General features: G+C 69.0%; 82 protein-coding genes and 5 pseudogenes (1 of these 87 running past the window's edge). 39 read left to right on the top strand and 48 right to left on the bottom strand.

All coding sequences use genetic code 11. The features are described from left to right. The 5 genes from LDL48_RS32480 to LDL48_RS32460 all read left to right on the top strand — a co-directional run. Positions 1 to 916: the 3' portion of a polymorphic toxin-type HINT domain-containing protein gene (locus LDL48_RS32480; protein ID WP_225258946.1), read on the top strand. The gene continues 3,224 nt to the left of window position 1, outside the view; the window shows 916 of its 4,140 coding nt (coding positions 3,225-4,140); its start codon lies off the left edge, out of view; the stop codon is at positions 914 to 916. Positions 917 to 991: 75 nt separating this feature from the next. After that, a complete protein-coding gene (locus LDL48_RS32475) occupies positions 992 to 1,291 on the top strand; it encodes a hypothetical protein (protein WP_225258945.1) in 300 nt (99 codons plus the stop codon). 366 nt (positions 1,292 to 1,657) lie between these two features. Continuing rightward, positions 1,658 to 2,287, top strand: coding sequence for a DinB family protein (locus tag LDL48_RS32470; protein ID WP_225258944.1), 630 nt, complete (start codon positions 1,658 to 1,660; stop codon positions 2,285 to 2,287). A gap of 446 nt (positions 2,288 to 2,733) precedes the next feature. Further along, entirely contained in the window at positions 2,734 to 3,078 is a 345-nt protein-coding gene (locus LDL48_RS32465) for a tyrosinase family oxidase copper chaperone (RefSeq protein WP_225258943.1), read from the top strand. Between the two features lie 10 nt (positions 3,079 to 3,088). Then, positions 3,089 to 4,063, top strand: coding sequence for a tyrosinase family protein (locus tag LDL48_RS32460; protein ID WP_225258942.1), 975 nt, complete (start codon positions 3,089 to 3,091; stop codon positions 4,061 to 4,063). Between the two features lie 205 nt (positions 4,064 to 4,268). Here LDL48_RS32460 and LDL48_RS32455 read toward each other — a convergent pair whose 3' ends face one another. The 3 genes from LDL48_RS32455 to LDL48_RS32445 all read right to left on the bottom strand — a co-directional run bounded on the left by LDL48_RS32455 (position 4,269) and on the right by LDL48_RS32445 (position 6,634). Further along, a complete protein-coding gene (locus LDL48_RS32455) occupies positions 4,269 to 4,715 on the bottom strand; it encodes a hypothetical protein (protein WP_225258941.1) in 447 nt (148 codons plus the stop codon). A gap of 918 nt (positions 4,716 to 5,633) precedes the next feature. Continuing rightward, positions 5,634 to 6,179 carry a GNAT family N-acetyltransferase gene (locus LDL48_RS32450; protein WP_225258940.1) on the bottom strand — a complete coding sequence of 182 codons (546 nt, stop codon included), beginning with the start codon at positions 6,177 to 6,179 and terminating at the stop codon, positions 5,634 to 5,636. Positions 6,180 to 6,298: 119 nt separating this feature from the next. Continuing rightward, the gene (locus tag LDL48_RS32445) at positions 6,299 to 6,634 is read right to left on the bottom strand and encodes an EthD domain-containing protein (RefSeq protein ID WP_225258939.1); all 336 of its coding nucleotides are present in this window, start codon (positions 6,632 to 6,634) and stop codon (positions 6,299 to 6,301) included. 136 nt (positions 6,635 to 6,770) lie between these two features. On the opposite strand from LDL48_RS32445, the gene LDL48_RS32440 reads away from it, so the two are divergent. Beyond that, on the top strand, positions 6,771 to 7,127 hold the full coding sequence (locus LDL48_RS32440) for a MerR family transcriptional regulator (protein WP_225258938.1): 357 nt from the start codon (positions 6,771 to 6,773) through the stop codon (positions 7,125 to 7,127). 449 nt (positions 7,128 to 7,576) lie between these two features. After that, positions 7,577 to 8,230 (top strand): class I SAM-dependent methyltransferase, encoded by a 654-nt coding sequence (locus tag LDL48_RS32435; protein ID WP_225258937.1) that lies wholly within the window; start codon positions 7,577 to 7,579, stop codon positions 8,228 to 8,230. 81 nt (positions 8,231 to 8,311) lie between these two features. On the opposite strand, the gene LDL48_RS32430 is transcribed toward LDL48_RS32435, so the two are convergent. After that, on the bottom strand, positions 8,312 to 8,545 hold the full coding sequence (locus LDL48_RS32430; RefSeq protein ID WP_225258936.1) for a hypothetical protein: 234 nt from the start codon (positions 8,543 to 8,545) through the stop codon (positions 8,312 to 8,314). Between the two features lie 97 nt (positions 8,546 to 8,642). Here LDL48_RS32430 and LDL48_RS32425 point away from each other — a divergent pair, with 97 nt between their 5' ends. The 4 genes from LDL48_RS32425 to LDL48_RS32410 all read left to right on the top strand — a co-directional run bounded on the left by LDL48_RS32425 (position 8,643) and on the right by LDL48_RS32410 (position 12,736). Continuing rightward, a complete protein-coding gene (locus LDL48_RS32425; RefSeq protein WP_225258935.1) occupies positions 8,643 to 8,873 on the top strand; it encodes a hypothetical protein in 231 nt (76 codons plus the stop codon). Between the two features lie 89 nt (positions 8,874 to 8,962). Further along, positions 8,963 to 9,547: a helix-turn-helix domain-containing protein gene (locus LDL48_RS32420; RefSeq protein WP_225258934.1), complete on the top strand. Its 585-nt coding sequence runs from the start codon at positions 8,963 to 8,965 to the stop codon at positions 9,545 to 9,547. Between the two features lie 521 nt (positions 9,548 to 10,068). After that, positions 10,069 to 10,857, top strand: coding sequence for a DUF1684 domain-containing protein (locus tag LDL48_RS32415; protein WP_225258933.1), 789 nt, complete (start codon positions 10,069 to 10,071; stop codon positions 10,855 to 10,857). Between the two features lie 388 nt (positions 10,858 to 11,245). Beyond that, positions 11,246 to 12,736 (top strand): serine hydrolase domain-containing protein, encoded by a 1,491-nt coding sequence (locus LDL48_RS32410; RefSeq protein ID WP_225258932.1) that lies wholly within the window; start codon positions 11,246 to 11,248, stop codon positions 12,734 to 12,736. A 244-nt stretch (positions 12,737 to 12,980) separates the two neighbouring features. Here LDL48_RS32410 and LDL48_RS32405 read toward each other — a convergent pair whose 3' ends face one another. The 10 genes from LDL48_RS32405 to LDL48_RS32360 form a co-directional block, all read right to left on the bottom strand. Then, positions 12,981 to 14,189, bottom strand: coding sequence for an FAD-dependent monooxygenase (locus LDL48_RS32405; RefSeq protein ID WP_225258931.1), 1,209 nt, complete (start codon positions 14,187 to 14,189; stop codon positions 12,981 to 12,983). Next, positions 14,186 to 15,580: an MFS transporter gene (locus tag LDL48_RS32400; protein ID WP_225258930.1), complete on the bottom strand. Its 1,395-nt coding sequence runs from the start codon at positions 15,578 to 15,580 to the stop codon at positions 14,186 to 14,188. Before LDL48_RS32400 ends, LDL48_RS32405 begins: the two co-directional genes overlap by 4 nt. Then, positions 15,577 to 16,293 (bottom strand): YoaK family protein, encoded by a 717-nt coding sequence (locus tag LDL48_RS32395; protein ID WP_225258929.1) that lies wholly within the window; start codon positions 16,291 to 16,293, stop codon positions 15,577 to 15,579. Before LDL48_RS32395 ends, LDL48_RS32400 begins: the two co-directional genes overlap by 4 nt. Beyond that, entirely contained in the window at positions 16,290 to 18,098 is a 1,809-nt protein-coding gene (locus LDL48_RS32390; protein ID WP_225258928.1) for a gamma-glutamyltransferase family protein, read from the bottom strand. The genes LDL48_RS32395 and LDL48_RS32390 overlap by 4 nt, the downstream gene beginning before the upstream one ends. Before the next feature lie 5 nt (positions 18,099 to 18,103). Then, positions 18,104 to 19,201, bottom strand: a complete 1,098-nt coding sequence (locus LDL48_RS32385; protein WP_225258927.1) for a DUF3500 domain-containing protein — start codon at positions 19,199 to 19,201, stop codon at positions 18,104 to 18,106. 374 nt (positions 19,202 to 19,575) lie between these two features. Continuing rightward, positions 19,576 to 20,154, bottom strand: a complete 579-nt coding sequence (locus tag LDL48_RS32380) for a TetR/AcrR family transcriptional regulator (RefSeq protein ID WP_225258926.1) — start codon at positions 20,152 to 20,154, stop codon at positions 19,576 to 19,578. 144 nt (positions 20,155 to 20,298) lie between these two features. After that, entirely contained in the window at positions 20,299 to 21,447 is a 1,149-nt protein-coding gene (locus LDL48_RS32375) for a pyridoxal phosphate-dependent aminotransferase (protein WP_225258925.1), read from the bottom strand. After that, a complete protein-coding gene (locus tag LDL48_RS32370; protein WP_225258924.1) occupies positions 21,444 to 22,103 on the bottom strand; it encodes an RraA family protein in 660 nt (219 codons plus the stop codon). Before LDL48_RS32370 ends, LDL48_RS32375 begins: the two co-directional genes overlap by 4 nt. Positions 22,104 to 22,279: 176 nt before the next feature. Beyond that, positions 22,280 to 22,780: a hypothetical protein gene (locus tag LDL48_RS32365; RefSeq protein WP_225258923.1), complete on the bottom strand. Its 501-nt coding sequence runs from the start codon at positions 22,778 to 22,780 to the stop codon at positions 22,280 to 22,282. A 188-nt stretch (positions 22,781 to 22,968) separates the two neighbouring features. Continuing rightward, positions 22,969 to 25,167, bottom strand: coding sequence for an MMPL family transporter (locus LDL48_RS32360; RefSeq protein WP_225258922.1), 2,199 nt, complete (start codon positions 25,165 to 25,167; stop codon positions 22,969 to 22,971). A 240-nt stretch (positions 25,168 to 25,407) separates the two neighbouring features. Here LDL48_RS32360 and LDL48_RS44750 point away from each other — a divergent pair, with 240 nt between their 5' ends. The 4 genes from LDL48_RS44750 to LDL48_RS32340 all read left to right on the top strand — a co-directional run bounded on the left by LDL48_RS44750 (position 25,408) and on the right by LDL48_RS32340 (position 30,814). Further along, a complete protein-coding gene (locus LDL48_RS44750; RefSeq protein ID WP_225258921.1) occupies positions 25,408 to 26,682 on the top strand; it encodes a sensor histidine kinase in 1,275 nt (424 codons plus the stop codon). Then, the gene (locus LDL48_RS32350) at positions 26,679 to 27,353 is read left to right on the top strand and encodes a response regulator (RefSeq protein ID WP_225258920.1); all 675 of its coding nucleotides are present in this window, start codon (positions 26,679 to 26,681) and stop codon (positions 27,351 to 27,353) included. Before LDL48_RS44750 ends, LDL48_RS32350 begins: the two co-directional genes overlap by 4 nt. Before the next feature lie 150 nt (positions 27,354 to 27,503). Next, positions 27,504 to 28,316, top strand: a complete 813-nt coding sequence (locus LDL48_RS32345) for an ABC transporter ATP-binding protein (protein WP_372472228.1) — start codon at positions 27,504 to 27,506, stop codon at positions 28,314 to 28,316. After that, entirely contained in the window at positions 28,313 to 30,814 is a 2,502-nt protein-coding gene (locus LDL48_RS32340) for an FtsX-like permease family protein (RefSeq protein WP_225258918.1), read from the top strand. The genes LDL48_RS32345 and LDL48_RS32340 overlap by 4 nt, the downstream gene beginning before the upstream one ends. 283 nt (positions 30,815 to 31,097) lie before the next feature. Here the strand turns inward: LDL48_RS32340 and LDL48_RS32335 are convergent, their stop codons facing one another. Together LDL48_RS32335 and LDL48_RS32330 are read right to left on the bottom strand one after the other, a co-directional pair. Next, a complete protein-coding gene (locus tag LDL48_RS32335) occupies positions 31,098 to 31,253 on the bottom strand; it encodes a hypothetical protein (RefSeq protein WP_272493110.1) in 156 nt (51 codons plus the stop codon). Continuing rightward, positions 31,250 to 31,849, bottom strand: a pseudogene (locus LDL48_RS32330) (PrgI family protein); the annotation flags it as partial. The pseudogene LDL48_RS32330 and the gene LDL48_RS32335, both read right to left, overlap by 4 nt. Before the next feature lie 310 nt (positions 31,850 to 32,159). Between LDL48_RS32330 and LDL48_RS32325 the strand changes: the two are divergent. From LDL48_RS32325 to LDL48_RS32300, 6 genes are all read left to right on the top strand, one after another. Next, the gene (locus LDL48_RS32325) at positions 32,160 to 32,321 is read left to right on the top strand and encodes a recombinase family protein (protein ID WP_225258917.1); all 162 of its coding nucleotides are present in this window, start codon (positions 32,160 to 32,162) and stop codon (positions 32,319 to 32,321) included. Between the two features lie 226 nt (positions 32,322 to 32,547). Then, a complete protein-coding gene (locus LDL48_RS32320; RefSeq protein WP_225258916.1) occupies positions 32,548 to 32,886 on the top strand; it encodes a hypothetical protein in 339 nt (112 codons plus the stop codon). Between the two features lie 201 nt (positions 32,887 to 33,087). Continuing rightward, positions 33,088 to 33,381 (top strand): hypothetical protein, encoded by a 294-nt coding sequence (locus tag LDL48_RS32315; RefSeq protein WP_225258915.1) that lies wholly within the window; start codon positions 33,088 to 33,090, stop codon positions 33,379 to 33,381. A gap of 172 nt (positions 33,382 to 33,553) precedes the next feature. After that, positions 33,554 to 34,093: a hypothetical protein gene (locus LDL48_RS32310; RefSeq protein ID WP_225258914.1), complete on the top strand. Its 540-nt coding sequence runs from the start codon at positions 33,554 to 33,556 to the stop codon at positions 34,091 to 34,093. A 605-nt stretch (positions 34,094 to 34,698) separates the two neighbouring features. Continuing rightward, positions 34,699 to 35,394: a GAF and ANTAR domain-containing protein gene (locus LDL48_RS32305; RefSeq protein WP_225258913.1), complete on the top strand. Its 696-nt coding sequence runs from the start codon at positions 34,699 to 34,701 to the stop codon at positions 35,392 to 35,394. Positions 35,395 to 35,431: 37 nt separating this feature from the next. After that, a complete protein-coding gene (locus LDL48_RS32300) occupies positions 35,432 to 36,175 on the top strand; it encodes a GAF and ANTAR domain-containing protein (RefSeq protein ID WP_225258912.1) in 744 nt (247 codons plus the stop codon). 78 nt (positions 36,176 to 36,253) lie between these two features. Here LDL48_RS32300 and LDL48_RS32295 read toward each other — a convergent pair whose 3' ends face one another. Beyond that, positions 36,254 to 37,171 (bottom strand): ANTAR domain-containing protein, encoded by a 918-nt coding sequence (locus LDL48_RS32295; RefSeq protein ID WP_225258911.1) that lies wholly within the window; start codon positions 37,169 to 37,171, stop codon positions 36,254 to 36,256. An 886-nt stretch (positions 37,172 to 38,057) separates the two neighbouring features. Beyond that, a complete protein-coding gene (locus tag LDL48_RS32290) occupies positions 38,058 to 38,957 on the bottom strand; it encodes a zinc-binding dehydrogenase (RefSeq protein ID WP_225258910.1) in 900 nt (299 codons plus the stop codon). Between the two features lie 120 nt (positions 38,958 to 39,077). On the opposite strand from LDL48_RS32290, the gene LDL48_RS32285 reads away from it, so the two are divergent. Continuing rightward, on the top strand, positions 39,078 to 39,743 hold the full coding sequence (locus LDL48_RS32285) for a TetR/AcrR family transcriptional regulator (protein WP_225258909.1): 666 nt from the start codon (positions 39,078 to 39,080) through the stop codon (positions 39,741 to 39,743). Between the two features lie 735 nt (positions 39,744 to 40,478). Here LDL48_RS32285 and LDL48_RS32280 read toward each other — a convergent pair. Further along, a complete protein-coding gene (locus LDL48_RS32280) occupies positions 40,479 to 40,901 on the bottom strand; it encodes a hypothetical protein (RefSeq protein ID WP_225258908.1) in 423 nt (140 codons plus the stop codon). 728 nt (positions 40,902 to 41,629) lie between these two features. After that, positions 41,630 to 43,441, bottom strand: a complete 1,812-nt coding sequence (locus LDL48_RS32275; protein ID WP_225258907.1) for a S8 family serine peptidase — start codon at positions 43,439 to 43,441, stop codon at positions 41,630 to 41,632. Between the two features lie 168 nt (positions 43,442 to 43,609). On the opposite strand from LDL48_RS32275, the gene LDL48_RS45410 reads away from it, so the two are divergent. From LDL48_RS45410 to LDL48_RS45400, 3 genes and pseudogenes are all read left to right on the top strand, one after another. Further along, complete coding sequence (locus LDL48_RS45410) at positions 43,610 to 44,047, top strand: LLM class flavin-dependent oxidoreductase (RefSeq protein ID WP_443667682.1); 438 nt, start codon at positions 43,610 to 43,612, stop codon at positions 44,045 to 44,047. Positions 44,048 to 44,054: 7 nt separating this feature from the next. Beyond that, positions 44,055 to 44,324 (top strand): annotated as a pseudogene (locus LDL48_RS45405) (LLM class flavin-dependent oxidoreductase); the annotation flags it as partial. Positions 44,325 to 44,470: 146 nt separating this feature from the next. Further along, positions 44,471 to 44,668 (top strand): hypothetical protein, encoded by a 198-nt coding sequence (locus tag LDL48_RS45400; protein WP_443667684.1) that lies wholly within the window; start codon positions 44,471 to 44,473, stop codon positions 44,666 to 44,668. Between the two features lie 113 nt (positions 44,669 to 44,781). Here LDL48_RS45400 and LDL48_RS32265 read toward each other — a convergent pair. Continuing rightward, positions 44,782 to 45,309: pseudogene (locus LDL48_RS32265) on the bottom strand (sigma-70 family RNA polymerase sigma factor); the annotation flags it as partial. Positions 45,310 to 45,363: 54 nt separating this feature from the next. Beyond that, positions 45,364 to 46,896 (bottom strand): RICIN domain-containing protein, encoded by a 1,533-nt coding sequence (locus tag LDL48_RS32260; protein ID WP_225258906.1) that lies wholly within the window; start codon positions 46,894 to 46,896, stop codon positions 45,364 to 45,366. A 516-nt stretch (positions 46,897 to 47,412) separates the two neighbouring features. On the opposite strand from LDL48_RS32260, the gene LDL48_RS32255 reads away from it, so the two are divergent. Further along, positions 47,413 to 48,516, top strand: a complete 1,104-nt coding sequence (locus LDL48_RS32255; RefSeq protein WP_225258905.1) for a sensor histidine kinase — start codon at positions 47,413 to 47,415, stop codon at positions 48,514 to 48,516. Continuing rightward, positions 48,513 to 49,178, top strand: a complete 666-nt coding sequence (locus LDL48_RS32250) for a response regulator (protein WP_225258904.1) — start codon at positions 48,513 to 48,515, stop codon at positions 49,176 to 49,178. The genes LDL48_RS32255 and LDL48_RS32250 overlap by 4 nt, the downstream gene beginning before the upstream one ends. Positions 49,179 to 49,576: 398 nt before the next feature. Here LDL48_RS32250 and LDL48_RS32245 read toward each other — a convergent pair whose 3' ends face one another. Further along, entirely contained in the window at positions 49,577 to 49,789 is a 213-nt protein-coding gene (locus LDL48_RS32245) for a hypothetical protein (protein ID WP_225258903.1), read from the bottom strand. 243 nt (positions 49,790 to 50,032) lie between these two features. Between LDL48_RS32245 and LDL48_RS32240 the strand changes: the two genes are divergently transcribed. Further along, a complete protein-coding gene (locus LDL48_RS32240) occupies positions 50,033 to 50,254 on the top strand; it encodes a hypothetical protein (protein ID WP_225258902.1) in 222 nt (73 codons plus the stop codon). Positions 50,255 to 50,352: 98 nt separating this feature from the next. Here the strand turns inward: LDL48_RS32240 and LDL48_RS32235 are convergent, their stop codons facing one another. The 24 genes and pseudogenes from LDL48_RS32235 to LDL48_RS32120 form a co-directional block, all read right to left on the bottom strand. Then, on the bottom strand, positions 50,353 to 51,120 hold the full coding sequence (locus LDL48_RS32235; RefSeq protein WP_504786279.1) for a transmembrane-type terpene cyclase: 768 nt from the start codon (positions 51,118 to 51,120) through the stop codon (positions 50,353 to 50,355). A gap of 15 nt (positions 51,121 to 51,135) precedes the next feature. Further along, on the bottom strand, positions 51,136 to 52,167 hold the full coding sequence (locus LDL48_RS32230) for a type II CAAX endopeptidase family protein (protein ID WP_225258900.1): 1,032 nt from the start codon (positions 52,165 to 52,167) through the stop codon (positions 51,136 to 51,138). 747 nt (positions 52,168 to 52,914) lie between these two features. Further along, on the bottom strand, positions 52,915 to 53,298 hold the full coding sequence (locus tag LDL48_RS32225; RefSeq protein WP_225258899.1) for a hypothetical protein: 384 nt from the start codon (positions 53,296 to 53,298) through the stop codon (positions 52,915 to 52,917). A 41-nt stretch (positions 53,299 to 53,339) separates the two neighbouring features. Next, positions 53,340 to 53,483: a transposase gene (locus tag LDL48_RS44745; RefSeq protein WP_225258898.1), complete on the bottom strand. Its 144-nt coding sequence runs from the start codon at positions 53,481 to 53,483 to the stop codon at positions 53,340 to 53,342. 151 nt (positions 53,484 to 53,634) lie between these two features. Next, the gene (locus LDL48_RS32215; protein WP_225258897.1) at positions 53,635 to 54,213 is read right to left on the bottom strand and encodes a hypothetical protein; all 579 of its coding nucleotides are present in this window, start codon (positions 54,211 to 54,213) and stop codon (positions 53,635 to 53,637) included. Positions 54,214 to 54,824: 611 nt separating this feature from the next. Next, the gene (locus tag LDL48_RS32210) at positions 54,825 to 55,010 is read right to left on the bottom strand and encodes a hypothetical protein (protein WP_225258896.1); all 186 of its coding nucleotides are present in this window, start codon (positions 55,008 to 55,010) and stop codon (positions 54,825 to 54,827) included. A 75-nt stretch (positions 55,011 to 55,085) separates the two neighbouring features. Further along, complete coding sequence (locus LDL48_RS32205; protein ID WP_225258895.1) at positions 55,086 to 55,793, bottom strand: helix-turn-helix transcriptional regulator; 708 nt, start codon at positions 55,791 to 55,793, stop codon at positions 55,086 to 55,088. Positions 55,794 to 55,864: 71 nt separating this feature from the next. Next, positions 55,865 to 56,368: an MMPL family transporter gene (locus tag LDL48_RS32200; protein ID WP_225258894.1), complete on the bottom strand. Its 504-nt coding sequence runs from the start codon at positions 56,366 to 56,368 to the stop codon at positions 55,865 to 55,867. Then, the gene (locus LDL48_RS32195) at positions 56,365 to 56,583 is read right to left on the bottom strand and encodes a hypothetical protein (RefSeq protein ID WP_225258893.1); all 219 of its coding nucleotides are present in this window, start codon (positions 56,581 to 56,583) and stop codon (positions 56,365 to 56,367) included. The genes LDL48_RS32200 and LDL48_RS32195 overlap by 4 nt, the downstream gene beginning before the upstream one ends. Positions 56,584 to 57,040: 457 nt before the next feature. Then, positions 57,041 to 58,009 (bottom strand): GlcNAc-transferase family protein, encoded by a 969-nt coding sequence (locus LDL48_RS32190; protein WP_225258892.1) that lies wholly within the window; start codon positions 58,007 to 58,009, stop codon positions 57,041 to 57,043. Next, positions 58,006 to 59,289, bottom strand: a complete 1,284-nt coding sequence (locus LDL48_RS32185) for a YrhB family protein (RefSeq protein ID WP_225258891.1) — start codon at positions 59,287 to 59,289, stop codon at positions 58,006 to 58,008. The genes LDL48_RS32190 and LDL48_RS32185 overlap by 4 nt, the downstream gene beginning before the upstream one ends. Position 59,290: 1 nt before the next feature. Next, positions 59,291 to 59,944, bottom strand: a complete 654-nt coding sequence (locus tag LDL48_RS32180; protein WP_225258890.1) for a type VII secretion system-associated protein — start codon at positions 59,942 to 59,944, stop codon at positions 59,291 to 59,293. 148 nt (positions 59,945 to 60,092) lie between these two features. After that, positions 60,093 to 60,608, bottom strand: a pseudogene (locus LDL48_RS32175) (type VII secretion system-associated protein); the annotation flags it as partial. 277 nt (positions 60,609 to 60,885) lie between these two features. Further along, positions 60,886 to 61,197: a YbaB/EbfC family nucleoid-associated protein gene (locus tag LDL48_RS32170; RefSeq protein WP_225258889.1), complete on the bottom strand. Its 312-nt coding sequence runs from the start codon at positions 61,195 to 61,197 to the stop codon at positions 60,886 to 60,888. A 26-nt stretch (positions 61,198 to 61,223) separates the two neighbouring features. Further along, positions 61,224 to 64,523, bottom strand: a complete 3,300-nt coding sequence (locus LDL48_RS32165) for a right-handed parallel beta-helix repeat-containing protein (protein WP_225258888.1) — start codon at positions 64,521 to 64,523, stop codon at positions 61,224 to 61,226. Then, positions 64,520 to 67,255, bottom strand: a complete 2,736-nt coding sequence (locus LDL48_RS32160; protein WP_225258887.1) for a hypothetical protein — start codon at positions 67,253 to 67,255, stop codon at positions 64,520 to 64,522. The genes LDL48_RS32165 and LDL48_RS32160 overlap by 4 nt, the downstream gene beginning before the upstream one ends. 6 nt (positions 67,256 to 67,261) lie before the next feature. Beyond that, complete coding sequence (eccB, locus tag LDL48_RS32155; protein ID WP_225258886.1) at positions 67,262 to 68,617, bottom strand: type VII secretion protein EccB; 1,356 nt, start codon at positions 68,615 to 68,617, stop codon at positions 67,262 to 67,264. 6 nt (positions 68,618 to 68,623) lie between these two features. Beyond that, the gene (eccD, locus tag LDL48_RS32150; protein ID WP_225258885.1) at positions 68,624 to 70,030 is read right to left on the bottom strand and encodes a type VII secretion integral membrane protein EccD; all 1,407 of its coding nucleotides are present in this window, start codon (positions 70,028 to 70,030) and stop codon (positions 68,624 to 68,626) included. After that, the gene (gene eccCa, locus LDL48_RS32145; RefSeq protein ID WP_225258884.1) at positions 70,027 to 74,001 is read right to left on the bottom strand and encodes a type VII secretion protein EccCa; all 3,975 of its coding nucleotides are present in this window, start codon (positions 73,999 to 74,001) and stop codon (positions 70,027 to 70,029) included. Before eccCa ends, eccD begins: the two co-directional genes overlap by 4 nt. Further along, the gene (locus LDL48_RS32140) at positions 73,998 to 74,372 is read right to left on the bottom strand and encodes a hypothetical protein (protein ID WP_225258883.1); all 375 of its coding nucleotides are present in this window, start codon (positions 74,370 to 74,372) and stop codon (positions 73,998 to 74,000) included. The genes eccCa and LDL48_RS32140 overlap by 4 nt, the downstream gene beginning before the upstream one ends. Next, positions 74,365 to 77,160, bottom strand: coding sequence for a WXG100 family type VII secretion target (locus LDL48_RS32135; RefSeq protein ID WP_225258882.1), 2,796 nt, complete (start codon positions 77,158 to 77,160; stop codon positions 74,365 to 74,367). The genes LDL48_RS32140 and LDL48_RS32135 overlap by 8 nt, the downstream gene beginning before the upstream one ends. 56 nt (positions 77,161 to 77,216) lie before the next feature. Continuing rightward, positions 77,217 to 78,050 carry a hypothetical protein gene (locus tag LDL48_RS32130; RefSeq protein ID WP_225258881.1) on the bottom strand — a complete coding sequence of 278 codons (834 nt, stop codon included), beginning with the start codon at positions 78,048 to 78,050 and terminating at the stop codon, positions 77,217 to 77,219. A 127-nt stretch (positions 78,051 to 78,177) separates the two neighbouring features. After that, positions 78,178 to 78,480, bottom strand: coding sequence for a WXG100 family type VII secretion target (locus LDL48_RS32125; RefSeq protein ID WP_225258880.1), 303 nt, complete (start codon positions 78,478 to 78,480; stop codon positions 78,178 to 78,180). Positions 78,481 to 78,525: 45 nt separating this feature from the next. Continuing rightward, complete coding sequence (locus LDL48_RS32120) at positions 78,526 to 78,846, bottom strand: WXG100 family type VII secretion target (RefSeq protein ID WP_308016517.1); 321 nt, start codon at positions 78,844 to 78,846, stop codon at positions 78,526 to 78,528. A 292-nt stretch (positions 78,847 to 79,138) separates the two neighbouring features. Here LDL48_RS32120 and LDL48_RS32115 point away from each other — a divergent pair, with 292 nt between their 5' ends. The 8 genes and pseudogenes from LDL48_RS32115 (at position 79,139) to LDL48_RS32075 (ending at position 111,818) form a co-directional block, all read left to right on the top strand. Then, positions 79,139 to 79,555 carry a YbaB/EbfC family nucleoid-associated protein gene (locus tag LDL48_RS32115; RefSeq protein WP_225258879.1) on the top strand — a complete coding sequence of 139 codons (417 nt, stop codon included), beginning with the start codon at positions 79,139 to 79,141 and terminating at the stop codon, positions 79,553 to 79,555. Next, the gene (locus LDL48_RS32110) at positions 79,552 to 80,700 is read left to right on the top strand and encodes a hypothetical protein (RefSeq protein WP_225258878.1); all 1,149 of its coding nucleotides are present in this window, start codon (positions 79,552 to 79,554) and stop codon (positions 80,698 to 80,700) included. Before LDL48_RS32115 ends, LDL48_RS32110 begins: the two co-directional genes overlap by 4 nt. A gap of 21 nt (positions 80,701 to 80,721) precedes the next feature. Next, a complete protein-coding gene (locus LDL48_RS32100) occupies positions 80,722 to 106,176 on the top strand; it encodes a DUF8616 domain-containing protein (protein ID WP_272493109.1) in 25,455 nt (8,484 codons plus the stop codon). A gap of 384 nt (positions 106,177 to 106,560) precedes the next feature. Further along, positions 106,561 to 107,184, top strand: coding sequence for a response regulator transcription factor (locus LDL48_RS32095; RefSeq protein WP_225258949.1), 624 nt, complete (start codon positions 106,561 to 106,563; stop codon positions 107,182 to 107,184). Between the two features lie 4 nt (positions 107,185 to 107,188). Continuing rightward, positions 107,189 to 109,765 carry a hypothetical protein gene (locus tag LDL48_RS32090; RefSeq protein WP_225258877.1) on the top strand — a complete coding sequence of 859 codons (2,577 nt, stop codon included), beginning with the start codon at positions 107,189 to 107,191 and terminating at the stop codon, positions 109,763 to 109,765. 286 nt (positions 109,766 to 110,051) lie between these two features. Then, positions 110,052 to 110,456, top strand: a complete 405-nt coding sequence (locus LDL48_RS32085) for a CAP domain-containing protein (RefSeq protein ID WP_225258876.1) — start codon at positions 110,052 to 110,054, stop codon at positions 110,454 to 110,456. Positions 110,457 to 111,001: 545 nt separating this feature from the next. Continuing rightward, positions 111,002 to 111,475, top strand: coding sequence for a serine integrase family protein (locus tag LDL48_RS32080; protein ID WP_372472225.1), 474 nt, complete (start codon positions 111,002 to 111,004; stop codon positions 111,473 to 111,475). Further along, a pseudogene (locus LDL48_RS32075) lies at positions 111,472 to 111,818 on the top strand (histone-like nucleoid-structuring protein Lsr2). Before LDL48_RS32080 ends, LDL48_RS32075 begins: the two are co-directional and overlap by 4 nt. A 170-nt stretch (positions 111,819 to 111,988) precedes the next feature. Here LDL48_RS32075 and LDL48_RS32070 read toward each other — a convergent pair. Beyond that, on the bottom strand, positions 111,989 to 112,537 hold the full coding sequence (locus LDL48_RS32070) for a DinB/UmuC family translesion DNA polymerase (protein ID WP_225258874.1): 549 nt from the start codon (positions 112,535 to 112,537) through the stop codon (positions 111,989 to 111,991). A 280-nt stretch (positions 112,538 to 112,817) separates the two neighbouring features. Between LDL48_RS32070 and LDL48_RS32065 the strand changes: the two genes are divergently transcribed. The 3 genes from LDL48_RS32065 to LDL48_RS32055 all read left to right on the top strand — a co-directional run bounded on the left by LDL48_RS32065 (position 112,818) and on the right by LDL48_RS32055 (position 115,295). After that, positions 112,818 to 113,987 (top strand): IS110 family RNA-guided transposase, encoded by a 1,170-nt coding sequence (locus tag LDL48_RS32065; protein WP_255629547.1) that lies wholly within the window; start codon positions 112,818 to 112,820, stop codon positions 113,985 to 113,987. Between the two features lie 531 nt (positions 113,988 to 114,518). Then, positions 114,519 to 114,971 (top strand): hypothetical protein, encoded by a 453-nt coding sequence (locus LDL48_RS32060; RefSeq protein WP_225258873.1) that lies wholly within the window; start codon positions 114,519 to 114,521, stop codon positions 114,969 to 114,971. A 48-nt stretch (positions 114,972 to 115,019) separates the two neighbouring features. Continuing rightward, positions 115,020 to 115,295, top strand: a complete 276-nt coding sequence (locus tag LDL48_RS32055; protein WP_504786268.1) for a hypothetical protein — start codon at positions 115,020 to 115,022, stop codon at positions 115,293 to 115,295. The last annotated feature ends 48 nt before the right edge of the window (positions 115,296 to 115,343 follow it).

Raw genomic sequence — 115,343 nt, 5'->3', positions numbered from 1 at the left:
CCGCGGCGACTGGCTCGGCGGCCTGCTGTCGATCGGCTCAGCCATCCCGGTCGCGGGCTGGCTGGCGACCGGGGCCAAGGCGTGGAAGAACTCCGACCGGTTCCGCAACGTCCAACAGATCCTCGACAAGCTCCGACGACCGGCGGTGGACTGCAACAGCTTCGTGGCCGGCACCCGCGTGCTGCTCGCCACCGGGCGCTACCGGGACATCGAAGACGTCGAGGCCGGCGACAAGGTGGTCGCCACCGATCCGATCGCCGGGCGCACCGGGGTCCGGGCGGTCACCACACTGATCCGTGGCACCGGCGTCAAACATCTGGTCGACATATCCGTCGACCAGGACCACAACGCCCACACGGCGCCGACCGTCATCACCGCCACCAAGGGCCACCCGTTCTGGGTGCCGGCCTCGAAGGCGTGGGTCAACGCCGGTGACCTGGTGGCCGGCTCGACCGTGGAGAACGGGGCAGGCAAGCCGGTCACGATCACCGCGCTGGCGGCGCGGGACGAGGTGACCACCGTCTTCAACCTCACCGTGGCCGGCATGCACACCTACTACGTGGCGGCCGGCAACACGCCGCTGCTGGTGCACAACGCCAACTGCGTCCCGGCGATGCTCGACGAGGCCTCCGAGAAGTACGTCAAGGAGAAGCACGTGACGGGCGGGCCGAAGGTCGAGGACAGCAAGGGCGTCTTCGACGACACGGTGGATCTCGACGATCTCGTCGACGAGGCGAACAAGTGCCCGTGCAACGGACCGAACAAGGACGGCCACTACGAACGTGAGGCGAAGGCCGACAAGCCGGTTGGCCGGACGTCGAAGGACAGTGGCGCACAGATCACGAGTTGTTACATGGTGGTTCAGGACAGGTGGGGCGGCGTGCGAACGATGTACCCGATTCCCTGCAAGGACTGACCGTCGACGACGGTAGGGTCGGCCGGCTGGGGTATGTAATGCCCTGGCCGGCCATTTCGTGAAGGAGGCGCGGCGGTGGGGCTCGGGGTGTATGTCGAGAACCAGGTGCACGAGCGACGCTATGCCGGCGTGGAAGCGGGCTCCTCGCTGCAACGCCTGGTGGCGGCAAGCGACCGCGAGCGGCATCACCTGGTGTCGAGGATCGATTCCTACGGCGACACCATGATCAACCTGATCCAGCTGCCGCAGCTGACCGCGGAACTGGACGAGATCGCGAGCCGCAGTCCGGAGCTCCGGGTCGACGTGCAGGCGCTGGGGGCGCTCATCGAGGAGGCGACCCGGGCGCGCGGATATCTCTGGATCTCCGGTGACTGAGGCCGGACCCGCCGGGACGGATAGGTCGGCCGCAGACCAACCTATGTGAGGGACCTGCGCCACCGTGACCGAGAGGTGACGATGACGGCTGGTCGGACGCCGTGCTTACCCTTGCGGTCGCGGCGTCCAGACCATCCGACGATGGCCTCGCGGATGCTCCCGCGATCGGTCTCAGCCATCGCGGCGAAGAACCCGACCGGCATCCGGCCCGGCCCGCTATGGTCGTAGACGTGGCGGACCTGGCCGCCGAGTTCCACGGCTACCGGAGCCAGCGAACCGCCACTTCAGTCAAGCGATCGGCACAGGCGACGGCGCACCCCCGGAAGGGCGGCAAGCGGCCGTCGCAGGGCTGACATCGTCCATCTGGTGCGCGACAACCGACCGCGGCCCGCCCGTCGACGTCTGGAGTGGAATGTGACCTCGTCCGGCTCGGTCACCCGTGACCTGCTGCAAACCTTCGAAGACGTACGTTCCAGGACGTTCGCTCGTCTTGACGGCCTCACCGACGCCGAATATCTGTGGGAGCCCGTCGCCTCGTGCATGACCGTCAGGCCGGCAGCGAACGGGATGTTCCGTGCTGACCCGCGTCCCGGGGACGAAGTCCATCCTGCGCCGTTCACTACCATCGCCTGGCGCATGTGGCACATCGGCGCCGACTGCCTACGCGGTTACGGACGCTTCTTCGGCGACGAGGCGGCAAACGGCGACCGGCATCCGTGGCCCGGCACCGCAGCCGAAGGCATTGAGGCCCTGGCGGACGACTGGTCCAGGTTCCGCAGTCACGTCGAATCCCTGGGCGACGACCGCCTCACTCAACCGATGGGATCCATTGCCGGGCCATTCGCCCACGAGAGCTACCTCTTGCTGGCCCTCCACGCTCTGGACGAAGCCGCCCACCACTGCGCCGAAGTTGACCTCCTTCGCGACCTCTACGTTCACGGCTTCGCCGCGAAACGGAGGTCAGACGCAGATCACCTTGACCCGACGACCCACTGAGGGTGCCGACCGGCACGCCCCGCGGGTTGCGGATCAGCGCGATGGGCCAAGCGGCCGGTCCGCCCTTGCCTCGCTCATCGCGCTGTCTCCCCAGCTGCCTTGGCGACCCTTTTCGCACCCCCGAAAGGGCGGTGTTCCCACGGCGGCCCATGCTCGGGAAACGATTAAGGTCGCCGACCGTATAATCGCTGGTCAGCGGCCACATAGTTCCTGAGATATAGCTGTGTCCGGAGGGCGAGCACAAACACCAAAGACGCTGGTCAGACCGAAGCTGTTGGATGCCGTCCGGCGCCACCGGCCGCCGCCCGTGACAACCCCAACTGCTCCCCGGCCGACCGCCGTTTTTGGGGAGCAGCGACGCAGCGGCTCGTTCCAGGTCGGCCAGTCTGCATAGGACGTTGTGACCGTCCTATAGCGTCGGCTTCCTCCGATCTAAGGGTGGTCACATGGAACGTCGACGTTTACTGGCCCTGGCGGCCGTCGGACTGGGTGGCGGGGCCGCCGCCGGCATGCGAATCATCGGGGGCACCGAGGCCGAAGCCGCCGTTTCGTCGTTCGACGAGGTCTACAAGGGGCGACGGATACAGGGGCCGTCCGGCGTCGCTGCCGCCGGAGTGCACGCGGCGCACCAGACGGTGCTGATCGATGGGCGGCCGCTGCGGCTCATGCACCATGGCGGCGGCATCGTCAGCGTCGTGGCCGCGTTCGAGCCGAGGGACGACCTGCGTGCGGTCGCCCGCCTCGCGGTCGACCGGCTCGGTGGCGCTCCCCTCGCCCGGACCGAGAGGTGAGGGTCGCTTGATGCCCGACGTACGCAAGAACTTCAAGACCTTTACCGCCGCCGAACGCAAGCGGTTCCTCGACGCGGTGGTCGAGCTCAAGACCACCAAGTCGCCGAACCCCTACCGGTACAACGTGACCGGCACGATTTACGGGGACTTCGTCGGGATCCACGTCGAGGCCTTCGAGCCCGGGGAGATGGGCCACGATACTGCCGTCTTCCTGCCCTGGCACCGGCAATATCTTCGGCTGTTCGAGGGCGCGCTCAACGCCACGTCCGTCGGCCGGCGTGGACCTCGGATCACGCTGCCGTACTGGGATTGGACCGACCACTCGGTCACCCCGCTGACCGACGACTTCCTGGGCGGCGACGGCACCGGGTTGCTCGGACAGGTGCAGACCGGCCGGTTCGGTGTCCCGAACCACGAGCTGTCGCAGGTTCTCTCCGCGCCGACCCTCAGCCGCCTGCGGGAGGTGGGCGGCTGGCTGGAGCTGCCGGAGGACGAGGCGGCGGCGCTGTTCACAGAGCTGGCCGAAGGCGTCACCAGGGCGGCCAAGAGGTTCCGGGGCCGAATCGTGGAGAGGTCGGTCACCGAGCGCCCGTTCCTGAGCCGCAACATCGGCGCACTTGGCGTGGATGAACCGCCCACCGCGACGGCGGTGGCCGCGACGCTTGCCGAGCAGACCTACGACACCTTCGAGCCGACCTTCGAGAACGGGACGCACGGCGAGGTGCACATCTTTGTCGGCGGCAATATGGCCGGCGCCGACTCGCCCAACGACGTGATCTTCTGGATGCACCACTGCAACGTCGACCGGCTGTGGGCCGAGTGGCACGCCCTGCATCCGTCGGCCGATCCCTATTTGCCGAAGGAGGAGGTTCAGGATCCCGACATGGGCACCATCGCCGGGCTGAAGACCCTCATGACGCCCTGGAAGACAATGCGGCCGGTCGACGTGCTCAAAACCGTGCGGCTGGGGTACGTCTACCGCTGAACCGCTGGATCTGCCGTGCCTCCGGGCGGCCCGCGCCAGGCCGGCCTTCGTACACGCTTGTACGACCTTGATGGGCGCGTGCACCGCTCGAAATTGCGGTTCGGGCCACGCTGCCTGCGAGTATTCGTTGATCAGTCCGTTGAGGATCTTCCTGCGGCAGATCCGCGCCGAGGCGAGGCCGACGACGGCTGGCCCGGTGTCCGTCTCAATCGCGTTCCGTCTTGGTGGAACGCCGCGCGGCCACCATCGCCACAACGCCTCCCGCGATGCCGAAGATCCAGCTAGTGCGCTCCACCCATGCCCACGGGGCCGCCGAATCGCCCGTCAGCGCCTGCCACCATCCAGCGCGAATGCCGCCGCCGACCATAACCGCCGCGAAGAAGACTCCTGTTGCGGCCCACCGTACTTCTTTGGCGCTACCGCACGATCGGCCGACTGTCGGGCCGCCTGTTTCCTTGGCGTTGCCGCCTGGAACGCCACGCATTGCTCGTACAAACTCCGCCAACGCGCGAATGATCGCAACACGATCCTGGGTTGGTGTTCGCCAGATCGCTGTCACGAAAATAATCAGGATCGTGCCTTTTCGAATTGCATATACGAGCAGCCAGCTCAATGCAGAAATGACGAGAAGGCTCAGCAAGAATGCAGGCACCGCAACGTGTCCTTCCAATGCCCGTCAGTCTCCATAGGAGTCACCGACGAGAAAGGTGAAGATCACGCGAGGGCCGCAGCATTACGCGCTTTAGATGAGGAGAAAAATGGAAGGTAACTATTGTGCTCGTTCGGCGCTGCAAGGGATCGGCTGCGGCTGATCACCTCGGGCGCATATTGGTAGAAAGACTCTAACCACATGTCGGCGTTGCGTCAACTCGTTCACCCGTTAGCATGAGCTTAATACTGCAACGGCACTCAGCGGAGTGCGTAGCCCCGGCGTTTGTAGTGGCTGAGGCGGGCTGGTGCTGGCGTCGACGGCCCCAGCGTGACCACCACCAGACGTGCTGTTCTGGCTGATGATCGCGGACGAACAGCGCGGCGAGCAGGCGTCGGATCTCGGGTACGGTATAGCCGATCATCAGGTCGTCGCCGGTGCCGGTTCCCCTTTCCCCCTGGCCCGGCTGGTCCCGATCGCCGCCGACCCGCGCCGGCGGCTTCTGCGTCGACGGGTACCGAGGGCACACCAGCACGACGGTCAAGGGCGTCACCTACGAGTTCGAGCTGCGTAAGGTGAAGGGCGAGTCCGGCTTCCGGGTCATCGCGCCGGGCGTCACCCCGTACCGCGTGAAAGATCTGCCCCCTGTCGCGCGGGCGGTCAGTCATGCGCCGCACCGCGCGTTATCTGCGGCAGATCCGTGCACTTGCCGAACGTAGAGCGCTTCGTGGGTCGGCTCGGTCAGCGCCAACTGCCGGGCCTGCCGTACGGCCAATCTTGCGGTGAGCTGGACGGGTAACAGCGAGCTATCGGAGGCGCTGCCGCCGGTCGACGATCACGCCCCCATTGTGCATGTAGGTCAGTTTGACCGACGCCTTGGCTGAAGGTTGCGGCGGCCGCGAGCTCATTGCCTCGATGCTGTTACAGGCCCATCGCATAGACCCGGACCTTGCGGCCGGTGTCCGGTTGCACGGTCTCGCGCTCCAGCGTCATACCCAGCTTGACCATCACCCGCGCGGACGCCTCGTTGCCGACGACGTGGATGCTGACCAGCCGCCGCAGGCCGAGCTCGGCTCGAGTATGGGCGACCACGGCTTGGGCCGCCTCGGTGGCCAGGCCCTGGCCCCAGTACGCGCGGCCGAACCGCCAGCCGATTTCCACGGCCGGCATGATCTTGGGCAGGAAGGTCGGTGTTGCCAGTCCGGTAAAGCCGGCCAGCTCGCCTGTCTCCTTGAGATCCACCGCGTACAGGCCGAAACCATGTTCGTCCCAATGCCGCCTGTAGGTGGCCAGGCGTTCCGCGGTTGCGACCCGGTCCAGGGTGCGACCGTCGTTGATGTAGCGCATTACCTCAGGCTGCGCGTTGATCGCTGCGAAGCTGTCGAGATCATCGCTTCGCCATTGACGCAACAGGAGCCGCGGGGTCTCGACGGGCGCGGCAACACGGAAGCTTGTCAGGTCGGGCACGCGCCCTTCGTAGCATTTCGGCGCACACACGGCGATGGATTATCCAGCCGGAAGCGCAAGGATGGTCAGCGGCGTTCGGCTGACAATCATCAAGGACGTTGCGGGCAACTGTAGGTGTCTCAGACGACGACTCTTTCGTCGGTAACCATTGTGCGGATCGTACTGAGGTCGATGAATTTGGCCTCATCGGGGTTGACCAGCTCTTTGTAGTTGCTGGAGGCGAAGAAGGCGTCGTGGTCGGCCCAGTTGTCGAACCAGATCTCAGTCAGGCCGTCGAAGGCCGGGGTGGGGTAGCTGCCGGCGGGCACCGGATGCGACACGGTGTACCGCTTCACGTACTGCTGCGCTTCTGGGATGGATGTGAACAGGGGTGCGTGGTGGGTGCGGTGGTAGTCAACGAACTGCTCGAGAGTCATGCCCTCGAGGCGGTTGATCAGGTATACGAACTTGATCATGGTCTGCTTTCCGGTCAATGGTGCCTCGAGGCGTGGAGGCGCCGGGGCCTCGATGAGGCGTTGCAGGGGATACGGTAAAAGCTCACATGCATGTGAGCGGCAAGCGAGTGTGACCCAGCGCGCACCAGGAGAAGCGATGCGGATCGGTGAGCTGTCCAGCCGTACCGGGGTGAGCCGGCGTTCGCTGCGTTACTACGAGGAGCAGGGCTTGCTGACTAGCTCGCGGGCCGTCAGCGGGCAGCGGCACTACGATGACGGTCACGTGCGACGAGTAGGGCTGATCCAAGCATTCCTGAGTGCCGGGCTGTCGAGCCGCGCCATCGCCCAGATGGTGCCGTGCATGGATGAACCCACCAAACGCAAGGCTCAGCGGGCACACGTCGCGATGCAGCGCGAACGCAACCGGTTGTCGACCACCATCGAGAGCCTCGTCGCCGCTCAGCAGGCACTCGACGACTTAATCGCGGTCAACCGCAGCTACCTGGCCGAGTAGACGGCCTAATCCGGGGAGGGCGGGCCCGGAACCGTCAGCCGGCGCACTCCGTGGCAGCTACCCGCGCACGCCCTGACGGTGGCGTCCAATGCCCTGGCGGCCCCCGCGTTCCTGTCCACGGCGCAGCCGCCGTACTGAGGACGTGCACCTCGCGTGTCTCGTGGGGTCGGCGCCGTTGGCCTCGCCCCGGGGCGCGTGAGTCTTCGCCGCCGCCGCAGCAGCAGGCAGTCGGCACAGGTAGGGCATCGCATCGTGAACAGGCCGAACGCCGTTGCCCGGACGTCGAGATCTCGGCGCCGGCCGGCTCCGCTTCCCGCTCCTCTTGCCAGTGTGGCAAGAAACATTGTCATCCTTCGCAACAGCTCGGGATGCTTGTGGGCCGGGAGGACAACGCGTCCGACGATTGACGGCCGTGGCTGCCGCGGCACAGCTTCGGAAGGAAGTACCTGATGAGTCGACACGGCCACCAGCTCACCGAGCATGAGGCTGCCGCCATGTTCGAACCGCCGAGCTGGGACGAGCGGTACTCCGGCCCCGAGCAGGTCTTCAGCGGGAAACCCAATACGCAGCTCGTCGCCGAGGTGACCGGGCTGATGCCGGGCACCGCGCTCGACGTCGGCTGCGGCGAGGGCGGGGACGTGATCTGGCTAGCCCGGCAGGGCTGGACTGTTACCGGCGCCGACTTCTCCACCAACGGCCTGGTCCGCGCCGCCCGGCACGCCGAGCAGGCCGGAGTCGCCGAACGCGTCGACTGGTGGCGTGTCGACGCCAGGACCTTCGCCGCGGGCGGCCGAACCTACGACCTGGTCAGCAGCCACTTCCTGCACCCGCCGGACGGCGGAATGCTGGGGGTGGCCCGCCGGCTCGCCGAAGCGGTCGCGCACAGCGGGCACCTGCTCATCGTCGGCCACGCACCGTCCGACGCGTTCACCCACCTGACGGCGAGCCACCGCAAAGCGATGTTCCTCGCCGAGGAACTGCTGGCCGGCCTGCCCGACGACTTCGACGTCCTGGTGGCCGAGCAGCGGCCGCGAACGATGACCCGCGACGGCGTCACCATGGATGTTCACGACTCCACGCTGCTTGCCCGGCGTACGTCCTGATGCCCTGCAGACGCAGGGCCGGCGGTACGCATTCTCGTCGTCAGCAGACCCCGCTGGATTTCCTCAATCTGCTGACCGTACTCACCACCGATCCTTCGCGTCCCCTACCTGGCTCTCGCTGCCCCAGCCGGCGCAGAACGACCCAGAGCCGGCGTTGACGGTGCCGACCGGCATCGCTGAGAACCGGCTCAGCGCATGGTGGGACGCGCCTGCGAGAAAGCCGAAGACGTCGGTGAGCCAGCGAGCCGCAGCGGCCGGCCGTGCGTAGTACACGCCGAGGGACAGCCGGGCGATGTCGGCCGGCTGGTGGGGCACGTCGTTCCGCCTGGCGCACCAGGCACCGAACCACCTCGGTACGACGCGGCTCCACGCGGAGCCGCACCGGTCGTGCCCGCCCGTGGGGATCACGTGCGTGACCGTCACCCGGGTGCCGCCGTCGATGCGCGCGAAGGTCACCTCGTTCTGGACGTCGTCGGCCGAGCTGGCCCACCCGAGCCGGACCCCGGCAGTTCGTACGGCACCTACCTCGGCGCCGTCTGCACCTCCCCGGCCGACCTGGGCGCTGCCCGCGGCGGCCACCACGATGGGCATCCCTGGGTGGACGGCGAAGCAGGGCATCGTCGACGAACCGGCCGCCCACTGAGGAACTGCGCTCAGTCGCGGCTGCGGTGACAGCCGGGCCCTGCCGTTTCGTTGGAGGAGGGAGACGGAACCGAACATGGAGATTGCCACATGGCCGACGACATCTATGCCGCCCTCAACTCGGTGGGACCACGGCTGCGTGCTATTCGCAAGCGGCGTGGACGTACGCTGGAGCAGCTTGCTGCACTGACGGGTACGTCGGTCAGCATGCTTTCCCGGATCGAGTCGGGCAGGCGGCGCCCCACCCTGGAGGTCCTGCTGCCGCTCGCCCGGGCGTATCGCATACCACTCGACGAACTGGTTGGATCGCCCGCGACCGGCGATCCGCGTATTTACCCGCGACCGGTCTCGCGTGACGGCACAGTGTGGGTTCCGCTGTCCAGGGATCCCGGCGGAATCAACGCGTTCAAGCTGGTCCTGCGGGTGCCGGCACGGGCACCGGAGCGGCTCGACCTGCAGGTGCACGAAGGCCGAGAGTGGATCTACGTGCTCACCGGCACGTTGCGGCTCGCTCTGAGCGACCAAGACCTCCGCCTGGGGCCTGGAGAGGCCGCCGAGTTCGACACCTGGGCCCCGCACGCAATGGCGAACGTGGGGAGCCAATCCCTCGAACTTTTGATCATCTTTGGGCAGCAAGGCCAGGGCATACACCTTCACATGCACGCGACGTCGTAACTTCAGTCGTCCGCCATAGGCACAGACCGCCGCCACAGTCGGCCCCACGGCCGCCCGTTCAACCCGATTTTTTGCGATGTTGGCAAGCTTTCGTGGTTCTGCGGCACCAATCTGTTGACACTCCTGTAGCTGGCTGAGGCCGGGCAACCAGGAGGAGAGATCGATGTCCATCATCAGTAAACAGGCGCGCTTCCCGTACTGGTTCTGCTGCGCCTCGGCGCGGGCCTGACTATCGGGCCGCTGACCGCCGTGATCACGCACAACGCTCCACCGGAGCACGTGGGAGCGGCCTCCAGCCTGAACCAGGCCATGCAGCAACTCGGCGGCGCCCTAGGGCTCGCCGTGCTGTCGACCATCGCCGCCGCCGCGTCCGGACCGGCATCCGGCATCCGGCATCGCCACTGCCCTGACCCTAGCCGTCGTCTTCCCCTTCCTCGGGCTGCCGCTGTTCGCGGTCTGGGCACGTCCCTTCACCAACCGGTGACACACCCCGGGAACACCACCGAACAAAGGAGTACGACATGTCCACCAATGCGTTCGAGACCTATCGCACCGAATGGCAGGCCTGGCGGGGCGGCTGGGAGCAGTGGCTATCCCAGCCCCACGGCTGGCTGTCCGCCACGTCGGTGAACTGGCTCGACAGCACCCCCCGCCGATTCGACGGCACGCCGGGCCTGTGGTGGCAGATCGGCGACAAGCTGTTGATCGAGCCCAACGGCACGACCATGTCCTTCGATGGAAACGAGATCACCTCGGTTCAGGAGTTCGCCCTCGCCGAAGGGCCCGACGATCAACGGGTCACCGCTGGTGACATCGAGGTCGGCATCACCTATCGCGACGGCTACCACGTCATCACCTACGACCCGGGTGCTGAGGCGCGGCAGACGTTCGACGGGGTGCCCACCTTCGAATTCAACTCCGACTGGGTCATCACGGGGAAGTTCGAAGCGTTCAAATCGGCCCGGTCACTCGCCCTGGACACGGTGGGCTGGAACTCGCACGAATACCTCACCCCGGGAGTCGTGCGCTTCCAGTTGCAGGGCCAGACGTACGAGATGCAGGTGATCGTCCCGCACGGGCAATACGCCACCGTTTTCGCCGACGCCACCAGCGGCGACACCACCTACCCGGCGGGCCGTGCGCTCGACATCCCCGCCCCGGACGAGGACAGCACCGTCACGCTCGACTTCAACCGGGCCGTCAACCTGCCCTTCGCTTTCAGCGACTACTTCCCGATCTGCCCCACACCGCCGGCCACTAACCGGTACCCGTTCCGCGTCGAGGCCGGCGAGCAGACGCCGGTCAAATAGGGAGCACCGCCATCTCAGAACCGCGCAACGTCATCATCGTCGGCTCCGGTCCAGCCGGATACACAGCCGCCAGCTACGCCGCCCGCGCCGCCCTGCAGATTTCTCGCGAGATCTTCATCGTCGCGGCACGCCACATTGGACGGTCAACGAAGTGAACAAGGCGGTTCCGCGTCAGCTCGTCGCGGAACCCTTCGCCCGATATCTAACGAGCCGGGGCGCAGTGGCTGTCCGCCTACGAGTCGGACCCCTCAGGGACGATTCCCTCGACGAGCGGGCTCACACACGCATCGACACACCGCAGGGTGAACCACCATGCACGATCGAAAGAGGACGGATGATGAACAGGACTGCCCCCGCTCTTCCGCGGAGCACACCCAGCGAACAGGGCGTGTCCGTACACGCGGTCGAGGGCTTCATAGCGGCCTGGGAGGAAATGGCCCTCGCCGGCCGGAGCGAACCGCACAGCTTCATGATGCTGCGTCACGGCACTGTCGTCGCAGAGGCGTGGTGGCACCCCTACCGCGCTGACGCCTCCCAGAACCTCTACTCGGTCAGCAAGACGTTCGCCACGTTGGCAATCGGATTCGCCGTCGCCGAGGGCACGGTTCGCATTGACGACCCCGTGATCAGCTTCTTCCCGAATCTTCTGCCCGAGACGGTGTCGCCGAACCTCGCGGCGATGCGAGTGCAGCATCTTCTGACGATGACGACGGGCCATCCGGACAACATGACCTGGCCAATGATGATGCGGCCGGACTGGACCGCGGCGTTCCTCGCACTCCCGGTTCCTGACGCGCCAGGCTCGAGGTTCGTGTACAACTCCGCGGCGACCTACATGCTTTCCGCAATCATCCAGTCGGTCTCAGGGTCGAAGCTAGTCGACTACCTCGAACCGCGCCTGTTCACGCCGCTGGGCGCGCGTGGTCAGCGGTGGGCAGAATCCCCCGAGGGCGTCAACACCGGTGGGTGGGGCCTGAGCGCGCCGACGGAAACCCTCGCGAAGACTGGTCAGCTGTTTCTCGAGCGCGGCATGGTCGATGGCGTCCAGCTCCTGCCAGCCGAGTGGATGGATCAGGCAAGCGCGTTCCAGGTTCAGCAACCCGCCGACTGGGATTTTGCCGGGATGCCGGCACCGGACGCCAACCTCGACCACCTGCGGCTCACGAGCGACTACTACCAGGGCTACGGGTACCAGGTCTGGCGAGGCCGCAACGACAGCTATCGCGCGGACGGTGCCCTGGCGCAGTTCATGATCGTGGTGCCTGCGCTCGATGCGGTGATCGCGCTGACAAGTGAGAGCCCCGACTGGCAGGGACTCCTCGATCTGATCTGGGAAAAGCTCCTGCCCGCCTTCGACGGCGACGGCAACACCCGACCAGGATCCGTACGGACAACCCGTGAAGAACTTCCGAGGCCGACGGGAAGCACCACCTCTCCACTCATCGCGGGCGTTGGCGGGGCCGAGTTCACCCTCGAGCCGAACGTACTCGAGGCAGAACGCCTGACGGTGACGTTCGACGGCGAGGAAGCGCACTTCCGGATGGTGCGTTCCACCGGCGACACGGTGCTGCGTGGCAGCGCTGCACAGTGGTTGGACGGCACGACGAACATGCCGGGCACACCACCCGACCTGTTCAGCGACCCGACCTCGGCCGTGGAGTCACCGGTGTCGACGGCCGTCGCCTGGCCGGACGACAACACGCTCGTATTCCGGGCTCGCTTCTACGAGACGCCCCACGCGGACACCCTGACCTGCACATTCCACGGCGACACCATCGAGGTGCGCTTCCTCAACAGCTGTGTGACCGCCCTCGGCGCGACCGATGATGCCCATCCGCTCGCGGAGCGTCGCCCGTTGTTGCGCGGCGTTCGCCGATGAACGAGACCGTCGGCAACGGCAGGCTCGACGGCATAGTCGCGATCGTCACCGGATCCGGCGACGGGATCGGGGCGAGAGCACGCGTCGCTATGCGCACGACAGGGCGCCCACGTCGCGGGGGTCTGCTGCACCGATAGGTGACAGATCAAGTCACGCGGCCTGACCGGCCGGTGGGGTAAACAAGGGTTCTAGGTGTGGTGGTGACGGGCGAGGCCGGATTCCGACTGGTACGGGCCGCCGCGCTCTAGATCTCGAAATCGGGCAGGATGAGGGCCGAATGGGCCGGTCGTCCTCCCGCGGGTGGCATGGAGCTGAGCGCGCGCAGCCTGTTGTTGCGCTGCTCCAGTTCCTGGGCCGTGGTGGGGAAGAGCGTGGCGCCGCCCTTGCCGGCGAGCCCCTGGTTCACCGTCACGAAGTCACGGGTGTCGCGTTCGTAGGCCGCGAAACCGGCGGCGTGGTCCCGGCCGGCCAGGGAACTGGCGAGCATGTACGCGCCGGCCAGCGCCAGACTGGTGCCCTGTCCGGTGAGGAACGACGGCGCGTACGCGGCGTCGCCCACCAGGGCGACCCGACCGCTGGACCAGCGGGGCAGGTGTATTTGGGTTACCCCGTCGAAGTACACGTCGTCCGCGTCGCGCATGGCTGCCAGCATGCCCGGGACCTCCCATCCCGCGTCGGCGAAGGTCGTGGCGATCAGGTCCTGTCGGGCCGCTGGGTTCGCGAACGCGCCGAACGGCGGTTCCGGCTGCGCGAAGGTCAGGAAGGCGTGCACGTCGTCGTTGTCCCCCGCGGCGTACAGTGCCGCGGCCCGGCCCGGGCTGTTCCACATGATGGTCTCTCGGGCGAGCCCGAAGGTGTTGCGCATGGTGAACACGGCGAAGCAGTAGCCGAGATACCGGTGGAACTGCTGTTCGGGACCGAGGATCAATTCCCGGGTACGCGAGTGCACGCCGTCCGCACCGAACACCATGTCGAACGTGCGCCTGCCGCCTCCGCGGAACGTGACGTCGACCTCGTGGCCGGACTGGTCGAGGGTCTCGATGGAGTCGTCGAACAGGAACTCGACGTCGTCCCGGACCGCCGTGTACAGGGCGTCGGTCAGATCCCCGCGCCGTACCTCCAGGTCCTGTCCGCCGACACCGCCGGTGACCGCGTGCGGGTCGAGCGACACCACCTCGCTGCCGTCCTCGTCCAGGAACCTCAGCCGGCGCAGGTCGATGTGCACGTCCCGCAACCGGGAGAGGATGCCCATCCGCCGGACGACCTCGAGCGCGGTGCCGCGTACGTCGATGGGATAGCCACCGCTGCGAACGGTGCCCGCCTTCTCCACCACCGTCACCGCGTATCCGTACCGGTTGAGCCAGAACGCGAGGGCAGGACCCGCGACGCTGGCCCCCGATATCAGGACCCGGCGTTTCGGCGTGGCACGGATATCCCTCGTCGCGCGGGTCATGCCTTGGCTCCTTTGTTCATGGTGCGGATGACGAGCAGGGACAGCGCCGTGACGACGCTTCCGATGACCAGGGCGGTGACGTAGGCCGATTCGGCCGGGACGTCCGATCCGGCCGGGGTGCCGGCGGTGAGGACGGCGCCGCCGATCTGCGCTCCGGTGGCGAAGCCGAGTACCCGGATCACCAGGACCATGCTCGTGGCGGTACCGGTGGTGCCCTGATCGACGGAGGTGGCGGTCTTGATAACCAGCGCCGTGATGCAGGCGCCGTTGGCCAGGCTGATCAGCGCCTTGCCGACGATGAGGTGCCACACCTCGGTGTGCACGAACGCCAGGCCGATCAGCGCGGCCGTCATGAGACCGATTCCGACGGTGACCACGGCGGCCGAGCCGAAGCGCCGCGTCCCGTACCCGCCCAGCGGCCCGCTGATCGCCGCCATCACGGCAGCGGGCAACAGATACCGCCCGATGTCGGTGGAACTGGCCCCGAAGCCATATCCGTCGCCGGACACGTCGAACAACTGCGTAACCAGGTAGATCGACAGCGCGGCGCCCACGCAGACCCCGAAGGTGACCACATAGGACCGCCAGATCGCGGGCTTCGCCAGCAACCGCAGATCGAACATCGGCGAGGCGGCACGACGTTCGACGGCTATCCATCCGGTCACGAAGACGGCCAGGAGGACGACGACGCCGACGAGCAGGAGTGGCTGAGAGCCCATGTCGGGCGCCGTCGCGAGCCCGGCCATGAACGTCAGCACGATGCCACTCAGGAGCGCGACACCCGGCCAGTCGACCCTGGCGTCCGACCGGCTCGGTTGATCGTCCGGCACCGACCGGTGCACGAACACGGTCGCCACGACGATTCCGAGAGTGGGAATCGCGAACATCCAGTGCCACGACAGCCCTTCCGCGATGGGCCCGGCGATCAGCGTCCCCACCATGCCGCCGCCCACGAAGAACCCGCTGACCACCCCGATGGCCACCGGGGACTTGTCCGCGGGGAGGAGCTTGCGCATCAGGATGAAGGCGAGAGGCATCGCGCCGACCATCGCGCCCTCGAGTGCCTGCCCGAGGAGCAGCACCGGCAGGTTAGGCGCCAGCGAGGACACCAGGCCGCCGAAACAGACGACGACCATCAGCCAGATCATGACCCGTTTCCCGCCGAAGCGGTCACCGAGGACGCCGGCGACGGGCGCGGTGAGGGCGCCGGTGATGAGCATCGCGATGCTCAGCAGTGCCCCTTGGGAGGGATCGATGCCCAATTCGCGCTGCAGCAGCGGAAGCGTCGGTGACACCACCGATTCCAGGACGCCGGTGGCGCCGGCCAGGATGCCGACGGACCCGACGGCGAACTTTCCGATGCGAATCGGAGGAGCCGGAGGTGCGGTCATGAAATCTCTGCCTTCCTTCGCGGGCCGATCGGGGCCGCCGCCACGTTGCCGGCGGAGCAAGCTGATGCGTGGCCGAGGCCGGTCACCGCCAGGACGACGAGCGCTGCCGTCCCCACCGCGACTCCTTCGTGCAGCTGGCACAGCGCCGCCCCGGTGACTGCTCCGACGGCGATAAGCGTGACGGCCGCGCCTCGGCGCAGTGCCGGTTGTCCGCGGGCCGCGCCCAGCCGGGAGTCTGCCGCGAGGCTGGTCAGCGTCGAGGTGACGACCACGGTGGTGACGTCCTTCACGGCCAGGTGGCGGGCCGTCGCCGCCTGCACCCCCATGGCCAGGGCGAGCGACGACGCCATCGACGCGCGGGCGGCGAGGGCTCCCACCCCGACCACGGCCAGGCCGAGCGCCGTGGCGACCAGGACCAGTCCGACACCGCCCAGCAGAGCCGTGCACCGGCGGGTCCAGCTCGGGCCGGCCGTGCGCAGGACCCGGCCACCGACGGCGGCGCCGACGAGAAAGAACACCAGCGCCATAGCCGGGCCGAGCACGGTCAGATCCGTGTCGCCGATGGCCGCCATGCCGAGGATGACGACGTTGCCGGTCATGTTGCCCGCGAACACCTGGTCCAGGCGCAGGTACCCGACGGCGTCGACGATGCCGGTCGTGAAGGTGAGCGCGAGCATCAGCCGGACACCGGTACGGTCCGCGACACTGTTCATCGCCCCACCGCATAACCCTGGGCGCCGCGCGGATTGGCGGCCGCGCAGAGGATGCCGCTGTCCGGGTCCCGGGTGACGATCGACAGCCGGCCCTGGCTCCACGGTCCGGAGACGGTCACGTCGTGGCCACGTCGGCGTAACTCCTCGACGACCGCCTCACCGGCTCGTTCCTCGATCACCAATCCGCCCGGCGTCCAGGTCCGCGGCCAGAACGAGCTCGGTACCGCGGTGGTGTGAAACGCGGGCGCGTCGATGGCCTCCTGCGGGTCGAGGTCGAACGCGAGAGCGCGTACCAGATAGAGCAGTTGCCATTGGTCCTGCTGGTCACCCCCCGGTGTGCCCAGCGCGGCCACCGGCCTGCCGTCGCGCAGCAGCAGGGTCGGGGTCAGGGTCGTCCGAGGCCGCCGCCCCGGCGTCAGTCGCGACGGAGCAGCAGGGTCCAGCCATGTCATCTGGAGCCGGGTGCCCAGCGCGAAACCGAGGTCCGGCACGGCGGGGGACGACTGGAGCCACCCGCCCGACGGGGTGGCGGAGATGATGTTCCCCCAGCGGTCGACGACGTCGATGTGGCAGGTGTCGCCCCGGGTCTCCCCCGTCTGTTGCACGGTGGGTTCCCCCGCTCCGTCGCTCCAGACGGCGTGCCGATCGGTGCGCAGCGGCGGGATGTACGGTGTGATGCCGATGCCACCGGGCCGGAATTCGGTCGATGCGTCCGGGCCGATCAGGCCGGCGCGCTCCTTGCCGTACCCGTGGGACAGCAGACGGCGCACCACCGACTCCGCGTCCGCCGGGTCTCGATGCCCGTAGAACGCCTCCCGGTCGGCCATGGCCAGCTTCAATGCCTCGGTGATCGTGTGGATACCTGCAGCAGTCGATGGATCGATCTGCTCGTCGTCGAAATGGTCGAGCATGGTGAGGGCCTGCAGCAGCACGGGGCCCTGGGACCACAGGCCCGCCTTCGCCACCGTGGTGCCCCGGAACTCGGCGGTGACCGCGGGCTCGAGGGAGGGGACGAAGTCGGTGAAGTCGGCGGCGGTGATCACTCCGGCGTGGTCCGTGCCGGACGAATGCCGATGCGGTATGGCGGCGAATTCCGCCACGGCGCTGGCCACGAAGCCCGTTCGCCAGGTGCGCCGCGCGGAGTGGATCCGTGCGGTTCGGGAAGCGCCGACACCCGCGGCGACCAGCCTGCGCAGGGTACGGGCGTACGCGGTGTTCACGATGGCGTCGTACGGCTGCGGGATCTTTCCCTGCGGCATCCAGAGCGCGTACGACGTCGGCCAGTGCGTCCGGAAGAGGTCCTCGACCGTGGCCAGGACCCGCGCCAGTTGCGGCATGACCGGGACCCCGCGCTCCGCGTAGTCGATCGCGTAGGCCAGGACGTCGGCGAGCTCCCAGGTGCCGAACTCGGCGAGCAGCCAGAGCCAGGAGTCGACGGCGCCCGGGACGGCGGCGGCCAAGGCGCCCGCGCCGGGTACGTGGTCCAGTCCTTCGGCCCGGAAGTGCTCGATCGTGGCGCCCCGCGGAGCGTGCCCCTGCCCCGCCAGCACGAGCGGAGACGGGTTCGCCGCGGTGGCGAGTACGGCGACGAGATCACCGCCCGGCCCGTTGAGGTGCGGTTCGGCCACGTGCAGCACGAAGGCCCCCGCGGTGGCCGCGTCGAACGCGTTGCCACCCCGCTCCAGCACGGACTGGGCCGTCGCGGAAGCCAGCCAATGCGTCGACGCGCTCATGCCGAAGGATCCGCGGAGCGTGGGCCGCGTCGGGTGCGGGAAGGGATCGATCGCCGGCTGCTGACGGGCCATGTACGTCACTTTCCGTTCCGTTCCGGTGTGGTGTGGTGGGCGGCGTGGTGGGCGGCCAGGACATCACCGCCGAAGTCGGTCTCCGGGTCCCGCCACACGGCGTGCGCGTGGTTGGCGCCGCGGTGGACATTTGTCCACTCGATGAGCAACCGCGGGCCCTGCAGGCGGTAGTAGTGCGGTTCGCCCGCCCTCGTCGAACCCGCCCAGGCCAGGTGCACGGCGTCCAGCGCTGCCGGATCGTCGTAGCGGGGCAGCGGGGACACCCCGTCCGGGACGCGGTCGAGGTAGGTGCCCAGCAGAGCACGCAGCAGCTCTCGCTGCGCGGCGTCGAGTTCGGCGCCCGGCACGCCTTTGGGCGCCGGGGTGAAAGCCAGCGCTCGGCGGTCCGTGCCTTCGAGGCCCGTGGCCGGGTGCTCGGCACGGTCCGGAAGGTACGGGCCGGGGCGCCATAGCTCGCCGCGTCTGACCACGCGGTCGTCGATCCGGGCGCTGTTGCCCGCCACGATGTCGTTCGGCGCCCGGGACAGCAGCACCGCGCGAGTGGCCAATTCGGGGCACAGGGACCGGACCAGCTCGCGGGCCAGGTCCTCGGCCGTCCCGAGCGGGCGCAACGTCGCGCCGCCCAGCAACGGTGACCCGGCCGGGTCGGCACCCAGGAAGCACGGCGTGGTGGCGGCGACCCGCCCGTCCACCACGAGGTTGTTGATCGAGACGTGGTGGCCGCCGAACCGCCATCCCCACGGCTGCCGTCCGCCCGGCTCGCCGAAGACCCGCAGGTAGTACATGCCCGGATCGCGGGTCCGTTCCCTACCCCAGTTCACCGAGAAGCACTCGACGCGGTCGAGCACGTTCTCCAGGCCGAGCACGGTGGCAACGGTGGTGTACCCGGCCGCCGACAGTCCGCTCGCGACCAGTTGCATCACCAACCGGTGCTGGGCGGGGCGCTGCTGGTGAAACGTCAGGCCGCCGTGATCGGTCGGCGTGTAGAACCAGCGGGCGCGTTCCGCCTCCGCTCCGGCGTCGGCGCCCGGCCGCCGTCCGACCGCGACCATGCGCTGGTCCACGTCCAGGGAGTCCAGCCACGCCCGGGCCGCCTCCGCCATCCGGTTCGCGACCTCACGGCCGGCGTCGGCCGGCCCTGCTGAACCGGCGGGTTCGGCTTCGGATTTCTCTTGTCGCACTGCCACCGCTGCTCCACTCGCTGAGGCGACATGTAACTACTGTATGACTTGAGAGAAGCGTATCACATAATGCAAGATCGGCCAGTGCCCGAGTTGCCCCGACTTTGCCGGTTAGGGAATGCGCGGGCGGTCGGCGAATTTCGCGATCGACCGATGCGTGTGCGGCGAACGGCCGCGCAGCATGCCGTCCATTCGCCGCGACGCGATCCGACGACGGGCACGGATACGGCCACGCCCCGCCGGGCGCGACTATCTGCGGCGGTCAGGTACAGGCGGGCAGGCCGTGCGGGGAGCGGTCAGCCGACCCGTGCCCACCCGCGCAAGGCACCGCAGTACGCCTCGGTCAGCCGGGTGATGACCTCCCGGCGGGGTAGGCGTCCTTCGCGCAGCAGGTCCTGGACCTCGCGCGGGTCGAAGATCATGTTGTTGAGGAACAGGGCGTACTCGAACATCTCCGGCGGGAGCCCGAGGTCGTCGAGGAGTACCCGCACGGGCTCGCCCCAGGCGTCCCGCATGGCGGCGATGATCTCGTTCCCGTCGTGGAGCCGTTCCAGGTAGCCCCGGCGGGACCGGAGCTGAACCAGCGCCGGGCCGTGCTCGGCGAGAAGGTCGGCCCACTTGTCCAGGACGGCGTCGAAGAGCGGCCGCCCCTGCGCGGTCGACGTCGCGGTGAAATCGCGGAGCTCCTCGACGACGCTGAGCACATAGGCCGCGAGCACCTCGTCCATCGAGGAGAAGTACCGGTAGGCGGTGGCCGGGCCGATCTCCGCGCGGGACGCGACCGCCTGCATGGTGAGCTCGTCGGGCGCTTCCCGGGCCAGCTCACCGACGGCTTCGAGGAGGCGCCGGCGGTTGCGGCGGGTGTCACTGCGCAACTTTCGCCCCCCAGGTGGGACGGCCTGCCGGTCGGTCACGGGCCCCCTCCGCCTCGTAGAAGTGCAGGCAAAGAGTAGCGCCTGCGATCACGGTACGTTCCACCGCTCGGACGTGTGCGGTACGCGGCGCATGCTCCACCCCGTTCAGGGTTTCGCGGCGCCGAGGTGACCGACGATGCGGGCCAGCCCGGTCCGCAGATCGTCCTCGGCGGCCGCGAACGAGATCCTGATGTGCCCCTCACCCGAGGGTCCGTATTCCGCGCCGGCCCGGACCAGCACCTTGCGTTCGGCGAGCTCGCGGGCGATCACCTCGGAGGGACGAGCTGCGGCGTAGCGGAGGAATGCGTAGAACGCGCCCTCCGGCGGGACCAGATGCAGGCCGGGTACGTCCGACAGGTGCGCGATCACCAGCTCGCGACGCCGCCGGTACGTGTCGACCATGGTGTCCACGATGTTGTCCGGCAGGTCGAGGGCGGCGAGGGCCGCGTGCTGGACCGCCGTGTTCACCGAACCGTTGAGGGTCCGGTGCACGTGAGCCGCCGCATCCACCGCGTCGCGCGGCCCGGTCAGGTACCCCACCCGCCAGCCGGTCATCGCGTACGTCTTGGAGAACGTCTGCACGTACACCGTCCGGTCGCGCAACGATTCGATCGCCAGCGCCGAGATCGCCTCATGTCCCGGGTAGACCAACCGGTGGTACGCCTCGTCGCTGACCACCAGCACGTCGGAGCCGTCGAGAAGCTCCCCGAGCGCCTCGAGCTCCCGCTTCCGGTGCACGATGCCGGTGGGGTTCGACGGGTTCGAGAAGATCATCATGGTGGCGCCGGGAAGCGCGGCGGCCAACGCGTCGAGGTCCCAGTGCAGGTCCCGGCCGAGCGGGACGAAATCCACGGTGCCGCCGGCGAGGACGACCAGGTCGGCGTAAAGCGAGTAGGCGGGTTCCGGGATGACCACGCGGTCGCCCGGGCCGACCATCGCGAGCACGACCGCTGCCAGCGCACCGGTGGCGCCGTGGGTGACGACGACGTCGTCCGCGCTCCAGGCCCGACCGGGGTACGCCGGCAGCCGGGACGCGAGCGCAGCGCGCAGTTCCCGCAGACCCTTCTGGTCGGCGTAGTGGGTCTTCCCCGAGCGCACGGCCGCCTCGGCCGCCTCGATCACCGGCGGCGGTGTCGGGAAGTCGGGCTCGCCCATGGCGAGCGAAACGGCCCCCGGCGGGGCCGGGGTGAGGGCCGGACGCCGCGAGAAGCGGCGCAGTTCGTCGATCCGGCGAGCGGGCAGCACCGCGGTCATCGATCCACCACCGTACGGCCGGGGCGCGCGGCGAGGATGCGCCGCCGCAGCGCCTCCTCGTTCGCACCGATCCCGTCGACCGCGTCGACGACCTCCGGCACCCGGTGCCGCGGCACGACGACGACGCCGTCGGAGTCGCCGACGAGCACGTCACCCGCCGCCACCACCACCCCGCCGACCGCCACCGGGACACCGATGGCCCCCGGCCCGTCCTTGAACGGCCCGGCCGGGGTGACCGCCCGCGCATAGACTGCCAGTCCCATCTCGGACAGGGCCCGGACGTCGCGGACCGCACCGTCGACCACTGCGCCGGCAACCCCGCCGTTGACCATGATCTCGCCGATGAGGTCGCCGATCAACGCGCGCGTCAGGTCGCCGTGTCCGTTGACGACCAGGACATCGCCCGGCCGGGCTTCGTCGAGCGCTCGGTGGATGGCCAGGTTGTCACCCGACCGCACGTCCACCGTCAGGGCGTTCCCCAGCAGCGCGGCGCTCCCGGCGAACCTCCGGATGCCGCCGTCCATCACGGACATCCGCTGCAGTGCGTCACCGACGTTGGCGGCCGGCACCTCCCCCAGACGGCGGATCTCCGCCACTGCCGCGCGCGGCCAGCTCGGAGCGATGGACACCCTGTCGGTCGCCGCAGCGATGTACATCGTGAAACTCCATCCTTAAATGATAAATCTCTATCACCAAGGAACCATAGCCGCGCCAGCGTCCAGCTACAAGGAGTTCCGGCACTGCTCGCCGAGAATCGGGCGGATTCGTCAATCCGGCCGCCGGCCGGCCGCCTGCGTCGAGGCCCGCCACCGCAGCGGACCGGGTCGCGCGGTCAGACGCCGTGCATCCAGAATTCCTGCGCCGACCCGGTGAACGCCGCCGGATCGCCGGCCAGGAAGAACTCGTCCCACGCCGGTCCGTCCGAGAGCTCCCAGTGCTCGACGGCCACGCCGTCCTCGAAGCGCCACGCGCCCATGCCGACGCGAGTCCATACCCGGTCGCCGCGCGACGTGCGGAACCTCCCGTGAACGATGCCGTAATGGTCGTCGGCGAGGATCTGGTCGAACTCGAGGGGCTCGACGTTGGCGTCGGCGAGACCCGCCCGCCGTTTCGTGTAGCGGCGCAGGAAGTCCATCCCCCCGGTCGCCGCCAGACGCACGCCGCCGGTATGGATCACGAAGTCCGGGGACATCCGCTTCATCACTTCACTGACTTGCTCCTGTTGCCGTCGGAGCCGCTCGTCCTCGCCGAGGTTCGGATCGGCCGTGATCGCAGCGCCGCCTCGGTACAGCTCGGCCAGCCACAAGGCGTTCGGATGGGTGTCGGACAGCAAGGCATCTCTCCTGATCGGGGTGGGGCGCCGAGCGGGCCAGCCGCGCGTCGAATCTTGCCATGGCGCCATAAGGATCTCTTATATGAGACTCTTATATCATGAGAGTCTCATCGGCCGCTCCGGCCGCACCGCACCGGGAGCCACCACCGCTCCCGTCCGGGCGGCTCCCGGTGCGGGATGAAATGCCGTCAGGCCGGTACACGTACGGGTACGGACCGAGCCGACTCGGGTGCGTCGTCGAGGCGGCGACGCAGCTTCTCGCCCTCGACGTCCACATCAGGCAGGAGCTTGTCCAGCCAGCGCGGCAGCCACCAGGCCGACGCGCCCAGCAGCGTCATGGCGGCCGGCACGATGGTCATGCGGACGATCAGCGCGTCGAACAGCACCGCGATACCCAGCGCGAACCCGATCGACTTGATGATCGCGTCCGGGGCGAGGATGAACCCGGAGAACACGCTGATCATGATGATCGCGGCGGCGGTGACGACCCGGGCGCCGTGCCCGAACCCGGCGATCACCGCAGGTCGGGCTGCGACGCCGTGGACGAACTCCTCGCGCATCCGGGTCACCAGGAAGACCTGGTAGTCCATCGCCAGGCCGAACACGATGCCGATCAGGATGATCGGAAGGAAGCTGGTGATCGGTCCGACCTGGTCGACACCGAGCGCGCCGGCGAACCACCCCTTCTGGAAGACCGCCACCACCGCACCGAAGGTGGCCGCGACGCTGAGCAGGAACCCAGCGGTTGCCTTCAGGGGCACCAGCAGGGACCGGAACACCAACATGAGCAGGATGAACGCGAGGCCGACCACGACCGCGAGGTACGGAATCAGCGCGTCACCCAGCTTGGCCGAGATGTCGATGTTGATGGCGGTCAGGCCGGTGACGGCGATGGCCGCGCCGGGCACCACGCCGTCCTGCTGCCGGATCGCCCGGACCAGATCCTTGGTCGCTTCGGTGCTGGGGCCGCTGTCCGGGACGACGGTGAGTATGGCGGTGTCGCCGGCCTGGTTGACCGCCGGCTCGCCGACCGCGCCGACATCGTCGATGCCGCGGATCCGCGTCGCCACCTGCGCGGCGGCCTGCCGCGCCGCCCCGCTGCCCGCGTCCACCACGACGATCAGCGGCCCGTTGAAACCAGGCCCGAACCCTTCGGAGAGCAGATCGTACGCCTTGCCCTGAGTGGTGTCCTTGGCCGCGGTGCTATCGTCCGACAGCCCCAGCCGCATGTCCAGCGAGGGCAGGGCGACCACACCGAGACCGACGACACCGAGCAGCAGCACCGCTACCGGTCGGCGGGCGATCCACCGGGCCCACCGCACGCCGAGGGTGGTGCGGCTGCCAGTCTGCGGGTCGCGGGTGTGCAGTCCGGCCTTCCGCCCGCCGCGGATCCGCCGGCCGGCGAACCCGAGCAGCGCCGGCAACAGGGTCAACGCGATCACGACCGACACGGCAACGGTGAACGCGGCGGCCAGGCCCATCTGGGTCAGGAACGGGATGCCGACGACGGACAGCGCGGCCAGGGCGATGATCACGGTGAGACCGGCGAACACGACCGCGGAGCCGGCGGTGCCGACCGCCCGGCCGACGGCCTCCTGCGGCTCCCGGCCGGCGGCCAGCTCGTCGCGGTACCGGGAGACGATGAACAGCGCGTAGTCGATCGCGACGGCCAGGCCGAGCATCAGCGCCAGAGTCGGCGTTTCGGAAGACAGGTCGACGAATCCGGACGCCGCGGTGATCACGCCGATGCCGATGGCGATGCCGAGGATCGCGGTCAACAGCGGCAGCCCCGCGGCGATCAGCGACCCGAACGTGATGACCAGCACCACCGCCGCGACCACCACGCCGATGACCTCGCCGAAGCCCTGCTCGTCCGCGGTGGCCATGGCGTCACCGCCGACCTCGACGCTCAGTCCGCCGGCCCGGGCCCGGTCGGCCACGCCGGTCAGGGCGGCATGTGCCGCCTCGGACACGTCGTCCCCGGGCACCCGGTAGGTCGCCTGGGCGAACCCGATCGTGCCGGCCTCGTTGACCGCGCCGGAGCTGAACGGGTCGTCGACGGAAGCTACCTGCGGCGCCCGCGCCAGGTCGGCGACCGCGGTGTCGACCACCCGCCGGTACACCGGGTCGCGCAGCGTCTTCCCGTCGGGCGCGGCGAACACCACCCGGGCGGTGGCACCGCCGGCCGAGGCCTGCGGGAACCGCTCGGCGAGCAGGTCGATCGCCTCCTGCGACTGGGTGCCCGGAATGCTGAACGAGTCCTGCGTCGGCTCGGACAGCGCGGCGGCGCCGCACAACGCGGCGGCCAGGACGGCCAGCCAGGCGGCGGCGACCCATCGCCGGCGGTGGAAGGCCGACCGGCCCAACCGGTAGAGGAACGAGGCCATGAGACGTATCTCCTATCAAGGCGTACGGCGTCGTCGGCGAAACGCGACACCTAGATGTTTCGCCAGCACGGCCGTCGCCGTCATCGGCCTGCCGCGGTGACCTCACCCGCCGCGATCACGGTGGATCGGGGCGCCTTCTACTGCGCTCGCAGGTGCTGTCACAGCCGGGGCGCGGCGTCGCCTACCGCGCTCGCAGTAGATCGTTTGTCGCCCGGCCGCCGGGCTGACTACTGTCCCCATGTGGGAGCTGAAGCGCTGGCCAGCGGCCTTGTCGACGCCGGCAGACATCGCGCCGCCGCCTACCCGAGACGGGTGGCCGACCGGCTGCGCCGGCTCGCCGACGCGCATCGCACCGCCACCCGCCTGGCCGGAGCCGGCGTCCTGCTTCTTCTCACCGTCCTGATCACCGCGACGCCCGGCCGTTCCGCGTTCACAGCCACCGCCATCGTCACCGCTGTCGTGGTCACGGCGAGCTTCGTCGTCATTCCCGCCCTGCGCTGGCCGGCTTGGCTCATCCCCGCCATCGCAACCACGGGGGTGATCGCCGCAATGCCGTCCGCGGCGACGGACTCCCCCGCCCGCACGGCCCTGATCGTGACGATGTTCCTGTACTCGTTGCGTAGCGAGAAGGTCGCGGTCGTCGTCGCCACCGCCGCCGTGAGCGTGGCCTCGGTGCTGGCCGGCAGTGTGCTGGCCACCGGGTACGACCGAATCGAGTTCAACGATGTGGAGGTCCTGCCATGGATCGTGGCCTCCGCCGCGCTCGGGCGAGCCGTCCGGGCCAACCGGGCGCGGCGCACCATGCTCGTGGAACGGGCCCTGCGCGCGGAGGTGGGCCGCGAGAACGAGGCACGCCAACGGGTCCAGGCGGAACGACTCCGCATCGCGCGCGAGTTGCACGACGCGGTCGGCCACCAGGTAGCGCTCATCAACGTACAGGCAGGCGCCATGACCCTTCTGTTGGACAGACACGACCTCGTCCGGGCCCGCCAGTCCCTGGACCACATTCAGAACGCCAGCGAGGCCGCGCTGGTCGAGCTCAAGCTCACCGTCGGCCTGCTGCGCCAGCCCGGCGAGCACGAGCCCGTCCAACCAGCCGGACGGCTCAGCCGGCTCGACGAGCTGATCACGTCCTTCGCCGCCACCGGACTACGGGTCAGCTGCGATGTCACCGGCCCGGCCCGGCCCCTGCCCGACGCCGTCGACCTCACCGCCTACCGGCTGATCCAGGAATCCCTGACCAACACCGCCAAACACGCCGCAGGCACCTCGGCATCGATCCGGCTCGAGTTCCGGCCGGACGCCCTAGCGCTGACCGTCGAGGACGACGGACCGCCAGTCCGCGCCGTCGCGCAGACGGTGACCAGCCGCACGGGCGGCCCGATGGGGCACGGCATCATCGGCATGCGGGAGCGGGCCGCCGCACTCGGCGGCCGGCTCTCCGCCGGCCCTCGTCCTGAAGGCGGCTTCCGGGTCACGGCCGAACTGCCCACTCTCGCCGGCGCCACGGCGTGACCGCCGTACGCGTCCTACTCGCCGACGACCAGGACATCGTCCGCGCCGGCCTACGCCTCATGGTCGACAACGCCCCCGACCTGACGGTCGTCGGTGAAGCCGCAACCGGCGCCCAGGCCGTGCGCATGGCCCGCCAGACCCGCGCTGACGTCGTCCTCATGGACATCCGCATGCCCGAGCTCGATGGGCTCGCCGCCACCCGCTGGATCTCGACCGACCCCGACCTCGCCGGCGTGAAGGTACTGATCCTGACCACCTTCGAGGTCGACGAGTACGTCTTCGAAGCGCTACGCGCCGGCGCCAGCGGATTCCTCGGCAAGAGCGCACGCCCGGATGCGTTGATCGAGGCGATCCGTACCGTCGCCCGCGGAGAGGCCCTGCTCTCCCCCGCGGCCACCCGCGGGCTCATCGCCCGCTACCTCGCCACGGACGACCGCCACCCGGCTCCGGCCACGGCCTCCAGGGTTCTCGACGGGCTCACCGAACGGGAACGCGAGATCGTCGGCCTGGTGGCCACCGGCATGTCGAACGCCGAAATCGCCGACCACCTCACGCTCAGCCCGTTCACCGTCAAGACACACGTCAATCACGCCATGACCAAACTCGACGCCCGCGACCGCGCCCAACTCGTCGTCATCGCCTACCAGGCCGGGCTTCCCGGCCCGTCCTAGCGCACCCGGCCCGTTCCGGTATGCACGCCCGTCCCGCCCGCCTACTGCCGATGCAGTAATACATCCGGTTCCCAGGGACGAAGCGGGGCGGGCCCCCGTTCCGGCACTCTTCTCCCGGCAGGCAACAGCAAAGCCAGGAGAGGGCGAACAATGAGGCTTCGCAGGAGCAATCGGCAAAGGACTGCCGTCCGTCCGGTGACTCCGGTCGGCGGCACCGGTCTCGCGGTCGAGCTGCGCGGTGTCCGGCGGCGGTACGGCCGCGGCACCGGCACGGTGCATGCCCTCGCGGGGATCGACCTGGCTCTGCCGCGCGCAACGTTCACCGCGGTCATGGGTCCGTCGGGGTCCGGCAAGTCCACTTTCCTGCAGTGCGCCGCAGGGCTGGACCGGCCGTCGGAGGGTTCCGTGCGCCTCGGTGGTACGGAGATCACGGGTATGAACGAGAACGAGCTGACCGAGCTTCGCCGCAGCCGGCTCGGCTTCGTGTTCCAGGCGTTCAACCTGTTGCCGTCGCTGACCGTGGAACAGAACGTCCTTCTGCCCGTGCGGCTGGCCGGGCAACGGCAGGACCAGCGCCGGGCGGCCGAGGTGCTCGGGCAGGTCGGGCTCGCCGACAAGGCGCGCCGCCGGCCCGCCGAGCTGTCCGGCGGCCAGCAGCAGCGGGTGGCCGTCGCCCGTGCCCTGGTCACCAACCCGGACGTGATCTTCGCCGACGAGCCCACCGGCGCCCTCGACACCGGCACCGCCGCCCAGGTCCTCGGCCTGCTCCGGCACGCGGTGGACAGCCTCGGCGCCACGGTCGTCATGGTCACCCACGATCCCATCGCCGCGGCATGGGCGGACCGGGTGTTGTTCCTCGCGAACGGCGCGTTCGCCGACCAAGTTCACCGCGGTTCGGCGGCACAGATCGCGGCACGGATGGCCGCGCTCCCCTCCGGTGTGTTGGCGGGCGCAGCGGCATGATGCGTTCCAACGGACTTGCCCGTGCAGCCGTCCGGTTCAAACCGGCGTCGTTCGCGGGAACCTTCCTCGCCCTGCTGATGTCCGCACTGATCGTCTCGGCCAGCGGCATCCTTCTCGAAACCAGCCTGCGCGCATCGGTACCGCCGGAACGCTACGCGAACGCGCCGGTCATCGTGGCCGCGGACCAGTATGAGTACGTCGTCACCGGCAGTGGTGAGGACCTGGAGAAGGAAGCGGTGCCGCTGCCGGACACGGCGCGGCTGGACGCCGGGCTCGCGGCGAGGGCGGCCACGGCACCGGGCGCGAGCATGGCCATCGCGGACTTCACCTTCCCGGTACGCGCGACCGGGCTGCCCGTGCCGGATGCTGCGCTCACCGCGCACGGGTGGGGCTCGCATGTGTTCACCGGCGCCGGTCTGACTGCCGGCTCCGCGCCCCGGGACGGCGAAGTCGTGCTCGGCCAGGGCACGGCCCAGGCCGCGCAGGCCGCCGTCGGCGACACCGTCACGCTCGAAACGGCCGCCGGGCGGCAGGACTTCCGCCTGGCCGGCATTGCCGACGCCGCCGAGTCCCCAGGTGCCGGGGGCAACCTCGCGTGGTTCGCCGACACCCAGGCCGCTGCGCTCGCCGGGCATCCCGGTAGAGCCGACGCCATCGCGGTGCTGGCGGCGCCGGGCACCGATGCCGCCGCACTGGCCAGCTCGGTGACCGAGACCCTGGCCGGCTCCGGCGTCCAGGTGCACGCCGGCGACGACCGCGGCGCCGTGGAGGACCCCGGCCTCGGATACGCCAAGCAGATGCTCTTCGGCATCGGCGGCTCCTTCGGTGGCATCGCCACCATCGTCGCGATCTTCACCGCCGCCGGGACGGTGGCCCTGTCGGTCTCCCAGCGGGCCAGGGAGTTCGCACTGCTGCGCGCCGTCGGGGCCACCCCACGACAGATTCGGCGCGCTGTCGCCGCCGAGGCACTGCTGATCGCGCCGCTCGCCGGTATCGCCGGCCTGCTGCCCGGCCTCGGGCTCGCGCACTGGTGGTTCGGGCAGTTGCAGGACCGCGGCGCGATCCCGGCGGCGGTGCAACTCCACATCTCGGCGATACCGCTGCTCGCCGCGGTCGCCATGGGGCTACTCACCGCCCTCAGCGCCGGCTGGATGGCCGGGCGCAAGCCCGCGCGGACCAAGCCGGGACAGGCGCTCACCGAGGCGTCGATGGAACGGCTGCGACCGGGCGGGATCCGCACCGTCGTCGGCCTCGCCGCTCTCGCCGGCGGCATGGTGCTCGCCGGCGTCTCGGCCCGCTCCACCGGGACCGACGCGGCCGGCGCCGCGCTCGGCGTCGTCATGCTGTTGATGTTCGCCATGGCGCTGCTGGGCCCGCTGGTGGCGCGGCTGTGCGTGAGCCTCTTCGGCCTGTCACTGCGCGGTGCGGGCCCGGCCGCCGGACTCGCGCTCGCCAACTCCCGTACCAACGCCCGCCGCCTGGCCTCGGCCATCACTCCCATCGTGCTCGCCATGGCCTTCGCCTCGACCCTCGTCTTCCTGCACACGAGCGAGAACCACGCCGCCGACAAGCAGCTGCGCGCGGGCCTCACGGCGGATCATCTCGTCACGAACCCGGCCGGGCTTCCGGGGAACGCGGTTGCCGATGCCGCCCGCGCGCCGGGCGTGGAAGCCGCCGTCGGCGTGCTGCGCACACAGGTGCTGGTGCCGCTTGGCGCCGGTGAGTTCAAGTCGCTGCAGGGAGCGACGGTCCAGGGCATCACCGGCTCCGGCGCCCAGCTCACGAGGGTGCAGGACCTGGACGTCCGCGAGGGCAGCTTCGACCAGCTCGGCGATGACCGGATCGCCGTCGACACCACCCTGGCGACCGCGGCCGAGCGAGGCGTCGGCGACCGGCTCCGGCTCTACCTCCCCGACGGCACCCAGGTCAGCCCCGAGATCATCGCGGTGTACGGCCGCGGCCTGGGGCTGGCCACCGTGACCATGGACCGGGCGTATCTGACCGGGCACGTCACCTCCGCGTTCGACAGCGTGCTGCTGGTACGGGGCGGCTCGGCGGAGTCGCTCACCACCCTGGGAACGGTCACCGATGCCGCCGGCTACGCCACCGAACAGAACCTCGACGCGAAGCTGGGCGCTTGGACCAACAACACCATGGCCGCGGTCCTCGGCGGCTTCGCGGCCATCGCCGCCGTCAACACCCTGGTGATGATGGTCCACGACCGCCGCCGGGAGCTGGACATGCTGCGCCTGGTCGGCTCCACCCGGCGTCAGGTCCTCACGATGCTCCGCTGGGAAAGCTTGCTCGTATCCCTTGCCGGTGTCATCCTCGGCTCCGCGATCGCCGCGGTCACGCTGATCCCGATGATGTACGGGATGACCGGCGAAGCACCCTATGTCCCCCCGCTGACGTACGGATCCTTCGCGGTCGCCGCGGCCGGCCTCGCCCTGCTCGCGGTCACCCTGCCGGCACGGGCGATTCTGCGCCGGCGGTCGTAACGCCGGCATCCGGGCGGCGGCCGGCATGACCTCAGCGACCGGCCCGACGACATGGAACGGGGTGCTCACCGCCGTCTCGCCTGGGCCGAAGGCAACCCGCTGATCGTGTTCGATGCGCCAGCGGCTTCTCGCGAGGTAGACCAGTTCGGTAAGGCCGGTGTCCGGGGGGCAGCTACCGATTCCTCTCCATGCGTCCCAGCGGGGCGGACCTCCGCGTTCTCGCCCCTGCGACATCAACGCGGCCGGGGTAGGACAGGATCGGCTCCAGCCAGCCGGCGCCGGCCTAGGCCGGATACCCGGTCACGGCGAGGGTCGCGGAGTAGTCGTCGCCGACGTGCACTGACCGGCCACCAACGTCCACGGCGTCGGGGCTGCCGGGCAGCACGCCACCGGTCTCCACCGCTGAGCGGCGGCTTCGGCGCAGGGTGAACAGCTTCACCTGTCATCACTGTCTTCCCGGTCGGTCGTCGGAACAGGGCTGTCGGCCGCCGCCCAGGCCGGGGTGGATGCGGCCGGGTCGAGGCAGGCCGCGAGAGCGGCCTGGGTGTCTAGTGCGTCCAGGACCGTTCCGGCGACTTCGCACCCGGCGAGGGCTCGCACCGCCTCGCGGGCCTGGTGGGCGGTGTGGCCGGGGCCGCGCCGCCCGCGCACGGCGACGGTGAGCTGCCGGTGCAGCAGCTCCCGTTGGGCGGTGAGGTCTTCGAGGAACACGGCGTGAGATCGGGCCGCGTCTTCCAGCGCCGGATGTGGCAGGCCCGGGGCGCGGCGCTTGATGCGGTCGGCGATGTGGGTCAGGTCGACCCGTTGTGCCCGCGCGAGGATCTGCGTCGGGGAGTCGAGGCTGTTCAACCAGCGGGCGATCCCGGCGACGAGGCCGTTCTGCTCTCCGGGTGAGCGCAGCCCGAACGCCACGGTCGAGGCCGAGACGAGGGCGGTGGTGCCGTCCGGGCCGAGGTCGATCAGGCCGTCGGCGGTGATGCCCTTCGCGGGCAGCCCCGTCTCGCCCGCACCACGACGTCGCGGTGACTGACCGCGACCTCCGACGCTGCGACCACGACACGACACGGTCGGTCGACGACGCGAAACGCCGCGACCGCGACACGGGGCGAGTCGCGGAAAGTCGCAACCGACAGGCCATGCCCGCCGCAACCGAGTCAACTACCCTGCCCCGGCCCTGATCGGACCCGCCGTACAGAAGCCTGATGGCCTACGAATCGAGCTTCCGCAGCACGACCCGGTCATCACCCCCGCGGCAGCTCGCGCACTGCTACGGCTGGTCCAATGAGCTACAGCCGGGGCGCGACCAGCCCGACGACCAACAGCCTCCACAACGTGGGAGTAGCCCATGAGATTCGCCTTCTACGGACGGGTGTCCACCGAAGACGATCAAGATCCCCAAGCGTCCTACAACTGGCAGTTCACCCGTGCCCGCGGGCTCGTCGAGCCCGCGGGACACACCATCGTCGCCGACTTCTTCGATATCGGTACGTCGCGTTCGCTGCCGTGAAAGCGCCGGCCCCGCGCCTCCGAATTGCTGGCCGCATTGAAGGACCCTCGGCGCGGGTTCGACGGTGTCGTCATCGGTGAACCGCAGCGTTCCGCCGATGGCGGCATTGTCTCCGGCGTCGTCGAGGGAGGCGAAGGTCCTCGTAGAACCGGTGTAGCCCCGGCGGCATTCGATTCTTCGGGCCGCTGCGCACCCTAGAGCTGATCAAGTCGGTTATCTTGATCTTGTGTCGGAATCGCCGCATTCGTGGAACCTGCGTCCTCGGCGCTGGTGGCTCGCCGTCCTGCTGGCTGCTACGCCGTGTCTTGTTGTGCTGGCGCACTTCAGGTGGTTTCCACAGGATGATTGGGGGTGGATCGTCAGCGTCGACGCGACCGGGGCGCCGGATGCACCGTACGGCACTCCCGTGTTGTACGTCGTTACTGCGCAGGTGCTGATCACGGCAGGGTTGGCGGCGGCGCGGCGCACTCGGCCGTGGGCGTTGTGGTTTCTGCTGGGCGCTCTGGCGGGGGCAACAACCGTCCTCATAACCATGATCGTTGATGCCCAGGGCTGGCGGTCTTGAGACGGCGATCCGAGGCGCGTACACGCTACCGGCGGATGGCACGGTCGGCAGGCAACGCGCACCTTGCGGCAGATCTGTGCGCAGGGAACCTCCGGCGTCGAAGCGCCCGAAAATCGAATGCGACTTCCTCCGCCGTACGACACCGTTGTCCGGGTGTCCATGCGTCAAGCGCGAGCAGAACGGTCGGCGGCCCTACGCGCTGTGCTGGCGGACGTACGGGTGGCGGACCATTGGAAGCCGAACGATCCAGCTAACCTGATCGACGTCGCGGTGCGTCGTTGGACCACGTTCGACCGGCGCAGCAAGCCCAGCAAGCAGTCGCCCGAAGACCGGGTCAAGGACCTGCTCCGGGGTCTTCGGGCCGCACAGGGTGAAGACATCATCTATGAGGAGCCCGGCTGGCTGGAACACGTCACCGAATGCTTCGCGGCCGCCCTGCTCACGGCTGACAACCCCGAGCCGCCTCCGCGAACCAGCATCACAGAAGACCGGTGACATCGACCGCCGACGCCTGAGCATCCGCTCGTCGGCACGGGCGTGCGCTGAGCGGCCGCGACGGGCTCGCGCCGGCCACCGCTCTGCGGCGGCCGACGCGCGCGATCAGCGGCAGAGGAGGATGTCACCCTCGGGCTGATCGACGTCCGGGTGGAGCCGGGCGGTTACCTGGGTGGCGTTCAGCGAGCCGCCGTTCGGCGTGCTCCATAGTCCCGGACTGGCATCATCATCCGATGACGAGTTCGACTTACCTAACCAGTTTGATGAATACGAATCCTGGCGCCATCATGGTGGTCGCCCGGTGATAAGGCCCTGGTGGCTGTCGTTCGGGCATCGGGGTAGTGTCCAGGCCCGTTCCGGCCTACGGGTCCCGGCCGTGCGGGTGGTGACGGAGCGGGATCTGCGGTCCCTTGTCGACGCCGCCGAGCGGGACGGGCTCGGCTGGAATACCAACGGTATCGTCACGGATGAACGGAACTTGCACCTCCTCCTTCCATACAGCTACGAAGAGAACCCGGTCCCGAGCTGGAAATGTCGCGTGTCCACCTTCGCCAATGGCGTAGTCAGCTGGAAGGGGATCCAGCTCGGCCGACTGGACATTTCTCTCGTTCATTACCGCCGGCTTCCTGTCGGATCGCGCAAGGTGGAGCGGCAACTGTTGCACTGGCTGGCATGGGAAGCAGCGGCAGCATCCTGGGGAAAGGATCAGTAGTGACCGGTCACCGAGGACTCCACAGACATCCGCTCGTCGGCATGTCCGGATGTCGCGCTCCGCAGGCCGACTACAACTGGTGAGCGGTCAGCGGTCTCCGCACCGGAGCCGTAGGCGTAGATGATCCCTGGTTCTGGGTGACCGTCGGGGTCAGGTGCCACCCAGGCGTCGCGGCCAGTTCGTCAGGTTGCCAGTAGCGCTTGACCACTTCGAAGCGTCGGCCGTCGTTGGGGGAAGCGTTGCTGAACATCGTCGGGGATGCACTGATGGCGGTGGTAGCTGTCCACCAAGAAGACCCGCCCACCCGGCCGGAGCGCGGCCGCCACACTCGCCCAGAACGGGGTCCACGAGCACGCCTGCACGCGCTGCGCATTCCTGCGGCTCGACCCCGACTCGGTACGCCCGGGCCCTGGTATCGCTTGGCGCACCCGTTGGCTACGCTTGGCGGGCGGCTTCGAGTCGTTGTCGACTGCCCTAGACCCCGGCGGTGCTCATTTGCTTCGTGGGGTGGGGTCATGCGTGCAAGTCCAGGTGATGGTGGGGCGCAGCTGCTTGCCCCGCCTCTGCTTCCCGGCCGGCAGGGGTAGGCCGGCATGGATCAGGGAATGGACGACGGTGCACGACCGCCGATGACACTGTCACCGCTGGATCGCGGCGCGGTGAGCCGGCTACAGGTGCTCTGCGCGGACGCGACCCGGGCCTTGTCGGCGGCCGGTGTCGGGGTGAGCGTGATGGCCACCACTGGTGGATACGGTATGGCCGCCGCGTCGGACCCGACCACCGAGCGCATCGAGGAGCTGCAGTTCACCGTCGGGGAAGGCCCGTGCGTCGATGCATACACCTCCCGCCGCCCGGTGCTGATCACCGACCTTGACGACACGGCGATGAGCCGGTGGCCGGCTTACACCCCGGCCGTGTATCAGGCCGGGATCAGGGCGGTGTTCGCGTTCCCCTTACAGGTTGGCGCTGTTCGCCTCGGAGTCCTCGACGTGTTCCGGACCCACGCTGGACCGTTGTCCCGGGATGAACTCGGTCAGGCTTTCACCTTCGGTGAACTCGCGGTGACGACCCTGCTGGACGGTCAGGATCAAACCCACAGCGAGCACGATGTCGACGAGGCTATTGAGCAGGGTGCCGCCTTATGGCAGGCCCAAGGCATGGTGATGGTGATGCTCGGCGTCACCCTCACCGAGGCCCTGGTTCGGCTGCGCGGCCATGCCTACGCCACGAACCTCCCCTTGTCCGTGGTGGCCGCCGACATCGTCGCCGGCCGGCTGCACTTAGAACGTGATCACTCGTGAACATCCGTCGCCAGGACGGAAAGGCCGGAAGGCAGCCATGACCACCGTTTCTTCTGAACGCCTCGCAAAAGTCTTCGTCGAGGTCGCCGACACTCTCATCGACGAGTTCGACCTGATCGAGTTCCTGCAGATGCTCGCCGACCGCATCGCCGGGCTGACCGGCGACTCCACCGTAGGCATCCTGCTCGCTGACCCTAAGAAACGCCTGCATTTCATGGCGGCCTCCGCGGAGAGTGCCAAGTTCCTCGAGCTGTTCCAACTGCAGCACCAGGACGGGCCGTGCATCGACGCGTTCCACAGCGGCCAGCCGGTCGTCAACACCGACCTCACCGCCGACGCCGCGACGGCGCGGTGGGAACGGTTCGCGCCGCACGCCGCCGACGACGGCTACCGGTCAGTGCACGCGTTCCCGCTGCGGCTGCGTCGAGAAGTCATCGGCGCGATGGGAGTGTTCGGCAGGACCGTCGGTGACCTCGACGACAGCGACGTACAGATCGTGCAGGCCCTCGCGGACGTGGCCGCGATCAGCCTGCTGCAGGAACGCGTCATCCGCCGCGGTGAAGTCTTGACCGAGCAGCTGCAAGGTGCGCTGAACAGCCGCATCGTCATCGAACAGGCTAAAGGCGTCGTCGCGCAAACTCACAGTGTTGACGTCGACGCGGCGTTCGACCTGATCCGCGGCTACGCCCGCAGCAACAACCGGCGCCTCAGCGACGTCGCGCACACCGTGGTAACCGATCTGGCCAGCCTGCCCGGGCTCGCTGATCCCGGGTCACGTTGAACCCCTTCGCTGCGCTCAATTCCAGGCGGTCCTGGCGCCGGCTCCACCAGATCCGAAGGACCCACCTTCACGCTGGAGCTAGGCGGCGCTGAGGATCAGGTGGGCGTCGGTGAGGTGCAGAACTTGTTGCACCAACGGTTGTGGACGGACGATCCGCAGCGACGCACCGGCCTGCAGAGCAGCGGCACGAGCGCGCAGCAGGGCGCCGAGACCGGCCATATCGAGAAACGACACTCGGGCCAGGTCAACGACCATGCTGGTCACCAGGCCGGCGCTGAGTCCTGCGTGGATCGCCGCCACGAGTGCATCAGCAGTATCCACGACCAGTTCCCCGGCGACGCCGATGACGGCGATGCCGTCCTGATCCACGTCGGTCGTGAGCTGCATGTGCGTCACGGCGGCGCCCGGCGATGCGCCGGGCGAGGTGCTCGCCGTGATGGGCGTGTGCGAGGTGCGGTGCGCAAGGTCCGCGGCGATGTCATGCACCTTGCGGTTACTGTCCTGCGCAATCTTGACGAGTACGGCGAACGCCTCGTCGGCGGTGCAGCGTCGCTCGCCCATGATGATGCCCTTCGCCTGTTCGATGACCGCCCGGTGCACCATCGCGGCTTGCAGGTGGCGCACCTGGTTGGCCTGCATGTCGTGCCGGTGAATGGTCTTCAATGCAGCGGCGGCGTACCCGGCGAGACCTTGCGGAGGGCCACCCGCGTCGGGGACGGCGTCGGGCTGAGTGGCGTAGACGGTGAGCGCCCCGGTGACCCCGTCGTCGATATCCAGGCCGAGCGACAATACGCTGCGTGCGCCGGCGTTGATGCTGTGCCGGATCCAGCGTGGCCAACGGGTCTCGGTGTGCAGATCTGCAACGTATATGGTCGCCGCCGACGCTGCCGCCTGCAGAGACGGCCCCTGACCAGTGCGGTACTGCCAAGTGTCGAAGACGCGCGCCACGCCGGAAGTGGCGGCTACCGTGTACGCCTGGGTGCCGCGCAACATCATGACGGACACCTCCGCGGTAATCGGGAAAAAGCTCCTGACCAGGTGCGCGACAGCCTCCGCGGCGTCATCCGGATCCGTGCGGTCGGCCGTAACTCGTTGGCCCGCACGTGGCGCATCAACAGGTTTCACGACTGCCGCCCTGCGGCGCAGACGACTACCGCGGTGCAGCTGGAAGGTGAGTCAGTGGTAATGGCCTACCCCCTCCAGCGTGGTACAGCACACGCCGGGGTCTAGGGCGGCGGCCGACAAGACCGCACTGACTACACTACTCGCAACTGATGATCCTGCAGGTCTCCCTCCGGAACTCGCCTCCGGCAGCATCCGAGCGATCATCGAGGGCTTCCAGCCGTCCGACGCGACCGCCATCAGCGCCCCGGACCTCTTCGGCCAGCGACCCACCGAGGTGGCGGCCTACCTTCGCGAGTACGACATGACGGTCACCGCCTGGCCGGACGGGATCGCCCTCAACCGGCCCTTATCCGCTCCCGCAATACCGCAGCAGAGAACAGCAAACCCCCGCCCGATCTCACCGACGCGCGTTACCGGCTGCGACACCGCGCCAAACACCTCCGCGTACGGCCCGACCTCCACGTCCGCGACGTAGAACAGGCCGGAGCAGCACACAATCCAGCGACTGAGGCCGACCGGTAGAGAACTCGGAGGGGTTGTCGGTGCCACAGGCAGAGCTTCCGCCGGCGGAGGGTTCGCTTCGTCGGCGGCAACCCAGCATCGTCTGACGATCACCCCTCGATGAAGGGCACCCATCGGTCCGACCTCAGCTGGCGATCCGCAGACGCCAGGACGTGCGGATGTAGCCGCACTCAGGCGGCACCGCTGGCGGACGCGGCGTCCTCGTCCGGTTCATCGATCGGCCGGTTCGCTGCGACTACTGGCCGATGGCGAGGACAACCTTGCCGTGTATCCGTCCCTCGGTAAGCGCCCGGATTGTGCCGCCGGCGTCCTTCCAGCTGTCGCGCCTGGCGACGCGCGGTGTCAACGTGCCGTCCGTGACCCGCGCGGCCAACCACGTCAGGTCTGCGGACAGCCCGGTACAGGCGCCCAGGAAGAAGGACGTGATGGAGCGGTTGTTCCGCCCGTCGTGGCCGGAGAAGGCCAAGACGGGGAAGCGTTCCCCCGCGCTGCTGACGTGGCCGACCGACACCAGGATCCCGTGTTCGGCGAGTTTGTCGTACGCCTGCACCAGGGTCTCCCCGCCGACCACGTCGATGACGCCGGTCACCGTTTGGTCAAGCTGTTCGGGGGTCTGGATCACCTCATGTGCACCCAGTTCGCGTAGTTCCCCGCCGTGGGCGTCCGGGTCGCTCGTCGAAGCCGTAACGTGTGCACCGCCGAGGCGGGACAATTGCACGGCGTACCGGCCCACCGCACCGGTGGCACCGGTCACGAGCAGCCGGCGCCCGATGATCGGGCCCAGCCTGTGCAGTGCGCGCAACGCGCTCGCGCCGGCCACCGGCACCGTGCTTAGAGCCGCCAGGTCGGCGGTCTCCGGTGCCACCCCGATCCAGTCGGTTCGCACTGCGCGTAACTCCGCCCACCCACCGGCGAAGCCCAGCGTCACCACCGGGGTCCCGACGGCCGGACCGGAGCCGTCCGCGGCCGCCTGCTCCACCACCCCGGCGGCGTCGTAGCCGGGCACGGCTCCCTCTGGGGCGTTGTCCAGGTACAGGTCGCCCGGATTGATGGAACTGGCGACTACCCGGACCAGGGCCTCGTTGGCGGCGGGCAGGGGGTCGGGTGCTGAGCCGAGCCGGAGATTGCCGGGCACGGAGCGATCGACGAGTAGAGCTTGCATGGCAGCGCCTCTCAGTTCGGACTACTGATCGAGAGGATGCCACTTAGTGGCATTCGCCTGCAAGTGGCACATGTCTCTCGGTAGGATCGCATCATGGCCACCGCGTCCTCGCACTCCCCCGATCCGCGCCCGCCGCTGCGGGAGCGCAAGAAACAGCGCACGCGCGAGGCGCTGACGGACGCCGCTCTGGACCTGTTCACCCGTCGAGGCTTCGACGGCGTGACGCTCGATGAGCTGTGCGACCGCGTCGAGGTCTCCAAACGCACCTTCTTTCGCACCTTCGCCAGCAAGGAGGAGGTGGCGATGGCGCCCTACGAGGACCTCTGGAGAACATTCATTGATGACCTGGAACTCCGGCCGGCTTCTCCGGACCGGCCGGTTCTGCAGGCGTTGCAGGACAGCGTGCTCGCCGCCATGCAGACCATGGACGCCGGCGACTGGGCACACCGCCTGCTGCTCTGCACGCAGCTGGCCGGCAAGACCCCAGCGATCGAAGCTCATTGCCTGTACTTCTGCGACGTCACCGTCCGCGCCGCGCTCGACGTCCTACACCGCAGGTTCAGTCTCGCGTCTCACGACCTCCGGCTCCGGCTCGCGCTGGACATCCTCGTCGCCGCGTTCCACCGCGGACTCGAAACCTGGGCCACCCGGCCGCAGGCTGCGACCGCCGACCAACTGGCCACGGACACCCGTGCCGCGTTCGCGGCGATCCCCGGCATCCTCACCCTCGCTGCTGTCGCCCCGGCAGACCATGCCTGATGGTCTTCCCGCACGACCGCGCGGTGCTGCGGCAGATCGCCGACCGGGTAACCGTCCTGTTCCCAGGCCGGATCGTCGAGACCGCGCAGGACCAGCGCCTACTGCCCTCGCGTTCCCGGGTCATTCGTGATCCCGGATTCCTCAATGTGCCGCGCTCGACTTCAGTCGGATCTCCGCCGCGTCCTCCCTGAGCGCAGCATCCGGTTCCAGTCCCGCAGATAATCGAACCATCGGCTGCCGGTCGACGCGGCCCATCCGTTCGATGAAGCGTTCGGCGGCCTGCGTGGACTCCTAGTCGTACTCGTTGAGCGGGTCCATCCGGTCGTCCATCCGGATGGACGTGGCGAGGCGCACCGCGCCGCAGCCGAGCGGGATGCGCAGGAAGTCGGCGTCGGCTTGGCGCCGCTCGCAAACTCGGTGCCGGGTGGTGGCGATGGACCACAGCCGGGCTGGTGCCGGGTTGGCCAGCGTCGATGATGATCAGCGCCGGGCGGCCGAACGTGACCATGTACGCGGCCATGCCGACGCTGTTCAGCAGCGGCATCAGCAGGGTCCAGGCGCCGTTCGTGGGGTTCTCCTTGGGTTCCTCCGGCGGCGTGGGCAGGGTGGCCGTCTCGTTCGGCAGTTCCGGCACCAGCAGCCGGGCCGGACGGTGGAACGCCAGCTTGGTCATCGGTCCTCCTCAGCCGCGCACGTCGACGTTGATGCGGGCAAGGTCCTCGGCCTCCAGGGTGCTCAGCTTTCGTCGGTGGGATCGGCGAGTGCGGTGACTCGGCCCGCGTGCTGCTCGGTCATCTGCTGGAAGACCTTGCGCGCGAACCGCGACGACAGACCCGGGTTGGCGGAGATGAAGTGCCGCATCTGTTCGGGTAGCCGGCCACGATGACGACCAGTTCCTCGCGATGGTCCTCCATCAGCTTGACGAGCGTGGAGATGACCTCCTGGCCGAAGTCGGTGCCCTGTCCCTCGGGCGCCAGCGCGTACGCCGGGATTGCCCGCGAACACCAGATGGCGGGACATCGGCGGCGGGGACAGGCCGGCCACCTTGCGCCGCTTGACCATCTGCACGCGCTTGACCATCGTGCCGACATCCTGCTTGACCCGGGTGAGCCCGACCAGCCCGTCGAGTTGCCTCAGCAGGTCGCCCAGCGCGGTCACGGCGCCGTCGGGGGCGGGCCGGCCGGGCGCCGCGGGGGGGGGGCGGCCCGGCCCGCGCGGGTCCGGCGACGGCGGCGCCCGCCTCGGCGGAGGGCAGCGTCGCGGTGGCCACGCCGGAACTCCAGCACGAGTCGTACGTGGCCCGGGCATCTTCGGCCTGGCTCAAGTCTTCATCGGCGTCGTGCACGTGGCAGCGGACGAATTCCGGGTCGGCGCCCGCTCTGACGTACACCGCCGGGCAGTCGGTGCGCGACACGTCCGCGTCGAGTACCCGGCCGTGTGCGTCCGGCCCGAAGTACAGGCCGTTCTTTGGCACCGGCTGACCGACAGTCCGCGGATCACCGGGGTGGCACCGGCCCAGACTGCGAGGCCCCTGCCGCCGGTCCCGGTGACTCGCAGTCCTCCAACAGCGGGGCCGCGTTCTCGGCGACGAAGATGCCGGCCGCGCTTTGGGACGGCCTTCTTCCGCGCGCCCTTCTCCCCCGGTTGCAGCGGGTCGATCAGATTCCAGAATATGCCCACCACGACGGCACCCACAGCCACCAATGCGGTGACCGTGATGAGCGTGGGCCAGCGGACCGTCAGCCGTTCACTGGCCGGCTTGTCCCCCGCGTACTCGACGAACGCACGGACGAACTCACTGCGCTGCGCGATCGCCGCGGACGGGGTACGCACGCCGGACCCCGGCATCACCACCGCCGTGGGCCCACGGTCCTCGCGGTTCCCGGTCATTGTGCGAGGGACCCTCCGGACAGGGACTTCGTGCCGGCCGAGGAGCTGTCTTCGATGGACTGGTCGGAGTCCGGCGCCCGGTCCGTGGCGGGCTGCTCGGCGGCGCCGTCGTCCGCGGTGACGGGCGTCGATGCGGGACGCGGCATCGCAGGTAGGTCAGCCACCGACGGCGGGTTCGGGTCGTCGTCGGAAACCTCGTCCGGCTCGGGCTCGTCGGGGTCGTAGCGCCGGTCGGTCAACATCCGCCTGACCCGGAAGATCAGCAGACCCGCGGCAGCCAACGCGACCAGCGCCACCACGACCACCAAGGTGGTGCGGCCGCCGGACGCGGCCGGCGTGAACCTGCCCGCTGCCGCTGTCGCTGTCTCCGGCCGCGGCGCGGACTCCTCGGGCAGCACCTTGGTCACCGACGCGACAGGATTGATCAGACCCCAGCCGAACCGGCCGTCCGGCTGCGAGCCGTCGGCCAGCTTGCGCGCGGTCGCCCGGACGCGATGCGCCACCTGCTTCGCGTTCAGGTCCGGGTACGCAGCGCGGACCAGGGCGGCAGAACCCGCCACGAACGCGACGGCGTACTGGGTGCCGGTCCCCGATACGGCGCCGACACTGGTGATGCCGATGCTGCCGACATTGACGCCGGGCGCGACAACGTCGACCGCGCCGGAACGGTAATCGGCAGCAGTCTCGGTTTTGGCGCTGATCCCGCCGACCCGCAACGAGCCGTCGCCGACCTGCGCGTCCGGATTGTTCGGCTGTGCCTTCAGCGGGGCGCCAAGCACCACCACCACGTCGCGGCGGAGGGCATCGTTGATCGCCTTAACCACGCCGGCGTCGGTGGTGTCGACGTACGAGCCGACCGCGACCACGGTTGCACCCGCGTTCGCCGCGGCGCTGATCGCGGCGGCGGCGGCGGCCGGCGCCGCCTTGGTGCCGTTCGTCACGACACGAACCGGCATGACGGTGGCGTCCGGGGCGACGCCGCGCATCTGGCCGGCGCTGCCCTGCGCGGCGACGAGAGCGGCCATGGCCGTGCCCGTGCCGGGGCAGTCGACGTCGCCGCGACCGCTGCCACCGACGATGTCCATGCCGACCGTCACGTGACCGCTGAGCTGTCGCAGCCGCCCGTCGACACCGGAGTCCACGACGGCGACGAGCTGGCCCTTGCCGCGGCTGTGCGGCCACGCCTGATCCGCCGCAAGGCGGAGCGTGGCCCAGTCCGACTTGGCGCTCGATGCGGCGGCGCGGGCGCACTCGCCCTTCTTGCCCGCCTCGGGTTTCGGCGGCGGACTCGCCGGAAGGTTTCCGGCTTGCGCCAGTTCGGCGCCTGACGGTACCCGTCCGCCGTCGGACGTCGTCCTGCCGGGTTCCGTCGCGGGGGCACCGGTACGCCCTTTGGTGCCCCGGTCGGGCGTGCCTGCTCTCGGCGCCGGTAGCGCCTTCGTCACCTGGCTCGACGACGGTTTGTCGGGCAGCACGCCGTACTGCACGCCGCTGCCGACCGCGTCGTAGGGCAGGACCAGCAACCAGCCCGCGGTCAGCTGCTGCGGGTCGAGCAACACCCCGCCGTCCGGCTGCCGGCGGCCGGTGTTGAGGTTGAACAGATCGGCCGAGCGGTCGCCGGAGCCGAGGAACCGGGTAGCGATCTCGGTGAGATTCTCCGGCGCACCGTGGTACGACGAGGTCACCGTGTAGTACTTCACAAAGTCCTCGTCTGCGGCCGCCGCGGGCCCCGCGGTCAGGCCGACCGTCCACGCCAGCGCACAGCTGGCCAGCCCCACGCGACGTACCGACCGGGTGATCCAAGACATTGGCTTCTTCTCGCTTTTGTCGTTACCAGCGGCAGTTCCCGCTAACCAGACGATGGGGGCACGAGCGAAGTTCATGCCCGGCACAGACGTCTGCCGGCGAGCCGGTGAACCTGTGCGATCCCCCGCCGTCGAAGGAGGTGTACCCTCAACGCCTGCCGGAAGGGCCGCATGGAGCTGGGTATCTACAGCGTCGGCGACGTCACGCCGGACCCGGTTTCGGGTCGCACCCCGTCGGAGGGGCAACGCCTCGCGGCGATGGTGACGATCGCCGTGAAGGCCGAGGAGGTCGGCCTGGACGTGTTCGCCGCCGGCGAGCATCACCATCCGCCGTACGTGGCTTCGTCGCCGGCCACCCTGCTGGGCTACGTCGCGGCCCGCACCGAGCGGCTCATGCTGTCCACCGCCACCACCCTGATCACCACCAACGACCCGGTACGGATCACCGAGGACTACGCGGTTCTGCAGCACCTCGCCGGGGGTCGGTTCGATCTGATAGTGGGTCGCGGCAGCAGCGCACCCGTGTGCCCCCTGTTCGGCCGGCACCTGCACGAGAGCGAGGCGGCTGGCCGACGAGAACTACGCGCTGCTGCGCCGGCTCTGGCGTGAGGAGGCGGTGGACTGGACCGGCCGGTTCCGTAGCCCGCTGGAGTCGTTCACCTCCGCGCCACGGCCGCTGAACGGCACGCCACCGTTCGTCTGGCACGCCGCGGTGAGCAGCACGGAGGTCGGGGAGCGGGCCGCCCGGTACGGCAACGGTTTCTTCGCCAACCACATCTTCTGGCCGCCGGAACACACCCGGCGGATGGTGGCGGCGTACCGCGAGCGTTTCGCCCACCACGGCCAGGGCGATCCGGAACAAGCGATCGTCGGGCTCGGCGGCCACGTGTTCTTGCGCCGTCGCAGTCAGGATGCGGTCCAGGAGTTCCGGCCGTACCTCGACCGTGAGCGCGGCTACGGCGGCGCACGCTGGAGGAGTGTGTCGCCTCCACACCGCTCAGCGTCGCAAGTCCGCAGGAGGTCATCGACCGCGTGCTCGGATTCCGCGAGTATGCCGGCTCGTACCAGCAGCAGTTGTTCCTGGTCGACCACGCCGGTCTGCCGCTGCGGACCGTGTTGGAGCAGCTCGATCTGCTGGGCGAGGAGGTGGTGCCGGTACTGCGCCGCGAGTTCGGGGCCGACCGGCCCGCATCGGGCCCGGTGGCGTCGACGCCGGCCGGCACCGGTTGAGCGCCGCTACTGTGCTCGTGAGCACCGTGCGACGCCGCCGCGCGGGACTGTTCTGTTCGTGCCGTGGCCTTTCCGCCTCGCGCCTCGAAGCCGTGCGCCTGCAACTGCTCCCGGAGTGCCCGGAGGCCATAGAAGGTGCGGGACTTGACGGTCCCGACCGGGACGTTCAGCAACTCGGCGGTCTCGCTCAGGCTCCGACCGTGTAAGTAGATCTCCACGATCGTGCGCCGCAGCCGGTCGGGAAGGCTGTCCAGCGCGGCCCGCACCACCTGCGCGTCCAGCAGCCGATCGAACGGGTCTTCCACCGGGGTGGCGTGCGCGTCCATGTACTCGTCGGCCAGTTCCTCCGGGCGGATGTCCGCGGCGCGCACCTGATCGATGAAGATGCGCTTGGCCACCGTGAAGATCCATGGCCGGGTCCACTGGCCGTCGGCGTTGCGGGCCTTGGGATTACGCCACGCCCGAAGGAGGGTCTCTTGGACGATGTCCTCGGCTCGGTGCACGTCTCCCCGGGTCAGCCGGGTGAGGAAGCTGAGCAGCAGCGGTCTGTGCACCTGGTGCAGGTGCCGGAGAGCTTCGGGATCGGCGGGATGGTCCGGCCCGGTCGGGGCGGTTCGCGCCGAAGGGTTCAGCTGTTTCACACGGCCACCGTTTCAATAGACCGGATCCGGTACGTTCGTTCGCTCATGAGCGGATCAGCACCTAGCGGTGGTCGACCTCGTCCCGCTGCAGGGGAACCGGTTGATCCGGACGCCGTTGAATGTGCCGTCCTTATTGGGTCCGATGTCGTCGCCGATGATTTCCAACGCCTTGCCGGAGTTGCGGTTGATGATGTGTACCTGGCCGTCACCCGCGTCCCGTAGTTCCCACTGTTGATGAGGATCGGACGGCTTGGAACTCAGCTGGACCAGTTCGCCGTGATCGCCCTTGGTGGCGTTACGGATGCCCAGCGACTTGCCGCTGAACGTGTTCGTGATCACCACGTACTTGACCGACTTGGCGGGCGTCAACCGCAGCTCCAGGACGGGGCCGGCCCAGACGTTCCGGATCCGGTACGTCGCACCGGGCTCGTACCGCAGCGTCACCTCGGATTCGGCGTCCGCCTTCGCCTTCGCTCCGGGTTTCGGGGCTGCGCTCGCGGCCGCAGCCGCCGCCGGACCGGAGGCCGGCCCCGAGGCCGAGGGGACGGACAGCGGGGCGGGCGCCGACACGCTGGTCGCTGCGGCGGGGTTCACCGACGGCGCGGGGCGCAGCCGACGGTCCTGCTCATACCTTCCCACCAGCGTCGGCGCGATCAGCCCGAGCTGCGGAATGTTGACCCGGGGCAGGCCGTTCGCTCCGCGGATGACCGGCATCCCCCACTGGTAGACGCCCAACGCCAGCACGTACGGGTCGCCGCCGCTCAGACCGCTGAGCTGACCCACCAGGTCACACATGGCGGCACCGAGCGCCGGGATCGCGTCCTTCGGCTCCCACACCGTGGCAGTGCGGGACAGCCGGTACCGCTGCCAAAGTTCCGGGGAGTATTGGGCGATGCCGGCCGCACCGTTGGCGGAACGCAGGTTCGGATCGAACCGCGACACCGCCATCAGTTGGGCCGCCACCCGCGCGGGCGTGATCGTCGGGCACAGCCGCCCGGCCGCGCGCACACTGGCCACGTACTCGTCACGCACCTTGACCGGCTCGGCCCGGACGGTCACCGCCTGCGCACGACGGCTGTCCGGCCGGAACACGTCCTGCTTCGCATACCACAGGGCGTACGCGACCACCTTGTCCACGTACCGCTTCGCTCCCGACGGAATCCCGCGGGCCTTGATCGCCGTCGGCAGGCCGGCCTTCCCGGCGGCCACCGCCGCCTTCCACAGGTCGCCCTGCACCCCGGCCGCACGCAGCTCGCCGACCGCGTTACACGTCTGACGGCCCAGCGGGGGAAGGTTGGCGCGCCGGTCGGCACGTGCGGCATTGACCCGTGGACGCCACTGCAGCCAGCTGGAGGTGTCGAGCCCGCCGACGCCGACCGACCCGCCGGTGTCCGTCGCCCGCGGCTGGAACCCCGTCGCCGCCGGGACCGGCTCACCGGCCAGGGCGTCGGGATCGGCGATCGAGGGTCCGCCGACGGCAAACAGCGTCACGCCGCACGCCAGTAGTACCGCCGCAGCCGCGATGTCGATGCGGCGCCGGACGAGGGCCGTCAGACGGCGTCGTACCTCCGGCTTTGTTGCGGTCATTAGGCACACCCCACGCATGGCGTTCTTGAGCGAAATTGTCCCGGGTCCGAGACGGGGCACCGTGGCAGTCCGGCACAGATGCCACCCGGCGCCCGCAATCACGTGTCACCCGCTCATCGGTGCCGGCTAGCCTGCCCCGTGGTCCTCCACGTAACGCAGACGGCGTACCGGAGGAAAGCCGTCACCACGCACGTCCGGGACCTGCCCGCGGTTTTCCTGTCCCGGCATCGGGTGCTTCGCAGGCTCGCTCAGACGTTGCATCGAAACCCGGCCCAGGGCGAGGTACCGACGGTAGAGCTGGATCGCGTTCCCGCCTGCCATGTGGTTCCCCGTCCAGTAGACGTACTCGACTTGCCGAACGGCGCCGGAGACGCTGTCAGGCCGGATCCGACGGTAGGTTGCCGGGCGGCTCCGGGCGTCACCCTGAAACGGTCATTCGAAGCCGTTCGGGTGGTAGTCGGCTACCCCCTAGGGGGTAGGTGCGGCGCTGTTGGTGAGCCCGCCTACCGTGTTGCCGTGCGTCTGCGTGTGGGAGTGTCCTGGCTCGATGGGCTGTTGGCGGCCATGCTGACCGTGTTCCCGCTCGTCGTGGTCGTGCAGGAGCAGAACTTCAGCTGGATCACCGGCACGCTCGCGGTGCTCACCGCGGCACCGGTCGCCCTGCGGCAGATCGCTCCGGTGACCACCGTCACCGTCATCCTCAGCGCACTGCTGATCTACTGGCTGTTGGGGTACGGCGAAATCCTCAGCGGTGGAATCACCGTCCTGGTGGGCGTCTTCACGGTCGCGACGCTGTGTACCGCGAGAGTCACAGCGCTGGTCTGCGCCGCCGCGATGGTGGTGGTGACGATGGTCTGCTACAACGAGCTCATGCCTGCGACCGACTGGCCTCGTCTGGCGGGGTCGGTACTCTTCCTCCCGGGGGCCTGGATGCTCGGTGAAGCCACCCGGCGGCGCGCCCGCCGCATCGAGATGCTCCAAGCGAAGGCCGCCGGGGCCGCCGCCGAGGAACGGGCACGCATCGCACGGGACCTCCACGACGTGGTCGTGCATCACATGTCCGTCGTGTCCATGCAGTCCGGGGTGGCCGCCCACAAACTCGAGGCGGACCCCTCCTCCGCTCGGCGCGCCATCGAGGCGGCCGGAGACGCCAGCCGCAGCGCGCTGACCGACCTCCGGCGCATGCTTCAGGTTCTGCAGATCAACGGTGCTGACTCCGGGAACCAGCCGGTCGGGCTGGCCGCCATCGATGAGCTGGCGCAGCAGATGTCTGCACCCGGCCATCCGGTCGACGTCGCGGTCACCGGTGCGGTCCGACAGCTTCCGGCAGAGATCGACATGTGCGCATATCGGGTGCTGCAGGAGTCGTTGACGAACGTCCTCAAGCACGCCGGTCCCGCCACCGCCCGCGTCAACGTGCACTACGGCACGACGACGCTCACCCTGAGCGTCACCGACGACGGCATCGGCGCTCCTGCATCCCCGGCGTCGCCACTGTCGCAGGGGATCCGCGGCATGCGTGAACGCGTCGAGCTGTGCGGCGGCGACTTCGCCGCTGGCCCATCGGACAGTGGAGGTTTCGCCGTGCTCGTGCGACTGCCCACCGGTACGGACCGATGACGGTTCGGGTACTCGTCGCCGAGGACCAGCCGCTGACCCGTACCGGGCTGTTGGCCGTGCTCGACCTCGCACCCGAGCTGACCGTCGTCGGCGAGGCGGCCGACGGCGCCCAAGCCGTCGCACTGGCCGCCGAGACCCGCCCGCACGTCATCCTCATGGACATCAAGATGCCGGTGCTGGACGGGATCACCGCAACGCGCAGGATCCTGCAGAACGCCGGTGACGAACCACCCGCGATCATCATGCTCACGACGTTCGACGTCGACGAGTACATCTACACCGCACTCGGCACCGGCGCCGCGGGATTCCTGCTCAAGGACACCCCACCAGCGCAGATCATCTCCGCGGTCAAGGTGGTCGCCGAGGGCAGCATGCTCATCACGCCGAGCGTGACCCGCCGCTTGGTGGAAAGCCATGCGCAACAACACCTGACCCGCACCTGCAACGAGACCGCACTCGCCAAGCTGACGGCGCGGGAGCGCGAGGTGCTGAGGCTCGTCGGCCGCGGACTGACCAATCTCGAGGTGTCGCAGCAGCTGCACCTGAGCGAGGAGACCGTCAAGACGCACGTCAAACGGATCATGCACAAAATGAAGCTAAGCAGCCGGGCCCAAGCCGTGGTGACTGCCTATGAGACAGGACTGGTCGTGCCCGGGGAATAGCTCTTCCCGGACACCGCAGAGGTGGATGGGGGCACGGTCGGTGCCCCCATCCACCCTTCCCTCGAACCACCAAGATCCCTAGCGTGCCGTTGCATTCCCACCATCCTTTCCACGTCCACCTCCGGTGGGCAGTGCAACCACGCGGAGGAAACCGGTCTTGTCTTCGTCAATTGTGGGCGACGCCGCCGAGCCGGCTCGCTGACGGCCGCCGTGGCGACCGTTGCCCTGGTCACGACGGCGGTGCCCGTCGGAGCCGGTGCAGAGTCGGCCACGGCGGCCGGAGACTCAGCCCGGTACATCGTGCAGCTGGCCGACGCCCCGCTCGCCTCCTACGCGGGCGGGACCGACGGTATCCCCGCGACCAAGCCGCGGCCCGGCACCCGGATTGGTTCTGGTCGTCAGGCGGGCGCCGGCGAGGGCACCATCATCGGTGTCATCGACGGCGGGTTCTGGCCGGAGAGCCCGAGCTTCGCGAGCCTGCCCGAGCCGCGCCCGGACGCGGCCACCGTCGCAGCGAAGTGGAACGGCACCTGCGACGCCGGCGAGAGTGCCCCGATCCGTTGCAACAACAAGGGTCCGGCGCGATCACGTGGAGCGACCTGCGCGGCCACTCGGTGCGCAGCCCGCTCTCGGTGCGGCCGACGAAGATGGCCGCGCCGCAGACGGTACGCGGCACCGGTGGCACCGGCTCGGTCACGATCCCGGTGCGGCTGGGTATGACGGCAAGGTGCGAGTGCTCGGGGACGGTCCCGTCGCGCCCACGGTCGACCGGCTGACGGTCGCCGGCGTCAGCGAGGACTTCAACCAGGACGTGCCCACCGAGGGACCCGGGGGGCACGAAGCGGACCATCACCGTGCCGCCGAACACCTTCCTCACCCGGTTCTCGCTTGGCGTGGACGAGCTGCCCCTCGGCGCCGACATCGCGTTGATGGTGTACCAGGACGGCAGAAGGATCGGCGTCAGCACCGGGTCGGCCACCGGTCGCGGGGTGACGCTGACCACGGGCGGCACTTTTGACGTGTACCTGGTGCAGCGGGGTTGTCCGGGAACCGCATCGAGCAGGACGTCACCCTGAACACCTTCGCGCTCCGGCAGGGAGACACCACCCTAGAGGTGTCCCCACGCGAGCACACCTTTACCAGCGGTACGGAACTGGCGGTCACGGTGAGCTGGTCACAGCTCCAGCCCGGAACGCCGCACCTGGGCGGAGTCATGGTTATCGACGACGACGGCACCGGAAAGGGAATCCTGCTGGAGATCCAAGCCTGACCGGCCGCCACCCCGGCGAGTGACGGGCGGATCCGCTACGTGGGTCCGCCCGTCCGGTCGACGAGCCGCCGACCGGACCAGACCGATGTACACCAGGTCGAGCACGCAGCACAGCAGCCCGAGGCCCAACACGAACCCCAGGTCGAACAGGACCCCGAACACGATTGTCGGCGCCAGGGTGCCGATCCATTTCCCCACCGCGATGAGCATGCTCTGACCGCGCAGCCCGCCACGTCCGACGAACATGGCGATGAACAGGCCCGACATCAGGGCGTTCTGCAGAAACGCCGAGTACGCGCCGCCGTAGCGCGCCCCGAACTGCGCCAGGAACAGCCACTGGACGGCGAACCCGGCGCCGAACACCAAGACGCTCCAGCCGACGAACATGTCCCGGGTGACGGTCGCCGGCAGCTCACGCCGACCGTACCGCAGGTAGGTGTGCACAATCACGACGTCGGCCAGTGCCCAGACCAGGTTCACCACACCCTGCATCGAAACCCCGGCCGTCAGGTGCACCACGGCGTACGTGGCTTCCCAGGCGAAGTTCAGGGTGAGCGCGAGTACCGGGATCGCATATGTCCGGTCCCGCCGGCCGACCCGGATCGCCTCGACGTAGACCACCGTCCAGGCGATGCCGGAGGTCAGCATCAGTACGGGGACAAGACCGGTCATGGCGCCGCCGTTCGTTCAGTTCGTCGCATTCCACAGCCGGTCCGTGCCGCGCTTGCCGTTCACGTCGGTCGGCCGGCGTACCCGACTGCCGTTCTGATCAGCCATCCGGCACACGTCCGCCGGCCCCGGCCCACCGTCATACCTCGCGGACCAGCGGACGGTGCGCTCCCCGGAGCCGGCGCCCACGCCGTCCAGCCCCAGCCGGCCGCGAGTGGCACCGAGCAGGACAAGCGCCACCACCGTCGCCGACAGCAGGACGACATGGCCGCTGTCGCGCGCCGTCAGCTGCGGGAACATCTGCGGCCAGACCAGCGAGAACACACTGTTGACGCTGGCGTGCAGCAGCATCACCATCGGCACGCTCTCACCGGTCCGGTTGAACACCCAGGTCATCACGATGCTGAGCGGCACACACGCGGCCACGAACTCGATCGGCTGCCACCAGGTCACGTCCGGGAAGCCGCCCCAGAGCGTGAGATACAGCGGCAGATGCCACACGCCCCACCACACCCCGAGCACGACCGTCCCGACGACGGCGCCGTACCGGCGCTGCAACCGCGGCAGGGCGAAGTCACGCCATCCGGGTTCCTCGGCGACGGCGGTGGTCAGGAACTGCACGAGCAGCATCGGCAGATACCCGAGAAGCACAACGGCACTCGGCATGCGGGCCTGGCTGGCGGCACCGGGAGCGGCGAAGGTGGCGAGCGTGACGGCGACGGGGACGGCGGTCAGGATTCCCACGTACCAGCGCCAGCCGACCCGCCAACGGGTCAGCCGGCTCGCCCAGTGCCGCAGCCCGATCCGGCCCTCGGCCGCCGCCGTGACGATGAACGCCGCGGTGACCGGGCCGAGGTAGGCTCCCGGCAGGACACCGAGGAACTGGTCGGAACCCAGCAGCTCCGGGAAGCGCACGGCGACCAGTCCCAGCCCGTTCTCCGACAGGACGTAGGGCAGCCAGGCCAGCCAACTGAGCCCGTACGCCAGGACGAAGAACGTGACCAGGGCATGACGACGAACGAAGGCACGCGGGCCGGTCGTAGCGGGCACAATCGTTGCTGGGAGCACCTGAATCTCCTGAGAAGCGCCGGGGCGGCGATCGGTGCGAACAGCACACCAGTCGCTGGCCCCGCCGGCATTCCCGTAGTCGCCCGAAGCCGGGTACAGCAGGCACTACCGCGGGCATCTCCGGCAACTGCAATACCAACTCGCCACCTGGCTCGGCTTCTGCCCGCAATGCACCAACCCGTCCCGACCTAAAAAATTCCTATTAGGACTGGGGCAAGGCCGCCGCCTTCCGTCCCGAGGTCGTAGACGGTTACGCCCACAAGCTGTTCGTCTCTCAGGCTCCCTCAATGGCGCCGGCCACGTCGCGGACAAGCCAGCAATCAGCGCCGCCGCCAACACCCGTCTCTTTCTCGTACCCGAACTCCTCACTACTCGCAGACCCCGTGGCCGTGGCCGTCAAGAACGCTGGGCGGTTGGCCCATTTTGTAGGGCTGTTGGTAGCGGGTCCCCCGCGGCGTTGGTAGTGGCTGATTGGGCGCAAATCTTATGTTTGAGGCGCCAGGCGATCCAGCGCAGGCTGTGCAGTCTGCCGTGGCGGGCGTGTAGGACGGTCTGCGCGAGTAGATTCCGGATGTCGGCGACGCTGGTGTAGGTGAGCAGGTCCGGACTCAGCCAGTCGGGGCCTGCCGGGCGGGTTGTCGTTGGGCTCCTGCTCTTCCCAGGTCGGTGGTCTGGTTACCGGTGCTGGTGGCGGTGTCGCGGTGCAGTGTGGCGCGTTGGACCTGATACTTATCGATGCCGATGGGATCTTTGCCTTGCTCGCTGTTCTCCTCGATCTTTCACCGGGCCCCGGCGATGCGGATGAGGGGTGGCCGCCGGGCCCGGATCCGGGGCGTGTGCGAGGAAGTAGGTGACATCGTCCGGGTCGGTGATCGAGCGCCGCAACAGCACGGTGTGGGCGAACCCGTCGGCGGGCCTCTCATCGCTGACGTGCAGGTTGCCGCCGAGACGTACGAAGGCCCAGTCACAGAAGCGTTGCCCTTTACCGCACGAACGGCGCTGCCAGTCGCCGTCGGCCAGCCGGGACGACAGCCCGTCGGCGCGGGTGATCGCCGCCGCGCCGGGCAGGACTCTGATCTGGGCCAGCGGCAGCGCCGCCGAGGTCGCCACCACATAGGGCAGGCCGTGGGCGGCCAGCCAGTGGCGGACCTGGGCTACTGACCGTAACCGCCGTCCATGGTGACCCAGCCGAACGGCACGTTCGCGGCGAGCGCCTCGGCAAGCAACTCGACCGCGAGATCAAGCTTGGTGGCGAACCCGACCTGGGTGGGGATCCCGGCCTCGTGGCAGCGGGCCACAAGACTGCATCCGCCCCGGAGGACCGTTCCCGGCCCGCTGCGCGAGGGTCCAGCAGTTCCTCTTCTCCAGGTCCGACAGAAGCCCACCGACCAGGTCAGCGATCAACCAACATCGTTACGTGATCCGCAGCTGTAGTACATAGATGATCGGTCAGTCCCCGTTGCCGAAAACCTTGACCTCGCACTCGTCGACGAATTTGTACACGTTGTCCGGCGGGAGCCCATCGGGGAACGAAAAGCCGTCCCCTTCGGGGTCTAGGTCGACGTCGATCTTGTGTGACTTCATGCAGGTAACCTGGTCGCGAATCTTGTCCTTGAACAGGGGGTCGGTGCGTTCCGCCCGGTCCACGACCGTCTCCGGCTCCTTGGCCACGCAGGCGGCGAGAGCCTTATTCTGCTTCGGTGACGTCCGATCCTCGATACCCTTGACGCTGCCGTCAGCGTTGCTGACGAACTCAGCGCCGTTCGCCTTCAGGCATTCACCCCACACCTTACGTAAGCGGCTCACCTCCTGTTCGGAGGTGTCGACCCGGATCAAGGGCCGTTCTCCACCACCCGCCGGTGCGGTGCCCGCACCCTCCTTGGCGGGCGCGGCGGCAGATGGGCCATTCCCGGCGATGGTGGCGACGTTGTCGTCGGTCTCGGGCTCGCCACCGCAGGCGGTCAGGGCAGCCAAGGCGACCACCGCAACGGCAAGGCCCCACGTTCTGGTCAGCGCTCGAAGATCCATGAAGGCATCGTGGCGTCCGGTTGTCAGAGACTTGTCAGACCCGGCCGATCTTGCGATGGGCAACGAACTGATCTTCAGGCAAACTCGCTGATCTCGAGACCGAGCGGACGGCCCGGCGACCCGCTACCCACAGCCCTACGAAGATGGGACAACCGCCCAGCGTTCATCTCGCCTGAAAGATCCGCAGCTGTAGTACAGGGCCGTCATCGTCTGGCGTCTCAGCCCAGCACCGCCGCCGGCGCTGACACAACCGGAAGTCCGGACGCCGGCGACAGCCCGCTGACCGAACGACTAGCGCGCCACCTCGTCGCGATCTACAGCGACGTGCACGGCACGGTCGTCGATTTCGACGCCGACATCCACCTTCAGCACGCGGCCAAGGCAATCGGGCGTACCTACTCGATAACCGCTGACCTCAACGGGACAGCCCTGGAAACCCACCTCCCCGGACTGGCGGCACTGAACCTGCTGCGCTGGCCCCGCCCGGTTACCAGGCCGTACAGCAGGCCGCGTGGCCCGGACGCCCGCACGGTCGGGCGCCTGCGGTGGCGGCCGAGTGCGAATCCCTCCTCGCCCAGGGCCGGGTCGCCGGCCAGGGTGAACTCCGCGTCTTACGGCTCGTCCCCGGCCAATTCCGTGGCGGTGTGCCGGACGCTGCCGCCGTGCCGGCCGCCGGCATCACGCAGCTCCGCCAGCACCGTGTCCACCAACGGGCTGGCACCCGTCACCAGCGTCCGCCGGCTGCCGAGCGGCCGCCACGCCGGGTGCACCGGCCCGCCCGCCAGGCGGGTATACATCGACGATCTTCACGGTTCGAGGCTCGGTCTATACCGGCGCCGCGCCAATCGGTACCGGGACACGCCGCAGTCAGGTCACAGGACCCCGGCGCGAATCGCGTACGCCACAGCGTGCGAGCGATTGCGCAGACCGAGCCGCCGGGTCAGCACGTACAGCCGGTTCTGCACCGCGCGCGTCGAGGAACTCAGCATGACGGCGATCTTGTCGGTGTCGAGTCCTTCAGCCACCAGCCGCAGCACATCCACCTCGCCCGGCGCCAGGCCCGCGCGGCTTCCGGGATAACGGCGGTCCATCACGCGCCGCTGTTCCATGAGGTGATTGATGTGCGCAATGAGATAACCGACCATCCGCGCCGGCAGAATGGCGCCGCCGGCCGCGGCGGCGGTGACGCTCTGCGTCAACCGCTCGCCGGTGGCCGCGGCCACCGGGAGCACGGACACGATCCGGTACTTCACCAATGCCACGAGCTGCCTCTCGGTGACGTCGCTGGTGACGAGCACGGTCGGCACGCCGACCTCGGTGGCCAACCGGCGCAGCAGTTCGATCGACGCCACGCCCAGCCGCGGGACCGAGACGACGAGCACGTCCGGGGTCGGTTCCGGCAGGCGAACCACGGTGACCTCGGCTCGGCCGCTCAGCAGGCCGACCAGGCCGGCCCGGCTGAGCGGATCAGTCGCGTGCACGGCGACCCGGATGGGGCGGTGCAGGACGTCGACGCCTTCCACTGGACCGCACTCCTTTCCCGGTAGTCGACAGGCAGCGGTGGTGCCGTCTTCGGGCACGTCCCCACCGAGCCCCCGACGCCAGGGAAAACTAACGGAGTAGGTCACGTGCGATCGCCCCCCGAGAAGGGTCAAGTGCTACCCCACTGGTGGTACGCACCGAGGACCGGAAGACCGGTCCGGCCGGGAGTGGTCTCAGCGGGGCGCCGGGGCCGGTGAATCGGACGGCAGAACCGCGTTCCGGTCGCCGTGTTCCGCGGGCTCGGGCCGAGGTGGCCAAAGCGCCCCATCATGACCATCAGAGCGGGCACCAGCACGCCCCGGACCAGCGTGGCGTCCAGCACGATCGCCAGTCCGGTACCCAGGCCGAGCATCTGGATGAAGGAGCCCTGGCTGGACGCGAAGGCGAAGAAAGTGATCGCGCGCAGCAGCCCGGCCGCGCTGATGATCCGCACGGTACGCTCCAGGCCCGGCCTACCGACCTCCGGGGTGATGCCAGGCAGCAGGCCCTTGGCCCGGCTCTCCACCAGCAGCCGGGTGGTGCCGAGCGAACCGGCCGCGAGGAAGACCCACCGGGCGGAGAACGTGACGGTCGCCCAGACCTCGCCGCTCTCGTTGATCCGGTCGGCGGTCACGGCATAGCGGTCGTGCCGTCGACGCTGCGTTTGGCTCCGGAGTTGATCCCCAGGATGGAGTCGCCCACCGTCGCGGCCGCCGGGACCGTGCCGGCCAGTTCCTGACGGACGACATCCCAGGTCATCGCCAGGTCCGAAAGCGCCGCGGTCAGGCCCGCCGCGCGGGCCTCGGCGGTGAACTCACGGGCTTTGGCGTAGGCCGGCGAGGCGAGCACGTCGGCCGGGATCGGACTCGCCCGGCGTCTCGTGCTTCTTGACTATCCTGGTCTTTCCGCCAGGTCGCCGCTCGATTACCGCGGCGTCATCTTCCCTGTCGGAGTCGTTTGCCTACGGTGCCCGGACGGCGCGCCCGGTGCGCTCCCTTCCGGGCGGATGAACTGCGGTCCGGCCGGCGTCACATCACCGCCGTTCGGGACGAGACCAGGTCGGCGTCTCACACCTGCACCGGGGCGGCCACCCGACGCAGAGCCAGTCCGGCTGTCATCGTCCACACCGAGTGAGAAGACGTCCGCGCCCCGGTCAGGCTGGTAGAAGCGGTGCGCGCAAGGCCGACAGGACAGGGGCCACGCTCGACGGATGAGCACCGTTCGAGCCGGATGGCGTCCGCTGTGGATGAGAACTTCTGGCACGTGGGCCGGCAGCGGGCTTCCACGACGTGGAGGCCACCTGGTTTCAATGCGATACCGAATATCCGGACTTCGAGTCATGGTGGAGTACGGCCGCAACCGGCTCCGGCGGTGCGAGACCCACCTTGGCATGCTCGGTGTAGGTCCGGGCGTGGAAGTCGATGCCCGCATACTCGGCGTAGGCGGCGGCCGGGCGAACCGGGCCCATCGCCAGCCGCCCGACCGCCGGGTGGCGCAGAATATTGCCCACCCGGCGCCGGCTGGCCTTCTCGCGGACGTACCAGTGCCGGCCGGCGTGCGAACCGTCGTGATCGTCCCAGTGCCGGGGGCGCTCCTCGCGGATGTAGAAGTGCCACGCGAGCACCTCGGTGGGATGGAAGAGGTCGTAGCCCCACGTGTAGGCGCGGACGGAGAGAGTGATCTCCTCGCCGTGGAAGTAGATGGTCGGGTCGTACGGCACCTCGACGGGGAAGGAGCCCAGCGCGAACAGGAAGCCGGCGGCGAGGAAGCGCGCCCGCTCCGGCCGGCCGAGCGTCTGCCACTGCGGCACGACCTCCTGCCGGAACGTGGGTATGCCGTCGCCCGACCAGTCGTCCCCGACGATGCGGGTGGGTTCGCCGGCGCCGGTGAACTCGCTGCCCGGGTCGTACATCGAGGGGTAGCCGCTGAGGATCGGTTTGGCGGCGCCGGTGGACAGTGCGGCCGCTGCGCACCGTACGTCCCAATCCTGCGCGAAGCGCGTGTGGCTGTCGACCTGCAGGAACCAGTCGGCGGGCCGGTAGTGGCGCATGTTCTCCGCCCGGGCCCAGCAGGCGCCCCGGCTCTGCCGGGCGTCGAACTCGATGATCTCGACCCGGGGGTCGTCCCGGATGGCGGATACGTCCTCGTCGCCCAGGTGCTGCCAGTTGACGACGATCCGCAGGTCGTCGGGGTGCCGCGCCTTGGCCAGGCAGTCCAGCACGGTCGGCACCAATTCCGGATCGCGGTACGCCGCGACGGAGACGAAGATGCTCACCAGAGATCTGGCATGTCCGGCACGGGGACGGGGGCGAAGCCCCGCTCGGCGGCATGGCCGTTGAGCCATTCCTCCAGTGGGGGCGCGGACGGCGCGATCCACACGGCACCGCCGTCCTTGTCCACCACCACCGGACCACTGAGCACGGCGGAGGTGAACGTGCCGGTGCGAAACCATTTCTCGGAGTTGAAGGGGAAAACCCAGCACCAGGCGTACTCCGCCGGCGGCTCATCGGCCAGGCGCAGCGGTGTGTCCGGATCCTGCACCTCTACCAGTTTCTGGGCGGCCAGTACGCGAGCGGTCCCGGCGTCCATACCGGTTTCGGCTCCTTGGACCGGCGCCGCACCCGGCGCGCGGTGCTGCAGGGCTGACAGGGCCCGGTGCGCGTCGACCGCGTCCACAACGGCAAGGTTGTATTCGACGGCGCGCAGGTGCTCCAGCAGAGCCGGATCGGCGAGCGCGCCATGCCGGTCGAGGTCTTCGGTGAGGGCCTCCAGCCAGACCCACTGGCCGTCGGTCCGCACGGCCGGCGTGCCCGGCGTCGCCGCGATGATGGGGGCCGCGCGCAGGTACTCCAGCGCTGCGGTCCGTTCATCTCCGTCGACCGTCACGGCGACGGGCCCGGGACTCGCCACGCGGATCGCCGTGGCCGGAGCGGAAGCCCAGATGAGTGCGGCGTGTGCTCGCGCCGTCCGCTGATACGCCGGCAGCGGCAGCCCCGGACCGTAGACCTCGACCTGAGAGGAAGTGTCGCCCTCGCCGATGAGCGCCTGCTGCGCAGCCGCGGTGACGGCTGGCAGCTCGTCCGCCGTCGCGGCGGACTCGATCACGTAGACCCGGGCCGCCGCGGCGCCGTCGTCCCACACCGTCACCCGCCAGCCCCGCCAGACTCCCACCACTTCGTCGAGATCAAGAGCCGCCAGCACGGCCAGGTCGTACCGGTCGACGGCGGAGGGGTCACCCGTCACGTCGAGCAACGCCGGTACGGAGACACCGGAGGAGCCGAGCATCCCCGGTGGGACGGGGATGAAGTATGCGCCGGGTGGCTCGTCGACCGGGTCGGCAGCGGGCCGCGGCAGGTCGATGTCCGGCGCGAGCCGCCGCAGTAGCTCGAGTTCGGCCGTGGTCATCAGGAATCGGCCGGCCAGGCTCACGGCGCACCGATCGAGGTGTCCCTCGGCGAGTGCCCCGCGCAGCCCCGTCAGCTCGGCGTCCGGGATCCGACCGGCCGCCCGCAGGAGCAGAAGGTGCAGGTCGCCGGCGAAGGAAAGGTCGATCATGTTACTTGCCCTGTGCGGGTACGGCTTCCACGGTGACCTCGGTGTCGTCCTCGCCGATCACCCACGGCAGCACCTCGATGCGCTGATCGCCCTGTTCCGCGCGCAACGTCTCGTAGGCGGCCGCCACCTCTTCGTCGCTCATGATCGTGGTCTCGCGGAGGAAGTCCCCCGTCAGCCGGAACGGCACCGCACCGCCCGGGTTGAACAGCACGTCCACACCGTCCGGGAGCAGCGACACCACGCCGGTGAGGTCCTGGTGCTGCCACTGCGGCGCGCTGATCCGGCGTACCTGCGGCATGCTGGTGGCCACCACCACGCAGCGTACGTCGTCCGGTGACTTGACGATCAGCGGGCGCTGATCGCCGTTGAGCGCGACCTCGAACAACGCGTCGCGCATCAGCAACTGCAACTGCTCCGCCGGGGCCCGTCCCTGCATCGTTAGGCGCAGCATCGCGTCCAGTGGATCTGTCACCGGGTTCTCATCACGCGGCTCGTAGCCCGGATTGCTGCGGAAAGGCCCCACCGAGCCGTCCGCGGCGAGCGGCCACAATCCGATCACCGCCTCGATCGGCGGCACCTCTTCGTCGGGTTGCGGACGCCAGTCCGGGTCCATCAGAAGGAAGTAGTTCTCCATGTCCTGCTCGTCAGCCGGCATCCGCCCGCCCTCTCGACTCGTCGTCCTGCTCGCCGCGCACGACTTCGGCGTCGTGACCCTCATCGGCGGGTACGATCGTGATCTGGTCCTCCGGCCGGAACGCCGCACGAGCCGCGCTGACCTCGTCCTCGCTCATCGCCGCAGTGGCCCGGATGAAGTCCCCGGTCAGCCGCACGGAGGCCGGTCCACCAGGGTTCACCAGCAGGTCCATGCCGTCCGACAGCGATGCCGCGACCTCGTCGAGGTCTGACCGCCGCCAGTCCGGCGCCGCGATGCGGGCTTGGTGCGGCGTACTGGTTGCCACGATGGCGCAGGGAACGTCATCCGGAGATTTGCCGATCAGCGGGCGTCCGTCGCCGTTCATCGCCTGGTCCACCAGGCAGTCGCGGAGCATGAGCTGCAGCTGCTCCACCTCCGCATCCCCGCCCATGGTGAGTCGCAACAGCGCGTCGAGGGGATCGGACGGTGAGTTCTCGTTCACCGGCCGGTAGTCGGGGTTGCTGCGGAATCGGCCGACGGAGCCGTCCTCCGCCAACGGCCAGAGCCCCACGATCGCCTCGAACGGCGGCGTTTCCAGCTCGTCGTCCGGCGCCCACTCCGGGTCCATCAGGAGGAAGTAACTCTCCTCGGCGGTGTCCACCGCCTCGTCCGCTGCACTGGTCATGTCAGGTGATCCTCTCTCACGTCCGGTCACGGCACCTGAACCGGCCGACCGCGGCTGCCCGCGGCGCGGGGATGGCGTTCAGGGCAGTATGGCGGAGGAAGGCCCTTCGGCCGTATCCCGACTGAAGCCGGACGGCGGCGCCCTGCATTCGACCACGGGCCGCCGCGCGTAGCTCCGGTGCGGACCGTGGTCCTGCCCCAACCTCAGCGCGTCGCACCCCTTCGCACCTTCGGCACAGCAGAACCTGGACCGGCTCGACGAGGCCGAGCGGACGGGCTCAGGACAGGGAGACCTGCACGTCGCCCATCCGCTGAGCGGCGGCGTTGCCGGCGTTCTTCCCCGCCGCCTGGATCGCCTCGACGATGGCCCGCTGCAGCTTCTCCCGGTCCCGCTCGTCGAAGACCCGCGGATCGACTTTGACCGCGCTGACCTTGCCCATGCCGTTGCACAGCACGGTCACCGTGCCGTCCTCCGAGCGGCCGGTGATGAGGGCCCGCTCCAGCTCGGCCTGGGCCGACTGCATCTGGTCCTGATACGACAGAGCCGTCTTGACGATGTCCTCGAAATCGAACTTCTGGCCGGGTTTCACGGTTCCTCCTGGGGGTGGACGGGTGGTCAGCCGACGGCGGCGAGGCCGCCGGATTGGCGAGCGGCGGCCCGGCCGGGCTCCGCACGGTTCATCAGGCCGTTGAGGTCGGCCAGGGCGAGCGTGCGCGACGCGGCCGTGCGGGTCAGGCCCCAGGAGAACAGGTGGGCCGCCCGTACGGTGCGCTCCGGCAGCCCGGCGGCCAGGTCGGCGATCGCGGTACGCACGTCGTCGGGCACCTCGTGTCCTCGGCGCACCAGGTGTCGCACGACGATCTCGGCGAACTCCGCGGTGCTGTACGCCGGCATCACCCACTCCTGCTCGAAGACCTCGTCGACGCCGGGAACCGAGGCCCGAAGGTCCCGCAACGCCGCGGCCTCGCCGATGAGCACCGCGACGGGGTCGCCCATGCCCGCACGCATCTCCTCGACCAGCGACTCGACGGCCTCGGTGCACCGGCCGCTGCCGTCGTCGGTGTGCTCGACGAGCAGCACGCCCCCTTCGGCGTCGCGCAGCGCCGCACGGACGAGGCTGCGCGCCTGACCGGGCCACTGCGGCGCGAGTTCGTGCGCCGTCGACACGCGGACCAGGTGGCCGACCGGGATGAGGTCCAGCTCGGACAGACCGGCGGCGTACAGGCGGGCGAACTCGCTCCGGCCGCTGCCGGACGGGCCGTTGATCACCACGTTGCCGTGCCGGCCGTACCCGCGGCGGCGGTTGCGTAGCTCGCACATCTGCAGCAGCGTCGCGCCCGCCGCCTCGCGGACCGAGGCGGCGCCGACGAGCTCGCACATCCGGTGCCAACTGCGGGCGGCGCTGATCGCGGCGGTCGGGTTCGTGGCCACGTCGGGCTGCGCCACGTGCTCGACCGGCAGGTCCTCCAGCAGCGCCAGCTCCGGTACGAGGTCCTGGGCGGTGAGCCGGTTGAGTTCGGTGTCCTTGGCCGGGGGCGCGCTCGCCAGGCGCGACGCCTGATTGTTGATCATCGCCTCGAAGAGCTTGCGGGCCACGCGGCCGTTGCCGAACGTCCCGGTCTTCGGGACCCGGGTGAAGTACGTGGTGAGCGCGTCCATCGCGTCATCGGTCAGCTCGTAGTAGTGCTTGCTGCACAGGTTCGAGGTGATCGTGACCAGTTCCTCGACCGAGTAGTTCGGGAACTCCACGGTCCGGGTGAAGCGGGAGGCGAGACCGGGGTTCGACTCGAGGAACTTCTCCATCAGCTCCGAGTAGCCGGCCACGATGACCACAAGCTCGTCGCGGTGGTCCTCCATTATCTTCATCAGCGCGTCGATGGCCTCCTGCCCGAAGTCCGGGCCCGAGCCGCCGGATCCCGCCGACAGGGTGTACGCCTCGTCGATGAAGAGCACGCCGCCGAGCGCCTTGGTGACCAGCTCGGTGGTCTTGATCGCGGTCGAGCCGATGTACTGCCCTACCAGGTCCGCGCGGGCCGCCTCGATCATGTGCCCCTTGGACAGGATGCCCAGCTCCGCGAGGACGGAGCCGTAGAGGCGGGCCACCGTGGTCTTGCCCGTACCGGGCGGGCCGGCGAAGATCAGGTGCCGGCTCATCGGGGGCATCGGCAGGCCCATCTGCTGGCGTACCTGGGCCACCTTGATGAGGTTGATGAGCGCGGTGACCTCGTGCTTGACGCCGCGCAGGCCGATCAGGGAGTTCAGCTCCCGCAGCGGGCCGCTGAGTTCGCCCTCCGGCTCCGGCACCGTCTCCTCCTCCCGCTCCTCGCGGACGGCGGACGGCCGTTCCTCGTACGCCGTCGCCGGCCGGCTCCCGGTGGTGAGCGCGTCCACGGTGAGCTTGGCGTCGGCGCAGCGGCGTACGTCCTCGCCGCCGTTGTCCTGCACCGCGCACCGGCTGATCGTGACCGGCTCGGCGGTGTCGACGCCGAACCCCGCACCGCCGCTGCCGAGGACCTCGCAGTCGGTGAACGAGCCTCGGGCGCCACGGCCGAGGCCGATGCCGTCCTGGCGGGCGCCGCGTACGCGGACCTGCACCGCGCTGACCGACCCGCCGGAGGCCACGTGGATGCCGTCCGCCGACGCCTGAGCGATCTCGCTGTCCCGCACCTGCGCGGAGCCGTCGGCCACGCGCAGCCCCGCGCCGCGGAGCACGGCCGAACGCAGGTCCAGCGTCGCGGCGCCGGAGACGGTGACGGCGGCTGCGCCCGTACCGTCGCAGCGGATCTCGCGGACCGTGGCGCGGGCGCCGCCGAGCAGCTCCAGCCCCACCGCGCCCGCGGTGTCGAGCACCAGATCGGAGCCGTCCAGCGTGGCGCCGTCCCGGACGACGAGACCACCACCCTGCTGCACCCCGGCGCGCAACCCGCTGAGGGTCAGCGTGGCGTTCGTGGTGGCGACGGCCAGGTGCTCGGAGGTGCCGCGTACGGTCAGACCCGCGAAGCGTGGCGCCGCCTCCCCTTCGGCGTTGATGCCGATCCGCGAGTCGGCCACCGTGCAGTCGGTGAAGATCGGCGCGGCCCCGGAGACATGCGCGGCGGTGTGCCCCGCGGCGAACGTGCAGCGTTCGAAGGCCGGCTTCGCGCCGTCGGTGATGTGGACCGCCTGCAGCGCCGCGCCGGTGAAGGTCGAGTCGGTGACCACCATGTCGATCTCGCCACGCAGGAACGCGTCGACGTTCGCGCTGTCGCGAATGGTCAGCCGGTTGATCCGGGCCCATGCCCGCTGCTCTACCACCAGAGCCGGTTTCTGCGCGCCGGTGATCTCGCAGTGCTCGGCGGTCAACCGGGCGTCGCCGTTCACGCAGATGCTGTTGGCGACCGTGTCGCGGACCGTGCAGCGGCGCAGCGTCAGCGAGCCGTTGTCGCAGACCACCACGCCGGAGGTCCCGATGTCGCGGACGACGGTGTCCTCGACCGTGCTCATGCCGGGCGAGGCCACGACGATGCCGGCGCCGCCGGGGTTGCGCACCTCGCATCCGCGCAGCGCCACGGAACCCTGCAGCCGTGCCAGCAGAGCCACCCAGGAGGCGCCGACGACCGTGCAGTTGTCGAGGGCGACCTCGCCGGAGTAGACGTCGACCGCCGCGAGCTTCGGGTCGGCGCTGCTGAGCGTGATGCCCCGCAGCTGCGCGCCCTCGCCCTGCACGCCCAGCACGCTGCCCTCCTCGACGTGCACCTCGACCGGCCCGCCGGGCTCCGCGCTGATCGTGATGAGGTTCCCCACGACGAGCTTCTCCGCGTACCGGCCGGGGTGGACGGTGATCGTCGCGCCACGCTCCGCCCGGGACAGGGCGGCGCCGATCGTCGAGTAGGCGCCGGGTCCCCCGCCGCCGACCACCAGGACCTGCCGGTTCATCCTCGGCTCCCCTCTGCGGCGGGCGGTACCAGCCCGGGCAGGACCCCGAACCGGGCGGTCGCGCCCGGTCCGAGCCGCCGCCGTGGCTCCACGCCGGCCCAGCGCTCGATGCTGCGGCGCAGCGCGGTCACGGCCAGCTCGTCCAGCGAGACGCGGTTCGCGTCCACCCGGCCGCTGTCGTCGATCTCGTTGACCCCGACCTCGCGCAGGAGCACCGCGCCGCGCTGGTCGCCGGCCGGCTGGCGGATCTCGAGGATCTTGAAGTTGGTGCCGGGCAGGAACAGCACCCGGTCCTCGGCGCGGTCGTCGCCGTCGGGCTCCAGCAGGCCGGTCCGCCGGGCCGTCATCGACCAGACCAGGATGTCCGTGTCGCCCTCCTGCGCGGAGCAGGGTCCGGTGAGCGCGGCGACGAAGCCCCAGTCGGTGACCAGGCGGCGCTCCCGGTACAGCTCCCACTCGCGGGCCGACGGCGAGGTCCGGAACACCGTCGTCCCCCGGTACGACGGCAGCCGCGACAGGCCGGAGACCACACACCGGGCGAACGGCACGTGCGGCCCGTTGGCGCCGGACCGCAGCCCCGCGTCCACCCCCGCGCCGCGCCGGGACAGGTAGAACCGCACCGCGACGGAGTCGGCCAGCACATCGTCGGCGGTCGCCGCGCCGCCGCCCTGCATGCCGGGGTGCTCGGACATCAGCCGCGACACCGAACTCGCCATGGTGTCGAACTCGCGGCTGAGCGTACGGCGCAGCCAGGCACGCTCGTCGTCGAGCGGGCGCCGGGGCAGCAGGGCGGAGGCCTCGGACGCCGGTACGGCCTGCACCCGTGCCTCGCCGACGGCCGCGGGTCCGGGCTTGGCAGCGACGGGCTCGGGCTGCTTCGCGGGGGCGGTGGGCGCCGGCGGCTCCGGGGCCGGGGTGCGCAGCGGGCTCGGGCCGATGTCGGCCGGATCGGGCACGTCGACCTGCGGAATTTCGAGCGCCGACGCCGGCGCCGGCGGAGCAGGCACGACCGGCGCAGCAGGCTCGACCGGCTCAACCGGCGCAACCGGCGCAACCGGCGCAGCAAGCTCAACCGGCGCAACCGGCGCAACCGGCGCAACCGGCGCAGCAAGCTCGACCGGCGCAGCAGGCGCAACCCGCGCAGCAAGCTCGACCGGGGCCGCAGCCTGGACGCGCCCGGGCAACGGCACTCGGACCTGCCGCTGCGGCACCGCCACGGGGGCCGAGCCGACCACCGGTGCGACGACCGTCGGCGAGATGATCGCCTCCATCCGAATCGGTCCGGCCACGGACGCCTCCACCCGAACCGGCCCAGCGACCGGCGCCTCCACCTCGACCGGCTCAGCCACCGGCGCGGACATGATGCCGGCGACGGGCTGCGGCGGCACCGCCATCGGCGTGGTGGCCGTCGGCGCGGGCGCGTCCGTCTCCGGGCTCAGCAGTGCCTGCGCCCGCCCCGCCGGGCGCATCCCCGGCACCAGCACCGACGCCGGGAACAGTGTGCTGGCACCGCCCGCACCACTCTCCAGCCGGGCCGCGAGGTCCTCGGCCAACTCCCGCATCCGGGCCGCGCGATCGTCCACTGTGTCGTCGAAGATGAGCGTGCTGCCCTGCGGGTCCAGGGCCGCCGCGCGGACCCGCTCGGCGTTCGGCGGTTCCTCCGGCGAGCGCATCCACAGACCGGCCTGGACCACCTCCACCACGGCGTCGGGGGCGTACCAGTAGACCCGCTTGCCGACCTCCTCGGTCCAGCGCAGCGGCGACCGGTGACTGACCACGAGCGGGCGGCGGGCCTTCGAGTTCGGGTGCGCCCGCGGGGCGTAGGCCAGCTCCAGCGCGAACGGCGCCCAACCGAGCACACCGTCGGGGCGTACGGTGCGGAGCTCGTACTTCTGCGGCGCTCCCACCGGCACCCCGGTGTAGCAGATGATGTTCGTGCCGAGCTGGTCCGCGAGCGTCTGGCCGAACGACTCGCCCTCGGGCAGACGGACGTCGCCGTACTGGATGAAGCGGGTGCGGGCGCGGCTGTCCTCGTCGAGTTCGCGCCAGAAGCGGACCACGTCGTCGAGCGAGAGCGGCGCGGTGCCAGGGCAGCCCAGCAGGACGGCCATGGTGTCCGGCTGGCACGGCACGTCGGCCACGAGGCGGGCCCGGTGCTCGGCGACCGTCTCGGGGTACCGCACGTCATGGATCCACACGCCACCCGGCAGCGGCTCGATCTCCCCGGTCGAGCTGGAGGCCCTGCGGTCGACGACCGCCCGGTCCCACGCCGGGGTCGGGTAACGCTTGGCGTCCCACGACGGAGGCTTGCCGGGGCGGAACCGCACCCAGCCGCTGCCGGGCGTGGAGTGCACGAACAGCGCACCCGCGGAGCCGCGGACCAGGTCGCCGTCGGGGGCGATGACCGTACGGTTCAACCGCTCGGACAGCCACTGCCCGGCCATCGCCGCCGCGTTGCGGTGCTGGCCGCACGCCACGAGCCGGATGCCGCGACGCCGCCGGGGCAGCACGCCGGCCATGGACTCCCAGGAGCTGATGGGCATGCCGGGGCCCAAGTCGAGTACCACCACGTCGTTCTCGGCGTCCGCCACGACGGAGAGCGCGAGGGACTGGGCTTCGGAACTGATCGCGTCCTCGGCGTGCAGCACGAGGGCGTTGCCCACGGTGTGCTGGACGACCCCGCCGGGTCCCCCCTTGCCGCCGCGGAGCAGGCCGCGGATGCCGGATGCCATGATGAACTACCTCCCTCCGCCACCGATGGAGGCGGCGTGACTCAGCAACGGTCCCTGCGGCAGGGCCGCCAGCAGGCTTCGGGGGAACGGCACGAGATTGGCCTTGTCGAGCTTCAGCGCCACGGCGGCATCCCGGTCGAGAAGGTGGTAGGCGATGCCCTCGTCGGAGATCAGGTGCGCCTCGACCTGGAGTTTCGAGACCTGCGGCACGGGGGTCACGACCATCCCGGTGCGCGGCGGGATCGACACGAACGGCCGTCCTTCGCCGTCCACCGCGGACTGGTCGCGCGTCGTGAGCACCGGCATGCTGCCGAAGGCGTCCCTCCCGACGGGCTGCTGGCGCAGGCAGAGCACGCGGTCTCCGGGGTCCTGCCAGTGCAGGCCGACGAGCTCCGGCAGCCGGCTCGTCAGCGACCGGTCCGTCGAGCGGGGAGCGTCGACCACGGCCGCCGCGTCCAGCTCGACCGGTTCGCCGCCGCGGTCGGCGTCGGCGAGGAGGAACTCCGTGCGGCTCATCGGCGCGAGCCCGTCGCCGCGCAGCACGAACAGCTGCTCGTCGCCGGCGGCGGGGCGCTGCCGGAACAGCGTGCCGACGGGATGACGGCGGCCGCCGACCTCGGGGCCGGTCGAGCCGGCACCCGGAATCTTCGCGGGCTCGAGTTCGGGACCGGTGGCCAGCCAGTCGAGCCACTTCCGAGGGGCCGGGACCGGGCGTACGTTCGCCGCGCCGAGCGCCACCAGCACCGCGTCGCCGCCCACCCGGAACTTGCGGCCCAGCGCGACCACGTACGTGTGGCCGCCGCCCCGGACCACGCTGAACCGGTCGGCCGGCAGCGGTTCCGACGCGGCCCGCGGGTCGAAATTGATCCCGAGGCCGTCACCTGGCAGGTCCACCACGGACCCGGGCAGGCAGGTCAGCCACGGCCCGGAGAGCATGTCGCCGGCCGCCGGCACGGTCTGCGGCGCGTCCCGGATGCCGATGGCCGGGCCGCGCGGGACCTTTGCCAGCGAGTTGCGCGAGATCAGCTTCACCTTGGCGGCGGGGCCCTGCACCAGCATCGCCGACGTCAGGTTGGGGGCGGGGTGCAGCTTGCCGCCGAAGTAGACGTACCGGTTGCCGGTCTCCTTCTCCACCAGGATCGCGCCGGCCTGCCGGAACGCCTTGCTCCCGCCGGGGACGATCCAGCCGTAGACGGCGAAGCCGGCCGCCACCAGCACCACGACGAGGATGCCCAGCAGGGTGCCGGTCAGCGCCCGGCGGCCCGGGATCTCGGCGCTGGTCGGGTCACCCTCGACGAGCGCGGAACTCAGGCGGCCCATCATGAAGGTGTGGGCGTGGACGTGGTCGCGTTGGGTCTGCATGCCGGCCTACCCGAACAGTCCGCGGGCCCACGCGTACGTCCCCAGGACCTGCGCCAGCACCGGGAGGACCGCCAGGCCGGTCGTGACGTCGAAGAACGTGGCCGAGTACTCCCAGAACGGCAGGAGCCGGCGCGGCCACGGGCGCAACGCCGCGAGCACCAGCGGTACCACGGCCGCGAGGAGGCCCCCCAGCAGCGCGTACCGCCAGCCCGGCGTCCACAGATCGGAGAACCTCATGATGACCATGAGGTAGCCGACGGTGCCGGCAGCGACGAGCGCGATCCGCTGCCACAGACCGAGGAAGGTTCGGGCGCGCAGCAGGATTGCACTGGCGACCACCAGCACCAACGTCCATCCCGACCAGCCCGGGACCTGCATGGTGAAGGAGAACAGCACCGGCAGGACGAGCGCTGCGGAACTCATCGCGACGGTCAGGTACGTGTCCGCGTGACCGGTCCGTTCCTGCACCACGTCGGACGGGACCGGCTCAATGTCGTACGACATGTCCTCGCCGGTCTTGGGCAGTTGCGGGCCGCGCAGCCGGGACAACTTCACCGCCACCCGGGGCGCGAGCACGATCACGACGAACACCAGGGCCATCGCGGTGGCGGAGGTGCGTTGCATGGTCATCGCCGAGCCGGTCCGCAGCAGCAGCACGCCGATCACGACGAGCCCGGTCACCCCCACCACCAGCAGCGGGGCGAAGGGCAGGCCCGGGATCACCGTACGCTGCAGGAGCAACAGCAGGGCGACCACCGCCACGCAGGCCACCGAGCCGGCGAGCACGGCCGACTCGGTCCACGCGATCCCCTCGGGGTCGCTGTCGAACGCGCTGGAGGCCCCCAGCGCCGCGAAGCCGCTCGCCGCCGAGCTGAACAGCAGTGCGAACGCCCCGTCCGTCAGCTTGCGCCCGGCCACCAGCGCCGAGCTGAAGAAGATGGCGGCGAGCACCCCGGCTGAGATCGCCTGCAGGAGCACCGGGCCGCGGTCGACGAGCACGGCGCCGAGGGCTCCCATGGCCACGACCGACAGCAGCAGGAACAGCACCCGCCGGTACTCGGGCCGCCAGCGGTCGTCGCGCCGGTTCACCACCGTGGCGACGCCCTCGGCCAGGTCGTCGAAGTCGAGTTCCGGCAGCGGATCCTCGGCCTGTCGCAGGTGCAGTTCCTCGCCTTCCAGCCAGTCGAGGCTCTCTGGCGTACCGGTCAGCTCGAACGGCGGCTGCCCCAGCCGCTGCAGCACCCAGGCCCCCTCGGGGATGTCCGCGTCGGGCAGACGGCCCGCCGTGGTGTGCTGCAGCAGGATCGGCAGCAGGCCGGCGACGGTGGTGGTCGACGGCACCGCCAGGTCGACCTTGCGGTCCGGTCCGATGACGGTGATCCGGCACAGCTCGCCGGTCGCTGCCGTGGTCACCCGCGGCCCCTTTCGCTGACGTAACCCGTCTGCATCAGCTTCACGCCGCGCCGTGTGACGAGCTGGGCCCGTCCCGCCGGGAGCCGGCGCGGGGCCGCCTCGCCGAGGAACTTGCCCTCTTCCTTCGGGTACGAGAAAAGGGTCGCCGGGGTGCCGAGTTCCCACATCCGGCGCACGACCGGGTCCATCATGGCGCGCATCGCGCCGGACGTGCTGCGCGCGACCACCACGTGTAGTCCGATGTAGACGCCCTGAGCCAGCAACGGCAGCAGCGGCTCCAGGGTGGAACCGGGGCCGATGCCCTTGGTCATCAGGTCGTAGTCGTCGACGACCACGAACAGCTCGGGCCCTTCCCACCAGTCCCGGCGGCGCATCCGCTCGGAGGAGATCTCCGGCCCCGGTATCCGCCGGTTCATCGAGACGGACGCCTGGCCGGCGAGTTCGAACAGCTTGTCACCGGTGATGCCGGACCCCACCTGGAACGCCGCCGGGATCGCGGTGTCCAGGTCGCGCCGCGAGTCACCGAGCACGACCTTCGCCTGCTCCGGTGTGTAGTGGTGCTGGATGGCGCGCAGCACCAGCCGCAGCATGTTCGTCTTGCCGGTCTCACTGTCGCCGAAGACCAGCATGTGCGGCGTGGCCATGAAGTCGTGCCAGACCGGGGCGAGCCGCTGCTCGTCCTGCCCGATGCACACCTTGAACTCGCGCTCCGGGTCGGGGAGCTGTTCGACGACGAGGCGGGTTGGCAGCATCCGCACGGCCGGCGCCGGCGCGCCGGTCCAGAATGTGCCGATCTCCTCGACCACCGACTTGGTGGCCTCGGCGAGGTCGCCGGTCTCCGCCCTGCCGTCGGTACGCGGCAGCGCGCCGAGGAAGTGCAGGCCGTCGCTGGTGAGCCCGCGGCCCGCCTGGTTGGGTACGGTCGCGGCCTTGCGCGAGCCGACGTCGGACTCCATCGCGTCGCCGAGCCGCAGCTCCAGCTTGGTGCCCATGAGGTCGCGCAGCCACGTCCGCATCTCCGACCAGCGGGTGGCGGTGACCACGACGTGCACGCCGAACGAAAGGCCGCGCGAGGCGATCTCCTGGAACTTCACGTCGAGGTCCACGAAATCCTGCTTCATCGTGTACCAGCCGTCCACGATGAGGAACACGTGGCCGTATCGGTCATCGATATCGCCGCGGGCCCGGGCCGCCAGGTACGTGGCCATGGAGTCGAGCCCGCGCTGGGCGAACTCGGCCTCGCGGCGCTCCATCACCTGCCGGATCTCCTCGATGGTCCGCACGACGCGGTCGCGTTCCATGCGGGTTGCGATCGAGCCGACGTGCGGCAGGCCGGCGATCGACGCCAAGCCACCGCCGCCGAAGTCGAGGCCGTAGAACTGCACCTCCCGCGGCGTGTTGGTCAGCGCGAGCGCTAACACCAGGCTGCGCAGCAGGGTCGACTTGCCGCTCTGCGGGGCGCCGGCGATGCCTACGTGGCCGTTGGCGCCGCCCAGGTCCACGGTCAGCAGTTCCCGCAACTGCTCCTGCGGCCGGTCGACGATGCCGACCGGGACCCGCAGCCGGTCCTGCGACGCGGGATCGGCGACGGTCATGCCGCGTACCGGGTCGGGGACGACGCTGGGCAGCAGGGAGTCGAGGCTGGGCGCCGCGGACAGCGGCGGCAGCCACACCTGCCGGGCCGGCGGTCCGGACCCCGCCAGCCGGTCGAGCAGCACCTCGACGAGGCTGGGGCCGGACGCGGCCTCGGGACCGGGCTCGGCCTCCGGCTCCGGCGCCTCCGCCGGGCGGACCCGCCCGGGGTCGTGCCGGACGGCGACCTGCCGGGTGGTGAACGGTACGACCTCGGCAACGGCCGCGTCTTCCTCGTGCTCGACCCCGCCGACCAGGCCCTTGCCGGTGTACGGGCCGGACACGTACGCCGACTTGAACCGCACGAGGTTGGTGGTGTCCACCTTCAGGTAGCCGTTGCCGGGCTCGGGCGGCAGCTCGTACGCCTTCCCCACGCCGATGACCGCGCGAGACTCCATCGAGGAGAATGTCCGCAGCGCCAGCCGGTACGACAGGTGTCCCTCGACCCGGTTGATCCGCCCCTCGTCCAGGCGCTGGGAGGCGAGCAGCAGGTGCACGCCGAGGCTGCGGCCCAGCCGGCCGATCGAGACGAACAGGTCCATGAACTCGCCCTTGCTGGACAGCAGCTCGCTGAACTCGTCGACGATGATGAGCAGCACCGGGAACGGCACCAGCTGTGCGCCGGCCGCCCGCGCCTTCTCGTAGTCGAACAGCGAGGCGTACCCGCTGGCCCGCAGCATCTCCTGGCGCCGGGTCATCTCGCCGTTGAGCGCGTCCTGCATGCGGTCAACCAGCGGCAGCTCGTCGGCGAGGTTCGTGATGACCGCCGAGGTGTGCGGCAACTTCTCCATGCCGATGAAGGTCGCGCCGCCCTTGAAGTCGACCAGGACCAGGTTGAGGATCTCGGAGCTATGGGTGGCGGCGAGCGCGCACACCAGGGTGCGCAGCAGCTCGCTCTTGCCGGAGCCGGTCGCGCCGATGAGCAGACCGTGCGGTCCCATGCCGCCCTGCGCGGACTCCTTCAGGTCGAGTTCGATGACCTCGCCGTCCTCGGTCACACCGATCGGCACCTGCAGCCGGTTGCGCTGCGGCACCCGGGACCGCCACAACTGCTGGACGTCGAACGTGTTGGCGTCACGGATCCCGAGCAGCGTGGTCAGGTCGAAGCTGGTCTCCAGCGGCTCCTCCGCCACGTCGAGCGTGCCGCTGGTGCGCTTCGGTGCGATCAGCCGGGCCAGCGCCTCGGCCGGTCCCGCCTCGAGGGCGTCACGGACGGCGCTGCCGACGGTCTCCCCCGACGGGAACTCGACCACGTCGTCCTTGGCGGTCAGCCGCAGCACCTTCGGACCGCCCGGCATCGCGCCGGTGAGGTCGAGCAGCACGATGTTGCGCAGCCCGGCGCCGAGCAGGCGGGAGCTGTCCGGCAGGTCGGCGAGGTGGGCGACGATCACCACGAACGGCTCGGTGGACGACGGCCGCGACGCCCGGTCGTGGTCGCCGCGGTCGGTGACCTCCGGCCCGAGCAGGTCCATCAGCTCGTCATGGGTACCGGCGAACAGGCGTACGGGGCCGGCGGAGTCGATCGCGGTCGGGTGGGCGTTGTGCGGCAGCCACTTGATCCAGTCCCAGTTGCCGCGGTGCACCTCGGGGGCGAGCACGGCGACCCGTAGCTCGTCCGGCGCGTGGAACGTCACGAGTTGGGCGACCATGGCGCGGACCAGGTCCACCGCCGCGTCGGCGTCGCCCTCCAGCTCGATCGAGGTGAAGCTGCGCAGCCCCACCGAGATCGGTATGCCGGACACCGTCCGGTACGCCTCCGAGAACCGCCGCAACGCGATGGAGGCCAGCGGCTCGAGGTCCTCGATGGGCTTGGTCTGCGGCGGCAGGAACCGCAGCATCGCGCTCTGCCGGCCCAGCCCGATCCGCACCCGGCCGAAGTCGTCGTGGCTGGGCCGCCGCTCCCACAGCCGGCTGCTCATCGCCACCGACCACAGCCAGTCCGGCTGCGGGTTGTTCCAGAGCACGAACTGGCGCTGCTGGTCCGCCGCGGATCGGGCCTGCTTGCGCAGCTGGGCGATGTACCGCAGGAAGTCCCGGCGCTCGCCGCGCATCTTGCGCTTGCGGTCGGCTGCGGCCTTGCCGATCTGCACGACGCCCATCATCAGCATGCCGACGGCCATCGCGCCGCCCATCACGTACATGATCGGAGCCCGGCTGTAGAGGCCGAACATCGCCATCATGGCGCCCATGCCGAGCCCCATCGGCACGATCATGGCGAGGGAGCGGAAGTCGAGCGGCGCCTCCTCCGCCATCAGCGGCGGCTCCTGCAGCTCGACCTCACCCTCGGGCACCTCCGGGCCGGCGACGCGCGGCGGGCGCTTGACGGTGACCGTACTCATCCGAGCATCCCGGTGTCCGCGCCGCCGCCGCCCCAGGCGGAGTCGTCCTGGCGAAGCAGCTTCACCGCGTACCGATCATTGCGGTACTTCTCGGCCGCCTTGTCCTCGTCCTCCTCGTCGCAGCAATCGGCGGCGGACGAATGCCGGGCCGCCTTACGCGCCTCGGCCTCCTCCCGCTTCCGGGCCTCGGCCTCCTCCTTCTCCCGCTTGAGCCGCTTCTCCTCCTGCTCCAGCCAACTCTGGGTCTCGGCCGTCGTCAGGTCCGGCCCGCCACACATCAACGGCAGGCCGCCGTCCTCCACCGGCACCGATGCCGCGGACCGGTTGCGCCGCCACAACGGCAGACCCGGCGCCTCCTGCGCATCAGGCATCGGTCAGCTTCTCCTCACGTTCGTCAGCGTCGCCGTGCAACCACCAGGACTGCCCGGTGTCGTCCCACGCGGCCCGGTCACCGCTACCGTCGTCGGCCTGCAGCACCGGTACGTGGTCGTCCGTCTGCGGCCCGGCCTCGTCCTCGGCCTCGTCGGGGCCGGCCCACGTCCGGCTCTCCTCGACGAGCAGCTCTGCGGCCTCGGGACGTTCCGCCTTCTCGCGCTCCGGCGGCTCGGACGCACCCGGGAAGCCGGGCATCACCACGACCGGTTCGGTGTCGCCGATGCCGGGCACCGAGACGCCCTGATGCCAGCCCAGCGCCGGGTCCACCGGCGGCGGCGGGTCCACCGGTGGCTGCGCATCCACGATGCCGGCACCGCCGGGCGCCGCTCCGGTGGGTGCGCCCGGTTCGCCGCCGGCGTCATCCCCCAGCCAGTCCTGCGGATCCCCGTCGACCAGCGCGGAGGAATCCGGTCGCTCCGCTTCCTTGTCACTCGACCCGCCGCCAGGGCCGGGCGGACCGGGCATCATCGGTACGCCGCCGGGCGCCCGCTCCGGTGTCCTCTCAAGAGCGGGCGTCTCCGCCGGAACGGAGACATCCGGGACCGCCGGGGCGTCCACCGATTCCGGGTTTCCGCCGGGCAGCCCGAGGCCGCCGGGCGCGACACCGGCGGGCGCATCGGGCACATCCACGGCCCCGGCATCCGGCTTCCAGTTCGTCGGGTCTCCGGCGACGAGCCCAGCGGCGTCCGGACGTTCCGGAATACCCGCACCGGCACCGCCGCCACCCGGCGGAAAGCCACCAGGCATGCCCGGAACACCGCCGCCGAGACCGGCGCCACCCGGCACCGCACCACCCGGCGCATCCGGCACATCCACCCGACCGACACCCGGCTCCCAATCAGTCGGCTCACCACCGACCAACCCAGCCGCATCCGGACGCTCAGGAATACCGGCACCACCAGCACCACCACCCTGCGGCGGCACACCACCCGGCTTACCCGGAACACCACCACCCAGCCCAGCCCCACCCGGCACCGCACCACCCGGCGCATCCGGCACATCCACCCGACCGACACCCGGCTCCCAATCAGTCGGTTCACCACCGACCAACCCAGCCGCATCCGGACGCTCAGGAATACCGGCACCACCACCACCCTGCGGCGGCACACCACCCGGCATACCCGGAACACCACCACCCAGCCCAGCCCCACCCGGCACCGCACCACCCGGCGCGTCGGGGGTCAGGACCGTTCCGGACGACGGCTTCCAGTCGCTCTGGTCACCGCCGAGCAGCCCCGAGGCGTCCGGCCGTTCCGGGATGGCGGGGTTGCCGCCGCCGAGGCCGCCTCCTCCCCCACTGCCGCCGGGCATCATGGGCATACCGCCGCCCGCACCCGGAGGATTGACGCCGTTGCCGAACGGGCTCGAAGCGCCGGGCGCGTGCGGAATGGTCGGCGGGGCGATGTCGCCGGCTCCCCTACTGACCAGCTCCGGCGCGCGCGGGACGGTCGGCGGGTCGATGTCACCGGCTCCGCCGCTGCCCAGCTTCGGCGCCTCTGGAACGTCGCCCAGCCTGGAACCGGGCCTGTCCCGGTTGGTGTCGCCGGCGCCCAAGCTGCCCGGGGCGGGCGGTACGACGGGCGGCACGAAGCTCCCGCCGCCCGCCTGCGGCCCACCGCCGTTGATGCCGTCCGGTCCGCCGTTCACCGGGGCCAGGTCCGGCGGCCCCTCGATGGTCGGTGCGGTCACATTCGGCGGATCGTTGAGCGCCGACAAGTCGGGCGGACCATCCATGGACGGCGGCTTCACATCCTGCGGCCCGTTCAACGTCGACAGGTCGGGCGGACCATCCACGGACGGCGGCTTCACATCCTGTGGCCCGTTCAACGTCGACAGATTGGGCGGACCATCCACGGACGGCGGTTTCACCTCGGGACCACCGCCCGGCGGGTTCGGCAGGCCCGGCGGGTTCTTCAGGTCGAGCGGCGGTGGGGTCGGCACGTTGATCTTGCCCAGGTTCGGCGGCGTGATCGTGGGCTGCTTGGGCAGCGTCACGGTCGGCATCGAGGGCTGCGTGATCGGCGGTTCCCCGGTGCCGGTCGGCGGTGTCACGGCGCTGTACGTGATCTCGTACTGCGTCGCGAGCGTGTCGACGACCTGCGCCATCTGCTCGGTCATGGGCTTGGCGAACCGCGACTTGCTGATCGCGACGCCGTTCGGGGTGACGGGCGCGGGCGGGACGTCGTTCCTCGCGATGGTCGCCCACTGCACGTCCAGCAAGTTGATCGCGTGCTGCGCCCACGCCAGGTAGCGGGCGTTGTTCCACAACTGGTTCGGCACCGACTGGGTGCCGTTCATGCCGTCGGCGCCGGCAATGTGCTCAGCCTGCGCCCCGAGGAAATCGGCGAAGTACTCCATCTTGGCGAGGAACGCGTCGGCCGCCTTTCCCTGCCACGCCTTGCCTTCGCCGGCGAGGGCGTTCGAGTGGTCCCGGATCACGGTTTCCAGCCAGCTGAGAGTCTCGTACGCCTGGTTGAAGGCGCCGGACGCGTCCGCGAGCGACTGCGGGTCGACCAGCGTCCCGGCGAGTTCCACGGCGTCGTCATTGCCGAGCGCCGCGCCGCCGGTGACCGCCGCCTTGAGCTTTCGCCAGCCCGGCGGCTCCTCGTGCACCCACTTCTTGTAGTCCTCGAGGTCGGAGGTGTCGATCTTCGCCTGCATGAACGTGGCCGCCTTGTCGACATCCCTGTTCCAGTTGTCGTCGTCCTTGTCCTTCTCGGCCATGACCGGGACCGCATCCTCCACCTAGGACCAGCAAAAACGGACGGCTGCGCGGCGCGTCACTTAAACAGCGAGTCGGGCGTGCCCTTATCCAGGCTCGCCTCGTCGGTGCCGGAATTCTTGAGCTTCTCGATCTGGGCCCATGCGTTCTTCATGGCATCGGTGAGCTGGTCACCGGTCATCTTGTTGAGTTCTTCGGCGCTGTCGTACTCGTCGGCGAGCTTGATCAGGCTCTTCCGGAGGTTGTAGATCGCCTGGTGCACCGTCATGAGGGTGTCCATGGTGCCGCCGCGCAGGCCGTCGTCGTCGCCGCCGGCCCCGTTAATCTTCTGGCGCAGCACCTCGGCCTTGGCGAAGCCGCCGGGCTTGATCGAGACCTTGTTCAGCTTGTCCCAGGCCTGCCAGGCCACTCCCCCGGTGCCGTCCGGCTCGATCGCCTCGAGCTGCTTGGCGAAATGCCGCAATGCCTGCGTGTTGACCGCCACGCCTTTGCCCTTGTCGACGGAATCACTCCACTCGTGCACCACGGGCGGGCGGAATCCGTCGTCGTCCTTGAGACCGTAATTCTTTCCCTCGGCCGGCGCGTGCTCGTACTGGACGGCGTCCTTGCTCCCCGACTTCTTGTTGAACTCGGTCGCGATCTTCGTCCAGTTGTTGATGTCGAGCACATGGTCTTGGTACCAGTCGTACGCGTCGAGTTCCTCCTTGGAGTAGTTGCTCTCGTCGAGAAAATCGATGTTCTTCGGATGGTCCCTGGCATTGTCATGAATCTCATCACGGATCCGCCCGACGGCATTCTCGGTCCAGCCGTCCGGCTTGTGGTGCTCGGAGTCGTACGTCTTGAATACGCCGGCCGCCACAGCACCGTCGAAGGAGGGGGTGTTCACGTCCACGGGCTTCGTACCTTCTTCTGAGCAAACCGATTTTGCGGGGACAGACGCCGACGGCCCGGGTCATGACTCCGGGCCGGCGGGACTACCGGCAGCCGCGCCGATCGGACACGGAGCCGGCCGTGCGGCATCAGGCGCCGCGGACGCCGTTCCAGATCGCCGCGTGCCGCTGCTCGGTGGTGCCGTAGTTGTCCGAGATGTTGAGCAGCGTCGACCGGGCCTGCTCGAGGTAGACGGACATCTCGTTGGCGGCCTGGTTCCAGGCCTGCTTCGACGCGTAGTACTGGGTCTGCGCGTCACCGGTCCAATCCTGCAGCGACCGCTCGACGCTCTGCTCCATGTCGGACAGGGCGGTCTTGATGCGGGTGTTGATCTGGTTCATGTCGTACAGGGTGGAGTCGGCCTGGCTGAAGTCGAAGCGGTAGTTCGACACCGTCACTTCCTTTCTATGCGGGATTGCGGGCACCGGAGGGAGGCGTCAGATGCCCGGCAGCGCGGAGGCGAAGGACTGAGCCGCCGAGGCCGCGGTGTTCTCCGCCTCGGCGTAGCCCTTCGTGGTCACGCCCATCACGTCCATCATGTGGATGAGCTCGTTGATGACCTTCTGGAACGAGTTCTCCCAGCTGTCCATCGCCGTGTTGAAGCCCCTGGCCGCGTCACCATTCCAGGTGGCCTGCAGCATCGCCATCTGCTGGTTGACGCTCTGCAGGTGGCCGGTGAACTCCGTGGCTCGGCCGGAGAATTCCTGGGCAGCCGCCTGCATGCCCACTTCGGTGGTCTGCACCACTGGCATGGTCACAGCGACACTCCTTTCGTCGTGCTCGTCCGGGGCGACGCGGGTCATGGAAAAACGGGCCCGGCGTTCGCAGACAGAAGTGTTGGCTGATGGCGACCCGACGAAGCAAGGTGGTGCGGCCCCAACGTCCCGAACCTTTAGCGGATTTGCCTCCTTCGACGCGACGACCCCGCGCGGCGGCGGACAGGCGGGAAGAAACCGTCGAGTTTCGTGCTATCCGGCGGCCGATCCCTTTGTCGCCGCGATCGGGCGGCCCTAGTACTGGGATCGGCCCCGGACGGAAGGAGAACGGCGGATGGACTTCAACGAGCGCATCGAGCACCTGTTCCAGGAGTACGGGCGGCAGCGCTCCAGCCTGACCGAGATGCAGCAGAAGATGCGGGACATCTCGGTCTCCGCCACGTCACCGCGGCGCGAGGTCACCGTGACGGTCGGGCAGAGCGGCGTCCTCACCGACGTCACGTTCCCGACCGGCGCCTACAAGCGGCTCACCCCGACGGAGCTGACCGCCCTCATTCTGCAAACCTACGCGGAGGCCAAGGAGTCGGCCCTGCAGCGGGCCGCCGAGCTGCTGGCCCCCATGCTCCCGGACGGCATGGACGCTCAGGCACTCGTGCGCGGCACGGCCGGCGCGGAGACGTTCCTGCCCCCCGAGCCGCGGATGGCCACCAGCGTGCGTGAGTTCCTCGGCATCGAACGGGCCGGCCGATGAGCGACCAGCCGCGGGGCCACCTCTGGGTAGACCCGGAGGGCGTCATCCGCCTCGGCGACGCGTACGCCGACCACGGAGCCATCTACGACGCTTACCTCGCTCAGCTGAAGGACCTCCGTGCCCGGTACGGCAACAGCTGGGGCGACGACGACATGGGCCGGCAGTTCTCAGCGAAGTTCCTCGAAGGGCTTGACACCCTCGACACCATCGTCGGCAGCGTCAAGAGCACCCTGGACTACACCTCACTCGGGCTCCGCAAGAGCGGCAAGCTGTACCGGGAGACCGACGAGCAGGCGAACGAGTGGAGCAACCTGCTCAACCATCAGATGGAGGACGTCCCGCAGGGCTCCTTCGTACGCCGTGACGACGGGGACGCACAGCCACAGGCCCCGGAGCAGCAGCTTCAGGCGCGCCTGCACGAGGCGGGCACCACCCTCATGCCCTTCCAAACAAGCGCACCCGTGCAGGACGCAGGCAACTACGCAGAACCACAACACGCAGCAATCGCGACCGAGAAACGCGCAGCAATCACCATCCAGGACCGCCCAGCAATCCCAACCATGGAACGCGGAATCACCATCCAGGACCGCCCAGCAATCCCAACTATGGAACGCGGAATCACCATCCAGGACCGCCCAGCAATCGTAACCGAGGAAAACACGAACAACTGCGCCGAACCACAACACGAAGCATTCATGTCCACCTCGCTGTTGCCGGATGAAGCTGGGATTTCCACTAAGAGTGTCGAACCGTCCACCGAGGAGCACGCAGTCGAGGACCCCGCGTCAGAGCTGATGCCGGGCCTCGCCAATCCACTGCAGACATCGGGCCATTTCCAGGACGGACGCTGGCACGACGCCCATATCGACGGCTTACCGCTGGCCGACGGCTTCGACCTGCTGGGCTTCTCCAGTTTCCCGGACGGGACAACCCGCATCGACGCCAACCTCTACCAGTCCATCTCGCCGATCACCGCGGATCACGTGATCACCGACCGCGACGGTGGACCGCTCGACACCGGCGATTACCCGCTTTTCGTAGTCAAGAAAGACCCCACCGTGGATCCCACCGCGCCCGGCTACGAACCGCTCTACGTGACCTTCGCCCCGGACGGTACTGCCGTGCCGCTCGTCACTGACCTCTGACTGGGAGCAGCAGAGAAGCCCATGCCCGATTTCCACATTCCCAACGATCCCGAATGGCAGTGGGCGTACGACGCCATCCTGTACGGGGTCGGCGAGCAGTACCCGAAGGCAGACCCGGCTGCTCTGCGGAAAATGGGCGACGAGCTGTACAAATTCTCCGCGACCCTGATCGACGGCATGTACCGGACCGCCGGCCTGGGCAACCAGCTCGGCGGCAGCCTCGAAGGGCCAGCAGCACGCGCGTTCGCCGAGTACCAGTCGACGATCACCAAGCACGTGCCGAAGGGCGGCGACGCCTCCAATCAGCTGGCACAAGCGGCCCACAAGTTCGCGCTCGACTCGGAATCGACGCAGTACAACATTGTCATCGCGGCCTTCACCCAGGTGTTCGAGATCGCCATCGCCATGGCCACCGGCTTCGGCGCGGTGCTCGTCCCCGGCCTCATCAAAATTGGCCAGGAAATCGTTCAGACGCTGATCGCCCAGCTGAAGATCAGACTGCTGCAGGCGCTGGCCAACGTCACCATCGAGGGTGTCGAGGAAGGTTTTGAAGAGGTGTGGCAGGGCTTGGCCGCCCAGGTCACGCAGATCCTCGAGGGCAACCGCAAGGACGGTATCGACGGCGGGGACGTGCTCAAGTCGTTCCTCGCGGGCCTGCTGGTGGGCGCGGGAACGGCCGCCACGTCCGTTGTGGGCGGTCACCTCATCCCACGGGTCAACAAGTACCTGTTCACCCGCGAGACCCTGGCCGGCCTCGGCGAGACGGTCTTCGAGGGCCTCGCCAACCTCGCCCTGGGTGGCGGCGGACCCTTCTGGAACCCCGGGACGCTAACGTCCAACTACATCCACTCCTACCTGCATCACGGCGCCGTCGAGTTCAGCGAGCATTTCAATCCGCCACAGAACGCCGACGGTCAGCCACCGAAGCCGCTCCCGCCTGCCGACGAGAATTCGGGCTCGTCCCCGCAGGCCAACGGGAAGCCGCCGGCATACCCGTTGAACACCCACGCCGGACCGGGTGGGCAGCCGGGCTCGCAACCCCAAAGCGACGCACCGCCGCCGTACTCCCCACGCCCCGACCAAACCAACAGCACCACCAACCCCCAAAGCGACCCACCACCGCCCTACTCCCCACGCCCCGACCAAACCAACAGCACCACCAACCCCCAAAGCGACCCACCACCGCCCTACTCCCCACGCCCCGACCAAACCAACAGCACCACCAACCCCCAAAGCGACCCACCACCGCCCTACTCCCCACGCCCCGACCAAACCAACAGCACCACCAACCCCCAAAGCGACCCACCACCGCCCTACTCCCCACGCCCCGACCAAACCAACAGCACCACCAACCCCCAAAGCGACAACTCGAACAATTCCCACACTGACACGTCCGGGCCGGAAGCCGTCGGCGGCAACCCGCCCACTCGGAACGACAACCAGCCGGGCGGCCAGCAACAGCAACTCGGCGAGGGCGCCCAGCGGCCCGACACGAACGGGTCTGTAGCGCGCGACAACGGGCAGCAAAGCGATGCCGGGCTGTCCGATCCCCGGGCCGAGCAGAGGATGCCCGGAAGCTTCGCCGCGCCGGCGAATGGCCCCGGAGAACTGCCGGGCTTCGACACCGTGCACGTCACGGAGCCGAACACCGAAGGCCCGGCGCTCCACGAGGCACCTCGCGACGGCGGCGTGGCCTCTCCGGACCTGGACGACGCGATAACGCGGCGGCCCACCCCCGAGGCGCCCGACAACACCGTTCCCGGTTCGCCTTCGAGTCCCGGAGTGCACGGCGACGGGCGCCAGAGCGTCGTCCTCCCGCCGACGGCGGACGGCTCACCGACCTTTACCACCGAGGTAGATGTTCCGCCTGGCGTTATCCGTGGTATCGACCCCGACACGACCGTCGGCCCTGCGCCTCAGCATGACGTCACTCAGCCCGCAGCCGGGACGGTCCGCCAGCCAGACACCATCTCCCCCGGGCCCGGCACTGCAGGACAGCCGAGCACAGCGCTGCCCGAACCGGAGCAGCAGACGACGCCCAACCAGGCCGGCGCTACGCCGTCCCAGCCGGAAGGGCGCCCCACCCGGCCGACTTCGCTCTCGATCAACACCGACATTCCTCGTCTGGACGTGGAACGGTCGCCGGTGTCGCCGATGTCGCCGGACTCCCAGCAGTATCCGCGCAGCGATTCGCCGGTCTCGCCCATGCCCTCGGCCGCTCGGGAGAACCTACCGCCCTGGGCACTTGCCGTCGACGAACCCCAGATCCAGCGTGACCTGCCGGGCGACGAGGACCACCCCGGCGCGCCGAGCACGGCGGCCGTGCCATCGACCTTCGCACCGGAGCCCGCCAACCAGGCCCCCGCAACCGACAAGGCGGCACAGGACCAGAGGGATCCGAAGCGCACCCCCGGCCCGCAGCATGACACCGGCAGCACCACGCCGACCCGCACTGTCTCGGCCACGTCGTACGACGTGGTCGAGTTGCCCCCCACGCACACTGGAGTACCGGAGCTGGTGGCCCGCTCCTATGAGCAGGCTGGGCTCGACGTGCCGGAGACCAACCGTCCGATCCCCCGCCTCGCACGGGTTGAGGGCCTGGTCGCCTACGACCACCGCGTGATCGAACGCGAAGGTGCTTCCCCGATCCAGGACTTCACTGTCCGCATACGGCTGAACCCGAAGGATGGGACGGCTCAGCAGCAGAAGTCGGACATCGAGCATCGCGCCAAGGCCGCGGTGGAGACGACGCTGAACCGTGACTACCGGCTGGGCAACGACCGGCTGAATGTCACAGTGCAGTTCACCGACGATCCGGCTGCGGCGCACACCACGATCGACCTGTACGGCGTCCCGACACCGACCACCCAGACGACGTGGTCGGTCACCACGCCGGACCTCGACATGGCGCACGAGGTCGCCCACTACCTGGGCCTGCCCGACGAGGCCCGCGAATCGGGCCCGAACACCCGGGTGCTGAATCGGCGGGAGCCGGCCGACTCGTCGCTGATGTCCGGCACATCGCTTGATCTGCGGGACCGTCACCTGCAGCGCATCGCGGAGGTGGCGGACGCGGCGCTGCCACCGGATCGCGGTGACGCCACCCCCACCCCCGCTCCCGAACCACCTGTGGTGGACGCCGAGGCGCTGGGAAGCCGGCCGGCACCTCCACCACCGGCGGCGCAGGGCGGACACAACGACGCATTCGCCCGTCTGTTGAACGTGCAGCGGCAGGTGGATGCCGGCAACTACGAGACGGTACGCGACGATCTGATCGAGCAGAGGGCGCCTATCGCGTTCGTCGTGAACGCCATAACGCCGGCGAGCGATGTGGACCTGCTGCCTCAGGTCATCAAATCGATCATGGACGGGGTGCAGCCGGGCGTCCGGGTGGCGTTCGTCATCGGGGTCAACACCAAAGACCGCCAACCGGATCGGAAACTGCAGGAAGCGGTCGAGAAAGCGGTACGGCACGCGCAGTCGCTGCCGTACCCGATCGCGGTGGTCGGACACGCGGTGGGACCGGTCGTCAAGGAGGGCTCCTTCCCGCACGGACGAGCCCGTAACGCGGTGCGGGACTCGCCGGAGACGGCCGCGGCCGTGCAGGCACTGGCTGCGCAGAACCACTACCCGTACGTGTCGTTCCAGGATTTCGACACCGGCGCGCGGACCATCGAATCCGGTGCCCACATCTTCGACGAGTTCCAGCGGCGCACCGCCGCAGACGACGACCGCCCGGACCGGCCGTTGATGATGGCTGGTGGCTACCGCGTCGGGGCGTCGGAGACCATCATCCGCGACACCCTCGAACGGCTGAGAAAGGAGATGGAAAAGCACGGCAAATCTGCCAAGACGCAAGAAGCGATCGACCGCCTCGAGAATCCGGACACCGCCACCCGGTTCGTTGAGCATTTCCGTGACGCTGTGCGTGACGACATGCAGACCCGGGACCGTCAGGCGCACATCGCCACGCTGTTGCCGTACGTGCCCGAACCAAACCTGTTCGTCGACGGACTACTGATTCTGGGTGACAGCGACGTCCGTTTCGGTGAAGGCGGAGCTGAATTCACTCGTATGGGCACGGCGTTGCATCGGGCGTACCAGCGGGAACTCACCACTATTCACGGCGTCACCGATCCGTCCGAGCTATCGGAGGAGATCCTTCAGGGCGAGCTGCAGGTCGACTCGCAGAACAACCGGCACCGCGCGCGCGGCATCGGGCTCCTCGCCGACTATGCGAACGCGGCGGTGGCCACGGACCTGTCCCGCCTGGCCGTCGAGGCCGCCAAGCTGGACCCCGCCAGGTACGGCGAGATGAGCAAGGTGCTGCCGCAGTCGCACACCACCATGAAATCGGTCACGGACCGCTTCTTCGGTCATGACTCCGGCGGCACCGTGCCTGCAAACACCCAGAAACCGAGCACGGTCGGGGTCAAGGCAGCCCAGAAGGGCAGTTCCAAGGTTAAGAAGGGTGCCGGCAGAGCCGCCAAGAAGGGCATCAGCCTCACCGAGTACGCCCCTAAGCACAGTTTCGATCCGTCCCCGTACGTTTCTCCTCACCGCCACCCGGGGGGACCGTCTCAATTTGCTCCACGGCCGTCCTGGGTCGATTCGTTAACGGCCGCCCAGCGCAAGCAGCTCGGTGGGCAGCGGCAGAACACCCTGAACCCCGCCGTGTCGTTGCACGTGCCCGGCACCGACGTCACCATGGGCCTGCAGCCGGAACACAAGGTTTACGCTGCCCGGCAGCTTGCCCTGTCCAACACCGCCAATGACACCCGGCAGGCGTTCGTTAATGCCTCGGAGTTGGTCAAGACCAATCCTGACGTGAGCAACACCTCCCTCTATGGCGCCTTGGGCGCCCTGCACGAACTCACCCCAGCCGAGATCAGGCAACGAAGCCTGGAGGCCGGTGTCAAGGCTGAGGGTGCGCTGCTCGACCAGATCGCCGAGTACCGGCGCAGCAACCCATACAATTCCGGGCACTTCGTGATAGCGGCGATCGCCCCACCCAGAGCCGACTCTCCCGCGGAGCCGGTGCCTGCCGACGAACGCGACCGACAACGCGCCGCCGACAGCATCTTCCTGCACCTTGTGGCCGACGAACTGCATGTCACCGTCGAGGTACAGGACGGCGACAGGCCTCAGACCTTCCGACCGGTGGATAGCGCAGTCGGCTCCACCCCGACCCTGCGAATTCAGAGATCGGTCGACCCACACGGACGCATCGTCTACACGCCCATCCCGACAACCACCGGGTTCGGGGCTCCCGTAATCGATGACGGGACCACGTATTCGCCCGTTTTCCCGAGGACGGCCACATCCCCGCAAGGCGACATCGCCATCGACCGCGACAGCGACATCGACATCGACATGGACCGCGACATCGACGGCGACATCGCCATCGACCGCGACAGCGACATCGACATGGACCGCGACATCGACGGCGACATCGCCATCGACCGCGACAGCGACATCGACATGGACCGCGACATCGACGGCGACATCGCCATCGACCGCGACAGCGACATCGACATGGACCGCGACATCGACGGCGACATCGACATGGGCCGCGACGGCGACATCGACATGCCTGGCTCCACCGGAGTAACGCCTGATGCTTCCCCGGCACCGGCACCGGTAGAGGCATCACCGGCCCCGTCCGCAATTCCTGCGTCCAGCACCTTGTCGCCTGTTCCATCGTCACCGACGCCCGCAACAGCGTCGCTTGAGCCGGTCGCCCAGCACGACGTCGCCCTCAAGGAACTCCTCGACCGGATCGCCGAGTCCCGTGAGGGGCGGTCCGTCATAGCCCTGAACGCCAAGGGTGAGTTGCGCGACCCTGCCGACCAGGACAAGAGCATTCGGCTCCTCTTCCCTGGGCTCGAGCTGATCAACCGAGACAATATGAGCAAGCCGCCCACGAACTGCCACGTCGTCGCGCAGATCGTGGACAGCATGCTCGCGTTTCATCCCCTGCAGACGGCGCCCGAGGCGCCCATGACAGATCTCGAGTCCCTCGAGCAGCGTATGGGCGGGAAGTTCAGTCAGTCCGGATCGTTTTCCGATCTCGTTGACCACCTGCACTCGCTGCCCGCCGGATCGCGTGGCATCGTCGCCTACCGGGCCTCGGCTGGCGGCGCCGGCCACGTCGTCAACGTGGTGAAACACGACACCGGCCACCTCATCTTTGTGGACGGACAGTCCGGGAAGCTGGCCCTGCTTCCCACCGGGGACGAGCAACTTTATTTCTTTATGCCGACTCATGTTCCCGAGCGCTTGTCCATCAGCAAACCATTCGCCCCGACGACCGGTAACGCCGGCGCTGTGATGTCGACGCCCGTTGACTTCCGCGATGTGGTGGATGCTGTCGCGCCGCTGTCGCGGCAGCAGGACCTGGAGGCGTGTGTCACGTCGTTGCGTTCCTTCGCGAAGTCGTGGCATGGGCGGTTGCGGACGGGCCGGGCTCGGGATGACCTGAGCGTGGGCCCCCGCACCGTGCTGCCCGGCGTCCCCGACGATCAATGGCAACACACCAGCGGTTGGGAACACATCAACACGGCGCTCAAGCCCGGCATGACCGCCTACGTGCTGATCGGCCGGCCCCGTGACGTCGGGCACGCCGTGGTGGCGCACCGCGACAACAACGGCGTCATCACCTACGCCGACCTCAACCGCCCGCCCGGCAGGCGTGTCCTTGACGAACCCTCGAGCCTGCCCGCCCCCGTCGACGCCCGTGTCCTCATCGTCGCCCCCGACGGGCTGATCATCGACACCGCCGCGGTCACACCGCAGACACCCACCGCCGCTCAGGCGCTGGTCGACGCACCGGCAACCGACGCACACGGCACCCGCATCGGCGCCATCGGCATCGAAGTGGAAGGCCGACGCCACGAATTCGTCAGCGACACACCACTGGGATACAACCAGGTCCTGGTGCGCCACGAAAGCGGCCAGGTCGAAATCAAAGTCGAACGCTCCACCCCCTACACCGCCGACAACCAGCCAACTGGGGACAAGGTGCCCATCGGCGAAGTCGTCGGGGCGCCCAGCAAGGTCTTGGACCGCGAAGACCGCCCGGACCGCCATGAGGTCACCCGGCTGGTCGCCGAAGCCAACCGCAGACTCGACGGCCTGACCGAAGGCGACGAAAAGAGCCTCGCGCAGATGTTCCCCGCCGAGGAAGGTTGGCGGATCGACCCCGGCGCAGACGACATCAAAGTCCGGGGCCGAATCCTCAACCCCCGCGGCAGCAGGCCCTATACCCAATACACCGTCGGCGTGCCCCTGGCCCGTACGGCACAATTCCTGCGCCACGTCGCGAACGAATCGTCCTCCGTGCCCAAGGCCGGTGCGCTACGCAGCCGCCGCGGCATCGTCGAAGACGGCCTCACCATCGCCCAGCAGTTCGCCGACACCTACCGCACCTGGGCCGGCACCACCGCCGACGAACGCGACGCCGACGAGATCACCGGCCTGCTCGCCCTGATGTACCCCCACGTCGCCGCCCTGATCCTCACCGACATCGGCAAGGCCATGCATCGGCCAAGCCGTCTGGTCAAGAGTCACCTCGCCGTCGCGTCCCGCGTGGACCCCCGCGCCCTGCACACGGCCCTGACACCGCAAGCCAAAAAATTCCTCGCACAGTACGCCGACCAGATCAGCCTCGCCTTCCAGCAACAGTTCCTCGACTCCCTCGCCAGCCACACCCGCAACGCCGAAATCATGCAGGCCCTGCGGGACCTCGGCAAGATCGATGAGGACGGTGACCTGGACCTACTGTCCGAATCTATCGAGGGGATCTCGCCCGGCGATTACCTCCACAACGCCCTCTACGGGGCCGACCAGCCCGGCATGCCGTACGCGGACCAGGGCGACGCCTTCGGGCTCAACGGCCTCGACAGCCTGGACGACAACGACGGCCTGCTCGCCGACCAACCCCTCGTCCCCCTCGAGGTCCGCGCCCACGCACGCCAAGACCTCGACGCAATGACCCGCACCGTCGACCAATTCGCAGCCCTAGCCGCCGGCTACGACGACGAACTCGGACCCGTCGACCCGACGAGGGTGGCCGAACAGATCACTGAGGCGGCGACACAACTGCACCAAGTAGCCGAAGAACTGGACCATATAGCGGCGTGGGCCCAAGGCACCACCGCCCAGTTGGCTTCTTCAGGGGAGCAGGCGAAATTCTTCCAGACCCGTCTGCCGCAGAGTAGGTCTGCCGCACGGCTGCAAGCCCAAGAACTCGTAGCTCGCGTGCGGGAACTCAACAACCACGTTGAAGACAACCAGTTCAAGCGCGACGCGCTCAACACAGTCCTCGGTCTCGCGAACGAGCACGTCTCCGAAACCGGCCAATCCGAGATCGTCGGGGAACTGAACGAACTCGCCGCGCAGTACATGACCACGCTTAACGCGCTGGACAATATGGCTGCAGAAGCCATCCAGGATGCCGAGCACCTGCTCAATATTTCGAGGAGTCATATCGAGAAGATTGATAGAATCGTCGCGAAGAACGCGACCGCGGTGGAATCACTGCAGCGTCTCGACGAACTGTTCCAAAACGTCACGCAGGACTCCGAAATCATTCGCCAATGGTCGCAGGAAGTCGCGGGCCAGACCAACCCGTCGCACGCGGTCCTGGCCAGTGCGTTGCACCGCCAAACGCAAGCACTTGAATACAACTTCCACACCGGGATAACACTCTCTTGGAGAGACGACAAAACCGAAGGACTCTCCTTCACTGAATACCTGGAACGCATTCCGGACATCATGACTGATCTCCTCGAGCAGCACCAGGAAAGCGAAAGGAGTCTGCGAAGTGCCACAGCGAAACATGACCAGAGCGAGGCTGCGCTTCGCTTCAATGAGTCGCGGGATGAATCTGACGCTGCCTTCGAACAACTCTCCGCGCTGGCGGCATCGCTCGGCATAGACCTCGACGGGCGAGTCGACGCACTCCGGGATGACCAGTTGCCGGACTGGATCGATGAGGATGAAAGCGACGATGACCCGGGGTTCTCCCCGGTGGTGGTGTCGAGTGGCTCGGAGGTGGTCGGCGGCGATCCGAAATCCGACGCCGAGACAGCACCGGACCCGTTCTACGACCTCGCCGATGTCGAGCACATCATCGTGCGCAAACCCGCCGGTGCCGACGGCACACCAGGAGCTGTCATCGGCGTGGCCTTCCCCAGCCGCCACGGCGACGACCGACGGGTCCCGGCCGCGATTCAAGCCCTCGACGAGAGTTCGAAAACGCACTACACCCAGACGGCAGGCCAGAAGCGGGCAGATACGGGTCGCATCATCGACACCCCTTGGGCCGACCAGTCAACACTGCGCGGCCGCCGCCTGTTCTACATCGCAGCCCACGCCGACGCAAAAACCTTCAGTATCACTCTCAAGGGTCACGACAGCACCGAACCCCGCGTCGTATCCGTCGGCGGCGAGCAGTTCGAGCGCCTCGTGCACCAAAGCAAAGCCCTCGCCTACAGCCACTCGGGCCAGCAATCCCCCCTGCTGTTCCTGTCGTGCGACGCAGCCCGGCTGCAACAGCAAGGCGGCGCCATCTACGACTTCCTGCGCAGCGCCGCCGACAAACACGAACACCTCGGCGAGGCATACGGCGCCACCGACATCATGTGGGGCGACCCCTTGACGGTGGGAAACAACGGCCACCTCGTCCGCATCCCCAACCCCCTCACCACCGACATCAAGCCCGACGCCACCTTCTCACCCATCAACACCAACGAAGCCACCGACGGCCCGCTCGATTTGCCGCGGGTGGTCGAAGAGATCAATGCTGAGCTCGCGACGATAGCAATGGACAAAGCGGCGGCTCGCACGCTAGGCGAAACCGCGAGTCGCCTTCGGAAGGCGCAGTCGGGCGTCTCGCAGGATCAGGCCCTCTCCCTGGCCGGCGACAGCGGGAGGAGCACCTCCGCCATAGAAGCGCGAATCAGGACGATGGAGTTTGACCTGAGTCGCCTCACCGACGTAGTGAAGACAGAGCGAGGTTCACAACGGGCGGTAAGCCGCATCCTGCAGTTGGCGGGCGAGTACGCCGGCGATCACGCGCTTGCCCCGGTCACTGCCAAACTGCAGAAACTCGCCGAAAAACACGCGACGACGTTGGGCACCGCCCAGGGGATGTACTCCGAGACCGTCGAGCGCACCTCTTCCGCAATCGCCGACCTTCAACGCCATCGCCAAGCCATGGCCGACATCGCTTCAGAGGCCGCGGACAGCGTCTCGCTCACGCAGGCAATCCGGGCCCTCATCCGGCTTCTGCGGCAGAATGTCGCTCAGGCTCGCGAGTATCGGGACCTTGCCGTCCTGCGGGCGAGAAGCATGGGTCCGCTTCCGTCCCCGGAAGACGCCGCCAATACGCTCAAGAATGTGCGCTACTGCGCGACTCAGGCACGGTCGGCCGAGGGCCATGCGGCAAAGTTGCTGGAAGACATGGCTTATCGCGCCCGACTCCTCGGCAATGGGGACATCCCCGAAATGATCACAGAGCTTGAGGCCCGTTTGCGTCGCCTCGAAGAGGAGTACACCGATCGCGTTGCGACGACACGGAAGGCTTTGAACTCCCAGCCGACGATGGCCGAAAGCATTGCTCAGGTACACCAGGAGTTCCAGTCCGCGGCCGATGCCGCCGACGACATCTTCCGCCTGGCCGCGTCGCTCGGCATCAACGTCGACGCGGAAATCAGTGCGGCCTTAGTCGGCTCCGAAGCGGCCGAGGAAACGGTCCTGGGCGAAGCTGATGACCTGGCCTTACCGATGGCACCGTTGAGTCACTCGGAGACCGGCACCGGGGACTCGGAGTCCGACAGCGACGTGGAGGACCGCGACGACTCCGCTGCCCTCATGACCGCCAACGACGAACAACTCGACCCCATCGACCCGCAGCGGGCCGCCGAACACATCTCCGCCGCAGCGACAGAGCTGCAGCAAATGGCCCAAGAACTGCACGAGATCGCAACGAATGCCCGGACTGCCACGACTCAGTTGGCGATCCCGGCAGAGGAAGCGAAATCCTTCCGGACCCGTCTGCGTCAGAGTGAGTCTGCCGCACTGCGGCAAGCGATACGCATGAGGAAGCTTGCCGGCGACGACAAGCAGAACGAGGTCAGGCGCCGGGCACTGGCCAGAATCATCAATCGTGCGGACGAGTACGCCTCCGATCCCGGGAAGGCCACGACCGTCGAGACACTGGACGAACTCGTCACGCGGTACAAGGAGACGTTTGACAACTTTATCGAAGCGAGCTTCGAAGCTAGAGACGCGAACGAGCTTCTGCAGCGAGAACTCGACACTCATGTCCGAGAAATCGGTGCAATCGAATCCAATACGGAACTCACGATGCGGATGGCGCAGCGTTTGGAGGAGCTGCTCGAGAGTGCCCCGCAGGACGCCGATACTGTCCGCCGATGGGCGGAGGAGGCCGCTGCACAGGCACAGAGCATCCTGACCGACCCGTCGCCCGCGGTCGCCGCGAGCGCATTGCACGAGGTACGAAACCGGGCAGCGCAGGCACGACAATTCCAGTTCAAGGCCCTCGTGCTGGTCGGGCGCATGGAGGATCTAGCCGAGCCAGACTCTGTCACCGAACCGTATCTGCAGCAGCTGCAGGCGGCCATGCCCGCTTCGCGCGAGCGGCACCAACGGATCGAACAGAACCTGCAAGAGGCCGTAGAGACACACGACCAGGACGAGGACGTGGTTCTGGCCCAAACGTTGCGGGACAACTTGAACGCTACGTTCGAAGAGATCACCGAACTGGCGGCATCGCTCGACATCAACGTGGGCGAAGTACTCGACGACCTCCGGGCCACCGACGACAGCGACAGCGAACCAGCATCACCGCCGCGCTACCAGTCCAACGACGACAGCGACAGCGAACCAGGACCACCGCCGCGCTACCAGTCCGACGACGACAGCGACGACGAATCAGGCTCCTCCGCGGTGTTGTCGAGCGGCTCGGTGATGGCAGCCGGCGACCCGGAACCCGACACCGAGACAGCACCGCGCCTGTTCTATGACCTCGCCGACATCGAGCACATCATCGTGCGCAGACCCGCCGGCCTCGACGGCGAACCCGGGCCAGTCATCGGGGTGGGCTTCCCCAGCCGTACCAACGATCCTCAGTTGTTCTCTGCCGAGATGCAATCCATCGACAACAGCCCGAAAACCCACTACACCCAGTTCGCAGACCGGGATCTGTCAAAATCGAGCCGCATCATCGACACTCCTTGGGACCAGTCAACACTGCGCGGCCGTCACTTCTTCTACGTTCAAGCCCACGCCAACGCGCGCACCTTCGCGATCACCATCAAGGGCCGCGCCGGCACCAAACCCCGCGTCGTACGCGTCTCTGGGGAACACCTCGAACACCTCGTGCACCAAAGCAAAGCCCTCACCCGCAGTCACTCCGGCCAGCAGTCCCCCCTGCTGTTCCTGTCCTGCTCCGCCGCCCAGCGGCAACACCGAGGCGGCGCCATCTACGACTTCCTGCACAGCGCCGCCGACGAACACGGCCACCTCGGCGAGGCGTACGGCGCCACCGAGAGCGTGTCGACAACCCTCGGGGTGGGAAATCACGGCCACCTCATCCGCATCCCCAACCCCCGCACCGCCACCGGCACACCGGCCATCACCACCATCGACTCGGAGGCCAGTTCCCCGTCCCTCAACACCAACGAGACCAAGGACGTGCCGGCCCCACAGGCCATCGAGGTCCCCGCCGGCCTCATGCTGGGCGACTCGCGGGACGCGGTGCAGGCGCTGACCGCGGACGACTATCCTTCTCGCGACGACCGATACGTCGTGTTCAGTCACGCCGACGCGTACCGGTTGCTGACCCCGGAAGGGCCGATCGGCGCCCGGCAGCTGGCCGATCGGCTTCGGGCAGACCGGCGGTGGGGTAACCGCCCGATCGTCTTGCTCGCCTCGGAGACCGCCACAGACCGCGAGCGGGGGTTCGCCGCCCAGCTAGCGCGCGAGCTTCCCGGCGTGCCGATCTACGCACCCCAGGGCACCGCCCAGGTCGCGGCCGGAGACATCCTCGTCACCGGGCCGTCCATCGACGGGCAGGCCACGATTCCACGTTCGCGCGTGGCCGAGGGAAACAGGTTCTGGCGTTTCGAGGCCCTCCCGGCTGTGCCGGGTCGTCCCGCGGGCCAGCTGGTAGTCACGGCGATGCCATACCTGATGAATGCAGACCACGACCTCGGCGACGTCAGCGTCGGTCGTACCGTCGAGCGGATTCAAAAACTCGCCCGGACGGTGCGCAGGGACCTCGAAGCACTCCGCCGCTTCACGAAACCGTGGTGGGACACGGTGTTCCCGCTGGTCGATGAAGCGTCGCGTGCGGAGGAACTCACCGCACGGGCGCGCGACCTCGCTACCCGCCTGGGGCACCGGGCGGAGCAGATCGAGCAGAGTCACCGCAACGCCGGTAAGCGCAGCCGGCGGTGGATAGTGCGGTGGCGACGCATCGGCCTGTTCCAGCACCCGGCCGACGGTCGCACCGGGCAGCCGGGCGTGGAAGGCTCGGAGGAACGGCTCCCCGGCAGCGGCGAAGTCCGCGACCTGCGCCAGCGGGCGGACGCCCTGCGCGCCGCGGTCCACGCCGTCGAGGACGCGATTCGCGCCTGGCAGGACGCCGCCGTCCAGCTTCGCGAGATTGCCGGCGGGCCGGATCAGGGCCGATCACTCCCCAGTGGCGCAGCGGAGCTGGAGAGTGTGCGCGCCTACTTCACGAACCTGAGAAACCAGTTCAAAGCCGCCGTGCGCCAGGCTGCGACCGCGATCCACCAGGCGGAGGTACTGCGCGACGAGCCCCCGGGGGCCGACCCGGACCGCCTCCGGCTCGCCAGGACGTATGCTGCCGCTCTCGATTCCCAGGATGCCGCCCGGCGAGTCGGCAGCCTCACCGATGACCTCGAGGAGACGCCCCCCGGATACTACGGCGATTTCGCAGGCATCAAGCGAGCGCTCGCCGACGCAACCGCCCGGCTGGAGGCGGTACTCGCCCGCGAACCCCTCGGTGCCGACGCCCATACCCGGGAGCTGGAGCACCCCGGAGCGGTGGCCCCGGAGCGCCTCCCAGAGCCGGAGCGCAGCCCGGCGGAGAGCCCTACCGTCTTTGCCGCCCCTGACGCCAACGAGTCGGCTGCCGACAGTCCCCCGCTGAACTCCGACCCGGAGGCGGTCCGCGCGACGCTGCCCGCCTATCTGCGGAACAGCCGGACCCTGGGGATCACCGCGCAGATCCATCCGGCCAAGGACCTCTCGTTGGCCGGCGAGGTGCGGAAGCTGGCGCCCGGCATCGCCGAGACGGATATTCGCGAGCTGGACAGGGACACCCGTGAGCATGTCAATCAGTTCCTCGGCGAGGGCCGTGCGTACGCGGTCACGGTCGACGGGAAACCAGCAGAACTCATCGTCACCGCGGTGTTCGACTGGGATGCTGTTAGCGTCCTGCCGGCGGAGGCCGGCGACCCGATAGTCGGCTTGACGGAGACGCAAGCAACGACCCAGCACTACGCCAGCCACGGGAATGCCCACCAGATCCATCCGAAGGGAATCGTCACCGCTATTCCCGGCTTGATCGCGGGAGTCGGCGCTCTCCTGCCCACCAAACCGGCGAGCGTCTGGTCCGCAAGCCACCAGAGCCAGTTCAAGACCACCGCCACGGTCGAGCTGACCGAACACGTGGACGTCCAGGTGCCCGTCACCTTCCGGGCGACATTGCGGGGCGCGGACGGTGCGCCGATCAGCACCACGGGCACCGGCACGGCCACCGCCAGGGGCACGGTTGCGCTGCGGGTCCCGACGGGCCTCGTCGAGCCGCCGCCATTGCCCCCGCTGTCCGAGGACACCCAACTGCTGGACACGGCGCCACCCAAGCGGTTCGCCGTGGAGAGCGTGGACGTCCCCCCGTTGTTCGACCAGGTCGAGAAGATGCTGGCCGATCAGGGGCTGGGCGACACGATCAGGGTCGGGGCGCCGGGCCGCCAGGTGCTACGCGAGTTTCTGTCCGTGGGCAAGGTGACGGAGAACCTCGGCAAGATGGTGGTGCATGACCCTTCCGAAGAGGACCGGGGATGGGTGAGCCCGCCACCGCTGCTGCGCTCTCGGACCGGCTGGCGGCGGCCGTTCCCCGGCCGCGATCAGCAGATCCAGCTGCGTCTGGTAGCCCGGCAGGTGCAGGTCGTGCAGCCGGTCGACGAAGCCGCTTATGCCGACATCGACGCCTTCACCAACGAGCATTCGGACAGCGCCTCCGCCGACCACCCGACGACCGTCTGGGGTATCGGCGGCGGCGGCACGGACATCCCGCCGCTGAGCATCCTCGTCGGCCCCAGGATCGCGCAGTCGCGGACGGGCGACACGACCCAGGAGATCAAGGAAGAGACGAACACCCGGCAGACTCTCACGGCTAGGGGCCCTGTGGTCCGTTATGAGACCGTGTACGAGCTGCAGGTCCGGCTCACGGGGCAGCGGCCGCGCACGCTGACCGGCACCGTACGCACGCTGCAGTGGACGACTCAGGACCGGATCCGCGACACCGCCCTGGACCCGGAACGCGCCGGCACCAGGCGAGCGGGGCGGCGAGGTCACGAGCGGACCCACTATGCCCCGGCGCACATCGAGAACGGGGAAGCGTTCGGGGGCGCGCACATCGAGAGTATCGGCGGCGGCGAACGGCTCTACCAGGCGATTCTGACAGCCCTGCGGTCCGTGCCCGGGTACCGCAGATTCACTCTGGAGTCCGACGCGTTCCTGCGGTCCTTCGGCGATCCTGACCTGGCCAAAGGGCTCACTGACAGCGTGGACGCCATTCTTAAGCGCAACTCCGCCACACGCACCAACCTGTCAAGCCGCCAGCTTCGGTACGTGCTCGACCGCATCGTCGGTCCCGGGCTCGAGATCCCGCTCATCAAGCGGGACACGTGGTTCACGTACACGACGGTGGTGACCATACGCGGTCGGCTGGACGAGCTCTCCGACGGCGAGCTGAGCGAGCGTGGTCCGCTGCACGCCGAGCACAAGCGCAAAACCAGGACCACGACGACGGTCCGCCGGAACCGTACGCACAGCACAGAGCTGGCCGTGGAAGGGCGCTTCCTGGGGCGCCTCGGCCGCGCGTTCGGAATTCACGTCGGTGGCCCTCGGGGCGTTTACGGCCGCAGCCGCAGCCACGAGATCGAGCTGAGCCAGAGCTACGCCGCAGACGCCGAGCACGGCCCGGCGCTCGATGACGACGGGAACCTCTCCAGCCATGTCACGCGTGAGTTCACCGCGACCGTGCAGGCATCGGTGTCCTTGCGATCCAGCAGCCGGACCACCGCGAACGCCCGACACCTCATCCCGGGCTGGCCGGGCCGGGGCCTGCCGAAGGAGATCGGTCACGTCTATTACCGGCCGAAGGCGTTCCCGCTCAGCGTCCAGATGCTCATCCCGGAACACCGCCTGACGCCGAGGCCACCGGCACCATCCCCGAGACCGGCACCCGTCGGGCGCCGCTGGCTCACGGAGACCGGCCCCGTCAGTGAGGTCAAAGGCGGCTTCCCGCTGGGCCTTGACGGCGCGCGGATCGAGACGTTCCGCGGCGTGGAGCACCTGCAGGAGGCGGTCAAGGAGACTCTCGTCGAGGCCTCGGGCGATGACATCTATGCGTTCCCGGACGGTCGGAACTCGACGGTGATCGCCGACGAGATTTCGCCGGAGAAGCTCACCGGCGGGCCTGACGTCTTCAGCCGACCGCTGATCCTCAGTAACCTCGGGCACGATCGCCGTCTTGCGCTTGCCAAGGCCGATGCCCGTGTCTCGCTGCGCCCCACGAACCCGCGCGAGCTGCCTCATGGGGAGTTCGAGCGGGTCAAGACCGCACTCTCCGGCGGCTCGGCCGTCCGCGGCAAGTCCGGCCGCTCGGCGGAATTGGCGTTTTCGTTGACCAGCGTCCCCGTGATAACCGGAGCCGGTGTCCGCGAGGGGAGCGTGACGGCTCATCCCGCCGGGGTCATCGTCGGTTCGTTGACGCCCTGGCAACGCGTCTGGGGCCGCGTTCGGGAGATCTCTGTGTCCGGGAGGACGAAGACGCGGCTCGGTACGCGGCCGACCGGCCGCATCCTCGTGCAGGTCGACGTCGAGGCGGAAGTCGTCGCGGAGGCGGTCCGTCGCACGCACTTGGATCCACTTGGCGTCACCCGCGAGGCCCGTCCGCGCACGGCCGGGCAGCGTTTCACCATGCCGGGCGCGGTGCTGATGTGGGTGACGTCCGCTCAGCTCGCGGCGTTGCGCCAGCACGACGAACAGGCAGAGCCGGCACACGAGCCCGGCACAGAGATCCCAGCACCCATTCCACCGGGTCGGCCCGCATCCCTCGGTCTCGGTGGAGCGCTGACTCCGCTGGACCTGGGTGACGTCGTTGCCACGCTGCGCAAAGAGATCGCCCGAGAGATCGGCCGCACCCAGGGCCAAGAGAAGGGCGACGAGTTCGCCCGCGCCCTGCTGCCGGAGTCGCCGCTGGACAAGCCGCACGACAACGTACGTCTGATCCGGACGTTCCTCCACAGGGCTGAGCAGCACCTGGCCGGCGCCCTCAACGGCGGGCGCAGCCTGCCGATTCGCCTTGAGGGCCGATTCCGGGGCCACACGTACCGGGTGACGCTGAACGCCGAGTTCCTGCGGCAGCCGCGCTTCGCCGGTATTGAGCACGTCGACGAGCTGTCAGTGAGTGACAGCACCGCCATCCGCAGCTCCGACACCCACACCCGTGGCCGTACGCTCGCCACCTTCGGGTTGGCCGGGCGCCCTCAGGGGATCTGGACCGAGAACACCCCGGCGGGGGAACCGCCGCAGACCTCCGGTCACGGTCCGGCGACCGGCTTCGTGGGCGGCGGCTACGCCGGCACCGCGCAAATCGGCGACCGCTCCATCAAGGACACCCGGCACACCGAACTCTTGTTCGAACAACGGCTGGCCACCGGTGGTCCCATCGCCAAGTACGATGGAGACCTGCGACTCACGGTAACCGTCACCGGCCGCGACCTCCCCGAGACCGGCGTGACCGTTACCGAGAACCGCACCGTCGCGGTGCACACCATTCCCGGCGACACCCGTCCCCGAGCCGTCGGCGACCGTCCCCTCGGCCACGCTGAACCATCCGCCGTCCTGCCCCGGGGGGAACTCACTGACAGCGCCCGGAAATGGTGGCTGACTGCCGAGGGCAAGCACGAGACCCTGCCCGAGCGTGGCAGGTTCGCCGTCGAGCACGTCCTGCTGGACGTCGATGACCTGCACGCGGTCGCCCGGCAGACGCTGATCGACTCCGGCGCCCGGGTGGACCACTCCACCGAGGCGGCGCTCCGCGACGGCATCACCGAGACCAAAATCAAGGCGGCGCTGGTCGGCGGGATGACCGAGGGCCATTTCGTGGTGCCGTTGGGCCAGGCGGACCGCGAACTCGTCATCGACGCCCGGCTACGCCCGGCACCGCGGTTCGCACACGCTGACGCCCGCGTCCAGATCGAGGGTGAACAGGGCCACAAAAGCGGGCGCACGCTCGAGCGCACCAACGGTCACGTCTTCTCGTTGCAGCTTCATGGCCCGGTAGGCGGTGGCGGCGTCAATCACCCGTCCGGCGCGAACGAGGTAGGCGAGCGTCACCCCTTCGGGCAAGTCCACGCGTCTACCTTCGTCGAGCAGCCGCTCTACGCGTCGGATCCGGAACGAATCCGCAAAGCCGAGGTCGACCTGCCCGGCGGAGAGATCGTCGAACTGCCCGAAACGGCCAGGTCCGACGATCCGGTGACCCGCAGCGTGGCGTACGAGGTGGAGTTCCGGATCATCGCGCGACCCCTCGGCACGACGGCCAAGCCCCATGCCGGCCGCGAGGTACGGATTCCCGACGCCGTAACGGTCCGGATGCCGGACGCGGAGGCGGAGGCGCGTACCGGCATGGTCCTGCCTCCAGCGCTCCGGGAGACCGCCCGGGAACTGGCCCGGCGCAGCGAGGAGTGGACCGCGGCGGTGAACCGCCGCGACGCGCTGCTCGCCCGTGAGAACCCCGACATCGATACGCTGCGGGCCGCACAGCGTGCGGTGTCGGATGCCGAGACGGCGTGGTGGACGGCACACCACGCGAACGAGGCACAGCTTGAGGCTGCCCGTTCCGCCGACGCGGTCCGGGCCGAGGGCACCGAACTCAGCCTCGACGACGTACGCACCGTGCCGCTGCGCAACGCACGAGGCGAGACCATCGGGGTCGGTTTCCCCAGCCAGGACGGCGACGACGACGTCATGTCACGCTTCGCCGCCGCCACGCACGACGACCCTGGCACCTACCGCCGGTTCAAAACCGACACGGACGGCACCTACACCGACGAACCGGTACCGTGGCGCGCACGCCCCGTCTTCGTGGACGCCCACGGCGACGCCCACTCCATGACCGTCAGATTGAAGAACGGCGAAACCGTACGCCTCACCGGCACCGACTTCGCCCGGCTGGCCGCTCAAGCCCACGTCATGCAGCCCGCAAACCCGGGCCCGGCCGCACCCGTGGTGCTGCTGTCCTGCAACACCGCCGGCATCAACAAACGAGGCGGCGCAGCCTACGACTTCCACCACACCCTGCAGACCATCCGCCACCCCGATCAGCAGACCTATGCCGCAACCAACCAGCTCCTGACCAACCCGAACGCCCAAGGCAAAGCCCGGATCGGCGTCTCCGGCGACGGCCGCATCATCGGCTTCGGCACGCCCGGACAAAACGCCACCACGCCTCAACCACCCCAAACCCCCGCAGACACGCCACAGACCAAACCGGCAGAACATCCCACCGAAGACCACTGGACCGCCCGCCCGTCCCGCCTGCCTCCCGTCGACAACACCGTCGGGGTCCAGGACCTCGAAGTGGAGTGCCTTTGGCAAGGGGACGAAGTCGTAGGACTGAACTTCCCGCTCGGCGGGCAGGACCCCGGTTTCATCCGGGACCTGCGCCATGCGGTCCGTCAGCGCGACTATCTGGCTCCGTCACCTAGGTCCGGGCGCATGAAGGTTGTGGCCGCGCCGTGGGAACACTTCTTGCGCACGCCGTTGGTGCTGAACGCCCGAACCGCCGAAAGCAACTACGCCATCGTTCGGCACCGCACGCGAGGCCACATCCGAGTCGACGGCGCAACACTCGCCCGGCTGGCCCACGAGGCTGGTCTTCTCAACAGCAGAGGCGCGGACGCTCCCATCGTCCTCCTCGCGGACGAGTCAGGCCGGCAGAGAGCAGCAGGCGGCTTGGCGAACGACTTCGCCGAGGCGGCTTACCGTCGGTACAACGTACCGGCGCCTGTCTTTGCGCCCGATGCCAAGACGGCGTTCGACCGACGAACGAACATCGGCTTGCCTGACGGCGGGCGCTTCGCGGAGTTCAAGCCCCTTGCCGAGGACATCGAGATTGAGGTCATCGACTCCGATTCGGACGAGCCGCCGCAGCAGCCGACGGGGACACCTTCCCAGCCGTCTGGTGAGCCTGCCGCGTCAGCCGGGACGGTCGCTGACCGTAACGGCGACCCGCTCGGGTTCTCCTTGGTGGCGAGCCCAAGAATACGCGCGGAACTGACCGATTTCGCCCAAGGTGTGCTTCCCAGCGACACCGGCTCGGTGATCCAAGAAGCCGATCTCGAACTGCAGACCGCCCCATGGGCACCCACGGCCGCTCGCCCCGCGGGTAAGCCCGTCTTCGTCTTCGTGGAACGCGCACCCGACGGCACCGGGTTCCGGGTCCCCGCCGAGAACGGCGCCACGACCACCGTGGCGCCGCGTGACCTGGCCCGGCACCTGCAGCGACAGCCCGGGTTCCAGGAGCTGGACGACTCACCGTTCAACCGCCCGCTGGTCCTGGTCGTCCTCGGCGATACGGCCGGACTCACCCCCGCCGAGGCCCAGGACCTGCTGGACGGCCAGATCGCCGTCGGCGGGTACCGGCCGATCCACTACCCCACGGGTGAATCAGCGCAGATCCGCTTCCGGAAACGAGGCGGCATCACCCGGTTCGCCGTGCGCAACGGCTCCTTCACCCAAGCCCGCCGAGTTCAGCTCAGCGACATCACGGTCGAAGAACTACCCGGCGACCGCGGCCTGGCACTACCGCTGCCCGGCGACGCCAACGACGTGACCAAGGGCAGCAACAAGCCCGGCGAACCCCGGGGCACCTCCAGTTACTGCATCGCCGTCGCCGGCGACGGCCAACGGGTATGGGTGCACGCCCGCAACGGCCGCAAGCTCGAACTGACCGGCACCGACCTGGCCGGCATCGTGTCCACGCACTCCCGTTTCGCCGAACTCCTAGCCGACGGCACGACGAAGATTCTGTTGGGATCGCCCCAGGCAGGCGCCCAGGACGAGCCGGGTCGAGTAGGGCACGACTTCGCCACACGCCTGCCCATCGACCTCACCCAACGAACGGTCCGGGCAACAACCGGCGATGTCTTGTGGGCCTCGAGCGGCAAGATTGGAATGCTCCGCGGAGAACCACCCGCCCGGGTCGGCACCGCAGAGAACCCTGCCCCCTCTACCGCAGCCACGTCCACGCCAACCCCTCCGACCACCGGCGCACCGGTTGCCCCGTCCGCGCCCGCGAGGCCGGCGCCGCCTCCAGCATCCGGCACCGATTTCGACGACTCGGTTGACGATGACACCGCGCCGAACGATCCGGCCACCCTGTCGCTGGCCGACCTACGCAAGCCCGTGTGGTTCGACGACGGGCCCGGGGGCATCGCCTTCCCCCTGAACGAGCACGAAGAGAAGGAAGAGGAGGTCCGGGCGAGCGATCGGAGCTCTTGGTTCGGCAGAGTCCTCCAGACCAATCCAGGCGCCGACCGGCTGATCGACACCAAGGCGCCCTGGGTCACAGAGCCGTTCGCGGTCTACGCCCGATCCGCCGGCTCTACCCACGTCAAGCTGGCGTTGCGGGACGGACGAGTGGTCGAAGTCGACGGCCGTACTCTGGCCCGCCTGGTGGCGGAGGCTTACCGGGCTCGTCGCGGTCCGTTCCGGCCGGGCACCGACATCGTGCTGTGGCCGTCGATGGCGGGCAAGACGGTCCAACCGGGCCACATTGCGTATGACATGCTCCGTCACCTCACCGATCAGGAGCACTTCACCGGTGTGGTGTGGGCAACGAACGGTCCCGTCCACAGCAAGCGCAATCACATATTCCTGTCGGCCGACAGCTCATTCCGGCGATTCCGAGTAATCAACAACGGCCAACTCAAGGCCATCGCGGCCTCCCCTGTGGGCCCGGGTGAGGACGAGGAGGTTCATCACGTCAACAACGACGGGCCGGTGGTCTCTGACACCCTGTCCGACCTGGACGAGGACGAACTGTCCGACGTTGAGGACGAGCCGGCGGCCGTATCGTCCCACGTGCCGTTCGACGACGCCTTCAACGGCCGGTTCGCCACATCGAGCCGTCCTCCGCAGACGCAGAGGGGCCGGCACGGGCCCCGTATACGCCCGGTGGTCGATGCCCGGGGCAGGGTATTCGGAGTGGTCATCGCCGCTTCTCCGGCCTACCTGAACGACATCGTCAAATTCGCGGACAATCACGGCGAGGGCGCGCTCGACGTCGTGCGGGTACATCGGATCGACCTGAACGGCAAGGTCACCAGCACCTTCGAGGAGAACCCGTGGGGTGGCCCGCGACCTCGTCCGGGCGGACGACCATTGATGATCTTCCTAGAACGTGCACCCGGCGGGGACAACTTCTTGGTCGCCTCACACCACGGCGGCACGATCACGGTGTCTCCGCGTGACCTGCCCCGATATCTGGACACCGACCCGGACTTCCGGAAGATCGACGACTCCGCGTTCAACCGCCCCTTGGTGCTGCTCACGCCGGACCCGATGCGAAAGAACACCGGGCATGCAGACTGGATCCGGCGGGCCGCCGAACAGTTCCTGCAAGGACAGCTCGCCGTCGGCGGATACCGCGCCGTCTACTTCGCTAGGAGCGGGATGCTGTATCTGAACGGCTTCCAGCAACTGAACGCGGCCGGCATCGGGTTCGACCTGGTTCGGGAGCCTGAACTCGACGATCTGGTCGTCGTGGAGCTGTCCGGCAATCGCGGTATCGCTTTCCCGCTGGAGGGTGACCCCGAGGACGTGACCGCTCCGGTCATCGCAGCCAACGGCAACCGCCGCACCGGCGCGGACCTGCTCGTCGTGGTCGCCGGCAACGGCACCGAGGTATGGGTACAAACCCGCAACGGGCGCAAACTCGCACTCGACGGCACCACCTTCGGCAAAATCGCGGCCAACCATCCCCTCGTTCGCCAAGCCCTCGACGGTCCCCCTTCCACGGGCCTGCTACTGGCCTCGCCCAAGGCAGGAGAGCACAACGACACCGGCCATACCGGATACGACTTCGCGCTCGGAACCGGCGCCAACACCACACAACGAACCGTCAAAGCAACTCGCGGAAACACCGTCACCGACACGACCAATACCGTACGAATGGCCGAAATCCCCTCCGGCAACGTACGGTCGCTCGTCATCAAGAGCACAACCGCCTACCCCGGCGCCGTCGGCGTAATCTTCCCCACCCCCACCCCCACCCCCACCCCCACCCCCGCCCACAATCCCGCGACCCAAACCAACGTCAAGGAGTGGGCTGACAACACCGACAAAAACACGATCACCAAATACGGGAAGGGTGTTCGAGGCCAGGTGCTCTCACCTCGCCCACCCTGGCAGCAGTCCCCCACCATGCCGGTGGTGGTGCTACTCGGCTCCGACGATGGCCGCACGTTCACGATGCGCGGGGAGCAGCCCACCCACCCGGTGAAACTTCCCGTCAACGAATTGGCACGGGTTCTCGCGGCCTCCCCGGCATTCAAGGAGGTGGCAGACGCATACTCGGACAAGCCGATCATCGTGCTGCTCCCCGCCACGTTCTCCACGGCCCGAGCGGCGCGTGCCACGGAGAGTCTCAGCTCCGGCCTCAAACGCCGCGGATACTTCCGGACGGTGCATGCGGTCGCCGGATCCGCCCTGCTGCGCACCGGTCAGATCACCGTGCCGACCTGGTCGATGACCGTCGAACCCGGCCCGCTGCTGCCCAAACACGTCGACATACGACCCCTGTTCTACCGGGACGGAAGCCTCGCCGGGGTGAGCTTCCCCCGCGATCTGAATGATGCGTCCGGTCGGAGCCAGTACGTGTACAACACCGACGTGGGTGGCCCAACGATGTATCAAAGCCTGCCGGACCCGACTGGCGACGACACCGCCACGAAGCATGACTTACGCGAACCGAACGAACAGTGGGACGCGCTCGTCTTCGCGCACGGCAACCCGGGCAGGGTGGCAGTCCGGATGCGCCGCGGCGGCGACAAAATCCACATCGACGGCGACGAGCTCGCGAAGCTCATGCACGCCGCCGGCTGCCTCAAAGCCTTCTCCCCCGCCAAGTACCGCGGGTTCCTATCCATGAGCTGTTCGATCGGCAAGATCACGTGGCCGCACGGCCCCATGTCGGCGTTCGCCCGCCGCCTGCATGCCCTCGGCGACCATCGTCCGGTGCGGGCCGCCAGCGGCGACGTAGAACTGCGGTGGAACGGCACAACCCGCGTTACCGGCATGGGTGTATTCACAGCGTTTCCGGCCAACGGTGAAATCCTTCCGGAGGATCCGAGCCTGGGTTCCGTGGCCGACGAGCCGGACTGGCCCCGCCCGGGCACCGCAGCCCCGCCGACGCCGAGCCCCGGCTCATCCCGGTCCCACCCCGCCCCGCAACAACCAGCTGCGCCCACCCAGCCCGCACCCCTCCCCCAGCAGCGGGGAGTTCCGGCACCGCAACCAGGGCCCCAGCCCGCACCCCTCATCGAGGTAATGAGCGTCCGCCACGTGGTGGTCCGCCGCCTGAACATCCCCTTCGGAATGGGCTTCCCCACACGCGGCATGAGCAAGGCCGACCTCGACGGCTTCCTCACGGAGGTCGATCTGAGCGAACACCAGCGGTACAGCCGTTACGATCGGGACGGTCTTCCGCTGCGGGTTGAGGACACTCCTTGGGGTGGCAAGGACGGGGCCCGCCCGAAGCGCGTGTTCTGGATCGACGTCCGCGCCGACGGCACCACCTTCCGCCTTGACGAAGTGTTTCCGAGGCGGAAGGTGTTTCTCGACGGAACCGGCTTCGCGGACCTCGTGTTGGCATCGAAGGCCCTGCACAGTTCCCGCTCGGGTCTGGGGTCCGTAATCGTGCTCCTCGGCTCCCGCACCTCAGCGCAGCACGGTCCGGGCGGCGCCGGGTATGACTTCCTGGTCCGCTTGCGCCAGTTCGGGTTCACCGGCGAGGTGTACGGGATGACCGGCGGATTCCATCCGACGTTCAGCAGCAAGGCTTCGGACGACAAACTGATCGGCGTCGACGAGGGCCGCATCACCCTTGTCGACGCCGAGTCTTGAGCACCTCGCAAGTTGGCCAGCAGCCCCCGTCCACGGTCTTACTGATCAGTAGCCGGCGGAGCCGCGGGCAAGGAAGGCTGGCCGCCAGGGCATTCCGGCGCGCGATGCCTTCCGATGGGCCGCCGTGCCTGGTGGATTTCCGGGGTGCCGCCTGATGCAGAATCGTCAGCGCCCTTCGCCGGCGAGCTTCCCTGACGCTCGCCGCCGAGGGTCGCCTGGTCATCGACCCGGTTCGCGCGGGGCCATCAGTCGTATTGATCGGCGATGACCTGCGCTGATGTCCAGACCTTCACGAGATTCAGGCAATCTGGAGAAGGCGTGGAGACCTTCTGATGGTGCTTCCGCCATACTTGCCCCGCCATGACGATCAAAGCGGAGGCAGTAGTGGAACAGGTTCGGGTTGCCCTGCAGGCTTCCGACCCGCTCAGTCAGGCCGGCATCGCGAGCTATCTGCAGTCTCGGCCGGAGCTGACACTGCTGCGCAGCAGTGCGCGCGCCAAGGCCAAGGTCCTCGTCGTCTCCTGTGACCGGCTCAACACCGATGTAGTCGCGACGCTGCGCCGCTCGGCGGCCGAGATCGGCCCCCCGGTGGTACTCATCATCAACGAGATCACCGAGAGCGATCTGCTCACCGCGGTCGAGTGCCGGGTCGTCGCGATCCTGCCCCGGGTCACCGTCACCGCCGAGTGGCTCGTGCAGAGCGTCCTGACCGCGGCCAAGGGCGGCGGCGTCATGCCCTCGAACCTCGTCGGGGAACTGCTGAAGCACATCGAGCGGCTGCGGCGCGACGTGCTCACCCCGAACGGCCTCAACGCCTCCGACCTCACCCCCCGTGAGGTCGACATGCTCCGCCTCATGGCCGACGGCCTGGACACCAACGAGATCGCCGGCGAGCTGTGCTACTCCGAGCGGACGGTGAAGAACGTGATCTACGGCGCAACCCACCGGCTCAAGCTGCGCAACCGTTCGCACGCGGTCGCGTACGCGCTGCGCGCCGGCATGATCTGACGAGATGCGCGGCTCGGCGCCCACCGTCACGATCGGCAAGCACACCGTCGGCAATGCGCTCGTCCTGCACGCCCGCGAACGGATCAGCTCCGAGGCGCAGTCCCTGGCGCTGGCCGTGGCGCACGACGCGGAGAACGAGATCGTCGTCCTCGACCTGCACGACGACCTGCCCGCCGGCATCTGGGAGTCGGTGGCGGGTGCCCTGCACAGGCGCCGCCGCGGTGGCATCCGGCTAATCGTCTGCGGTGCCCGCCAGGACACCTCTGTCCTCGCCGGGCAGTGGCTGTCCGACCGCCTCGGCTGCCCCGTCGTGGCGCCGTACGGTCAGATGATCCGCGGTTCCTCCGGAACGCTCTTCGTGCACGCCGCCGAGGGCAGCGGCTGGTTGCGGTACAACCCGAGACGGCCGCCGCGCTGGGAGGCGAAGCGCTATCCCCGCCCGGACTGGGACGTGGCCGCCGCCGAGTTCCTGCCCACCAGCGCCCACGGCGCCGTCGAGCCGCTGCCGGCCGGCGTGTGGATCCGGGACGGACGGGACGATGCCTCGGTACGCGCGCACTGGCAGATGCTGGCGTCGTCCGTACCGTGCCAGCCGCACGCCTTCACCGTCGTGCTGGGCTGTCCCGGGACCCCTCCGCTGCCGCTCGACGACGTGGCCCGGTTCTGGCGCGCCATCGGCGGCGAGGGCCGGGGCCAGGCGCGCTTCGTCCAGTACGGACCCGTGCAGCTGCCCGAGGGGGAGGTGCTGGGCCAGGCCCTCGCCGATCTGCTGGAGACGCGGATCGCCTGCTTCACTGGCGTACCGGTGGGCAAACCCGAACGCCCCCGCATCCACACCGTCGACGACGACGGCGCCCTGGGCTGGCAAGTCCTCGTCCGCGAGCTGGGCTACCTGCCGCGTGCCGGAGCGAACTTGCCCACCCCCCTGCCGCAGATCCTCAGCTACCGCGCGCCGACGATGCTCGGCGAGGCGGCCGGCCCGCGCGTCTACCGCTACGCCGACGATGCCGTGGTCGAGATCGTCCAATCCGGACTGTGGCTGCGCGACGCGGCCGTCCCCCGGTACGCCGACCGCATCCGCGCCCGCGTCGCGAACCCCCGGCACCACGCGCTGATCGTCGACGACGCGGAGCCCGCCCGGGTGGCGAGACTGCGCGAACTCGCCGAGGACCTCGCCGCCCGGCTCGACCCCGCCACCCGCGACCGCTGCACGCTGCACCTCGCCTCCGCGCTGGTACCCGCCACCCCGCGGGTCGCCTCGGCGGCCGGCGAGCTGACCGACGGCCTGACCTACCGCTTCAGCGCCGCCGACCTGGCCCTTGACGAGGCGCTGGCCGCCGTCGCGCCGCCCGCCGGGGAGGTGACCGGCCTCGCAGTGCCGGCGCCCGAGGTCAAGTCGCTGGGTTCCGGCCCTCGGGGCCGCGCCGGCGGGAATATGCAGTCCGCTCCCGCTCCCGCTTCGGCGCCTAAGGCGCCCGAGACCCATGACCTTCCCTCGCGCGTTCTCCCCCCGCCGGGAGCCGGCCGTGTCGCGGAAAGCCCGCTCTGGGAGGAGCCCGTCGCTCCGGTCTCGCCGGCGGTCCTCTCTGCGGCGCCGAACCGGGCCCGGCTTGAGCCCGCCGCACCGCCGCACGCCGCGGATCCCGTCCCGATGCCGCAAGCCCGGGAACCGGACGAGAACGCGCTGCCGTTTCGCGTCGCACCGACGGCCCACCGCCCTCGGCGGCACAGCGAGCCCCCGGTGCCGCCCCCGGACACCGCGGAGCGCGTCCTGGTCGCGCTGGACCGGGCCCGGCCGCGGGACCCGATGGGCTTCCAGGTCGAGCCCGATCCCGACGCGCGGGGCCTGCCCACCCCTGCCGGGCTCGCCGAGGAACGGGCATGGCTGCGCGGAGCGCTCAGCGGGGAGTTCGACGCCGCGGCGAGTTCGGTGTCGCGGGTACTGTCGGAGCACCCCGGGTTCCAGGCCGCTCCCGAGACGATGGTCGACGCGGTGGCCGTACGCCTGTATCTGTCCGCGGTGGGTGACCGTCTCGACGAGGCCCTCCGCGACGGTGACGTGGGCCCGCAGGTCCCGTTCGCCCGATGCGTCGCCGCCGGCCTACGCCGCCTGCCCTCGCACCGCGGCGCCACCTCGCTGGTGGCCGAGCTGCCGGCCGAAGACGTCGCGCGGATCCGCGACCGCGGCGTGCTCACCGACTGGGGGTTCACGCACGCGCTCACCGATCCGCCGCTGAACCTCCTCGGCGACGTCGACGTGCTGATCTGGTCGATGACCGCCCGGCGGACCCGGCTGCTCGAGCCCGACGACGACCACTGGGCCGAGTCGCGGGTGGTGTTCCTGCCCGGCACCAGCTTCAAGGTGCTGGACGCCGTACTGCCCGGCCCGGGGGTGCGCGGCCGGCTGCTGCTGCGCGAACTGGCCGCCGACGAGCCGGACCGCGGCCGGGTGCCGTTAGACGACCTCGCCCTCAACTCGCTCAGCCGGGCGATGGAACGGGCCGGCAGGGCCGGGACCTTCACCCGGGTGGGCGCGGCCGCCGCGAGCCGCTTCCAGACCGTTCCGGGACTCCGCCGATGACGGCGGTCGAGGCCTTCACCTGGGGCTGGGACGTCTCCGCGCCGGCTCGTACGGTGATGTGGCAGCTCCGGGGCAGCCACGGCTGGGTCCGGCACTGGGACGACCACAGCGGTCCCGCGGCGGGCCGCACCCGGTACGACCACGAACTCACCAGCCGCCGCGCACGCACCCTGCTGCTGCATCCCGCCCCCGGCCGGTACGGTGCCAGTCCTCACCGGACGGTCGTGCACTTTGAGGTGTGCACGAGCCTCCGCTTAGCCGGGATCTGGTTCGTTCGAAACGCACCATGCGTTCCCTGATCCGCGTCGACCTGGAGCGCCGAGTTGCGAGCATCGTCAACGAGGAACGGCGCAAGGCGGGCCTCCCGCGGCTCACCACGGACCCGCTGCTGGCCGAGGCCGCCCGGGCACATTCGGCGGACATGGCGGCCCGCGGCTACTTCAGCCACCACTCGCCGGAGGGCACGACGGCGGGGCACCGGGTGGCGCTGACCGGGTACGTCTTCGCGCTCGTCGGCGAGAACATCGCGTGGGGGCATGAGAACGCCCGGCAGGTCATGACGGCCTGGATGCACAGCCGGGGGCACAAGGCCAACATCCTCGGCCCCGAGTACACGCAGATCGGGGTCGGTGTCGCCGACGACAAGCGGGGCGTGCTGGTGTGGACCCAAAACTTCGCCGTACCCGGCTGATTGAGCCGTTGCGCTGTGGCCAGCGCTTGCAGCTTGACTCTGTACCTTGGCGTATCGGGCTCGGCACTCGCGGAACTCGTCTGCGGCAGTCCGCATCGGAAGACTCCGCCGACGGTGACCGCGGACGCCATCGATCGTCGCCCGCTCGTCCCGGCCCCCCGACGCCAGACCACCTTCCACTATGGTCTCGCGAACCGGTTCTACGAAAGGCCATAACCTTCATCGTGGCTGCTTCAGCACCCGGCAGCCTCCCAGCAGTGGCTGTACACCGCCACCTCCGCCACATCCAAGCCTGACGTTGCGTCCTGCGTAGTGCTGCTGCGGTTCGCGTTCTACGGACGGGTCTCGACCCCGGATCGGCAGGAGAGCACCACCTCGTACCGGTGGCAGCGGCACAGCGGCGAACGCACCATCGCCGGGACCGGCACGATCGTGCGGGAGTTCTTCGATCCCGGCCTTCCCGCAGTCTCGACTGGCACGCACGCCCTCAAGCCCGCGCCCTGCTACAGGCAATCACCCGGCCGGACCGGGACTTCGACGCGATCGTGGTCGGCGAGTTCGATCGGGCGTTCAGCGGTCGGCAACTGTTACGGCTGGCACCGTTCTTCCAACGGCACAACATCACGCTGTGGCTGCCAGAACTCGCCGGCCCCTACGACCACAGCGACCCGGTGCATCGGGCCTTCGTCATGCTGCTCGGGCACCGCGCCCGCTCCGAGGTCCTCAAAAGCCGGTTCCGAGTCAGCGAGGCAATGCGGGTCCAGGTGGTGCAGGAGGGCCGGTTCGTGGGCGTCCGCCCACCCTACGGGTACCGCCTCGAGGATGCGGGTCCGCACCCGAACCCGCAGCACGCCGGATGGGGACGGCGCCGGCATCGACTCGCTGCTGACCCGGTGACCGCAAAGCACGTGCGGTGGATGTACGAGCAGCGGCTGGCCGGGCGCAGCGTCACGGAGATCTATTCCAGTGGAGGCATTCACGGGATGCCTCATGACTCTTCGGGGGTGCCCACACCATGACGAAGCAGATTGTGACCTTACTGACCGACGACCTCGACGGCAGCGAGGCGGACCGCACGGTGGAGTTCGGTCTCGACGGCGTGAACTACACCATCGATCTGTCGGAGAAGAACGCCGGGAAGCTCCGCAAGGCGCTCGACCCGTACCTGACGGTCGCGTCGCGGGTCGGCCGCAGAAATGGCGGCCGCATTTCGTCCCGCGGTGCCGGCGCCGCACCGTCCGGGCGGGCGAACCGAGACCAGAATCAGGCCATCCGGGAAGGGGCCACCAAAGCGGCTACGAGGTTTCCGAACGAGGTCGCATCCCCAGCTCGGTCGTCGAAGCGTTCCACAAGGCGCGCTGACCAACCTCGCGGGCGAGGCCACGCAAACCTCCTTCGCATGGCTCTTGCGAACGCCGTCGTGCATTCGCAGGAGCCACGTCCGGCGAGACGCAGGGCTACGGCCCGCGAATCATCCCTGTTGATCTGCTAGTGCGGTCCAATCCGGCGGGTCGGCGGGGTGCAGGTGCGGATCATCGGCGGCGAAGGGTGCGTACCGGTCCGGGCGGCGTGGTGGGTCCCTCGAACCGCACGGTGACCCGGCCCAGGCCCCGGCCCCACACCCAGCCCGACCCATGACGGTCGTGGCGGACGTCCTGCCCAGGCCGCCACCCGACGGCCACCGGGTCCTCGACCCCGACCGGCTCCGCCTCCTCCCCGGCCACGTCTGCGGCCGGCTCGGACTCGGCAGGCGTGGTGCTGGTGAACAGCTCGTCCTGCGCGAAGTCGGCCAGAGTGGTGACCGCGACCCCGAGCAGCCGCACCCCGGCGGAGGTGTCGACGCCGGCGAGCAACCGGCGGGCCAACTGGGCGACCAACCGCGCATCGTCGGTGGGCTGCTCCCGCGTCGTAGACCGGGTGATAGTGGTGAAGTCATGGTGACGCACTTTGATACTGACCGTGCGGCCGGACACCCCACCGGTGCGAAGCCGCCCGCCCACCCGGGCCGCGAGCAGCTCGACCTCCCGGTTCAACCGCACCGGATCGCTCACGTCGACGTCGAACGTCTCCTCCGCCGACACCGACTTCGCCTCCCGCTCCCCCTCAACCGGACGGGAATCATCGCCACGCGCCAGCCGATACAACCCGTTACCTTTTTGATCGTCCCCAGCCGGGGACTGCTCGGTCGCTCGGTCCGGTATGACTTACTGCCCCTGTCGTACGCATGATCCGGGGGGTGTTGTCGCCGGGCCGGGTGCGTCGGCGGACCGCTGATAGGGACCCGGCCACCCGATCCTGGGTAGGTCTCTCCGTAACGTGGCTGCTGGCAGTCCGACGCTCGGACCAGCGGCCGAGCCCATGATGGACATCGCGGGAGACGAAAGCGTGCACAACCAGTACGGCGTGTTCCTGGGCTTGGACGTCGGGAAGACCGATCATCACGCGGTCGCGCTGGATCCGGCGGGCAAACGGCTGCACGACGCGGCGTTGCCGAATACTGAGGCTGGGCTGCGGAAACTGTTCGACAAACTCGGCCGGCACGGCCGGATCCTGGCCGTGGTCGACCAGCCCGCCTCGATCGGCGCGCTGCCGGTCGCGGTCGCCCGAGCGTGCGGGCACCAGATCGCCTACCTGCCCGGCCTGGTCATGCGCCGACTCGCTGACCTGCACCCGGGCACCGCGAAGACCGACGCCCGCGACGCCTACGTGATCGCCGACGCCGCCCGCACCTTGCCGCACACCCTGCGCCGGGTAGACGCCGGCGATGACACCCTCGCCGAGCTGGAGATGCTGGTCGGCTACGACGACGACCTCGCCGGTGAGGTGACCCGCATCAGCAACCGGATCCGCGGTCTGCTCACCCAGATCCACCCGCCCCTGGAACGGGTCCTGGGCCCGAAAGTCCAGCACCCGGCCGTCCTCGAAGCGTTGTCGCGGTGCGGTGGCCCGGCCGGGCTGCGCAAGGCGGGCCGGGCGAAACTCGCCGAGATCGTCAAACCGCGTGCACCCCGCATGGGTGTCCGCCTCGTCGAGCAGATCTTCACCGCTCTGGACGCCCAGACGGTGGTCGTTCCCGGCACCATCGCGGCCGAGACCATCTTGCCGAAGCTGGCGGACAGCCTGGGGGAGCTGCTCAAACAACGCGACCAGGTCGCCGGCCAAGTTGAGGAGACGCTTGATGCTCACCCTCTTGCCGAGGTCCTGATCTCGATGCCTGGTGTCGGGGTCAGGACCGCAGCCCGGATCCTGCTCGAAGTCGGCGATGTCGCCGCGTTTCCCACCTCCGGGCACCTGGCCGCCTACGCCGGACTCGCCCCGGTGACCCGCCGCTCGGGCACCAGCATCCGCGGTGAGCACCCACCCAAGAGCGGTAACAAGCAGCTGAAACGCGCGTTCTTCCTGTCCGCGTTCGCCGCACTTGCCGACCCGGCCAGCCGGGCCTACTACGACCGCAAAGTGCGCCACGAGGCGCTGCACGATCGAGTGGAGGTGAGAGACCACCACCTCTTCGCTGTCGCAGTAGCGAAGTGAAGCTGGGGGCAGCCTGAGCCGGGGAACGCCGGGGAGGGTGGAAAGCAGCCCCGACAACGCCGAGACGGATCGGAACTGCCAGACGGTCCGGGTTCGGCAAGCGAGGTCAGAAGGTGTAACGAGAGTGAACCAGTGGTTGAAGCTCCGTAAGCGTAGTACCGGCTCGAACCTGGTGGATCTGGGCCGGACGCAGCGCGCGGTTCCTGTTTTGCGGAGAAGCCGCCTCCCGGCCGACGCCCTCGGACGCAGGTTGGGTGACCGTGGTGAATGTATGCGGCGTAGCCGCGGGGATGTTGCCGGAGTAGAGCTGGACGCCGCCCTGACCGATCGATCGCGTGGTGAACGTGGGAACCACCTCGGGTCGCCCTACCCGCCCGGCCTCCAGCCGGGCGGCGGGCAGGTCCGTTGCCGACCGAGGGCCATGGGGTGGGACGGAGGTCTCGTAGTAGTCCGAGCGCCGGAGAGCGGCGCACATGGCGAAGGAGACCAGCAAGTCAGCAGCAAGGACACTGGAATGTCAGGAGGCCGTTGGTGAATACCGACGCACCGGAGCTGATATGGCCGTCGTTCCTGACGGCCGAGCACCGGGTACTGGAGATCCAAACCAAGCTGCACCGATGGGCGACCGGTGACCCTCAGCACCGGTTCGATGATCTCTACAATCTCGTCGCCGATCCCGCCTTCCTCGTGGTGGCGTGGGATCGGGTGCGGGGGAACAAAGGGTCGCGCACGGCCGGAGTGGACGGCAAGACCGCCCGCTACATCGAGGCCGAGCAAGGGGTCGAGGTGTTCCTCGCCCAGCTGCGCCAGCAGGTGAAACAGCGCAGCTTCCAACCGGTTCCGGTCCGGGAGAGGATGATCCCGAAGACGGGCGGCAAGCTGCGTCGGCTGGGCATCCCCACCACAGCCGACCGGGTGGTCCAGGCATCCCGGAAACTGGTGTTGGAGCCGATATTCGAGGCGGACTTCCTCCCGTGTTCCTAAGGGTTCCGCCCCGGGCGCCGGGCACACGACGCAATCGCCGAGGCTCGCATGCTTGCCAGTCACTCCTACGAGTGGGTGGTCGAAGGCGATATCACGGCGTGTTTCGATGAAATCTCGCATCCGGCCCTGATGGACCGAGCGCGGGCACGCATCGCGGACAAGCGCGTGCTGACCCTGGTGAAGGCGTTCCTGAAAGCTGGCATCCTGGGACAGGATCGGCAGCTACGGGAGACCGACACCGGAACTGAGCTTCCCCCCGGGATGTGGACACCGGGTTATGCCGCGCTCTGCTGCAGCGTAACGGTTTCCAGGGTTCGTTCGTAGTCGGCGGGGCTGCGGTAGCCCAGTGCTGAGTGGCGTCGGCGGTGGTTG

The organism is Jidongwangia harbinensis (genome assembly GCF_020216025.1).
Lineage (GTDB): Bacteria > Actinomycetota > Actinomycetes > Mycobacteriales > Micromonosporaceae > Actinoplanes > Actinoplanes harbinensis.
Note: the sequence above shows the minus strand (reverse complement) of the source record. Positions and strands in the feature narration are given on the sequence as shown.

Coding starts and splice junctions, on each gene's coding strand:
- LDL48_RS32465 (WP_225258943.1), top strand. CDS start 2,734: ATGGAACGTCGACGTTTACTGGCCCTGGCGGCCGTCGGACTGGGTGGC.
- LDL48_RS32460 (WP_225258942.1), top strand. CDS start 3,089: ATGCCCGACGTACGCAAGAACTTCAAGACCTTTACCGCCGCCGAACGC.
- LDL48_RS32445 (WP_225258939.1), bottom strand. CDS start 6,634: ATGATCAAGTTCGTATACCTGATCAACCGCCTCGAGGGCATGACTCTC.
- LDL48_RS32440 (WP_225258938.1), top strand. CDS start 6,771: ATGCGGATCGGTGAGCTGTCCAGCCGTACCGGGGTGAGCCGGCGTTCG.
- LDL48_RS32435 (WP_225258937.1), top strand. CDS start 7,577: ATGAGTCGACACGGCCACCAGCTCACCGAGCATGAGGCTGCCGCCATG.
- LDL48_RS32420 (WP_225258934.1), top strand. CDS start 8,963: ATGGCCGACGACATCTATGCCGCCCTCAACTCGGTGGGACCACGGCTG.
- LDL48_RS32415 (WP_225258933.1), top strand. CDS start 10,069: ATGTCCACCAATGCGTTCGAGACCTATCGCACCGAATGGCAGGCCTGG.
- LDL48_RS32405 (WP_225258931.1), bottom strand. CDS start 14,189: ATGACCCGCGCGACGAGGGATATCCGTGCCACGCCGAAACGCCGGGTC.
- LDL48_RS32400 (WP_225258930.1), bottom strand. CDS start 15,580: ATGACCGCACCTCCGGCTCCTCCGATTCGCATCGGAAAGTTCGCCGTC.
- LDL48_RS32395 (WP_225258929.1), bottom strand. CDS start 16,293: ATGAACAGTGTCGCGGACCGTACCGGTGTCCGGCTGATGCTCGCGCTC.
- LDL48_RS32390 (WP_225258928.1), bottom strand. CDS start 18,098: ATGGCCCGTCAGCAGCCGGCGATCGATCCCTTCCCGCACCCGACGCGG.
- LDL48_RS32385 (WP_225258927.1), bottom strand. CDS start 19,201: ATGGCGGAGGCGGCCCGGGCGTGGCTGGACTCCCTGGACGTGGACCAG.
- LDL48_RS32375 (WP_225258925.1), bottom strand. CDS start 21,447: ATGACCGCGGTGCTGCCCGCTCGCCGGATCGACGAACTGCGCCGCTTC.
- LDL48_RS32370 (WP_225258924.1), bottom strand. CDS start 22,103: ATGTACATCGCTGCGGCGACCGACAGGGTGTCCATCGCTCCGAGCTGG.
- LDL48_RS32360 (WP_225258922.1), bottom strand. CDS start 25,167: ATGGCCTCGTTCCTCTACCGGTTGGGCCGGTCGGCCTTCCACCGCCGG.
- LDL48_RS32345 (WP_372472228.1), top strand. CDS start 27,504: ATGAGGCTTCGCAGGAGCAATCGGCAAAGGACTGCCGTCCGTCCGGTG.
- LDL48_RS32340 (WP_225258918.1), top strand. CDS start 28,313: ATGATGCGTTCCAACGGACTTGCCCGTGCAGCCGTCCGGTTCAAACCG.
- LDL48_RS32325 (WP_225258917.1), top strand. CDS start 32,160: ATGAGATTCGCCTTCTACGGACGGGTGTCCACCGAAGACGATCAAGAT.
- LDL48_RS32305 (WP_225258913.1), top strand. CDS start 34,699: ATGGACGACGGTGCACGACCGCCGATGACACTGTCACCGCTGGATCGC.
- LDL48_RS32300 (WP_225258912.1), top strand. CDS start 35,432: ATGACCACCGTTTCTTCTGAACGCCTCGCAAAAGTCTTCGTCGAGGTC.
- LDL48_RS32295 (WP_225258911.1), bottom strand. CDS start 37,171: ATGATGTTGCGCGGCACCCAGGCGTACACGGTAGCCGCCACTTCCGGC.
- LDL48_RS32285 (WP_225258909.1), top strand. CDS start 39,078: ATGGCCACCGCGTCCTCGCACTCCCCCGATCCGCGCCCGCCGCTGCGG.
- LDL48_RS32275 (WP_225258907.1), bottom strand. CDS start 43,441: ATGTCTTGGATCACCCGGTCGGTACGTCGCGTGGGGCTGGCCAGCTGT.
- LDL48_RS45410 (WP_443667682.1), top strand. CDS start 43,610: ATGGAGCTGGGTATCTACAGCGTCGGCGACGTCACGCCGGACCCGGTT.
- LDL48_RS32260 (WP_225258906.1), bottom strand. CDS start 46,896: ATGACCGCAACAAAGCCGGAGGTACGACGCCGTCTGACGGCCCTCGTC.
- LDL48_RS32250 (WP_225258904.1), top strand. CDS start 48,513: ATGACGGTTCGGGTACTCGTCGCCGAGGACCAGCCGCTGACCCGTACC.
- LDL48_RS32235 (WP_504786279.1), bottom strand. CDS start 51,120: ATGACCGGTCTTGTCCCCGTACTGATGCTGACCTCCGGCATCGCCTGG.
- LDL48_RS32215 (WP_225258897.1), bottom strand. CDS start 54,213: ATGGATCTTCGAGCGCTGACCAGAACGTGGGGCCTTGCCGTTGCGGTG.
- LDL48_RS32210 (WP_225258896.1), bottom strand. CDS start 55,010: ATGTATACCCGCCTGGCGGGCGGGCCGGTGCACCCGGCGTGGCGGCCG.
- LDL48_RS32185 (WP_225258891.1), bottom strand. CDS start 59,289: ATGATCGACCTTTCCTTCGCCGGCGACCTGCACCTTCTGCTCCTGCGG.
- LDL48_RS32180 (WP_225258890.1), bottom strand. CDS start 59,944: ATGCCGGCTGACGAGCAGGACATGGAGAACTACTTCCTTCTGATGGAC.
- LDL48_RS32165 (WP_225258888.1), bottom strand. CDS start 64,523: ATGAACCGGCAGGTCCTGGTGGTCGGCGGCGGGGGACCCGGCGCCTAC.
- LDL48_RS32160 (WP_225258887.1), bottom strand. CDS start 67,255: ATGGCATCCGGCATCCGCGGCCTGCTCCGCGGCGGCAAGGGGGGACCC.
- eccB (WP_225258886.1), bottom strand. CDS start 68,617: ATGCAGACCCAACGCGACCACGTCCACGCCCACACCTTCATGATGGGC.
- eccCa (WP_225258884.1), bottom strand. CDS start 74,001: ATGAGTACGGTCACCGTCAAGCGCCCGCCGCGCGTCGCCGGCCCGGAG.
- LDL48_RS32140 (WP_225258883.1), bottom strand. CDS start 74,372: ATGCCTGATGCGCAGGAGGCGCCGGGTCTGCCGTTGTGGCGGCGCAAC.
- LDL48_RS32135 (WP_225258882.1), bottom strand. CDS start 77,160: ATGGCCGAGAAGGACAAGGACGACGACAACTGGAACAGGGATGTCGAC.
- LDL48_RS32115 (WP_225258879.1), top strand. CDS start 79,139: ATGGACTTCAACGAGCGCATCGAGCACCTGTTCCAGGAGTACGGGCGG.
- LDL48_RS32110 (WP_225258878.1), top strand. CDS start 79,552: ATGAGCGACCAGCCGCGGGGCCACCTCTGGGTAGACCCGGAGGGCGTC.
- LDL48_RS32100 (WP_272493109.1), top strand. CDS start 80,722: ATGCCCGATTTCCACATTCCCAACGATCCCGAATGGCAGTGGGCGTAC.
- LDL48_RS32090 (WP_225258877.1), top strand. CDS start 107,189: ATGCGCGGCTCGGCGCCCACCGTCACGATCGGCAAGCACACCGTCGGC.
- LDL48_RS32085 (WP_225258876.1), top strand. CDS start 110,052: ATGCGTTCCCTGATCCGCGTCGACCTGGAGCGCCGAGTTGCGAGCATC.
- LDL48_RS32065 (WP_255629547.1), top strand. CDS start 112,818: ATGGACATCGCGGGAGACGAAAGCGTGCACAACCAGTACGGCGTGTTC.
- LDL48_RS32055 (WP_504786268.1), top strand. CDS start 115,020: ATGCTTGCCAGTCACTCCTACGAGTGGGTGGTCGAAGGCGATATCACG.